This is a genomic window from Uniformispora flossi (assembly GCF_049534875.1).
GTDB lineage: Bacteria > Actinomycetota > Actinomycetes > Streptomycetales > Streptomycetaceae > Yinghuangia > Yinghuangia aomiensis.
Genome location: NZ_JBMULZ010000005.1, coordinates 1 through 114,732, shown reverse-complemented (window position 1 = coordinate 114,732; position 114,732 = coordinate 1). Strand labels below are relative to the sequence as shown.

101 protein-coding genes, 5 tRNA genes and 3 pseudogenes (1 of these 109 only partly in view) are annotated in these 114,732 nt (G+C 71.1%); 61 read left to right on the top strand and 48 right to left on the bottom strand.

The window, feature by feature from the left end:
- On the top strand, positions 1–2,708 hold the 3' portion of the coding sequence (locus tag ACPA54_RS13110) for an ABC transporter permease subunit (protein ID WP_423529195.1). It extends 64 nt beyond the left edge of the window; 2,708 of the gene's 2,772 nt are visible here — the last part of the coding sequence; its start codon lies beyond the left edge, outside the window; the stop codon is at positions 2,706–2,708.
- Positions 2,705–3,514, top strand: a complete 810-nt coding sequence (locus ACPA54_RS13105; protein ID WP_423529193.1) for an ABC transporter ATP-binding protein — start codon at positions 2,705–2,707, stop codon at positions 3,512–3,514. Before ACPA54_RS13110 ends, ACPA54_RS13105 begins: the two co-directional genes overlap by 4 nt.
- A 60-nt stretch (positions 3,515–3,574) precedes the next feature.
- Here the strand turns inward: ACPA54_RS13105 and ACPA54_RS13100 are convergent, their stop codons facing one another.
- The 3 genes from ACPA54_RS13100 to ACPA54_RS13090 form a co-directional block, all read right to left on the bottom strand.
- Positions 3,575–6,118, bottom strand: a complete 2,544-nt coding sequence (locus ACPA54_RS13100; protein ID WP_423529191.1) for an FtsX-like permease family protein — start codon at positions 6,116–6,118, stop codon at positions 3,575–3,577.
- Positions 6,118–6,804 (bottom strand): ArsR/SmtB family transcription factor, encoded by a 687-nt coding sequence (locus tag ACPA54_RS13095; protein WP_423529189.1) that lies wholly within the window; start codon positions 6,802–6,804, stop codon positions 6,118–6,120. Before ACPA54_RS13095 ends, ACPA54_RS13100 begins: the two co-directional genes overlap by 1 nt.
- A 120-nt stretch (positions 6,805–6,924) precedes the next feature.
- Positions 6,925–7,230 (bottom strand): putative quinol monooxygenase, encoded by a 306-nt coding sequence (locus tag ACPA54_RS13090; RefSeq protein ID WP_423529187.1) that lies wholly within the window; start codon positions 7,228–7,230, stop codon positions 6,925–6,927.
- A 790-nt stretch (positions 7,231–8,020) separates the two neighbouring features.
- On the opposite strand from ACPA54_RS13090, the gene ACPA54_RS13085 reads away from it, so the two are divergent.
- Positions 8,021–8,251, top strand: coding sequence for a hypothetical protein (locus ACPA54_RS13085; RefSeq protein WP_423529186.1), 231 nt, complete (start codon positions 8,021–8,023; stop codon positions 8,249–8,251).
- 39 nt (positions 8,252–8,290) lie between these two features.
- Here ACPA54_RS13085 and ACPA54_RS13080 read toward each other — a convergent pair whose 3' ends face one another.
- Entirely contained in the window at positions 8,291–9,517 is a 1,227-nt protein-coding gene (locus ACPA54_RS13080; RefSeq protein WP_423529184.1) for an acyltransferase, read from the bottom strand.
- Positions 9,518–9,645: 128 nt separating this feature from the next.
- Here ACPA54_RS13080 and ACPA54_RS13075 point away from each other — a divergent pair, with 128 nt between their 5' ends.
- A complete protein-coding gene (locus ACPA54_RS13075; RefSeq protein WP_423529182.1) occupies positions 9,646–10,131 on the top strand; it encodes a MarR family winged helix-turn-helix transcriptional regulator in 486 nt (161 codons plus the stop codon).
- A 33-nt stretch (positions 10,132–10,164) separates the two neighbouring features.
- Here ACPA54_RS13075 and ACPA54_RS13070 read toward each other — a convergent pair whose 3' ends face one another.
- The 3 genes from ACPA54_RS13070 to ACPA54_RS13060 form a co-directional block, all read right to left on the bottom strand.
- The gene (locus ACPA54_RS13070; RefSeq protein ID WP_423529180.1) at positions 10,165–10,590 is read right to left on the bottom strand and encodes an Imm7 family immunity protein; all 426 of its coding nucleotides are present in this window, start codon (positions 10,588–10,590) and stop codon (positions 10,165–10,167) included.
- 427 nt (positions 10,591–11,017) lie between these two features.
- Positions 11,018–11,407 carry a nuclear transport factor 2 family protein gene (locus tag ACPA54_RS13065; RefSeq protein ID WP_423529178.1) on the bottom strand — a complete coding sequence of 130 codons (390 nt, stop codon included), beginning with the start codon at positions 11,405–11,407 and terminating at the stop codon, positions 11,018–11,020.
- Between the two features lie 709 nt (positions 11,408–12,116).
- Positions 12,117–12,189, bottom strand: a tRNA-Lys gene (locus ACPA54_RS13060).
- A gap of 514 nt (positions 12,190–12,703) precedes the next feature.
- Between ACPA54_RS13060 and ACPA54_RS13055 the strand changes: the two genes are divergently transcribed.
- Positions 12,704–14,692: a substrate-binding domain-containing protein gene (locus ACPA54_RS13055; RefSeq protein WP_423529176.1), complete on the top strand. Its 1,989-nt coding sequence runs from the start codon at positions 12,704–12,706 to the stop codon at positions 14,690–14,692.
- Positions 14,693–14,732: 40 nt separating this feature from the next.
- On the opposite strand, the gene ACPA54_RS13050 is transcribed toward ACPA54_RS13055, so the two are convergent.
- Complete coding sequence (locus ACPA54_RS13050; RefSeq protein ID WP_423529175.1) at positions 14,733–15,362, bottom strand: winged helix-turn-helix transcriptional regulator; 630 nt, start codon at positions 15,360–15,362, stop codon at positions 14,733–14,735.
- A 129-nt stretch (positions 15,363–15,491) separates the two neighbouring features.
- On the opposite strand from ACPA54_RS13050, the gene ACPA54_RS13045 reads away from it, so the two are divergent.
- Complete coding sequence (locus ACPA54_RS13045; RefSeq protein WP_423529173.1) at positions 15,492–16,355, top strand: thioesterase family protein; 864 nt, start codon at positions 15,492–15,494, stop codon at positions 16,353–16,355.
- A gap of 130 nt (positions 16,356–16,485) precedes the next feature.
- Here ACPA54_RS13045 and ACPA54_RS13040 read toward each other — a convergent pair whose 3' ends face one another.
- The 5 genes from ACPA54_RS13040 to ACPA54_RS13020 form a co-directional block, all read right to left on the bottom strand.
- Positions 16,486–18,690 (bottom strand): DEAD/DEAH box helicase, encoded by a 2,205-nt coding sequence (locus tag ACPA54_RS13040; protein ID WP_423529171.1) that lies wholly within the window; start codon positions 18,688–18,690, stop codon positions 16,486–16,488.
- A 277-nt stretch (positions 18,691–18,967) separates the two neighbouring features.
- Positions 18,968–21,052 carry a hypothetical protein gene (locus ACPA54_RS13035; protein ID WP_423529169.1) on the bottom strand — a complete coding sequence of 695 codons (2,085 nt, stop codon included), beginning with the start codon at positions 21,050–21,052 and terminating at the stop codon, positions 18,968–18,970.
- Between the two features lie 266 nt (positions 21,053–21,318).
- Positions 21,319–21,705: a fluoride efflux transporter CrcB gene (gene crcB, locus ACPA54_RS13030; RefSeq protein ID WP_423529167.1), complete on the bottom strand. Its 387-nt coding sequence runs from the start codon at positions 21,703–21,705 to the stop codon at positions 21,319–21,321.
- Positions 21,702–22,148 carry a fluoride efflux transporter CrcB gene (gene crcB, locus ACPA54_RS13025; RefSeq protein WP_423529848.1) on the bottom strand — a complete coding sequence of 149 codons (447 nt, stop codon included), beginning with the start codon at positions 22,146–22,148 and terminating at the stop codon, positions 21,702–21,704. Before crcB (ACPA54_RS13025) ends, crcB (ACPA54_RS13030) begins: the two co-directional genes overlap by 4 nt.
- A gap of 211 nt (positions 22,149–22,359) precedes the next feature.
- Positions 22,360–22,701 carry a metallopeptidase family protein gene (locus tag ACPA54_RS13020; RefSeq protein WP_423529846.1) on the bottom strand — a complete coding sequence of 114 codons (342 nt, stop codon included), beginning with the start codon at positions 22,699–22,701 and terminating at the stop codon, positions 22,360–22,362.
- Between the two features lie 179 nt (positions 22,702–22,880).
- On the opposite strand from ACPA54_RS13020, the gene ACPA54_RS13015 reads away from it, so the two are divergent.
- The 3 genes from ACPA54_RS13015 to ACPA54_RS13005 all read left to right on the top strand — a co-directional run bounded on the left by ACPA54_RS13015 (position 22,881) and on the right by ACPA54_RS13005 (position 23,226).
- Positions 22,881–22,953, top strand: a tRNA-Glu gene (locus ACPA54_RS13015).
- A gap of 81 nt (positions 22,954–23,034) precedes the next feature.
- A tRNA-Asp gene (locus tag ACPA54_RS13010) sits at positions 23,035–23,109 on the top strand.
- A gap of 40 nt (positions 23,110–23,149) precedes the next feature.
- Positions 23,150–23,226: transfer RNA gene (locus tag ACPA54_RS13005), tRNA-Phe, on the top strand.
- Position 23,227: 1 nt separating this feature from the next.
- Here ACPA54_RS13005 and ACPA54_RS13000 read toward each other — a convergent pair.
- Positions 23,228–24,841, bottom strand: coding sequence for a tyrosine-type recombinase/integrase (locus tag ACPA54_RS13000; RefSeq protein ID WP_479729418.1), 1,614 nt, complete (start codon positions 24,839–24,841; stop codon positions 23,228–23,230).
- Between the two features lie 716 nt (positions 24,842–25,557).
- Between ACPA54_RS13000 and ACPA54_RS12995 the strand changes: the two genes are divergently transcribed.
- From ACPA54_RS12995 to ACPA54_RS12960, 8 genes are all read left to right on the top strand, one after another.
- Positions 25,558–25,836 (top strand): hypothetical protein, encoded by a 279-nt coding sequence (locus ACPA54_RS12995; protein WP_423529844.1) that lies wholly within the window; start codon positions 25,558–25,560, stop codon positions 25,834–25,836.
- 288 nt (positions 25,837–26,124) lie between these two features.
- Positions 26,125–27,225: a hypothetical protein gene (locus ACPA54_RS12990; RefSeq protein ID WP_423529163.1), complete on the top strand. Its 1,101-nt coding sequence runs from the start codon at positions 26,125–26,127 to the stop codon at positions 27,223–27,225.
- 68 nt (positions 27,226–27,293) lie between these two features.
- On the top strand, positions 27,294–27,944 hold the full coding sequence (locus ACPA54_RS12985; protein WP_423529842.1) for an ATP-binding protein: 651 nt from the start codon (positions 27,294–27,296) through the stop codon (positions 27,942–27,944).
- Between the two features lie 111 nt (positions 27,945–28,055).
- Positions 28,056–29,243: a DUF2637 domain-containing protein gene (locus ACPA54_RS12980; protein ID WP_423529162.1), complete on the top strand. Its 1,188-nt coding sequence runs from the start codon at positions 28,056–28,058 to the stop codon at positions 29,241–29,243.
- A gap of 389 nt (positions 29,244–29,632) precedes the next feature.
- A complete protein-coding gene (locus ACPA54_RS12975; protein WP_423529160.1) occupies positions 29,633–30,340 on the top strand; it encodes a hypothetical protein in 708 nt (235 codons plus the stop codon).
- Positions 30,340–31,317, top strand: a complete 978-nt coding sequence (locus ACPA54_RS12970; protein ID WP_423529158.1) for a relaxase/mobilization nuclease domain-containing protein — start codon at positions 30,340–30,342, stop codon at positions 31,315–31,317. Before ACPA54_RS12975 ends, ACPA54_RS12970 begins: the two co-directional genes overlap by 1 nt.
- A 173-nt stretch (positions 31,318–31,490) precedes the next feature.
- A complete protein-coding gene (locus ACPA54_RS12965; protein ID WP_423529156.1) occupies positions 31,491–32,219 on the top strand; it encodes a hypothetical protein in 729 nt (242 codons plus the stop codon).
- A 590-nt stretch (positions 32,220–32,809) separates the two neighbouring features.
- Positions 32,810–33,634 carry a hypothetical protein gene (locus ACPA54_RS12960; protein WP_423529154.1) on the top strand — a complete coding sequence of 275 codons (825 nt, stop codon included), beginning with the start codon at positions 32,810–32,812 and terminating at the stop codon, positions 33,632–33,634.
- On the opposite strand, the gene ACPA54_RS12955 is transcribed toward ACPA54_RS12960, so the two are convergent.
- The 5 genes from ACPA54_RS12955 to ACPA54_RS12935 form a co-directional block, all read right to left on the bottom strand.
- Complete coding sequence (locus tag ACPA54_RS12955; protein WP_423529840.1) at positions 33,614–34,396, bottom strand: aldo/keto reductase; 783 nt, start codon at positions 34,394–34,396, stop codon at positions 33,614–33,616. The two genes, ACPA54_RS12960 and ACPA54_RS12955, sit on opposite strands and share 21 nt — an antisense overlap.
- A gap of 8 nt (positions 34,397–34,404) precedes the next feature.
- Positions 34,405–35,616 (bottom strand): JmjC domain-containing protein, encoded by a 1,212-nt coding sequence (locus ACPA54_RS12950; protein WP_423529152.1) that lies wholly within the window; start codon positions 35,614–35,616, stop codon positions 34,405–34,407.
- 92 nt (positions 35,617–35,708) lie between these two features.
- Positions 35,709–35,882 carry a hypothetical protein gene (locus tag ACPA54_RS12945; protein WP_423529150.1) on the bottom strand — a complete coding sequence of 58 codons (174 nt, stop codon included), beginning with the start codon at positions 35,880–35,882 and terminating at the stop codon, positions 35,709–35,711.
- 615 nt (positions 35,883–36,497) lie between these two features.
- A complete protein-coding gene (locus ACPA54_RS12940) occupies positions 36,498–36,719 on the bottom strand; it encodes a hypothetical protein (protein ID WP_423529148.1) in 222 nt (73 codons plus the stop codon).
- 53 nt (positions 36,720–36,772) lie between these two features.
- Complete coding sequence (locus tag ACPA54_RS12935) at positions 36,773–37,186, bottom strand: hypothetical protein (RefSeq protein ID WP_423529146.1); 414 nt, start codon at positions 37,184–37,186, stop codon at positions 36,773–36,775.
- 309 nt (positions 37,187–37,495) lie between these two features.
- On the opposite strand from ACPA54_RS12935, the gene ACPA54_RS12930 reads away from it, so the two are divergent.
- From ACPA54_RS12930 to ACPA54_RS12840, 19 genes and pseudogenes are all read left to right on the top strand, one after another.
- Complete coding sequence (locus tag ACPA54_RS12930) at positions 37,496–38,644, top strand: helix-turn-helix domain-containing protein (protein ID WP_423529144.1); 1,149 nt, start codon at positions 37,496–37,498, stop codon at positions 38,642–38,644.
- A gap of 19 nt (positions 38,645–38,663) precedes the next feature.
- Entirely contained in the window at positions 38,664–39,245 is a 582-nt protein-coding gene (locus ACPA54_RS12925; RefSeq protein WP_423529143.1) for an HD domain-containing protein, read from the top strand.
- A gap of 139 nt (positions 39,246–39,384) precedes the next feature.
- On the top strand, positions 39,385–40,323 hold the full coding sequence (locus tag ACPA54_RS12920; protein ID WP_423529141.1) for a DUF6192 family protein: 939 nt from the start codon (positions 39,385–39,387) through the stop codon (positions 40,321–40,323).
- A complete protein-coding gene (locus ACPA54_RS12915; RefSeq protein ID WP_423529139.1) occupies positions 40,320–40,832 on the top strand; it encodes a hypothetical protein in 513 nt (170 codons plus the stop codon). The genes ACPA54_RS12920 and ACPA54_RS12915 overlap by 4 nt, the downstream gene beginning before the upstream one ends.
- A 73-nt stretch (positions 40,833–40,905) precedes the next feature.
- Entirely contained in the window at positions 40,906–41,391 is a 486-nt protein-coding gene (locus ACPA54_RS12910; RefSeq protein ID WP_423529137.1) for a hypothetical protein, read from the top strand.
- A gap of 23 nt (positions 41,392–41,414) precedes the next feature.
- Complete coding sequence (locus tag ACPA54_RS12905; RefSeq protein WP_423529135.1) at positions 41,415–41,687, top strand: hypothetical protein; 273 nt, start codon at positions 41,415–41,417, stop codon at positions 41,685–41,687.
- 166 nt (positions 41,688–41,853) lie between these two features.
- Positions 41,854–45,243 carry an AAA domain-containing protein gene (locus tag ACPA54_RS12900; protein ID WP_423529133.1) on the top strand — a complete coding sequence of 1,130 codons (3,390 nt, stop codon included), beginning with the start codon at positions 41,854–41,856 and terminating at the stop codon, positions 45,241–45,243.
- 1,466 nt (positions 45,244–46,709) lie between these two features.
- A pseudogene (locus ACPA54_RS12895) lies at positions 46,710–46,967 on the top strand (S1 RNA-binding domain-containing protein); the annotation flags it as partial.
- 130 nt (positions 46,968–47,097) lie between these two features.
- Positions 47,098–47,509: pseudogene (locus ACPA54_RS12890) on the top strand (HNH endonuclease); the annotation flags it as partial.
- An 89-nt stretch (positions 47,510–47,598) separates the two neighbouring features.
- On the top strand, positions 47,599–48,066 hold the full coding sequence (locus tag ACPA54_RS12885) for an NUDIX hydrolase (RefSeq protein ID WP_423529132.1): 468 nt from the start codon (positions 47,599–47,601) through the stop codon (positions 48,064–48,066).
- Positions 48,067–48,263: 197 nt separating this feature from the next.
- Positions 48,264–48,737, top strand: coding sequence for a hypothetical protein (locus tag ACPA54_RS12880; protein WP_423529130.1), 474 nt, complete (start codon positions 48,264–48,266; stop codon positions 48,735–48,737).
- Positions 48,734–49,399, top strand: coding sequence for a hypothetical protein (locus ACPA54_RS12875; RefSeq protein WP_423529128.1), 666 nt, complete (start codon positions 48,734–48,736; stop codon positions 49,397–49,399). Before ACPA54_RS12880 ends, ACPA54_RS12875 begins: the two co-directional genes overlap by 4 nt.
- Before the next feature lie 517 nt (positions 49,400–49,916).
- On the top strand, positions 49,917–51,410 hold the full coding sequence (locus ACPA54_RS12870) for a DUF3375 domain-containing protein (RefSeq protein ID WP_423529126.1): 1,494 nt from the start codon (positions 49,917–49,919) through the stop codon (positions 51,408–51,410).
- Positions 51,407–52,039 carry a DUF4194 domain-containing protein gene (locus tag ACPA54_RS12865; protein ID WP_423529124.1) on the top strand — a complete coding sequence of 211 codons (633 nt, stop codon included), beginning with the start codon at positions 51,407–51,409 and terminating at the stop codon, positions 52,037–52,039. The genes ACPA54_RS12870 and ACPA54_RS12865 overlap by 4 nt, the downstream gene beginning before the upstream one ends.
- Positions 52,039–55,449, top strand: a complete 3,411-nt coding sequence (locus ACPA54_RS12860) for an ATP-binding protein (RefSeq protein WP_423529122.1) — start codon at positions 52,039–52,041, stop codon at positions 55,447–55,449. The genes ACPA54_RS12865 and ACPA54_RS12860 overlap by 1 nt, the downstream gene beginning before the upstream one ends.
- Entirely contained in the window at positions 55,446–56,636 is a 1,191-nt protein-coding gene (locus ACPA54_RS12855) for a Wadjet anti-phage system protein JetD domain-containing protein (RefSeq protein WP_423529120.1), read from the top strand. Before ACPA54_RS12860 ends, ACPA54_RS12855 begins: the two co-directional genes overlap by 4 nt.
- A gap of 216 nt (positions 56,637–56,852) precedes the next feature.
- Complete coding sequence (locus ACPA54_RS12850) at positions 56,853–57,599, top strand: hypothetical protein (protein ID WP_423529119.1); 747 nt, start codon at positions 56,853–56,855, stop codon at positions 57,597–57,599.
- 154 nt (positions 57,600–57,753) lie between these two features.
- The gene (locus ACPA54_RS12845; protein WP_423529117.1) at positions 57,754–58,245 is read left to right on the top strand and encodes a hypothetical protein; all 492 of its coding nucleotides are present in this window, start codon (positions 57,754–57,756) and stop codon (positions 58,243–58,245) included.
- Between the two features lie 195 nt (positions 58,246–58,440).
- Positions 58,441–58,514: transfer RNA gene (locus ACPA54_RS12840), tRNA-Phe, on the top strand.
- Positions 58,515–58,927: 413 nt separating this feature from the next.
- Here the strand turns inward: ACPA54_RS12840 and ACPA54_RS12835 are convergent.
- Positions 58,928–59,266: a hypothetical protein gene (locus ACPA54_RS12835; protein ID WP_423529115.1), complete on the bottom strand. Its 339-nt coding sequence runs from the start codon at positions 59,264–59,266 to the stop codon at positions 58,928–58,930.
- Positions 59,267–59,590: 324 nt separating this feature from the next.
- On the opposite strand from ACPA54_RS12835, the gene ACPA54_RS12830 reads away from it, so the two are divergent.
- Positions 59,591–60,319 carry a class I SAM-dependent methyltransferase gene (locus ACPA54_RS12830; RefSeq protein ID WP_423529113.1) on the top strand — a complete coding sequence of 243 codons (729 nt, stop codon included), beginning with the start codon at positions 59,591–59,593 and terminating at the stop codon, positions 60,317–60,319.
- Here ACPA54_RS12830 and ACPA54_RS12825 read toward each other — a convergent pair.
- On the bottom strand, positions 60,307–61,035 hold the full coding sequence (locus tag ACPA54_RS12825; RefSeq protein WP_423529111.1) for a TetR/AcrR family transcriptional regulator: 729 nt from the start codon (positions 61,033–61,035) through the stop codon (positions 60,307–60,309). The genes ACPA54_RS12830 and ACPA54_RS12825 overlap by 13 nt on opposite strands.
- Positions 61,036–61,177: 142 nt before the next feature.
- On the opposite strand from ACPA54_RS12825, the gene ACPA54_RS12820 reads away from it, so the two are divergent.
- Complete coding sequence (locus tag ACPA54_RS12820; protein ID WP_423529109.1) at positions 61,178–62,350, top strand: acyl-CoA dehydrogenase family protein; 1,173 nt, start codon at positions 61,178–61,180, stop codon at positions 62,348–62,350.
- A 133-nt stretch (positions 62,351–62,483) separates the two neighbouring features.
- Here ACPA54_RS12820 and ACPA54_RS12815 read toward each other — a convergent pair whose 3' ends face one another.
- The 3 genes from ACPA54_RS12815 to ACPA54_RS12805 form a co-directional block, all read right to left on the bottom strand.
- Complete coding sequence (locus tag ACPA54_RS12815) at positions 62,484–62,894, bottom strand: VOC family protein (RefSeq protein WP_423529107.1); 411 nt, start codon at positions 62,892–62,894, stop codon at positions 62,484–62,486.
- Between the two features lie 136 nt (positions 62,895–63,030).
- Entirely contained in the window at positions 63,031–64,191 is a 1,161-nt protein-coding gene (locus ACPA54_RS12810; RefSeq protein WP_423529105.1) for a pyridoxal phosphate-dependent aminotransferase, read from the bottom strand.
- Between the two features lie 63 nt (positions 64,192–64,254).
- A complete protein-coding gene (locus tag ACPA54_RS12805) occupies positions 64,255–64,626 on the bottom strand; it encodes a MerR family transcriptional regulator (RefSeq protein ID WP_423529103.1) in 372 nt (123 codons plus the stop codon).
- A 59-nt stretch (positions 64,627–64,685) separates the two neighbouring features.
- Between ACPA54_RS12805 and ACPA54_RS12800 the strand changes: the two genes are divergently transcribed.
- A complete protein-coding gene (locus tag ACPA54_RS12800; RefSeq protein ID WP_423529101.1) occupies positions 64,686–65,615 on the top strand; it encodes an aldo/keto reductase in 930 nt (309 codons plus the stop codon).
- A gap of 1 nt (position 65,616) precedes the next feature.
- Here ACPA54_RS12800 and ACPA54_RS12795 read toward each other — a convergent pair whose 3' ends face one another.
- A complete protein-coding gene (locus tag ACPA54_RS12795) occupies positions 65,617–66,111 on the bottom strand; it encodes a GNAT family N-acetyltransferase (RefSeq protein WP_423529099.1) in 495 nt (164 codons plus the stop codon).
- Positions 66,108–67,094: a LysR family transcriptional regulator gene (locus ACPA54_RS12790; protein ID WP_423529097.1), complete on the bottom strand. Its 987-nt coding sequence runs from the start codon at positions 67,092–67,094 to the stop codon at positions 66,108–66,110. The genes ACPA54_RS12795 and ACPA54_RS12790 overlap by 4 nt, the downstream gene beginning before the upstream one ends.
- Before the next feature lie 262 nt (positions 67,095–67,356).
- On the opposite strand from ACPA54_RS12790, the gene ACPA54_RS12785 reads away from it, so the two are divergent.
- Entirely contained in the window at positions 67,357–67,890 is a 534-nt protein-coding gene (locus ACPA54_RS12785; RefSeq protein ID WP_423529095.1) for a DUF6817 domain-containing protein, read from the top strand.
- A 24-nt stretch (positions 67,891–67,914) separates the two neighbouring features.
- Here the strand turns inward: ACPA54_RS12785 and ACPA54_RS12780 are convergent, their stop codons facing one another.
- Entirely contained in the window at positions 67,915–68,460 is a 546-nt protein-coding gene (locus ACPA54_RS12780; protein WP_423529093.1) for a YbaK/EbsC family protein, read from the bottom strand.
- Between the two features lie 350 nt (positions 68,461–68,810).
- Here ACPA54_RS12780 and ACPA54_RS12775 point away from each other — a divergent pair, with 350 nt between their 5' ends.
- Both ACPA54_RS12775 and ACPA54_RS12770 read left to right on the top strand, forming a co-directional pair.
- Complete coding sequence (locus tag ACPA54_RS12775; protein ID WP_423529092.1) at positions 68,811–70,040, top strand: LLM class flavin-dependent oxidoreductase; 1,230 nt, start codon at positions 68,811–68,813, stop codon at positions 70,038–70,040.
- A gap of 221 nt (positions 70,041–70,261) precedes the next feature.
- The gene (locus tag ACPA54_RS12770; protein WP_345674242.1) at positions 70,262–70,810 is read left to right on the top strand and encodes an SMI1/KNR4 family protein; all 549 of its coding nucleotides are present in this window, start codon (positions 70,262–70,264) and stop codon (positions 70,808–70,810) included.
- A 188-nt stretch (positions 70,811–70,998) separates the two neighbouring features.
- On the opposite strand, the gene ACPA54_RS12765 is transcribed toward ACPA54_RS12770, so the two are convergent.
- Positions 70,999–71,427 carry a nuclear transport factor 2 family protein gene (locus ACPA54_RS12765; RefSeq protein ID WP_423529090.1) on the bottom strand — a complete coding sequence of 143 codons (429 nt, stop codon included), beginning with the start codon at positions 71,425–71,427 and terminating at the stop codon, positions 70,999–71,001.
- A gap of 152 nt (positions 71,428–71,579) precedes the next feature.
- On the opposite strand from ACPA54_RS12765, the gene ACPA54_RS12760 reads away from it, so the two are divergent.
- A complete protein-coding gene (locus tag ACPA54_RS12760; protein ID WP_423529088.1) occupies positions 71,580–72,734 on the top strand; it encodes a CapA family protein in 1,155 nt (384 codons plus the stop codon).
- Between the two features lie 24 nt (positions 72,735–72,758).
- On the opposite strand, the gene ACPA54_RS12755 is transcribed toward ACPA54_RS12760, so the two are convergent.
- Positions 72,759–73,205: a nuclear transport factor 2 family protein gene (locus ACPA54_RS12755; RefSeq protein ID WP_345674245.1), complete on the bottom strand. Its 447-nt coding sequence runs from the start codon at positions 73,203–73,205 to the stop codon at positions 72,759–72,761.
- 282 nt (positions 73,206–73,487) lie between these two features.
- Here ACPA54_RS12755 and ACPA54_RS12750 point away from each other — a divergent pair, with 282 nt between their 5' ends.
- Positions 73,488–74,555, top strand: coding sequence for a S1C family serine protease (locus ACPA54_RS12750; RefSeq protein ID WP_423529086.1), 1,068 nt, complete (start codon positions 73,488–73,490; stop codon positions 74,553–74,555).
- Positions 74,556–74,614: 59 nt separating this feature from the next.
- On the top strand, positions 74,615–75,619 hold the full coding sequence (locus ACPA54_RS12745; protein ID WP_423529084.1) for an RDD family protein: 1,005 nt from the start codon (positions 74,615–74,617) through the stop codon (positions 75,617–75,619).
- Between the two features lie 48 nt (positions 75,620–75,667).
- On the opposite strand, the gene ACPA54_RS12740 is transcribed toward ACPA54_RS12745, so the two are convergent.
- The gene (locus ACPA54_RS12740) at positions 75,668–75,859 is read right to left on the bottom strand and encodes a ferredoxin (RefSeq protein WP_345674248.1); all 192 of its coding nucleotides are present in this window, start codon (positions 75,857–75,859) and stop codon (positions 75,668–75,670) included.
- Positions 75,860–76,071: 212 nt separating this feature from the next.
- Between ACPA54_RS12740 and ACPA54_RS12735 the strand changes: the two genes are divergently transcribed.
- The 3 genes from ACPA54_RS12735 to ACPA54_RS12725 all read left to right on the top strand — a co-directional run bounded on the left by ACPA54_RS12735 (position 76,072) and on the right by ACPA54_RS12725 (position 81,330).
- Positions 76,072–76,836 (top strand): ABC transporter ATP-binding protein, encoded by a 765-nt coding sequence (locus tag ACPA54_RS12735; RefSeq protein WP_345674249.1) that lies wholly within the window; start codon positions 76,072–76,074, stop codon positions 76,834–76,836.
- A 4-nt stretch (positions 76,837–76,840) separates the two neighbouring features.
- On the top strand, positions 76,841–79,405 hold the full coding sequence (locus tag ACPA54_RS12730; RefSeq protein WP_423529082.1) for an FtsX-like permease family protein: 2,565 nt from the start codon (positions 76,841–76,843) through the stop codon (positions 79,403–79,405).
- Between the two features lie 89 nt (positions 79,406–79,494).
- Positions 79,495–81,330, top strand: a complete 1,836-nt coding sequence (locus ACPA54_RS12725; protein ID WP_423529080.1) for a serine/threonine-protein kinase — start codon at positions 79,495–79,497, stop codon at positions 81,328–81,330.
- Positions 81,331–81,367: 37 nt separating this feature from the next.
- On the opposite strand, the gene ACPA54_RS12720 is transcribed toward ACPA54_RS12725, so the two are convergent.
- Both ACPA54_RS12720 and ACPA54_RS12715 read right to left on the bottom strand, forming a co-directional pair.
- A complete protein-coding gene (locus ACPA54_RS12720) occupies positions 81,368–81,793 on the bottom strand; it encodes a hypothetical protein (RefSeq protein WP_423529078.1) in 426 nt (141 codons plus the stop codon).
- A gap of 141 nt (positions 81,794–81,934) precedes the next feature.
- On the bottom strand, positions 81,935–82,477 hold the full coding sequence (locus ACPA54_RS12715) for a nuclear transport factor 2 family protein (protein WP_423529076.1): 543 nt from the start codon (positions 82,475–82,477) through the stop codon (positions 81,935–81,937).
- 96 nt (positions 82,478–82,573) lie between these two features.
- Between ACPA54_RS12715 and ACPA54_RS12710 the strand changes: the two genes are divergently transcribed.
- Positions 82,574–83,362, top strand: a complete 789-nt coding sequence (locus ACPA54_RS12710) for an SDR family NAD(P)-dependent oxidoreductase (protein ID WP_423529074.1) — start codon at positions 82,574–82,576, stop codon at positions 83,360–83,362.
- A 181-nt stretch (positions 83,363–83,543) separates the two neighbouring features.
- On the top strand, positions 83,544–83,816 hold the full coding sequence (locus tag ACPA54_RS12705; RefSeq protein WP_423529072.1) for a hypothetical protein: 273 nt from the start codon (positions 83,544–83,546) through the stop codon (positions 83,814–83,816).
- 133 nt (positions 83,817–83,949) lie between these two features.
- Here the strand turns inward: ACPA54_RS12705 and ACPA54_RS12700 are convergent, their stop codons facing one another.
- The 5 genes from ACPA54_RS12700 to ACPA54_RS12680 all read right to left on the bottom strand — a co-directional run bounded on the left by ACPA54_RS12700 (position 83,950) and on the right by ACPA54_RS12680 (position 89,670).
- The gene (locus ACPA54_RS12700; protein ID WP_423529070.1) at positions 83,950–84,444 is read right to left on the bottom strand and encodes a YcxB family protein; all 495 of its coding nucleotides are present in this window, start codon (positions 84,442–84,444) and stop codon (positions 83,950–83,952) included.
- Positions 84,445–84,543: 99 nt separating this feature from the next.
- Entirely contained in the window at positions 84,544–86,019 is a 1,476-nt protein-coding gene (locus ACPA54_RS12695) for a PrsW family intramembrane metalloprotease (protein ID WP_423529069.1), read from the bottom strand.
- A 100-nt stretch (positions 86,020–86,119) separates the two neighbouring features.
- A complete protein-coding gene (trmB, locus tag ACPA54_RS12690) occupies positions 86,120–86,938 on the bottom strand; it encodes a tRNA (guanosine(46)-N7)-methyltransferase TrmB (protein WP_423529067.1) in 819 nt (272 codons plus the stop codon).
- An 88-nt stretch (positions 86,939–87,026) separates the two neighbouring features.
- The gene (gene lhgO, locus ACPA54_RS12685) at positions 87,027–88,241 is read right to left on the bottom strand and encodes an L-2-hydroxyglutarate oxidase (RefSeq protein WP_423529065.1); all 1,215 of its coding nucleotides are present in this window, start codon (positions 88,239–88,241) and stop codon (positions 87,027–87,029) included.
- A 73-nt stretch (positions 88,242–88,314) separates the two neighbouring features.
- Positions 88,315–89,670, bottom strand: a complete 1,356-nt coding sequence (locus ACPA54_RS12680; protein WP_423529838.1) for an NsdA family TPR-like regulatory protein — start codon at positions 89,668–89,670, stop codon at positions 88,315–88,317.
- Positions 89,671–90,714: 1,044 nt separating this feature from the next.
- Between ACPA54_RS12680 and ACPA54_RS12675 the strand changes: the two genes are divergently transcribed.
- From ACPA54_RS12675 to ACPA54_RS12640, 8 genes are all read left to right on the top strand, one after another.
- Complete coding sequence (locus tag ACPA54_RS12675; protein WP_423529063.1) at positions 90,715–92,622, top strand: albusnodin/ikarugamycin family macrolactam cyclase; 1,908 nt, start codon at positions 90,715–90,717, stop codon at positions 92,620–92,622.
- 218 nt (positions 92,623–92,840) lie between these two features.
- Complete coding sequence (locus ACPA54_RS12670; protein ID WP_423529061.1) at positions 92,841–93,563, top strand: TetR/AcrR family transcriptional regulator; 723 nt, start codon at positions 92,841–92,843, stop codon at positions 93,561–93,563.
- Positions 93,560–94,705 carry an acyl-CoA dehydrogenase family protein gene (locus ACPA54_RS12665; RefSeq protein ID WP_423529060.1) on the top strand — a complete coding sequence of 382 codons (1,146 nt, stop codon included), beginning with the start codon at positions 93,560–93,562 and terminating at the stop codon, positions 94,703–94,705. The genes ACPA54_RS12670 and ACPA54_RS12665 overlap by 4 nt, the downstream gene beginning before the upstream one ends.
- Positions 94,706–94,747: 42 nt before the next feature.
- Positions 94,748–95,521 carry an AMP-binding protein gene (locus ACPA54_RS12660; RefSeq protein WP_423529058.1) on the top strand — a complete coding sequence of 258 codons (774 nt, stop codon included), beginning with the start codon at positions 94,748–94,750 and terminating at the stop codon, positions 95,519–95,521.
- A gap of 118 nt (positions 95,522–95,639) precedes the next feature.
- Complete coding sequence (locus ACPA54_RS12655) at positions 95,640–96,947, top strand: acyl-CoA dehydrogenase family protein (RefSeq protein ID WP_423529056.1); 1,308 nt, start codon at positions 95,640–95,642, stop codon at positions 96,945–96,947.
- A complete protein-coding gene (locus tag ACPA54_RS12650; protein ID WP_423529054.1) occupies positions 96,944–98,017 on the top strand; it encodes a phosphotransferase family protein in 1,074 nt (357 codons plus the stop codon). Before ACPA54_RS12655 ends, ACPA54_RS12650 begins: the two co-directional genes overlap by 4 nt.
- The gene (locus ACPA54_RS12645) at positions 98,014–98,772 is read left to right on the top strand and encodes an SDR family oxidoreductase (protein WP_423529052.1); all 759 of its coding nucleotides are present in this window, start codon (positions 98,014–98,016) and stop codon (positions 98,770–98,772) included. Before ACPA54_RS12650 ends, ACPA54_RS12645 begins: the two co-directional genes overlap by 4 nt.
- A gap of 387 nt (positions 98,773–99,159) precedes the next feature.
- Positions 99,160–99,612, top strand: coding sequence for a universal stress protein (locus tag ACPA54_RS12640; RefSeq protein ID WP_423529051.1), 453 nt, complete (start codon positions 99,160–99,162; stop codon positions 99,610–99,612).
- A 61-nt stretch (positions 99,613–99,673) separates the two neighbouring features.
- On the opposite strand, the gene ACPA54_RS12635 is transcribed toward ACPA54_RS12640, so the two are convergent.
- From ACPA54_RS12635 to ACPA54_RS12625, 3 genes are all read right to left on the bottom strand, one after another.
- A complete protein-coding gene (locus tag ACPA54_RS12635; protein ID WP_423529049.1) occupies positions 99,674–100,453 on the bottom strand; it encodes a hypothetical protein in 780 nt (259 codons plus the stop codon).
- 124 nt (positions 100,454–100,577) lie between these two features.
- Positions 100,578–101,501: a LysR family transcriptional regulator gene (locus tag ACPA54_RS12630; protein WP_423529047.1), complete on the bottom strand. Its 924-nt coding sequence runs from the start codon at positions 101,499–101,501 to the stop codon at positions 100,578–100,580.
- Positions 101,502–101,603: 102 nt separating this feature from the next.
- On the bottom strand, positions 101,604–102,230 hold the full coding sequence (locus tag ACPA54_RS12625) for a TetR/AcrR family transcriptional regulator (RefSeq protein ID WP_345674271.1): 627 nt from the start codon (positions 102,228–102,230) through the stop codon (positions 101,604–101,606).
- Between the two features lie 587 nt (positions 102,231–102,817).
- Here ACPA54_RS12625 and ACPA54_RS12620 point away from each other — a divergent pair.
- Positions 102,818–104,449: a SpoIIE family protein phosphatase gene (locus ACPA54_RS12620; RefSeq protein ID WP_423529045.1), complete on the top strand. Its 1,632-nt coding sequence runs from the start codon at positions 102,818–102,820 to the stop codon at positions 104,447–104,449.
- A 68-nt stretch (positions 104,450–104,517) separates the two neighbouring features.
- Here ACPA54_RS12620 and ACPA54_RS12615 read toward each other — a convergent pair whose 3' ends face one another.
- On the bottom strand, positions 104,518–105,840 hold the full coding sequence (locus ACPA54_RS12615; RefSeq protein ID WP_423529043.1) for an MFS transporter: 1,323 nt from the start codon (positions 105,838–105,840) through the stop codon (positions 104,518–104,520).
- A 231-nt stretch (positions 105,841–106,071) separates the two neighbouring features.
- On the opposite strand from ACPA54_RS12615, the gene ACPA54_RS12610 reads away from it, so the two are divergent.
- Positions 106,072–106,707 (top strand): MarR family winged helix-turn-helix transcriptional regulator, encoded by a 636-nt coding sequence (locus ACPA54_RS12610; protein ID WP_423529041.1) that lies wholly within the window; start codon positions 106,072–106,074, stop codon positions 106,705–106,707.
- A gap of 191 nt (positions 106,708–106,898) precedes the next feature.
- Here the strand turns inward: ACPA54_RS12610 and ACPA54_RS12605 are convergent, their stop codons facing one another.
- The 6 genes from ACPA54_RS12605 to ACPA54_RS12580 all read right to left on the bottom strand — a co-directional run bounded on the left by ACPA54_RS12605 (position 106,899) and on the right by ACPA54_RS12580 (position 113,070).
- Entirely contained in the window at positions 106,899–107,438 is a 540-nt protein-coding gene (locus ACPA54_RS12605; RefSeq protein ID WP_423529039.1) for a hypothetical protein, read from the bottom strand.
- A gap of 59 nt (positions 107,439–107,497) precedes the next feature.
- Entirely contained in the window at positions 107,498–108,853 is a 1,356-nt protein-coding gene (locus tag ACPA54_RS12600; protein WP_423529037.1) for an ATP-binding protein, read from the bottom strand.
- Positions 108,854–108,857: 4 nt separating this feature from the next.
- A complete protein-coding gene (locus ACPA54_RS12595; protein WP_423529036.1) occupies positions 108,858–110,369 on the bottom strand; it encodes an SCO6880 family protein in 1,512 nt (503 codons plus the stop codon).
- 2 nt (positions 110,370–110,371) lie between these two features.
- Entirely contained in the window at positions 110,372–111,763 is a 1,392-nt protein-coding gene (locus ACPA54_RS12590) for a hypothetical protein (RefSeq protein ID WP_423529034.1), read from the bottom strand.
- Positions 111,753–112,544, bottom strand: coding sequence for a DUF8175 domain-containg protein (locus ACPA54_RS12585; RefSeq protein ID WP_423529032.1), 792 nt, complete (start codon positions 112,542–112,544; stop codon positions 111,753–111,755). The genes ACPA54_RS12590 and ACPA54_RS12585 overlap by 11 nt, the downstream gene beginning before the upstream one ends.
- A gap of 217 nt (positions 112,545–112,761) precedes the next feature.
- Entirely contained in the window at positions 112,762–113,070 is a 309-nt protein-coding gene (locus ACPA54_RS12580) for a hypothetical protein (RefSeq protein WP_345674300.1), read from the bottom strand.
- Between the two features lie 225 nt (positions 113,071–113,295).
- Here ACPA54_RS12580 and ACPA54_RS12575 point away from each other — a divergent pair.
- Positions 113,296–114,285, top strand: a pseudogene (locus ACPA54_RS12575) (C40 family peptidase); the annotation flags it as partial.
- 291 nt (positions 114,286–114,576) lie between these two features.
- Here the strand turns inward: ACPA54_RS12575 and ACPA54_RS12570 are convergent.
- Positions 114,577–114,732: M23 family metallopeptidase (locus ACPA54_RS12570; RefSeq protein WP_423529836.1), on the bottom strand; the 156-nt coding region annotated here is incomplete at its 5' end.

The window sequence follows — 114,732 nt, the reverse complement described above, 5'->3', positions numbered from 1 at the left end:
CCTCCGGCCTGGTCCTCGCCTACTCGGCCTCGGGAGTGCTGAACTTCGCCCACGGGGCCACCGCTTTCCTGTCCGCGCTCACGTTCTACGAACTCCACGAAGGGCTCGGCTGGCCCGCGGTGCCCGCCGCGCTGGCCACCGTCTTCGTGTTCGCGCCCGCTCTCGGGCTGCTGCTCGACCGCGTCATGTTCCGCAGACTGGCGGCGCTCGGCGAGATCCCGCAGATCGTCGCGACCATCGGCCTGCTCGTGGCGCTGCCCGCACTCGGGCTGTGGATCGTCAAGCTGCTCACCGACGCGGGCGTCGATCTGGCGCCCGCCGAGAACCAGTTCGGGCTGCCCGGGGTCGGGCCCAGCCCGGCGAAGCACTGGAAGCTCATGCACGGCGTGGGCATCGACTCGGACCAGCTCATCACCTGGATCGTCACCGCGGTCGTGGCGATCGCGCTGTGGATCCTCATGCGGCACACGCCGCTCGGGCTGCGGCTGCGCGCGTCCGTGGACAGCCGCACGCTGACCGAACTGCGCGGGGTCAGTGCCGACCGGCTGTCCGGGATCGCCTGGATGATCTCGTCGGGCCTCGCGGGCGCGGTCGGCGTGCTGGCCGTGCCGATGCTGTCGCTCAGTTCGGTCGACTACACGCTGTTCCTGTTCGTGTCCGCGGCCGCCGCGGTCCTCGGCCGCTTCAAGTCGGTGCCCATCGCGTTCGGCGGCGGCCTGCTGCTCGGCGTCGTGCAGAACCTGGTGGCGGGCTACGCGCCGTCGTGGACCGAGAAGATCACCGGGTTCCGCACGTCGGTGCCGTTCGTGCTGCTGTTCGTCGGCTTGCTGGTGCTGTCGCGGTCCAAGCGCAGCGCGGGCACCGCGGCGGTCGACGCGCCGCCGCCCGACTACCTGGCGGGGATGCCGCCGCTGCGGCGCTGGGCGCCGTGGATCGCCGCGTGGCTGTTCGCCGCGGTGAGCCTCTACACCTGGACCACCGCGTTCTGGATCGGCCTCATCGCGCAAGGGCTCGCCGCCGCACTGGTGTTCCTGTCGTTCACCGTGGTGACCGGGCTCGGCGGAATGGTGAGCCTGGCCCAGGCCACATTCGTGACGGCGTCGGCGCTGACCGCGGGGCTGCTGATGAGCCACGGGGTGTCGTTCTTCCTCGCGCTGGTCGTGGGGACGCTGGTGGCCGTCGTGCTCGGCGTGGTGGTGGCGCTGCCCGCGCTGCGGCTGTCCGGGCGGATGCTCGCGCTGGCGACATTGGCGTTGGCGTTTCTCGGCGACCAAGTGCTCTTCCAGATGCGGTGGTTCCGCAACGGCGACGCCGGGTGGGCCGTCCCGCGGCCGGTGATCGGGCCGGTCGACCTGAACGACGACCGGGCGCTCGGCTTGGCGCTGCTGGTGATCGTCGCGGCTGTGGTGGTGCTGGTCCGGAACCTGGAGAACTCCGCGTCCGGCCGGGCCATGCTCGCGGTGCGGTCCGCGCCGCCCGCGGCGATGGCGTCCGGGGTGTCGATCGTGCGGACGAAGCTCGCGCTGTTCGCGATCTCCGCGGGGATCGCCGGGTTCGGCGGCGTGTTCTGGGCGTCGTTCAACACCCGGATCACGGCGGGTGAGTTCACCGCGATGAACGGTCTGGTGTGGTTGGCGATCGTGGTCGCCGCCGGGATCCGGCGCCCGCAGTTCGCGGTGGTGGCCGGGCTGACGTTCGGGCTGTTCCCGCACGTCATGGAGGAGTACGTCACCTCATCGCCGCACGTCCCCGTCATCCTGTTCGGTCTTGCGGGCCTGGCGCTCGCCGGGAACCCGGAGGGCTGGTGCGTGCAGATGGCCGAGGCCGGACACACCCTGCGGGCCCGCATCGGCGGGGGCGGCAAACCGTCGGTCCCCAAGCCGCGCGTCGCGGTGGCCGAGCAGCCGGAGGAACCCGCCGCGGCGAACGAGCACGACGCGGATGTGCTGCTGCGCCTGCGCGGCATCCGGGCCGGCTACGGCGATGTCGAAGTGCTGCACGGCGTCGACCTGGACGTCCGTGCCGGATCGATCCTGGCGCTGCTCGGCGCCAACGGCGCGGGCAAGTCGACGACGTGTGCGGTGGCTGCCGGGCTCGTCGTCCCGACCTCGGGCACCGTGGAACTCGCGGGCCAGGGCGGCGTGATGCGCGACATCACGCGGCTGTCGGCAGTGCGCCGGTCCCGTGACGGTGTGCTGCTCGCGCCGGAGGGACGCGGCATCTTCCCGTCGCTCACCATCGACGAGAACCTGACGATGTGGCTGCGTTCCGCCGACGAACGCGCCCGGGTGTACGAACGCTTCCCGGGCCTGGCCGCGCGACGCAAGGTGCCCGCCGGATCGCTGTCCGGCGGCGAACAGCAGCAGCTCGCGATCGCGCCGCTGCTGGTGCGCCCGCCGCGCGTGCTGATTGCCGACGAACCGTCGCTCGGCTTGGCGCCGCTGGTGGTCGAGGAGATTTTTCGGTTCGTCGTCGAACTCCGGGATATGGGAGTGGCATTGCTGCTCGTGGAGGAGAAGGCGTCGGAGATCCTCACGGTCGCGGACGAGGTGGCGTTCATGAGCGTCGGCCGCGTGTCCTGGCGCGGGCCCCGCGCCGAGGTCGACGAAGCACGGCTGACCGCCGCGTATCTCGGCATCGAAACCGCGGATCGCGAGCGGACCGACCGGACGGCCGCGGCAGTGCGGGACGAGGTGACGCCGGCATGACGCAACTCGGCACCGAGGCTCCCTTGGCGGGTCCCGGCTCGGCGGCGGTGCTGCGGGCCGCGCACGTCGGAGTGCGGTTCGGCGGCATCACCGCGCTCGACGACGTCAGCGTGGAGGTGCGTCCCGGCGAGGTGTGCGGGCTCATCGGCCCCAACGGCGCGGGCAAAACGACGCTGTTCGACGTGCTGTCGGGCATCCGGCGGCCGGATTCCGGCGTCGTGGAGTTCGGCGGCGCCGACGTGTCGGCGCGCGGTCCCGTGTGGCGGGCCCGGCACGGGATGCGGCGGACGTTCCAGCGGCAGCAGTTGTTCGGGCGGCTGACCGTGCTCGACAACCTGATCGTGGCCGAGGAATGGCGCGGCGGAGGCGGCGGCATCGCGGCGGACCTGCTGGCGCTGCCGTCCCGGCGCCGCCGCGAGCGGGAGCGGCGGGCACGGGCCGAGGAGGTCCTCGACCTGTGCGGGCTCGCCGAACTGCGGGACGTCCACGCGGGCACGTTGCCCGTCGGCCAGGCGCGGATGGTCGAACTCGCGCGTGCCGTGGTCGATACCCCGCGGGTGCTGCTGCTCGACGAACCCGCCTCGGGGATGTCGCAGACGGAGAGCGGGTGGCTCGGCGAGGTCGTCCGGCGGCTGGTCGAGCACGAGCATTGCGCGGTGCTGCTGGTCGAGCACGACGTGGCTTTCGTCATGGGGCTCGCCTCCCGGGTCGTCGTGCTCAACCTGGGCACGGTGCTTGCCGAGGGCACTCCGGCGGAGGTGCGGGCGAACCAGGCCGTGCGGGACGCCTATCTCGGCGGGAGCTGAACGTACGTCGGTGGGGCAGGCCTTCGCGGCCTGCCCCACCGACGTGTGCGTCCTGGCTCCCTATTCCTTGGTGCCGATCGCGTCCGCAGGCCGGGTGCGCAGCGCGAGCCGGGCGGGCAGTGCGGTCGAGGCGAGGGCGAGGGCCGCGCCCGCCGCGACGATCGCGGCGTAACCGAGGAGCGGGATGGAGGGGGTGCCCGAGCCGGTCATGCCGGTCGCGTAGGCGCTCAGCGTGGCCCACGCCACCGCCGTGCCCAGCGCGATGGCGACCAGCGCGGTCATCAGGGTCTCCCAGCGGACCATGCGCAGGATCTGCCGCCGGGTCATGCCGACCAGCCGCATCAGCGCGAACTCGCGGGACCGGGCCGCGGTGGCCATGACCAGCGTGTTGACCACGGCGATGGCGGTGAAGGCGATGATCAGGCCCATGGCCACGTAGTTGATCTGCGCCTGCGTGCTCTGCTGGTCTTTGCGCACCGCGTCGACCTCGGCCCGGTCGAGGACCCGCATGCCCGGGACGGCGCGGACGGCGGCGTCCAGTACGGCGCGGGGGCTGTCGGCGACCACCAGGACCTGCGCGGCCAGCGGGTTGTCGACGTGCGCCGCGACCAGGTCGCGGGACATCGTCAGGTCGCCGAAGCCGAGGCCGCGTTCGTAGACGGCCGCGACGGTGAGCGGGACCTTCGTGCCGTCGCCGAGGGTGACCACCAGCGGGTCGCCCGGGTGAACGTGCTTGAGGCGCTGGACTTCCTTGCTGACCGCGACCGTGGTGTCGGACAGGTCGGCGAGCCGGCCTTCGGTGGTCTTCAGGTCGAGGACCCGGTCGATGCCCGCGGCGGTGACGCCCTGCGCGGGGAACTTGTCCGCGCCGGTCCGCACGGTGGTGTGCACGACCTCGGCGGCGGCGGTCACGCCCGGCACGGCGCGGACCGCGTCCACGGCGCTGCGCGGGACGCCGGGGCCCGCGGAGGCGACCACGTAGTCGGCGCGGCTGCCGGCCGCGACCTGCTCGTCGGCGGCGTGCGCGACGGTCGTCTGGGCGAACAGGATCGTCGAGCTCATCGCCACGGCGAGGGCGAGCGGGGTGACGACGGCGGCGGTCCGCTGGGCCCGGGCACGGTTGTTGCTCGCCGCGAGCCGGCCGGCGACCGGCGAGACCAGTCGCATCGGGACGGCCAGCACCGCGGTTGCCGCGCGGGCAAGCAGCGGGCCGAGCAGTGCGATGGCGCCCGCGGCGAGGACGACGGAGAGGAAGGTCACGGGCGTTGCCGCGGCGTCGGTGTGCAGGACGCGCACGACCAGGACCAGGACGGCGTACCCGACGGCGAGCAGCACGCCCAGGAGCGTGCGGACGACACCCAGGCGGGGTGTCTCGACCGCCGCGTCCGCGAGGGCTTCCGTCGGGCGGATACGGGCCGGGCGCCGCGCCGAGATACGCGCCGCGGCCCAGCCGGCCAGTGTGGTGGTCAGCACGGCGGCGAGCAACGGGAAGGGGCTGAGCGTGAGGTCGAGGGTGCGGGGCATGGCGCCGACCGCGACGAAGCGGGCGTAGATCCAACGGGCCAGGCCGAGTCCGGCGAACGTGCCGACGGCGCTTGCCGCGAGGCCGACGAGGAGCGCTTCGAGGCCGACCATGCGGCGGATCTGCTTGGGCGTGGCACCGACCGCACGGAGCAGGGCGACCTCGCGGCGGCGCTGCTGGAGCGACAGGGCGAAGGTGCCGGACACCACGAGGATCGCGACGAGCAGCGAGGTGCCGGCCATCGCGCCGCCGAGGCTGACGAGGGTGACGCGGGCCTTGCGGGCGTCGAGGAACTCCGCGGGGCCGCGGTCGTCGCCGGTGCGGACCTGCGCTCCGGTGCCGCGCAGCGTCGTGCGGATGTGGCCGGCGACCTCGGCGGAGTCGGCTCCGGGGGCCAGACGGATGCCGAGGGCGGCCACCTGGCCCGGGTGCGCGGCGAGCCGGGCGGCTTCCGGAGCGGCGAAGAACAGCGCGGACTGCCGGGTGAGTTCGGGCTTTCCGGCGGGGGTGGCGAGGCCCGACACGCGGTAGACGGCGGGCGCCCCGGTGGACTGGACGGTCACCCGGGCGCCGACGCCGAGGCCGGCGCGGGCGGCGAGTCCGGCGTCCAGGACGACCTCGTCGGCGGCCCGCGGTGCCTGGCCCGCGGAGAGGCTGAACGGGGTCAGGACCGCGGAGTCCCAGGCGTGGCCCCAGGACGGACCGCCGTCGGGCCCGTCGAGCGGGGTGCCGCCCGCGGTGAACACGGTCGCCGGGAAGGTCAGTTCGGGGACCACCGCGGCGACGCCCGGGATGCCGCGGAGCCGGTCGGCGGTGTCGGCGGCCAGCCAGGCACGCTCGGTGAGGGGCTTCGCCTTGTCCTTCTCCTTGCCCTTCTTGTGCTTCGTCCAGTGCAGGTTCTGGTCGGCGGTGACGACCACGGGGGTGCCGGCGTAGCGCTCGGTGGGGATACCGCCGCGTATTCCGGTCTCCAGGAGGGCACCGCACGCGGTGACGAGCGCGGCGGCGCAGAAGAGCGCGACGAACGCGCCGATGAAGCCGCCCTTGCGGGCGCGCAGGGTCGACCAGGCGAGGGCGAACATCACGCCTCCTCGGGCGATGCGGGGGACTCAGGGGACAAAGGGAGCTCAGGGGACTCAGGGAGCTCAGAGGACTCAGGGGACTCGGAGGTCTCGGGGGCCTCGGGGTCAGGCGAGGGGAAGGCCAGGAAGCGGGTCTGGACGGTGCGGACGTCCCGTGCCGCGGCGCCGTCCGGGCGCTTGTAGCGCTTCACCAGGGCGATGAACTCTTCGAAGAATTCCCGGAGTTCCTCGGTGGTGACGTGGATCGTTCCGCGCGAGTGCGGGGTGTCCGCCCATGGGTCGTCCGCGCCGGTCGCGTCCTGGTGCCGGACGAAGTCGGCGAGGTCGGCGGCGAACGCCTGGCGGGTCATCTCGTCGACGGCGGCCCGGATTTCCGGCGACTGCGCGGCACGCGGCGGGAAGCGGAGGTCCTGGCGGACGGCCTGCCACCAGCGCTCCCGGCCGTGCGGGCTGTCGATCTCCTCGACGAAGCCGTGCCGGGCGAGTTCGCGCAGGTGGTAGCTGGTGGCGCCGGTGTTGAGCGCGAGGGCGCGGGCGAGGCCGGCGGAGGTCGCGGGGCCGTGCGCGGCGAGGTGCCGCATGATGCGGCCGCGGCGCGGGTGCGCGAGCACCTTGAGGGCGGCGAGGTCGTTCAGCTCGCGGGGCGGGGGACCGCCCGGGGCGGGGTCGGTCGGCGTGGTGGCCATGCAGGTAACGCTACGTAGTGCACAAGTACCTGTGCACTGGAGCCAGCACCCCGGTTCCGTTCGGGGGCTGGCCCCAGTGCGCCGCCGGCCGCGGTTCGGTGCGGACGGCGGCGGTGGAGGCTACGCGCCCGTGGCCGACGTGCGGGTCGTGACCGCGTACACGTTGGCGTCGACGCCGATCAGCTTCGGCAGGTAGCGCTCGTTGAACGCGTCTTCGTACGGCATCTTGCGGTGCGCTTCGAACAGCTCGGGGGTCTCCCAGGCCTCGAAGAAGCGGAAGGTGTTGGGGCGCTCGATCTCCTCGGCCCACCAGTACTCGACACAGCCGGCGTCCTGGCGGCTCAGTTCGCTGACCGCGAGGAGGCCCTCCAGGACCTCGTCGCGGTCTTCCGGCTTGAACGACAGAAATCCGCTGATGACCAGCATGTTCTTCCTCCGTGGCGGCAGTTGCGGGCAGTGCGTGGCGGCGCCCGGGGAGGCGCGCCGGGCGCCATCCTGCGGGACCGCGCGCAAAGTCGGAAGAGAGATCCGGGGTCCGGGGCCCTTGCGGAATTGATACCCCCACGGGGTATGTTCCCGGCTCGCCCGCCCCACCGGAAGGGGAGAAGGTCATGTCCGGATCCCACAGTCCGACCTCGCCGCCTCGCCGCCTCGCCGCCTCGCCGCAGCGCCGGCGCGGTCCGGCGGCGCGGGTCGGGCAGGGCGGACGCTGCCGATGTGGAGTCGGCGGCGGAGCAGATGACGACGGCCGCGCGAGCTGTCCGTGCTGCCGAGGGGCGGCCTTCCGCAGCGAACCGACCGAAGAACCGGATGCAGACGAGCCACAGCCACCGCGGGAAGCGGTGGCCGTGGCTCGTTTTTGCGGTGTTCTTGGTTCGCTGTGCCGGCGCCGCCCGCGTCAGCGTCGGAACGGCCACCACGAGCGCTTGGGCTCCGGCGGGCACGCGCAGCGCTGGGCCTTCGGCACGCCGGAGAGGACCTGGTCGACGTGCTGACCGCACCCGGCGTAGGTGGCCTTTCCGCACTTGGAACACGCGACTCGACGGCACACGGCGGCGATCCTTCCCGGAACCTGAGGACGCGGCCGGACGGCCGCTCCCCCCAGGATACCCTGGGGGGTAATTTTGGCCGCGATCCCGGGCAGGATGGGACAGTCGCGAAGGGTCCGCCGGCGGGCCCCGCGGCGGTGTCGGAGGGGGCCGGTAGCGTGCCGCGGATGAGTATCGAACGCATCGCGGGCAGCGGCGCCGACGTCGCCGTCCGTTTGTCGCCGGAGGCCGTCGCGCGCGTGCAGGGCCTCATCGGTTTGGGCCTCGCCGCGTCGCTGGAGGACTACGTCGCCGACTCGGTCCGGAACCGGCTCGCCGGGTTCCAGGAGATCGGCGCCGGAATCACCGGCCATCCCGAGGGCGACCCCAAGGAGTGGGTGGTTCCGCACCGCCGCTGACGGCGCACCGGCCGCGCCCGCCCGGGCGCGGCCCCGTGCTCACAGCGCGGCGGTCGCGTGCCGCCGGACCCGGTGCCCGGCCGGCTTGGCCGCCGGCCTGCGTTCCCGGCCCACCAGCAGCGACGCCGGGGAACGGCCGATGAGGTACGCCGCCGCGCCGGACAGCCCGGCCACGATGCCCCACAGCACGAGCGTGGCGGGCAGCGGCGGCAGCGGCAGCCACGCCGCGAAGCCCGACATCTCCAGCAGCCGCAGCACCATGGGGTGCACCAGGTAGATGCCGAACGCGATGTCCACGCCTCCCGCCACCGCGGCGCGGCCCGGGGCGCCGTGCGCCGCCCACCGGGCGCAGAGCGTGTACAGCCCCCACACCACCGCCGCACCCCACAGCAGGCTCACCGGCTGCAGCGCGTTGGAGGCGGCGACCGGGCTCATGCCGTCGGCCATGTTCCCGCGGAAGGCCCCGTAGGTGACCGCCAGGACCGCGACGACCGCGCCCGCGCAGAGGCGCGTGTGGGTGCTGACCCAGTGGTGGAAGGCGTCGAAGTGCACGGCCGCGAGGGCGCCCGCGACCAGGAAGAACGCGTAGGTCGGGAAGAACGCGAAGCCGTGCTCGCGGTAGAACTCCGCGGGGGCCCACCCCAGCGGATCCGGCGCGAAGACCACGGCCAGCGAAGCGGCCTGGAGCGCCGCGGCGCCCGCGATCAGCCGCCCGTGCCGGCCGCGGGTCCGCCGCACCAGCAGGCGGAACAGCGGGAACAGCACGGCGACCTGGAGCGAGACCAGCAGGAAGTACAGGTGGTACCAGGCACCGCCCCAGACGACGACGTCGCGCAGGTCATGCAGGGCGGCTCCGGGGTCGTGCGCGATGCGCCAGCGGTCCCCGAGCGACCAGTAGGCCACGCTCCACGCCAGGTAGGGGATGCCGATGAGGCGCAGGCGGCGGCCGATGAAGCGGCCGGGGTGCAAGGGGCGGTCGTACCAGGCGTAGAACAGCACGAAGGTGCTGACGAAGAAGAACACCATGCGCATGCTGTGCAGCATCAGCTGCCCGAACGAGGGCGCGGCCCCGGGGAACGGGTAGGTCGTCCCGCTCACGTGCACCAGGACCACGGCGAGAAACGCCACGACCCGCATCAGGTCGACGTGCGTGAGATGGGCCCGCCCCTTGCGCGGGCCGGATTCCCGGTCGTGCGGGGCCTGCCCTCCTTCCCCCGTCACCGGGAGCAGAAGGGCCTGGTCACCGCCACGACTCGGGGTACTCACCCCTGCACCATGCAAGATCCAGGTGAGTGCCCCATGAGAGCCTGCTGGGAGCCACCTGAGTGCGGCCTCGGACGAAGCGCCATATATTTTATGGACTCAATCAAGTTTCTGGCGGCGAGGAGGAGCCGGTGGCGGACGAGTGGGCCAGTGGCGCCGAGCAGATCCAGTCCGCGGTGGAGGCCCTGCTGCGCTTCCACACCAGCCGCCGCATGCACCTCAGCCGTGCCGCGGCGGCCGGGGTCCCGCTCAACGATTCCGCGTATGTGGTCCTGGCGTACCTGAGCCGCCGCGGCCCGTCGTCGGCCGCCGCGCTCGCGAAGAACACCTCCACCCAGCTCGCCACCACGTACCGCGCGATCGACCAGCTCCTCGCCGACGGCTACGTGGTCCGCGTCCACGACCGCCCCCGCAGCCCGGTCGCGCTGTACCCGTCGGGGGAGGAGGCAATCCGGCGGCTGTCGCTGGTGACGGTCCGTCACCTGGACGCGGTGCTGGCCGCCTGGAACCCGGACGACCGGGAGCGCTTCGCCGGGCTGCTCACCGCCTTCGTCCGGGACGCGGCAGCCATGTCGGACACCCTCGCGAGCCCGCCCCAGGCTGCGCAAGCGTCCTGACCTTCCGCCGGCACGCGGCTTATGCAGGAGGGCTCAGGAGGTCGGCGGTCGGTGGGGGAGAGGGAGACGCGGGAGGTCTTCCAACACCGGGGTGCACGGTGAGAGCAGGTCCTCGGTGTGCTCGGTCACACGCCCGCGGACCATCCGCAGGACGCGGACCTCGTTCTCCTGCCCGGGCGCCTCGTCGTCCCGTACGTGCAGGAGGCCGTAGGAACCGGGTGCCCGCTCCCCGACCTCGCGGAAGAACGCCGGGATCGCGGCGTCCCGGTGGTTCGGGAACCCGCCCATGTGGAGGAACGCTTCGCCGTTCATCCAGCGCAGGTCGAGCAGGTAGGGGCTGTCGAGATCCCGGATCCGGGCCTGGAGGTCGGCGACGAGCGCGTGCAGCCGGCCGTCGTCGCCTTCGTCTTCCGCTTCGGCACTCGACTGAACGTTGATCCACCCGTGGTACTCGAACATGGGCGGGGACCCTATCGGGAAGACCGGGCAGCACGATGTCGTTTGCCCGCTCTGCGCGGCGTGTGCGAGCCTCGTGCCCGTTCTCCGGGGAAGCACTGCTCGTGATGCTCGGCATGGTGCCGGGCATCGTCACTCGGCGACCGCTCCTCGCGCGCTTCGACGCGTCAGCGGTAGGCAGCCCGTTCGCTTCCCGCCCGTGCTGCGCGGACTGATTCTGCTGTATCCGCTGCATCCGCTGCATCCGCTGGGTCCGCTGGGTCCGCGATCCACTGGACGGAAGCCGGCACTGAGTGTGGCGGTTCGTACCCGCGTGACGGGTGCTTGCGCCCGGCGGGTGTGTGCACCGGTTGCTCGCCGGGTCCGGGACGAGGCCGTGTCGTCGGCATGTCCCGGACCCGCGAGCGGGTCCAGCGGTGTGGCCCCGGTGTCACAGTCCGGCGGGGACCTTGTCGAGGAAGCCGTGGACGGTGGTGATGCGGCCGGCGGGGTCGAGGGCGACGACGTCGAAGCCGATGGCGAGGGCTTCGCCGCCCGCGGGGCCGAGGTGCCACTGGAAGCGGGCGATGTCGTGGTGGCCGTCGACCGGGCCGCCGAGGGTGAACACCAGCCCGGCGAACTGGCCTTGGACCGCGCCGATGACCGTGTCGATGCCGTCGTGTCCGGCGACCGCGGCGAGCGGGTCGGTGTAGGTGGCGTCGGGGGTGTAGGCGGCTTCGACGAGGGCGCGGCGCTTGACGGCGTCGGTCTCGTTCCAGGCGGCGAGGTAGCGCTCGACGGCGGCGGCGAAGTCGACGGTGGTGGCGGGGGTGGTGGTCATGGCGGTGGGTCCTTCCGTGTCTCCCGGCCGCGGTCGGAGAGGATCCGCCGGGCCGGTCCGCGGCCCCCGGTCTCGGTGTTCCGGGGTGCTTTCCGCAGGTCAAGAAGCTACGGAGATCGCCGAAGCACGGAATCAGTCACGCATAAGTACTTGCCGGGTAGGTCGACCGAGGGGCATCCGCGGGGTCTCGGTCAGTGCGGTGTGCCGTCGTTGCACCCGTCGAACACCCTGCGGCTTGGGCGTCCGCGAACGCGCGCAAGTCCGGGAGCCGTGCCTCGGGGAGGGTGTCCTCCATCCGTTCGCTGATCCGCCAGGTCGCTTCGGCGGCACCGGCGCGCGGCGCGGCGGATTCCGCACCGAGCCCGTTCTCCAGTAGCGGAAGCAACGGGGCGGCCACCGGGCCGAGTTCGCCCGCGAGGCCGAACACATTCGCCCGATGGCCTCCCGCGAGCCCGCGGCGGAACACGGCATCGGAACCCCCTCGGTGCCTGTGGCCCGCCGCGGGCCAATCCGCAGGTCAAGCCGACGAGGCGGGGCGTCACGGGAGCCGACGGCAAGTGGCGGCCGGGGCATGCCGGTTGCCCCCTTCGAGGGGCCAGGCATCCCGGCGCACGCGAACGGCCCCGGGCGGGAGCCCGGGGCCGTTCGGAAGACGCTGCTGGGAGGTCGCTGCCCAGGCCTGACGGCCTGCGCCGCGCCCTGTGCCGGGTGGGCCGCCAGGGGATCGAACCCTGAACCCGCGGATTAAAAGTCCGCTGCTCTGCCAATTGAGCTAGCGGCCCGTGGGCGTGGTGTGGGGGTCGTCCGCCACCGTGCCCAGGGGGAAGCGTACCCGGATCGTCCTGCGGATGTGCGGGGGTATTCGGGTGGCGGCGCGTGGGGGTCGCCACTGTGGGTGGTGACGGGCGGCGGGGGCGGGCGCGAGCGGTGGGTGGTCCGGCGGATCCGCGGGGGTCGCGGGGGAAATGGCGGGGTTGGCGGTTTCGTGACTCTCCGCGCCGCGGAGCGGGTTATGGCGCGTGGGCGGACTGGGAATTGGGGGCAGATGTCGGAATTCCCGGTTCCGGTCCGCCGCGGGGTTCTGACGCACGGTCAGGAAGTTGGTTGGGGCACGGACCTGTGCATTCACGGGGTTTGGGAATTTGTCGCCATGGCGAGAGGGTATCTGGAGTTACTTTCCGTAATTTGCGGGTTTTTGAACGATCTTGCTTTATTCGCGCTATTGTTCCGGCTGGTGTGTTTGGCACGTCGTAATTCCTTCTTCAGGCTTCGGGCAGCGTCGGGGGACGAGGAACGATGGCGAGCAGACAACGACGGCACGGACAGGGTTCGCGGCATCGCCGAGTGGGTTCGGTGGATCCGCGGGACCAACTCCGAGAGCCGCCGGCCGGGGTGCCGTGGTCGGTGCAACCGGTGTCGGCGGCACGTGGCGGTGGGGCGCAACGGGCTGCGGCGTATCAGGCCGCCCCGGGCAGGACGGCGGCGCCGACAGGTGCGCCGCCGGGCTATGGCGACCGGCGGCCGGGGCCGCCTCCGCGGCCCCGGCAGAGACCGGGCGCCGCGCGGCGCCGCGGTCGCGGGCGGCTCTTCGTGTTGACGGCGATCGTCGCGGCGTTAGGCGTGGCCGCGGCTTATCTGCTCGTCAATGGATGGCCGGGTTCCGGGCACGGTGGTGGGAAATCCGCGGCGGCGAATGCGTGCGACGGAGTGAAGCCGGCGAGTGTGGTGGCTTCGCCGGAATTCGCGCCGGTGGTGAACGCGGTTGCCGGGAACGTGAATCGGGCGCACGGATGTACCGCGGTGGAAGTGTCGGGACGGCCGGCCGCCGACTTCCTCGGCGGGTTGCGGGCCGGTACCGGGACGGCGCCGGATTTGTGGATCGCCGATTCGTCGATGCGGCTGCAGGAAGCCGCCGCGGCGTTGGGCGACCGTAATCCGTATCCGTTGACGGGTGTGCCGGTCGCGTTCACGCCGCTGGTGGTCGCGGTGCCGGAACGGCTGGCCGCCGACCAGAAGTGGCTGGAGAAGCCGCCGGACTGGGTCACGTTGCTCAACCGGATCGACGACCACACGATCCCGCGGTTCACGGTCAGCAGTACACACACCACCGAGGGCCTGCTGGGTGTCGTCGCGGTCAGCGCATCGATGGCGAAAGCCAACGCGGATCCGACGGTCGCGGCGATGAAGACGTTCGCGTTCCGCAGCAACATCACGGACGCCGAGACGCCGGCCGCGGCCCTGTTCACGAAGTCGAAAGGCATGTCCGATCAGCAGCAAGTGCTCGACGGTGTAGGCGCGTTCGTGGTGACCGAGCAGGCGCTGTGGGCGTACGACAACGACCATCCGGCCGTGCCGTACGTCCCGCTCTACCCCTCGGGCACGCTCATCCAGGCCGACCACCCGGCCGTCCTGTCGCGCGCCGCGAGCGGCGACAAGCGGGTCGCGGACCGGGCCAACGAGGTGCTGGGCGCGCTGCGTTCCCCTGACGGGGTGAAGGCGTTGACGGCGTCCGGGTTCCGCGGCCCCGACCAGCAGCCGCCGGCGAGCACCCTGGCGACCGTGCGGTACGCGCCTCCCACGCCGGCGAGTGCGCCTGCCGGCGACCTGTCGCAGGTCGCCAAGCTGGTGCAGGCGTGGGCGGACTACAAGCCGATGCCGTTCCGCGTGCTGATCCTCGTCGACGGCTCGGGTTCGATGAACGAGCCGGTCAAGGGAAAGGATGGCAAGACCAAGGCGGACATCATGCGCGAGTCGAGCGTGGAGACCACGCAGCTCCTGGGCAAGACGACCGAGGTCGGCGTCCGGCAGTTCGCGGTGTCCCCCACGCAGAAGGGCCCGTGGGTCGAGAAGGTGCCGGAGGGGCCGCTCGAGGAGAAACTCGGTCCGCTGACCCGCAAGGACCAGACGACCCAGACGCTCAGCAACCTGACCGCGCAGAACGGCGCCGGAACGCCGCTCTACCGGTCGCTGCTGGACGGCATCGCGGACGCCCAGAAGTCCTACAACCCGAACGCGGCCAACGAGATCTTCCTGCTGACCGACGGGAAGGACGAGGACACGCCGTTCAGCATGTCGAAGCAGGCGTTCCTCACCGAACTGCAGAAGCTCCAGGACCCGAAGAAGCCGATGCCGGTCTTCGCGGTCGGGTACGGCGCGAACGCCGACATGGCGACGCTCAACGACATCGCCAAGGCCACCGGCGGCCTGGCCGTGCCGTCGATCGACCCCGGCGACCTCGTCAAGGCGATCGCGCAGATCTTCGTGCACCAGCGGGGCACGGGCTGATCGGACCCCGCCGCCGCGCCGGCCGCCCCCAGCGAGGGGGCTACGGCGTGGCGGCGGGTGCGGCCGGCGACGCCGCCGGGTCCGCGTCCTGCTCCGGGCCGGACGCCGCCGGACCCACGGCGGCGGTCGCGGCGGGCGTCGGGGCGGGGCTCGGCAGCTCGTCCGGGGCCGGGCGCGGCCTGAACCGCCCCGATGCCACCGCCGCGTCCGCGAGCCGGGCGGGCAGACCGGGGCCGGCCAGCGCCTCGACGTCCTCCACGCGCAGCGCGTCGCCGCATTCCGCGCACACCACCTGCGCGTGCGTCTCGTGGCCGCACGGCCGGTGCCGCAGCACGACCGGGGCGCCCTCGTCTTCGGCGAGCCAGGTGTCGCCCCACGCGATGATCGCGGCGAGCACCGGGAAGAAGTCGCGGCCCTTCGCGGTCAGCACGTACTCGTGGCGCAGCGGCCGGTCCTGGTAGGGGACGCGGTCCATCAGCCCTTCGTCCACCAGCCGGTTGAGGCGCTGCGCCAACACATTGCGCCCGATGCCCAGGTTGCGCTGGAACTCCTCGAAGCGGCGGCTGCCGAACACCGCCTCGCGCAGCACCAGCGGCGTCCACCAGTCGCCCAGCAAGTCGACCGCGCGCGCGATCGAACACGGCCAGCTGCCGAACGGGGTCCGCTTCATGCCCGCCACAGTAGCCCGTCACCCCACCGAAACCGACCTGCTAACGTCAGTTGCTCTAGCGAACTGAGCAGGTCGACACGGCGTGCCGCGCACGCTTTGGGGAGTCGGCCCGAATCGGAGGCGATCGGCGTGGCAGGCTTCGCAACCGCGACCGCGGTGACACCGGCGGCCGAAGACGGCGCATATTCCGTCGACCTGGACGCGGCGTGGACGATCGGCGGCAAGCCCAACGGCGGCTATCTGCTCGCCGCGATGGCCAAAGCCGCACTCGCCGAGGCCGCCGCGTCCGGTTCCCCGCACGTGCACCCGCTGACCGCGGCGGCGAGCTACGTCGGCGCCCCCGACCCGGGCCCTGCCGAGGTGCACGTCGAACTGCTGCGCACCGGCCGCACGGTCACCCAGGCCCGCGCCCGGATGCTGCAGAACGGGCGGACCTGCATCGAAGCCTCGTTCACCCTCGGCACGCTGACCGACGGCAGCGAGCCTTGGTGGGGCGTCAACCCGCCCGCGCCGCTGCCCGCTCCGGAGCACCTGATGCGCATCCCCTCGCTCGAACCGGTGAGCGGGCTCGCCCTGCCGGTCATGGACGAGGTGGTGCTCGAACTCGATCCGGCCGGGCTCGGGTTCGCCGTCGGGGCGCCCGCGGGTGCGGGCGAGTTCGGCGGCCGGGTGGCGTTCGCCGACGGGCATGCCGCCGACCCGGTGTCGCTGCTGTTCTTCGCCGATGTCCTGCCGCCGGTGACGATGGACCTCGGCGCCTTCGGCTGGGTGCCGACGCTCCAGCTCACCGTGTACGTGCGCGCCGTCCCGTCCCCCGGCCCGCTGACCGTCCGGCACCACGCGCGGCTGATCGAGGGCGGGCTGATGGACGAGGTCTGCGAGATCTGGGATGCGGCGGGCCGGCTGGTTGCGCAGTCCACCCAGCTCGCGTCGCCGCGGCTTCCGGACGGGCCGCCCGCGGGACAGGTGGCGCAGGAGGCGGCGGAACGCTGAGGCGGGCCGCTCGGCGCCTACACATCGGACAGCGAAAACGGCGGTGGGGCCGTTCCGGATGGTCTCCGGAACGGCCCCACCGCCGTTCGTGTTGCTCAGCCGTCAGCCGTCAGCCGTCAGCCGTCAGCCGTCAGCTCTTCCAGCGCGGCTTGCGGTCGCCCTCGCGGCGCGGCGGGCCGTCGTGGCGCGGGCCGCGGTCGAACGAGCGCTCGCCGTAGGAACGCTCGCCGTACGACGGACGCTCCCCGCGCGGCCGGTCGTTGTAGGGCCGGTCGTTGTACGGGCGGTCGCTGTGCGGCCGGTCGTTGTGCGGACGGTCCCCGCGCGGGCGGTCGCCGTACGCCGGACGGTCGCCCCGGTCCGAACGCGGGCCGCGGAAGCCGCCGCCCTCGTGCCGGTCGCGGCTGAAGCCGCCGCCGCCGGCGGCCGGGCGGCCACCGTCGCGGAAGCCGCCTTCACGGCGCGGACGGTCGCCGCCGTAGGTGCGCTCGCCATAGGACGGGCGGTCGTCGCGGCGCGGGCCGCGGTCGTCGCGGTCGCGGCCGTAGGAGCCGCGCTCGGCGCGGTCCCGGTCGTAGGAACGCTCACCGCGGTCGCCGCGGTCGTACGAACGCTCGCCACGCGGTCCACCGCGACGCTCGCCGCGGTCACCACGGTCACCACGGTCGCCCCGGTCGCCCCGGTCCCCGCGGTCGTACGAACGCTCGCGCGGCGGACGGGACTTCTCCTCCGCCTCCGCGCGCTTCGCCGACTCGGCGAGGTCCACGGCCTTGCGGCGCAGCTCGGCCGCCTTGGCCTTCAGCTCGATGATCCGCGCGGCGAGACGCTCGGCCTCTTCCTCGGCCGCGACCGCGGCGTCGGCGACCGACTGCGCCTTGACCTCGGACAGCGTGCGCGCACCGGTGACGCGGCGCATCTCCGGGTCGCCGCTGCCGGTCACCCGGATCCGCTCCGGCTCGACGCCCGCGGCCTCCAAGAGCCGGTCCACCGACCGGCGCTGGTGCGGCAGCGCCAGCGTCACGACCGCGCCCGCCTCGCCCGCACGGGCGGTACGGCCGGCGCGGTGCAGGTAGTCCTTGGGATCGCCCGCCGGGTCGACGTGCAGCACCAGGTCGATGCCGTCCACGTGGATGCCGCGCGCGGCGACGTCCGTGGCGACCAGCACCGGCGTCTGGCCTTCCTTGAACTCGGCCAGCGTGCGGGTGCGCGCACCCTGCGTCATGCCGCCGTGCAGCGCCTCGGCGCGCACGCCCGCTTCGCGCAGCTGCGCGGCCACCCGGTCGGCGCCGAACTTGGTGCGGACGAAGACCATGGTGCGGCCGCGGCGCGCCGCGATGGCGGCCGTGACGTAGACCTTGTCCTTCGGCTGCACGGTGAAGACGTGGTGCGTCATCGTGGTGACGGACGACGCGTGCGGGTCGACCGAGTGCGTGACCGGGTCGGTCAGGTAGCGCTGGACGATCGCGTCGACGCCGTTGTCCAGCGTCGCGGAGAACAGCATCCGCTGGCCGCCGGCCGGAACCAGGTCGAGCAGCGCGGAGACCTCGGGCAGGAAGCCCATGTCGGCCATCTGGTCGGCCTCGTCGAGGACCGCGATCTCGATCGCGTCGAGCTGGCACGCGCCGCGGTCGACCAGGTCCTGGAGACGGCCCGGGGTGGCGACGAGGATCTCGACGCCGCGCTCCAGCGCCATGATCTGGCGCGGCATCGACATGCCGCCGCAGACCACCTTCATGCGCAGGTCGAGCACCCGGCCGTACGGCTCGAGCGCGTCGTGCACCTGCATGGCCAGTTCGCGGGTCGGCACCAGCACCAGCGCCAGCGGACGCTTCGCGCGGGCCTTGCGGCCGCGCAGCCGGGTCAGCGTGGGCAGGCCGAAGCCGAGGGTCTTGCCGGAGCCGGTGCGGCCGCGGCCGAGGATGTCCCGCCCGCCCAGCGCGTCCGGCAGGGTGGCCGCCTGGATCGGGAAGGCGTTGCGGACGCCGCGGCGGTCGAGCGCCTCGACGAGCGCGTCCGGCACGCCCAGCTCGGCGAACGTGGGGCCGGAGACGACGGGCTCGGCGGCCTCTTCGGCCTCGGCTTCGGCGTCGTCTTCGGTGTCGGCTTCGGCGTTGTCGTCGTCGGACTCTTCGTCCGCGGCGTCGGTGTCGGCGTCGGCTTCCGCGTCGGCTTCTTCGGCGGTCTCGGCGTCGACGGGAACGTCGGCCGAGGTGTCGGCGGCTTCGGTCGAGGCGGTCTCCGCCTCGGCAGCCGCGTCCGCCGCGCCTTCGACGGCGGTGTCGGCGGTGTCGGCGGTCGTCACGACCGCCTCGTCGGTGTCGGCGTCCACGGGCATGGGCGTGACAGAGTCATGGGACAGCGGGGGCATGCAGAACCTTCCGAATACGGCACGTCGGAGGTCCGCAGCCCGGAACCGGTCGCATGTCACCGCGACCTTCTGCTGAGCACCTGAACGAGCCTGGGAGACGTCGCGCTTTCGAGCCGACGTCCGGAGATGAACACGAGCGATCTATCAGACTACAGGACGCCACGGCCCCCGTTGGCCGCCGGGACCGCCGGCCGTTCCGGTACGGGACCGGTGACACCCCTGCCGACCTGCGGTTTCACCCCGCTCAGGAGGCCGGCGGAAAGGGCCGGGCCCGCAGGTAGTCGACCCGCACGCCGGAGCCTTCCCGCACCACGACCAGCCGGGGCCGGTCGTACGACCAGCGGTCCGGCAGCAAGTACAGCCGGCCGTGCGCGCGCCGCAGCAGGCGCAGACCCGCGTACCGGTAGCGGTACGGCGAATCGGCTCCCGTGAGCACGTCCACGGTCACCCCCTGGTCGGCGGCGACCCGCAGATCGTCCGCGGAATACACGACGACGGCGGTGCGCGTCGGCAGCTGCTTGACCATGCGCAGCGCCGCCACCTGCCCGTCCGCCTGTGCGTAGGCGCCCAGTGCCCAGAACAGGCACAGCACCACCGCGGCCGAAGTCAGCACCACCGACAACGACCACGGGCGCACGCCCATTCCCGTCGCACGGCGATGCGTGCCGACCTGGCGGGACAGCAGCACGCCGTACGCCGTGACCAGCACGCCCGCGGCCAGCGCCAACGGAAGCAGTAGCGGCCAGAACTGCGGCCGATGCCCCGGCCATCGGAACAGCGCCGCCCACGTCGCCACCGGGATCAGCAGCCACGCACAGCGCAGGAACCGGCTCACGAACGCCGCGGCCCGGCGATGCCGGCGGAGCGGTACGAGGATGTACGGGTGCGCCATGCGGGCCGCGAGCAGCACGCCGACGACCGCGAGCATCGGCTTGTAGAGCGTGTCGACGCTGCGGAGCAGGTACTCCTTCGTGGTGAAGCCGAGCACGTCCTCGTCGAAGCCGAGGAAGTCCGCCATCGCGGCGCTGCGGGCCCAGCCGAAGTAGTACAGCAGGGCGAACAAGGCCAGCGCGGGCGCGGCCAGGATCAGCATGACCTCGAACGGGCTTCGAACGGTGCGGAGTTCGCCGGTCGGCGGAGTCTCGGCCCGGACCGGTTCGAGTTCGCCGCGGCTGTCCGTGCCGTGCCGGCCGCGGCGTAACTCCAAGGCGGCGGAGGGTTTTTGGACGCCAACCGGCTCCAGCGCGGAGCTGTCGCAGGGGCCTTGGTGCGGATCGGCGGGGTGGTCGGCGGAGGGGATGGGCGTCGGTGTCGGTGTCGGTGTCGGTGCCGGCATCGGTGCCGAGGCCGCTTCCCGGAACCAGGCCATGGGCGGATAGTGCGCCGGGTCGTAGGTGGCGCCGGGGGCGTAGGTGCCGAAGCCGAGGCCTCCGCCGAAACCCCCGCCCATGCCTCCGCCGAAGCCCGCGTGGTCGCCCGCGCCGGGGGCGGGGGTGACGTCCCAGGAGTCGCCGGATGCGGGGTCGGCCGGGGCGGACCGGGCGGCGCCGCGGCCGAGGAAGGCCGCCGGGGCGTCGGGGTGAGGCGTGCCGGTCCGGGCGGCGGCGGACCTCCGGCCGGGTGCGGGGGACGTATCGGCGACGGGTTCCGCGGGCGGCTCGGGTGCCGTCGTCCACGGGGAGGCCGCGGGCGCTGAGTGCCCGGACGGGTCCGCGGCAGGGTCACCGCCGGACGTGCCCGATGTGCCAGATGTGCCCGACGTGCTCCGGCTGGGGCCCCATGCCGTGTCCCGCGGCTCGCGCGGGCCCGGGACGTCGGCTGCTTCGCGTGGTGCGCGGCCGTCCCGGGTGGCGCCGGTGTCCCGGGGGGACTCCTCGACCGTGCCGGTGATCACCGCCCGGGGGCGCAGTTTCACGAGCCGGACGGTCGTCTCGGCCTCCTCGTCCGGGTCGATCACCGGCGGACCGTCCTCGCCGGGCGGCACGCGCAGCGCGCCGCGGGCCCGGGGGACCGCGGCGGCGACCATGCGCTCCGGACCGAGGTCGTCGTCCGGTGCGGACGGGCCGGGGTCGCCGGAGCTGCTTCGGTCCGCGTGGCCGCGGTGTTCCGTGCGGCGGTCGCCGTGGTGTTCGCCGCGGTGCCCACCACTCCGCGGTTCGTCGGTCCGACCGTCGCGCCGCCGCTCGCGGGAGTCGTCGTGGGACGGGTCGTCCGGCCTGCCGGACTCCGTCCACGTGCCGACGCGCAACGGGGGTTCCGCACGGAGCCGTGCCTCGTGCGGGAAGGCCGGTTCCTCGAACTCGCGTGCCCCCCTGACGTCCTCGCCCATGTGGCCCCTCCGCGCGCCCTGAATCGGTGTCAGGATCCTTGGCGGCGACGGGAGGCACGAACCCTTCCGACCACCCGCATCACTCGCACGGGTGAGATGGTCGTCAACCCCACAAATCGACGGATCGAGTGACGGGCGCGGATCCGCCCCAGGCCGGTGCGCGTGGGCGGGTGCGGCGTAGGTCGGCGAGGGCGGACCGGCGCCGGCGGGTCGGTGTGTCCGTGGGCCGGTGCGCGGCGTCGTCGCGACAGGCGTGGCGCGTCGCCCTAGCCCCAGAGCGCGTCGGCGAGGGCGACGCCGGCGAATGCCGCGGCGATGCCCGCCGCGAGACTCAGCACCACGTTCCCGAGCGCGGCGCCGCGGGCCCCGTCCTCGGCCAAGCGGAGCGTCTCGAACGAGAACGTCGAATAGGTCGTGAGCGCCCCGCAAAAGCCCGTCCCGACCAGCAGTTGGACGTTCGACGACGCCGCGCCCGCGGCCGCCGCCCCGGTGAGCGTCCCGAGCACGAGGCAGCCGAACACATTGACCAGCAGCGTCCCCCACGGGAACTCCCCGGCCCCGCGCCCGCGCATCCGGGCCTGCACGGCCCGGTCGGCGAGATACCGCGCCGGAGCGCCGACCACGGCCCCCGCGATCACCATCAGCCACGTCACGCGGCCACCCCCGGCTGCGCCCCGGTGCGCCGCGCCGCGAACCGCCGGGTGGCGGTCGCCGCGGCCCACACGCACACCAGTGCGGTGACGAGGGTGCCGGCCAGGTAGGCGACGGCGGTCGCGGGACGATCGGCTTTCACGAGGCGTTCGATGTCGACGGCGTACGTCGAAAACGTGGTGAAGCCGCCCAGCACGCCCGTCCCGAAGAACGGCCGGACCAGCGGGTGGGCCTGGTACAGCTCGGTGACGACCACCAGGAAAACCCCGATCACCGCACAGCCGACGGCGTTGACCGCGAACGTCGTCCACGGGAACGCCCCGTGCGCGGTGGGCCACAACCACGCCGCGCCGAACCGTGCGGTCGCCCCGATCGCCCCGCCCAGCGCGACCACGGCGACGATCACCGGGAGCCCGACGGCGGGGAGGGTTCCGTCGAAGTCGATGTCGGGGTCGACGGGCTCGGGGTAGGCGTGGGGGTGTGCCGGACGGTCCGGACGGTCCGGGTGTTCCCGGTGGTCCGGGAGGGCGCCGTCGTGGGCCGCGTTGGGTTCCGGTGTCCGGTCCGGAGCGCCCGCCCCGGCTGCGTCCCCGGACCGGCGGCTGTCCCGTGCTGCAGCTCCCGTCGCCCCCGTCGCGTCCTCGGCGCCGTCCTCGTCACCCGTACCCAAGCTCGTGCAGCCTCTCGTCGTCGATGCCGAAGTGATGGGCGATCTCGTGCACGACCGTGATCTCGACTTCCTCGACCACGTGCTCGTACGTCTCGCTGATCCGGAGCGTCGGGTTCCGGTAGATCGTGATGCGGTCGGGCAGCACGCCCGCGTACCAGTCCCCGCGCTCGGTGAGCGGGATCCCCTCGTACAGGCCGAGCAGCTCGGGCCCGGCCGGGTCCGGCTCGCCCTCGACGAAGATCGCGATGTTGTCCATGAGGGCGGTCAGCTCGGGTGGGATCCGGTCGAGGGCCTCCGCGACCAGCTCCTCGAACTCCTCCCGCGACATCTCCAGCACGCCCCCATTCTGCGCGCCCGGACCGCCCGCCGGACACGCGCCGGGCCGCTGCCGCGGGGTGGTCGCGAGGCACCCCGAGGGGGCCCCGGAATCCGTTTTGCTGTTCCGGCGGATCACCCCGTATAGTTCTGACCGTCCCCGACGGCAACAAGACGCCGGACGGCCGCAAAGCCCTCATCGTCTAGTGGCCTAGGACGCCGCCCTTTCAAGGCGGTAGCACGGGTTCGAATCCCGTTGGGGGCACGAACGAAGCCGGACAGCCAGTACGGTAGAGTGAAGCAACACCGGGTCGGAAGGAACAACCGGCCCACACAAGTGAATCAAGGTCCTGTGGAGCAGTTTGGAGTGCTCGTCACCCTGTCAAGGTGAAGGCCGCGGGTTCAAATCCCGTCAGGACCGCTTGGAAAGATCCGCCGCAAGGCGGATCGTCCAATATCCAGGCCAGGTAGCTCAGTTGGTACGAGCGTCCGACTGAAAATCGGAAGGTCGGCGGTTCGACCCCGCCCCTGGCCACCAGCTAGAAGCTCGAAGTACCCCCGCTGACCTGCGGATTAGCCCCGAAGTCGATCACCTTCGACTGCGGGGCTTCTTTGTTGTTGGGGGCTGGTGTGCCCGTGGTGTGCCCGGGCGGAGTGGTGCGCCCGCGGGGGACGAGTCGGGCCGCGTTCTCGGCTGCGGCGCGAGCCACCTCGGGGAGAACGCTCGTGTATGTGTCGGCGGTCAGCACGATCGTGGCGTGGCCGAGCGTGTCCTGCACCACTTTCATGTCGGCTCCGCCGGCGAGCATGAGCGTCGCGGCTCCGTGACGTAGGTCATGCAGGCGGATCGGCGGCAGGCCCGAGTCGACGACGAGCTTCTCGAATCGCTCGGAGACCCAGCCTGGGTGGAGCCAGGAACCGTCTTCCTTCGTGAAGAGGCGGCCGGTGTCCTCCCAGGCGTTGCCCCACTGGAGACGTTCCTTTGCCTGGCGGGCGAGGTGCGAGCGGCAGACTGAGACGCTCTCGGCGTCGAGGGCGATCGTCCGGATGCCGCTGTCGCTCTTGGGATCGCTCTCGACGACGGTCCAGCCGTCGACGATGAGCTGCTTGGCGACCGACAAGGTCCTGGCGTCCATGTCGAGGTCGCCCTTGCGGATGCCGCATGCCTCGCCGCGTCGGAGGCCACGGAAGGCGATGAGGTGCCAGAGGGCGTATAGGCGGTCCTCGGCGACGAAGTCGAGGAACTGCCCGGTCTGTTCCGGAGTCCACACCATGACCGGCGAAGGCCGCTCGCCCGCCGCCCGCCACCGCTCGACATGGGCAGCCGTCCACAGCACCGGCTTCGGGCGCTTGGCCGGGTCCATCTCGACGTGGGCCGCCGGGTTGAACGTGATGATCTGCTGGGCGATGGCCGCGTTGAGCGCGCTCCGAAGCGTCGCCCGTATCCGCTGACGGGTCGTCGGATTCACCACCCGCTCGAACGGCGGCATGGTCGCGATCCGCGCCTTGAGCGCCTTGCGGCGGGCCCGAGCGTCCGCGCCCTTCCAGGGGATCTCCTCCAACTCCGCGACGGCCTGACGGCGCAGGAGGTTGTTCGCGACGATCTCCTCGTTGCGGTCGGCGATGGCCTGGAACATCTCCGAGAGGTGCTTGACCCGCAGGCGGTCGAGCCGGACGTGGCCGATCCGGGGCTTGAGGTGCTTCCGGATGTCGATCTCGTAGTTCTTGAGCGTCGAGGCCGAGCCCTTCTTGCCCGCGATCCACTCGTCGAGCCATTCGCCGACGGTGCTGCGGCGGGTGATGTCGGCACCGGCCCGGAAGCGGCGCGTCGTCTCCTCCAGGTCCGGCAACTCCGAGCCCTCGGCCGAGATTCGCTCGAGCAGGTCGCCGATCGCGCAGCGGCCTTCCTCGTCGTCGGCATCGGGGATCGCGAGCAGCGCGCGGACATGGTCCAGCACGGCCTGCGCCTTGGGGCCAGTGCCGAAGCCTTGGCGGCGGAACTGGCGCCGGTTCCCTTCCGCGTCGGCCGGCAGCTCCTGGCGGACTGCCCAACGGCCGTGGCCTCGCTGCCCGAGTTTCGGGCAGGCGGAGCCGAATTTCTGCCCGGGCTCGGGATTGCGGCAGCCGCAGCGACGGGTGGTAGAGCCTTTCACGTACGCCCTTTCGTTCGGGAAAAACACCGACGAGTTGCCGGAGGGCGTTGTTCTTAGCATCGTTTCCGAGGGGGCGGCAAATGGCCGTGGATTTCCCAGGACGGGGCGGACTCGCACGGACAACGAAGCATCCCCTGGCACATGTGGGGTGGTGGCCTCACCGCCGAACTGGGCGCCTGGGCGATCATGAGGAGGTCATGGCAGCGTGGGGGCGGCGCGCTGTCTTCGCAGGCCAGTGCGCTCTGATGGCGTAGCTACGTGATGACAGGCTGGCTGCGCCGGTGCGTCACAGGGAGCGGTTGGCGTGCAGCTCATCGGCCATGACCCGTGGCCCGCGATCCCGTGTCGCGACCATGCCGCGGTCGTGTGTCGGTCTGGCCGCGGCTTCATGGCGAATTCCCGATGTGGACTGTCTACCATTTCTCGGCGTTCGAAGTGTGATCGTCGTCACACCGAAATCGTGAAACCTTTTCGCGGCCCCGAACGATCAATTCCGTGGATCGGTATCCGAGGCCGCAAACCCCGGGCGCCTTTCCTCCGCCGTATTACCGCCTACGTCCTGTCCCCTGCCTCCGGAGATGCGCTTGACCATCCGTCCCGCCGACCTTGCCAGCCCTCGCCACCTTCCCCAGCTCGCGGCCCAGCCTGGCGCCTGGCCCGAAAGCCGCGCCGGACTGACTCCTCAGGCCGAGGCCGCCCCTTCGCCAGGGCAGGGCATGTCATGGGAAGAACTTCGGTCATTGCCGACCGTGGTGAAGCTGGACGTCGCGAACCGGGCATTCGGGTTGTCTCGCAGCAAGGGCTATGAACTCGCGAAGCTGGACGACTACCCGTGTCGGGTCCTGCGGGTGGGACGCGCCTACCGGGTGGTGACCGCGGACATGGTCCGCATCCTGAGCGCCGCCGACGCCGTACCGATGGCGCCCGGCGACGGTGCCGCAGGCGCATCTCTGCGCTCGCTCGACGGCCGAAAGCCGGGGCTGCGCGCCGCTTGATCCTGTGTCAGCACCCCTTGCCAGACAGTCCGTTGGACTTGTGCGAGGGGTGCTCGTAGTGTCCGGGTCGCCGCGCCACCAAGGCGCGGCGACCCCCTCTGACATGCGAAAACCCTCGGCGCGCGAACGCCGAGGGTTGCACACACCTGCGTGGCCATCGCCCTAGGAAAGCAGTAGGCCACGGGATCAGGAGATCTCCATGCACCCTACGCGCTCACGCGCGCCCATCGCATCTCCGCATCTCGCCGCATCCGGCTCGCCGTCGGCTGCGAAGGCAGGGCGGTGACCGTGGCGCGTATACGCACGATCAAGCCTGAGCTGTTCACCTCCGAGGACCTCGCGTCGGTGGCGCTGACCGCCGAGCGGACGTTCGTCGGCCTGCTGACCCAGGCGGACGACCGGGGCCGGTTCCGCGACCACCCGGCGGTCATCGCCGGGCTGCTGTGGGTCCTGCGGCCCGAGCACACCGCCCTCGGCGTTGAGGACGACCTCGGCCAGCTCGCCGCCGCCGGGGTGATCTGCCGGTACACCGGCTGCGACGGCAAGCCCTACCTCCACATCACCGGCTGGGACCGCCACCAGAAGATCGACCGGCCCAGTACTTCCCGGATCCCGGCCTGCCCCTCGCACCCCACCCCGAGCGGCTGCACGGTCTGCAAGAACACCTGCACCCGCACGACCCCGCACACCACCATCCAGGCCGCGCCGACCCCGGCGCCACACCTGGCTTCACCTCCGGCCGGGAACTCGCGCGACGCAGTCGCGACGAGCCCTCACCGAGCGTTCGTCGAAGACTCGTCAAGGCCTCACCGAGGGTTCGACGAGAGGTCAGCGAATCCTCGTCGAACCCTCGACGAGGACACCGCGAACCTCGACGGAACGGCCATATCCCCAGGCCAAAGGGCATTCGTCGAGGATTCGTCGAATCCTCGACGAGGGCTCGGTGAACCCTCGACGAGCCCTCGACGTCCGGATCTAGGACCTAGGAACATGGATCTAGGAAAGGGATCTGTGCCTCCGGCGGGGCGCGAAGCGCCCGCACCGCGTACCAGCAGCGCGACAGTCGCCGAGAACCGAACACCCGCATCGGCACAGGACCTGGTCGCCGGGTACGTGCGGCTGCATGCCCACCGCCCGCCCGAGCGGGTCCTCGGCCAGGTCGGCCGGGAAGTCCGGGCCCTGCTGGACGAGGGCATCGACCCGGCTCACATCGCCGTCGGCCTCACGCGCCTCGCCGAGCGCAGCCTGCACCCCAGCACGCTGGCCAGCGCGGTCAACGAGGCGATGAACGCCAGCTCGCCTGGCACGGTCTCCCCGGCCGGGGCATCCAGGCATCGCGGGTGGACCAACCCGGCGGACGTCCAGGCCGCGTACGGCGGTGACTTGTGAGCACCACCGCGACCGCCGCCAGGGCCGGTGCGGGCCCTCTGCCGGTCGGCAAAGGGCTGGCCGGGCGCATGCAGCGGCTCCTCGCCGCACGCGGCATCGACCCCGCCACCGCACACGATCCCGAGGCGGGCGGGCCATCCCGGGACGCGCTGAACGACGCGCTCGCACTCGCCGATGCCCGGATCCCGCCCCGGTTCCGTGGTGCGGTCGCCGACCACCCTGACGTGACCGCCTGGGTCGACCGCGTCCGCGCGGAAGCCACCCGCGGGCCGGGAGGTCGGCCGGGCGTCGCCACCGGGCCGTCGCTGCTGATCGCCGGCCCCACCGGCACCGGCAAGACCCACCAGGCATATGGCGCGCTTCGCAGCCTGCTGCTCGCCGGAGTCCGGCTCGGCTGGCAGGCGACGACCGCCGCCGACTTGCACGCCAACCTGCGCCCGCGCGCGGGGCACGACACCGAGGGCGAACTGCGCCGGATCGCGCGGACTCCGTTGCTGATCCTCGACGACCTCGGCGCCGCGAAGCCGTCGGAGTGGACGGAGGAGCTGACGTACCGGCTGGTCAACCACCGCTACGAACACCTGCTCCCCACCCTGTTCACGACCAACCTGCCCATCGCGGCCATCCGCGAGACCCTCGGCGACCGCATCACATCCCGCCTCGCGGAGATGACCCAGCGCGCCATCCTCGACGGCCCCGACCGCCGCCGCACCACCTAGCAGGGCCCGCAGGCCACGGGAAACGGGCGCCGCGCCACCAGAGCGCGGCGCCCCAACCTGCCCTGCCTCCGCGCCCCCACACGCCCCTTTGCTCGAAGGAACAGCCCCTCCATGCCTTCACGCTCCACCACGGCGCCGGACGGCGGCTCCGCGCGCCTGGACCGCGCCGCCGTCGCCGGCCTCGGCCTCGCCGGGTTCGTCCTCTCCCTCGACGCCCTGCGGCAGATGGCCGCCGCCGCCCATATCCGCCCGGGCCTGACCTGGCTGTTCCCGCTCATCCTCGACGGGTTCACCGCCTACTCCATCCGCGCCCTGATCGTCCTGCGCAACGCCCCGTTCGCAGCCCGCGCCTACGTGTGGCTCCTGCTGGCCACCGCCACCGGCGTCAGCATCTGGGCCAACGTCCTGCACGCCGTCCTCCTCAACCAAGCCCCGTTCACCCCCGCGCCAGGCACACACAGCGACACCCGCCCGGACCTCGAACTCGGCAGCGACACCGTCGGCGTCCTCGCGGCCTGCGCCCCACTCGCCCTGGCCGCCGCCGCGCACCTCCACACCCTCATCACCCGTCACACCAAAGCAACCGCCACGACCGCACCTGCCCCGGATGCATCCACCCGGCCTCCGCAGACCACGCGCGGACCCGTCGCCCGGGGGTGCGAAGAACTGCAAGACGCCGCCCGCGACCACGAGCCGACCTCGGACGGCACCCCGGCTACCGAGCCCACCGGAACCGTGCTGGTCGCGCAGGACACCGCCGTGCCGAACGGAAGTCCCGACCGTGATCCGGACGTCGCGGTGCCTGGCCAGCCCGTGTCCGCGACGACCGAGATCCGTACAGCGGACGGCCCCGATCCCGCTAATCCGCACAGCACGCACACAAAACCGCACACCCAACCGCCGGCCGATCCGTACAGCAACCCGCCCACCGCACCCGAAACGGAGGCTGCCGCCCGCCCCGAAACCGAACCCGGGACGGAACACGGCATGGGTCAGCGTGCGGAATCCACCGCCGCGGCAACGCGGCCAGCCGCGCGCCGGGGCCGGCCGCCGGGTGCGGACCTGGACACGCTCACCGCGATCGGCCGCGCCGCCACCCTTGACCAAGGCAAACCCGTCACCCGCGACACCGTCGAACAAGCCATCCGCGACCAGAACCTGCCCATCAGCGGCGCCCGCCTCGCCGACATCGTCCGCCGCCTCAAAACCCCCACACCCGATACCACCGCCGAGACCCACAGCGACAACGAAGGCGTAATCGAGAGCGGCAACGACTCCGCCGCGCCGTCCGCGGCCTGACCCTGCCACCACACCCGCGTCGTGCTGCCGCCCTCTCACACGGCGGCAGCCCCGCTAACCCTCCCCATCCACATCACTCCAGGAAGCCCGTGCCCGACCCCACCACGCCACGCACCACCAACCCCCAAACCCGATTCGTCACTCCCACGTCTCCGCCAGTCGCGGCGACCCGCCCGACCGTGTCGGCGGCCGACGTTCCCGAGGCGAACCCCGGCGCCGGCTACGCGGGTTCGACCTCCACGGGGGGAGCAAGGTGGTCGCTTGGAGGCCCCAAAGGGACCTCCGTCGCGAAGCCCGCCCAGCAGGGCGAGAAGCGGCGCGACGGGGCGCCGCAGGAAGGGGGTGGCATTGCGCCGGCCGAGCCGACACACGCGATCCACAACCTTCCCGTGCACCCGCCGACCGATCCCCACACCGTCCACGCCGAGCCCACGAGCACCGAACCCGCCCCGTCCGCCCCGACCGTCGAGCCCGCCGTGCCGATCGTGTCGCCGCGTGTGCGCCGCCGTGCCTCGGCCACGCCGAACGCCCCGGGCGGCGCCTCCAAGCGCGGCAGGCGCCCACGCCGCCGCTCCACCCCCGGCACCGGCGGCAGTAACCAGCGCAATCCCACCCTGAAGTTCCGCGTGCACCCGGACGAGAAGCAGTACTTCGAGGACGCCGCCGCCCGCGACGGCTACGACAGCACCGCCGCGTGGCTGGAGCGCGCCGCCCACGCCGCCGCCGAGCAGACCGAACCCGGCCGCGACGACCAACTCGACGAGCTGATCAACGCCGTCGTGAACACGCACGACGCCTTGCGCCGGATCGGGCACAACATGAACCAAGTCGCCCGCGCCTGGAACACCCTTGCGTCCGGCGCGGACATTCCGGCGGATCCACTTACCGCACAGCACCACACCACCCTCGCCGAGCTCGGCCCGCTGCTCCGCACCACCGACCGCGCGCTCGCCGCAGTGCTGGACCACCTCGCACCGCATTCCGCACACCCCGCCACCCGCATTTCCGCTCAGCCGTCCGCCGCACCGTCCGGCGGGCGGAATCCCGGTCAGCCCCCGGCGGATTCGCCGCGTACCGATGACGGCAGGGGTGCCTGATGCGGCCTCAGGTCCACCAGCAGCGCAACCGAACGATCGGCCTGTTGTCCTACCTCTATGGTCCCGGCCGCCGGGGCGAGCACGCCGACCCGCACCTGGTCGCGTCTTGGGACGGCTTCGCCCCCGACCCCGGCCGCGACCCGAACGCCACCTTGAAGGAGTTGGCCGATCTGCTCGACCTGCCGGTCCGCCGGGCCGGTGACAAGGCCCCGTCCAAGCACGTGTGGCACATGTCCGTCCGCCTGGCCCCCGAAGACCGCGCCCTCACCGAAACCGAGTGGGGCGAGGTCGCCCGACGTCTGATGCGCGCGACCGGGATCGACCCCGGCCCAGACTCCGAGGAGCCGTTCTGCCGATGGGTCGCCGTCCGCCACGACGACAACCACATCCACTTCGCCGCCACCCTCGCCCGCTCCGACGGCGAGGCGTACCACCCCTTCCACGAAGGCAAAGCCGCGCAGAAGGAAGCCCGCAGAATCGAACGCGACCTTGGGTTGCGCCGCCTCGACAAACGCGACCGCACCGCGGCCCGACCGCCGAGCAAGGCCGAGCAGTTCAAAGCCGAACGCACCGGCCGCCTACCGCGCAAACGGCTCCAGACCCTGGTACGGACCGCCGCCGCATACGCCGCCGACCCCGACGACTTCCTCACCCTGCTCGGCCACGTCGGCGTACTCGCCCGCCCCAACCGCGACACAAACGGCACCATCCGTGGCTGCGCGTTCGCGCTCGCCGACGACCGCAACGCGGCCGGCGAACCGTCTGGTTCGGCGGACGCACCCTCGCCCCCGACCTGTCCTGGCCCAACCTCCACGCCCAACTCACGAGTGTCGGAACCGCCGAACCGCTCGCCGACGACGACAGCACCGGCAGCACAGGCACCTCCTCCAGCACCGATCAGAGGTGGCCCGACCTGGCCGCGACCGACCCATGGGACTGCGCGTCCGCCCACCTCGACCGCATCGCCGCCCTCCTGAATGACCCCACCCGCGCGGAGAACCACAAGGCCGATCAGGACGCCCGCGGCACCCGAGCATCCCGGGCAACCGCTACCTGTGACGCCGCGCTGCCGGACGAGGTGGCGGCAGCGCACCGTGCTGCGGTCGGTCAACTGCTGAGCGTCCTGCCCGGCGCGTTGCACGGCCACCCGATGCCGATCCAAACCCGCCAGAACCTACGCGACGCCGCGGACGCGTTCGCGCACGCAGCCCGCACCACTGGCCGCACCGCCCACGCCCACAACCACGCCGCCCGGCGGACGTTCCGCGCACTCACCGACACCCTGCTGACCAACCGCACCAACGGCGCGGAGGTCGTCGGCGACCTGATCGCTACCGCTCTCCTCGCCGTCATCGCCGTCGCACGCTGGCATCAAGCCAACAAACACGAAGCCCAAGCCCGCGCTGCCGCCCAAGCCGCCAGCCACCTCCGAGCCGCCTACCGGACAACCGCGCCCAGGCCCCTGGAGACGCTGACCGCCGAGCACACACCCGACCCGCGGCTCGCCGCCCTGTATGTACAGGTGACACACAAGGTGCTGGCCGCACGCACCGACCAGGCCACAGCCACCACTGTCCTCGGCGACCCCGCGATGGCCGCCCTGGCCGCCGCGATCCACCGCGGTGTGAAGAACGACCACAATGCGCTGGTGCTCGTCGACCAGGCCGTCACCAGCCGCGAACTCGCCACCGCCGACAACCCCGCCGAAGTCCTCACCTGGCGCATCCACCGCCTCGCCCGCACCACCCCCGCCACCGCACGCCGCGACAACAACCCCGACGGCCGCCGCACCGGCAAACCCACCACCACGACCCGCACCGGAACCCGACGACCCATACTCCCGCCCACGGCGAACCCGAACACCCGCCGGACACGCTGACCGACCACAACAACCCGGCACCGCCCGAAGCTCCGGTCCCGCGGGACACCGACCCGTGCCCCACGGGACCAGCCCCAAAGTTCTGCCCTGCAGTCCTACGGTCAGGTCCCTTGCTGAGACGTGACTCCCCAGGGGTGCGGACGTTCCCCACTTGGTGGAGGGAGGACAAGGGCACGAACTCGTCCACCAGTTGATTCGGGGAACCACGGCACGACCTGGTTCGTCTTCGAGTTGAAGATCACGAAGGGGGACGGGCATGGGCATGCTTCTGCCGGAACTCGCACACTTGGTCGGCAGGGTCGTGGGCCGCACGGTGGGGCTCCGGGTCCTGGTGCGTGCGCAGGTTGGCAAGTAGGAACCGCCTGCGGCCAGCCGGTGTCACGGGGTGCGCGGTCGCGATGTTCACAAAGTGAACGTCGCCACCATTCACTCGGTGAACAAGCGCCCGTTCACTAAGTGAACGGGCCTGATCGGCGACTCGAGAACTGTCAAGTCGCACCTGCTGATCACGCTGGGGACGGGCGCAGTCAGTGCTCCTGACACCCCTCGTCCCCGCAGAGCAAGGCTGCCAGCGCCTGTAGATTCGCTCCATGGGCGAAGCGGTCGATCTACGGCGAGTCGACGTCGACGCTGTTTTGGATCGGGTGAGTCGGGCGCTCGGTGTGCAGTTCGACCCCAGCAGTGTGGTTCGTAAGCGCCGCTCAATCGGGTTCGCCAGTGACCGGACGACCTGGGTCCGTATTGAGCGGCGGCCAGATGCCCGCATCGACGGCCAAGGGTGGGGCATCGAGGCCGCAGCTGCAATCACGGGTGTCGCGATGCCGACGTGGCGGGCGAGTACTTCCTGGCGTGGCACTGACGGTGCGATGTGGCACGCGGACGAGTGTGATCTCGTTCCGGGGGCTCCGGTGAAACGTGGTGGCCGACTCCTCACAGACCCTGGGCTGCCCGAGGAGTGGTGGAGCGTCTTCGGCGCGTCCATGGATGCGTTGCGCGTGCAGCCCACCACCAGGGTCGCGACGCCCGACACCGTAAAGGCCAGCCAGGATCATGTGTCCGAGACGATCGCTCGCGCGTTTCCGGAGGCCGGTGACACATCGGTGCGGACGTGGCGTGCGGCGCATGCGGATCTGAACTGGGCGAACATCGCCGGGCCGGCCTGCATGATTTTCGACTGGGAAGACTGGGGCTTGGCGCCAGAAGGGCTGGACGCGGCAACGCTGTGGGGGGATTCGCTCGCGGTGCCGTCGTTGGCCGCACGCGTGTGGGCGGAGCGTCGGGAAGATCTGGAGAGCGATGACGGCCGTGTGATGCGGCTGTTCACCCTCGCCAAGGTCATTGCCTACGGTTCGGAAGACGATCCCCTCTACGGCCCCGCCCGGCACGTGGCGGCGTCAATCCTCGCTGTCCGGTAGGGGCCAACTTCGGATTCGCGCGCGGAGTGCGTCCCGGTAGTCGGCCAGGCGATCCGGGTCTGGTGTGGCTTTGAGGGCTGCCACCAGGTCCCGGACGTGCTCGGGGTCGTCTGTCCCTACGGCGACCGCCGCGACGTCTGGCAGGCCAAACGCAACGCGGAAGGCCGAAGCGAGTCGTGTGTGACCGTCTCCGTCGCGCAGGAACTGCCCAGGGTCGACCTGATCCCATACCGAGTCATCAGGGCGGCGTCGGAACGGGCTCATGCCCCAACGGCGTTCGGGGGCGACGGCCCACCGGTCCATCAGCAGGTCCGAGGCATCGAGGACCGCGATCGGGACGAGAAGACCGGCCGGGACCATCAGCACCGGCGGGACCGGTCCGATGAGGTCGCCCAGCTCGACCAGGGGCCGCGGGTCCCACGACGTCGCGCCCCAGGTGCTGCACAGCCCGTCCGAAGCTGCGTCCTGCAAGGCGGCGCACGCGGCGGCGAAGTTCAGCCTTGTGCGCTCTTCTTCCGGCTTCCGGAGGGACTGTTCCGGGTTGTGCAGGAGGATCACGGTGGGTTCGCGGCCGAGGTCGCGGACGGATTCCTCGATGGTCTTGCGCAGTGCCGCCGGGTCCAAGGTGTGTCGGCCCCGAGGCAGGAACCCGACCTTGGTGGACAGGGTGGTGAATCGGGGGAGCAGGTCCGATGCCCTGGCTGCGAGGGTGGCATGTGATGTGAAGTCGCCGTAGCTGTGGGCCGTGTCGAGGCTGGTGATGCCTGCGTCTAGGGCTGCTTCGAGGGTGTGGCGTTGGTGACGAGACTGGTGTAGCCCGAGGACAACTCGGGGGTCAGCGTGGAGCACATGCCCTCCTCGACGAGCAGCTTGGCCAGGCCCTGCGTCAGGCTGTCGACATCGCTGAGCTGGACGGGGTGACCGCTCAAGAGCAGTCGGACGGATTCCTCCGCGGCAGCGGCCAGGGAGATCCGTTTCCCGGCGGCAGCGGCCTCGACCTGGCCGTGGCGGACCTGGACGTGAGGCCGGCCCGGGGTCGTACACACCACGGCGTCCAGCGGTCCGAGCATCGGCAGGTAGGGGACCTGCCGGGCCGCGACGGTCTCCACCATGTACCGATTCAGGTAGCCGGCCGGGGCACGTTCGGCGGCCAAGTCTGCCGCGGCCTTGATGAGTTCCTGCGCCTGCTGCGCTTGGTCGGAGGACGCGCCCCGGATCAGGTTGCGGCGGAACACCTCGTCGTCACGGCACCATTCGGCCAGCGACTCCATCCATGATGCGCCGGTGCGGCGCGTGACGCCGATGGTCATGTGGAAGCTGAGGCCGTCGTCCCCGCAGCCGCCGCGGGTTGCCCGGTGCCAGTAGCCGCGGGGGATGTGCATGACGTCGCCTGCGGACAGCACGCCTTCCCACAGCACGTCTTCGCTGGGCTGGTCGTTGCGTCCCACGTCCCGGAACATCGGGTCGCGGCGGGATTGGCCGCGGACCTCCCAGCACTTCTCGCCGGCGAGTTGGACGACGATGACCTCGTGATCGTCCCAGTGCAGGCCGAAGCCCTGCGCTTCGGCTGTAGTGAGGTACAGGTTGACCTGGGCGCGTTCGTCGGTCCACCACTGAACGGCGCGGCACATGACTTCAAGGGTCGGGTCGAATACGTCGGTTCCGTCGAGGACCAGCGTGGCGCCCTGGGTCAGCAGCGCGCCGAGATAGCGCATGTTGACCATGCTGATGTTCTGTCCTCGTCGCGTGCCCGCGGGCGACAGGTATTCCCTGGGGTGCAGCTCGGTGCCGTCGCGGAACATGCGTACCTGTGGGTTGCCGAGACTGCGGCGCATCACCAGCTCCAGGAGCCGGGTCGGCGTCAGGATGCGCGGCAGCAGCGATTCATCGGTGATGGTGCCGCGGACGAACTCTCGGCCGAGCGGGTCGGGCCCGGTCCACCCGAATGCGTCCTCGATCGCCTCGATAAGGCGGTGTCGCATGGTGTGCCTCCCTCGTCGGTGGGGGTCATGCGTGGGCAAGGCCGCGCGGTTTCCCGCGCGGCCTCGTTAGCCCTGTTGTGCCTGGCCCCTGGTCACTCGGGGTGGTTGAGTCCGTCGCCGTCGGGCTGGGTGTCGCCGGTCGCGTCGGCCGGCGGGTCCGACATGTGGGCGTCGGTGCGGTCGTGGACGCTGCCCAGCGTCTCGACCGTGACGGTCCACGCCTGGTGGGCCTCGCCGGGGAACACGTCTGTGCGGGTGTCCTTCATTCCGGTTGCTCCTTCCTGGCAGTGCGCTATGACGGGCTCGCAGTCGTTCGAGCCCAATGGGTGGTGCTGTGCCGTCGCATGAACCCAATTGGTGCGGCGGCGCACGGCTCCGGACCACGTTCGTTCCTCTCGGTCTTGGCGGCCCCGCCCGATCCCCCACGGGGGGGAGGGGACCAGGCGGGGGTCTGGCGGGAGCGGAGTCGGGCCGGTCCCGAGGTATGGCCGACCGGGGCTATGCCTCGTGACTCCCCTGCAAATCAACTCCGCCCCCAGTCATGGGGGGTTACCGCGTCGCCAGTTCCCAGGCGACTTGTGCCACCGCGACGAGCAACATGCTGGTTAGGAAGAGGGCTTCCCGCCTACCTCCGGGCACCGCGTTGCGGCCAATCCAGGTGGTAGCCACCGCAGCCCGGATATCCGTCACACGGCGCCAGGACCGCGACGTCCTCCCAACGGCGCCCGTCGTTGATCGCCGCCAGTTGCTTCGCGCCCGCCTCCGGCGTTGGCCAGCGATGGGCACCGTGCCGCCATCGCCGCGACTGGCGGCAGAGCGAGGAGGCTGGCTCGGCGTCCCGGGCGACGTGCGCTGTGTCGGCGGGCGCTCCGTCTCGGGAATCACGAGTCATCGGGCTCAGATCCGGAAGGAATGACGTGGAGTTGCGCCCGCTCCGCCACGAACGGCTGCTTGGTGTCGTGTTCCTCGCACTGGACGAGGCACAGCTCCCCGCGGCGGACGACGTAGAGGATCACGCCCTCGGGGTACATGCCGGCCTTGACCGGCCGCACCCAAAGCCCCGGCGACGGCTCCAGCGGCACCGAGGGCTTCGGAGACCGCATGGGCACCGATACCTCATGGCCGCCGCCGTCCGTGCTACCGACGATCAGACGCGTCATGCCGCATCGCCCATCCACCCGGCACGGTGGACCTTGACGTGGCTCCACTGCGATCCGGGAGTCGGAGTCACCGGCACCTCGGGCGGAACCGCAGACGCTTCGCGTCGGTCCGGCGACACGTCCATCTTCGCCAGGCAGGCTTTGAGTCGCAGCAGAACGCCCGTGTCATCACCTATCGGGCCGTGCTCAAGAAGCCGACGCGCCTCCTCCATAAGGCTCGGCCCGATGGCCTCCTGGATCCCCAAGGCGAGGACGGCGGCCTCCAGCGGCGTCATGCGCAGGAACAGGGGGCGAACGTTGTATCCGCCACCCGGCGTCTCCATCGCAGCCTTCGGAAAGCCCAGTTCGACCCCGCGCTCCCGACAGGGACGTCCGATCAGCTTGTCGGGCTCCAGGAGTTCCACCGTCAAGGCGGGGACGCCACTCACTTGCTCACACCTCCTACGCATCACGGACACGTGCAGACCAGCCACCGGAGAACTGGAGCCGCTCGGATCTCCGGCAGCGCCGACGGCTCTTCGCGGTCCGTCGCCAGGTCATCCATCAGGCGCGCTCCCTTCCAGACCGCGTCGAACCGAGCCATCCGCTTGGGGTCTGTGCCCCAGCCAGCGCGGTTAAGCTCGATACAGAGGTACCGCTTGGTCAGTTCGACGCTACGCACAGCGACGCCCGCGGAGGACTGACCGCGAGTACGAGTGCAACTCCTCGGGGGAGGGCGCATGGGTGCACCGGGCACGGCACACGATCGGGAAACACTGACCGGCAGCAGCCTCGGCAGCAGGAGTGCCCGATTCGGCCTGCTCTCCGGCTTCGTTTTCAAGCTCGCTCGCGAAGGCGCATCGCTGTCCCAAGAACGCCTCGCCGAACATGCCGGCGTCGACAAGGCCACCGTCCAAGGCTGGGAATCCGGCCGCCGCCCCCTCGCAGCGGTGCAGGCCGGGCGGCTGATGGCGCTGCGCAAGACCCTGCTGCGACTCGGCACCGACCCGGCGCTGCTGGCCATGTTCGACGACGCCCTGGAAGCCGACGCGGTCATCGGACACGCCCTGACGCAGCGTGCCGACATCAGCAACGTCGATCAGCACCCGCTGGGCAGTTGGGTGTTCACCCGCGCCACCACACACATGATCGCCTGGGCGTTGAACGGCTCCCCTCCGGCAGCGCTCCCCAGGTCGCCCCAGGGGCCCGCACCGCGGCGTGGCCCGGTGCCTTCGGCTCCTTCTCTCTCGGCCGCCGAGAAGACCGCCCTTTTCACGCACCTTCGCGAGGCCGCAGCCGTGGCCCAGCGGGCAGGAGAGCACGGCGCATTACTACGCCGACAAGCCCTGTACCTGAGCAGCTACGACGCGGCCGGCGACACCCACGCTTGGCTCGCCGACATGCAGGCCGCCCGCCCGCGGCGCACCGCGCGCTCCGGGCCGGAATGGGCAGACACACGTTCCGTGGCCACGTCCCTGACCCGCTACGGCGACCGCGACGCCTTGCACGCGTTCATCCTGGCCTGCGCCAACGACGAAGCCAACGAGACCGCCAATCTCGCGTATTGGGCCTACTGGCTGGGCCTCGACCCGCTCCCTCGCGCCGACGACTCCTTCATGGCCGCAAGAACACCCAGCGCCTGGGAAGGAGTGCCGCTGCTGCGGCGCCTTGCAGACCGCCTGGACCCGAGCCTCGGATGCATCGACCTCAACGTCCACTCGGTGTGGGCGCTCCTCGCCCTCCACAAGGGAGTTCTCCTGGCCGACCGGGCTTTGCTCGCCGACCTCGGCGACCGTGTCGACCGCCTGCTCGACTCCAGCACCGTCTCCGCCCGATCACGGCGGGAACTCGAATCGGTGCACTACGTTCTGAAAGCCAGCGCCCGGTGATGTTGTGGAGGACCAGCCGATGACCGACCCGCGCGACAACGACCGCGGAACCGCCAGCTTCCTCCGCGAAATGGGAGCCCTCAAACGCGGCAAGCGCACCGGGTGGTGGATCGTCGGCGTCAAGGATCCCGAAACCATCGCCGAACACTCCTGGCGCACCGCGGTCATCGGCTCCGTCCTCGCCATGATGGAAGGCGCCGACCCCGGACGCGTCGCACTGCTGTGCACCTTCCACGACTCCCAGGAGACCCGCGTCGGCGACATCCCGTGGGTGGGCCGCCGCTACCTCCAAGCGGCGGACAACCGCGAGGTCACCGTCGACCAGCTCGCCGACGCACACCCAGCGGTCGCGGCCGGCATCGCGGCGGCGGTCGACGAGTACGAGCGGGGCGAAACCATCGAAGCCCAAGTTGCTCACGACGCCGACCGGCTTGAGTGCATGATCCAGGGACTCGAATACCTCGAACAGGGCTACGCCAACGCCCAGGAATGGGTTGACAGCACCCGGGCGAAGCTCAAGACGGCCTCAGCCGTCGCCCTCGGCGACGCCTCGCAGGGGTTGTCTTCGACCGAGTGGCAGAGGACGTTCCTGCATGGGTGACCGAGTTGGCCCCGCGCGCCTACACCTAAGTAGAACCGCCGCAAACATCGATTAGCAGTAAAATATTCCCACGGGACAGTCGCGCGGCCGTGAGCCCCCACGGCGGGTTGAGAGTCGCGCCCGCGCCGATGGAGGCGTCATGTCGGCAGCCAAGACCGTGAGCCCATTCCCCGATCAGTTCACCGATAGGCAGTGGGCGCGTTACGTCAAGCAGGGCCGCGAGATGGTCCAGGAGGAGTCCCGGCTCCAATTCCGACTCGGGGACCTGACCTGGAAGATGTGCCCGAAGACTGACAAGGACGGCAAAGACCACGGGGTCTTCCGCATCCTCGACCGGTACGCGGATGAGATCGGCATCAACGTCCACACACTGATCGGATACCGCCACGTGTCTGCCGCGTGGCCTGCTGAGCACCGCGCAGCCGACGTCTCGTGGTCGATCCACAGAGCCCTTGATGCCGTGGACGACCGCTTTCACCTGATTGCGAACCCACCTCGGGGCATCGACCACTGGAGCGAGGACAGAGCGCTGAGTTTCGCTGGCCGCTTGCCACACAAACCGCTGACCAAGTCCGAGAAGCTTGACCGCGTCCGCGTCCTCCTCAACCAAGACGAATATGCTGCCGAGGCGGCCGGTGAGCTGATCCGCCGTCCTGACGTCGCGCACCGCATCATGAGCGACACCACCAACCAGCGGATCCTGTACCGGGCTCATCATGAGCAGCGGATCGAGGCAGCCGAAGCCCGGTTCGCTGCTGCCCACGAACGGGAACCAGCGCCGCCGGACGAACCGGTCCGGTCGGCGACGCCCCGCGAACCTGCTGTTGACTACACCCGCGCGTCGAGCGAGGTCCTGGAGTTGATCGGGGTCGGCACCAGCTTCCTTGTCGAGATGCAGCGTCTCATTCCCAGGCTGCACGTTGCCGAATTCACTGACCGCGAAGTCCGTGCCGTGCTCGACAACCACCGCCGTATCCGTGCCGCCCTCGACTGGTGCGACACCGTCGTCACCACCGGCGACAAGACCATGGATGACGAACTGGCGCGGATCCTCGATCAAGGCGATGACCTGCCATGACCGCACGCAGTACGCCCCGGACCGCCAAGCCCGCGCCGCGTACGCCCCCGGTCCCTACCCAGCACCTTGCCGGGCGGACTTGGGACATCATGGAACGGGCCGGCGACGACATCGTCGTCCCCAAGCAAACAATCCTCCTCGAAGTCCATGTCACCGAGAGCCAGTTCACGCGGCTCAAGGGCTACATTCGCGATCGCATCACGATGGAGAAGGGCAAGGCGTTCCTTGCCTTCGGCGGCGGCTACATCATCACGACCGACCCCATGAAGATCGCCGCCAGCGTCGGCAAGCGCCTCGCCGGTATCAACACCGAACTGCGTCGGCTGCTGTCCGGGTGGATCAACCCGCTCGGCGAGAACGTCGGCGACTACGAAGTGCTCGCGATGTACCAGGACGAGATCGGCCACATGCTCCGGCTCGAAGACCGCATGCGCAAGGCCAGCATTGCCCTGCCGGCACCGGCCAAGCCGCCCACACGCAAGCGAGCCCGCGCCACCCCGAAGCGGTAGGCGGCTCTGAAGGCCCGGGCCGTAGGCAGCCATGCCACACAACCGTAGGACGGGACCGGCTGATGCGAGCGCGTTGTACGGAGCGCTCTCGGAACTCGGCGCTGCCCCCACGGCGAATCCGGCGAAACGTCCGCATGGCCCTCTCCCGGAGGACGCCACGCTCCTCCTCGGGGTCCTACTCGCCCACGCCGAGCTCGACGCCGCCGCCCGCGCTGATCCAGCAGCGGGCTCACCAAGCGGCCTCGCCGACGTCATCGTCGGCTACAACGCAGTGCTGGGCGCGGACAGCGACGTACGCCTGCGGCTCATGAGCCTCCGACTCGTCCGTACCGCGGCCGAGCTCACCGGGCAGCAGATCGAGCCCGTGCCCATCGCCGAGGCCGCCAGCTGCGCGGCACTGAGCGCCTCATGCCTCGTCGACGCCCTTCGGCTTGCCAAGCACTCGTCCTCACCAGCCGCCGAGGCCGCCGCCCTCAAAGCCGCCGCCAAGTGGAACCGGCAGGTCCACTCAGCCTTGCGTCGCATGGCGAGCACGGGTGTCTCCCGTCGCGCGGAGTGATGTCGTTCGAAGGGAGTCGGAAGATGCCCGACAACACCAACGAGATCCCGCTCTACTGGAGTGATGAGGCGCTCGAAGCCGAGATCGTCCGGTGCCACCTCGGTCATCTGGCCGCGCGAACGACATTCGAGACAGTTGGAGGGTGCCCCTACTGCTCCTACACGCCTGGAGAGCGTCTCGCAGCGCTCAGGACTGCGGTCCAGGATGCGGTTGACGCGGGGGCAAAGCCTTTCGTGAGTCCGGGAGCGGCTGCTGATCCCGGCGAGCAGGATGCCTGCGGAGTCGGCTGCCGCTGACCCGGTGGTGTACTCCAAGGCCAGGCCGCGCTCAGCTACCTCGGCCCCGTCAAATACGAACAGCGACAAGCGTGGCTCTGTAGTCGACGGCCCCTGAATTGTCGGTGCGGTCGGGTAATCTGATCGGTTGCTCCGCACGAACAGGTTGTGCCTAGAGGGGACATGGATGAGTCTGATCGGCGGCCGGTACGCAGAGATCGCGAACACACGTCGTGTTGGCGGTCAAGCGGAGGTCTTTAAGGCAGCCGACCTCCATCAAGGCGGCCGACACGTGGCCGTCAAGGTCGTGCCAGCTGGGTCTGACGAGATCTATCGCATCTACTTCGAGCGGGAGACCGCGGCGCACCACAAGCTGGATCACCCGAACATCGTGTCGCTGCTGGACAGCGGGACCGACCACGACGCAGGCATGTACTACGTCGTGCTCAGCTGGGTTCCCGTTTCGCTCAAAGATTGGTTGGCGACCGCTCCCGAACCTCCGGGTTGGGATGACGTTGCTGAGGTCATCGCTCTGCCTCTCGCGTCAGCGCTGGCACACGCCCACTCCATGGCAGTTCTCCACCGTGACATCAAGCCCGGCAACGTGCTCTGGGACGGCGAGAAACCGCTGCTCGCCGACTTCGCGCTCAGCAAGATCAAGGATCAGCTCGCGGGCGCGACCGACGCGACAGTCGCTGGAATGACCAGCGCGCCCTGGGCACCGCCGGACCTGGCGTCGCGCGGCTCGACCAGGTTTGACGTCTACAGTCTTGCCGCGACGCTCCTGCAATGCGTCACCGGCTGGGAATTGCGGGACTACCCAGACATTGCACGGGCGCTCGGCGAGGCCGACGTACCGCCAGCCGTCCTATCGCTGTTGCGGAGTGCCCTCGACCCTGACCCGGTAAATCGGCCAGCGGATGGACAGGTATTTCACCTTGAGCTGCAGGCCATTCAGGCAGCCCGCAGCAGCAACTGGCACGACGAGAAGGTTGTGTCGTTCGAGCTCTCTGGTGCGGCACGCCGATCCCTGGAGGAGGCGGGTGATGGCCGCTCCGCCGAGGCGGTCATCGCGGAGCGGCTGGGCTCCGCAACCCATGTGCTACCTCGTTTGAAGAGCACCGGCGGGGGGCGCGCGGTGCTAACCGCCGAAGAGTTCCGCCTCGTAGGTGACCAGGTCGAACTCGTTCTCGTTTTCAAGAACCACAATCAACTGTTCTGCATCCGGGCCGAAATCAAGGACTTCGAAGACCTGGAGCGGTTGCGGCAGGCCGAGGACGCGGTCACGTTGGACGGGCGAGACTTCGCCTGGTCAGCCGTGCGGCCAGCTAACCCGCAGAAGTCCGCTGCGGCGGCCGTGGAGATTCACCTCCTGCTCCAGAAGGCGATTCAGGACTCAGGCGATCGCTTGAGCGATCGCTTCAAGCAGGCGCGACTGAACAACTGGTCGAGTTTGATCGAGGCGAAGGAGCAGTTGGAGAAACGGTTGGAGGAACCAGTCGAGTATGCGCGCGTCGGCCGCTCTGGTACCCAGTTCGATCTCGAGACAGCAGTCCCGCTGACCAGTGCTTTCCTGGACCAGCAGCGTGTGGCTCGACCGGTGGACAAGCCCTCCGGCCGTGGCGTCGCCGTGACGATCGTCGACGTCGACAGTACGGACGTGACGGTCCAGGCAACCGGGCCCGGGGCCGATCTGCCCACCAACGGAGTGCTGGTCCGCGACCGTACCCCGTCACAGGCTGCGATCCGCCGCCAGAAGAGTGCGATCGCTGCACTTCGCGACGGCAGCGCAGCGAGACCCCATCTCCGCGAACTCGTGTTGGACCCGTCAGTGGCGCACACGCCGGAACCCGTGGCGTTCCAGCCGCAGCGGCCGGATTTCGATAATGACAAGAAGGTCGCCGTATCGAAGGCGCTCGGGTCGCAAGATCTCTTCCTCGTGCAAGGCCCGCCCGGGACGGGAAAGACGTCGTTCATCTGCGAACTCGTCCACCAGTACCTCACGGCGCGGCCCAACGACAAGGTGCTGCTCGTCAGCCAGATGCACGTCGCGATCGACAATGCCATCACCCGTCTGTACCGCTCCGGGGTGACGTCGGTGGTGCGTCTCTCGAGCCGTGACGACAATGTCGATCCGGATGCCAGTCATCTCCTTTTGTCCAACAAACTGGCAGCGTGGGCGGAGGAGATCCGAGTTCATGCCCGCACCGGCCTAGCTAGTTTGGCCGAGCGTGAAGGTGTGCACATCGACCATCTCGCCCTGGCTCTTCGTGCTGAGGAGGCCCTGGCAACTCTGCGGCAGAGAAACGAAACTGCCGAACTCCTCGGCCCGTTGGATGACGATGACCGTCTCGACAACGAGGATCTTGCTGAAGACCGCGCCGAATTGCTGGCTGACCATTTGCGGGCAGTCGACCGGGCCGACACCGCTGCGAACGAAGTCCGTACCGTTGCCGCAGGCCTTGAGATCGCCGTGCCGGACGAACTCGGCGAAGGCGAACTGGAGCATCTCGTGGCTAGCCTCCTGGTCGGGCACGGCGCTGGCCAGCGGCTCCGTGAACTGGTCAGGACTCAGGGCGACTGGCTTGCCAGCCTGAACGACCCGCAGGCCGCCGAGCCGATGTTCTTGCCTACACAGAGCGTGGTAGCCGGCACCTGCATGGGGTTCCTGGCCAATACCCACATCCAGAACATGCAGTTCGATCTCTGCATCATCGACGAAGCGTCCCGCGCAACCGCCCCCGAGCTCTTGGTGCCGATGACCCGGGCCAAGCGATGGGTGCTGGTGGGCGACACCAAGCAACTGCCGCCGATGGTGGAGGAGGTCTTCGAGCACCGGGATCTCGTCGACAGCTTCGATCTCGACAAGATGTTCCTGACCTCGTCGCTGTTCGACATTTTGCTTGGGGAGGCACCCGAGCCATGCATGACCAGTCTGGTCACCCAGCACCGCATGGCAGAACCGATTGGCGAGCTGATCTCCCAGGTCTTTTACGAGGGCACGCTCGTTCACGACCCCGCGCCTGTCTTTGTCCCCCAGACGGTCACCGACGGAGACCGTCTGGTGTGGTTCTCCACCAGTCGCCGTACCAATCGCCGCGAGGATGCCAGGCACCCTGGCGGCTCGAGCCAGTCAAACAAGCTCGAGGCCAAGAAGATTGCCGAACTCGTTGAGCGTCTCGAAGCAGATGCCAGGGCCGGCAAGTACGCCCGAGATGATGGCAAGGAGTTGGAGGTGCTGGTCCTCAGCGGATACCGGCGCCAATGCATCGAGATCGAGCGTGTACTCAGACGCCTCCGTTTGCGACGTGTTGCTGTGCAGGTCAAGACCGTGGACGCTGTTCAGGGCCGCGAGGCCGACGTTGTCATCTTCTCGGTGACCCGCAGCAACCTCACGGGCGAACTGGGATTCCTTGCCGACCGGTACCAAGGACGCGTCAACGTCGCCTTGTCCCGAGCACGGGAACTCCTCTGGATCGTCGGCGATTCCGAATTCTGCAGCAGCCGGGAAGGGCCGCTCAAGCGCGTACTTTCCCACATCACGTCGACCGCTGGTGGAAGGGTGCAGTACCTGTGAGTCGCGATATCTTCGCCGATGCCGCGCGTCGCCACGCTCACGCGCTTCCCGGGCACACTCTGCTGGCTGCGGAGCCGTGCGCGCTTCCGGCCTCCTCGCTGACAGTCGATGTGCTCGTGGAGCAGTCCGAAGACCTCGAAGCCGCACAGAAGTACTCACTTCGCGCCTTGCTCCACGGCATTGACACCGTCGATGACCTGCAGATGTTCCTCGGCCTGAGCGAAGGCGACACTGGCCGGGCCGTCGCGGGCTTGCTGGTCGCCGAATTCGTTACTTACCAGCCGCCCGCTCAGGGCGGTGCCCGACGCCTGCGGCTTCTGCCTGCCGGCCTGGAGGCCGCTCGCGACGCTCAATTGCGCCGCCCGGTGCCCACCACAATGCAGGTGGTCTATGACCGCCTCACGAGGTCCGTGACGGACTGGCGGCGTAACTCCTTGCGCCGTTCCAACCGGGCGAAGGCCGACCCCGGGCGCATTCTCATGCCGCCCGCAAGCAGTATGCCTGTGCGAACCACCGATCTCAGCATCTCCGCCCTCAACGGCACCCTGGACCCGCGCACCCGCGACGGGGTGCGCCTCCTCGGCATCAGTGGAGTCACCGAGAACCGGAACTTCTACTACGACGCGGTCCTCTTGGTGTTCAAGGACGACGATTCGAACACAGTGCGTCTCGGTGTCGAAGTCGACGGCAGTTGGAGTGAGCGGCACGCCGCAGCATTGGAGGCCTTCGGCGCCGCCGAGCGCCTACGCCTGTCGGCTGCGCCAGTTGAACATCCTCACGAACCCGTTACCGATTCCGGCGGTCGATTGGGCAAAGATGACGTCGTTGCACTCCAGTCTGGAGAGCATGTGGCCGGCGAGGACGACAACGGTGCCCTTGACCGGGCTGTGATCCGTTGGCTGGGCGTTTACGAACATCCGCAATGGCTCGCCGACGCCGTAGCGAACTCGCAGCGCCGTCTACTCATCGGTAGTCCGCAGATCCGCTCAACCGTGGCGAACGAACAATGGATCCGCGGCATCGAAAGACTGTCCCGTACCGTTGACGTGACGATCATTTGGGGCCTCGACGACAACGACGGGACCGACCAGGAGGCTGTCGACGCCTTGCACGCCGCCGCCCGCCGCGTCAACCGCCTCGGCATCATTAGGGTCGACGACACCGCAGCGAAGGTGCTCGTCAGTGACTCCTACTACATCACGACCACCTTCAACTGGTTGTCGTTTCGTGGTGAGCCGTCACGCAAATACCGCCAAGACGACGGAGACCTCGTCCAGGACCAGGCCCTCGCTGACCACGCCTACGCAAGACACCTTGCCGAGGCGTGCGCGCTCGCGGTCGAAGTGGTCGGTACCCTGCCCACCGATTACCGTGACCTCGTCGGCGCTGACGCCACCTGGGCGGACCGAGGAGCCACGACACCGAATCCCGACGCGCTGCAGAAGAGCAAGCAGTCAGCGGCGCCGACACAGGCGGAACGACGCAGAACGGCGCTCAGCAAGCTCACTGCGGGTCAGACTGTCTCGGGGCCCGTGAAAACGTTGACGGCTTTTGGCGCCTTCGTCGACCTGGGAGAGGTCGACGGATTGATCCACATCTCGCAGCTCGCCGCTCACCGAATCCGACACCCGTCCGAGGTCGTCAGCGTCGGCGAAACGGTCACCGTGCTGGTGCTGGCAGTCGACACCGTGCGAGAGCGCGTCTCGCTCTCCCTCAAGGCGACAGCGTCGGCAGATCCCACACCGAGACGGTCAGCACCCAAGGCGGCCGCCCCGCACCGGGGGAGGCGCCGTCCAGAATGACTCAACTCCCTCCACGCACCACGCGCGGCTGTCGGACGAGACGGTCGACGGGCGCCGGCAACGCAGCACGGGGCTGCACGAACTCGTCCTGACCGCCTACGAGTACCAGTGCGTTCTGCGGGTACGGCGGACGCATCGGCGCCATTCTGGTCGGGCTGGAGGCCGCTCATGTGTACTGGTGGGCGCTGGGCGGACCCGACGAGGTCGACAACGCCCTGTGCCTGTGCTCGCTGCACCACAAGCTCTTCGACAAGGGAGTCCTGGGCGTGAGCGAGGAGAACCGGGTCATGGTTGCCCAGCGCTTCATCGACCAAAGCGCGGCAGCCCACGACCAGGTCATTGCCCTCGGAAGCAGGCTACTCCTCGGCCCCCAGGCCGGGACCGCGTCGATAGCCGCGGTCTACCGGTCCTGGCACGCGGCACAGGTGTTCCACGGGCCGGCACGCGCCGCCCTCACGGCGTAGATCAGGAGCCGCGTCGGACCGTCGCCGGAGCTGGACGACGTACGTAGCGACTGGGCAGCTCGATGACACACGGAGGGACCGCGTCACCCATGGGCAGGACCGGGTACTACTACGACCCTGATGCCCCGGCGGCCAACACCCTCATTCCGGCGAGCAACCTGCTTGTCGTCGACGACCACGGGGCCATACTGCTGCAACGCCGTCGTGATATCGGCCAATGGGCGCTGCCCGGCGGAGCGCAGGACATCGGCGAGACCGCCGCGCAGTGCGCGGTGCGCGAGTGCTTGGCAGAGAGCGGCATCGTCGCCGAGATCACCGGCTTCCTCGGCGTGTACACCAACCCGCACCACATCGTCGCGCACACCGACGGGGAGGTCCGTCAGCAGTACGAGAACACCTACATCGGCCGCCCTGTCGGCGGCGCGCCGACCATCAACGATGAGGCTGACGACGTGCGGTTCGTCCACCCCGACGACCTCGACAACTACGACATCCATCCGAGCATGCGCCAACAGATCGGCGACTACCTCGCCGGTACTTACCCGTATCTCGGCTGACGGCGGAGGCGCGAAGGATGCCTAGATCCGATTCTCGGGGTGCCCCGCCCAGAGTTGAGGGCGGCCGCGTTTGGACTGACACCGACCGCGGCGTTATCTGGCGTGGCGACGAGATGGCCTGCATCGGGCCATCGCCCAACGTCACTGTCGGTTGGCCTTAGTACACTCCCGGCAGTCACGCTGAATGAGTGGAGAGTATGGCCACCAGCTACGAACCATACGAAGCGATCATGACGCGACTCAGGGCCGAGATGCCAAGCCTGGCAGACCAATTGGACCAAGAGGTCCGTCACGGACGTGCGGTCTCCGAACAAGGCCTCCGCCAGGAGGGGAGGTACGAAGAGCGGGCGAGTCGCCTCGCAGCCACCGAGCTTCCACCCCTCGGGAAGACTGACGTCGCCGTGATCCCGTATACGGACGACGAGCGCATCGAGCTCGTCCGCGAAGCGCTTCTCACGCTGGCCGAGACCATGTATGCCACCCGCAATGCGGCGCTGCAGACAGCTCGTGCGCACGGACTGGAGCCGGAGATCCAGTTCGGCGACCCCGAGCTTGAAGTCCCGACAAGGATCAGCCTGTCGGACGAGACGCCGCTAGCACGAGTGGCGCTTCAAAAGGTACGGGAGCTGCTGGCGAACGGTCACGACGTTCATCCGGAGGTCGAGGGATGAGTGATCGTTCCGATCTGATCTTGGCCATTGAGATGGCCATCGGCGCGCTTCAGCCGGTGTACCGAAACAACGCGGACGAATCCGACTTGTACGAGGCTTCGTTGCTTACCGTGTGTCTCGATGCGGCGACCCGCGCTGGCGGAACCGTACTCCTCACCAGGGATGGCACGAGCCGTGATGTTGCGTTCCATTTCCGTCGCTCCCCGGGAAACCTCTGGTCCGGGAACTTCACTTTCGCACTGATCAGCTTTCCCGATACTCAGAAGCAGCTCGAAGTCCATCTGGGCGTGTACGTCCTGGCTGGACGGTCGAAGGTGGCGCACGAATGCGACGTCGCGATCATCGACCATCAGGAGGGCGAGCGCAGCCGTCAAGCTGCGGTGCATCCCAGGAGCAGCAAGCTTGTCGCTGCCATCGAAGCCAAGCACTACAGCACTTCGCCTGGTCTCGGAGTCGGCCGCGGCTTCCTTGGCCTCGCCCAGGAACTCGGAGAGAGGACCAGTTCGCTGGTCTATCCGTCGCGGAGTTCCGCCAACCTCGCAGGGCTCATCGCCAAGCGCCACAGTGAGGCATACGGGGAACTCCTTCCGGATACACCGGCGGCCGCGCGGCTACGTGCACGCCTCGATCAGGAGATCCGGAACTGGAAGGCGCGAATCTGATCCCGTCCGTGCCGCGACAGTGGCCAAGATGTCGGTCACACGCCGGGCGAGGGGTGCGTAACCGGTGGGGGTGCACCCCGGCGCATCATCTGTCGCGGTCATCGGGGCCGAACCCGCGGACTACGGTGGGGCTCCTGGTGTGCTTGTGGTGTGCCCGGACGGGGGAAGCAATTGCGGTCCGGGAATGGGTTGAGATCTGGACAAAATCGGACGGTGGAAGACGGGGAAGCACGGGGGCGGAATGATCTTCGTCGACTGACAGCGCAGCCCTCACCGGCTGGTTTCACTTCGACTCCGGCCGCCAAGCCGCCGCCCAGTGCTACCTCCTCGGGGCACTGCCTGCAGCCCACGTCAGTGACGACCCGCGCTCGGGCGCAGCCGCCATGTCCTTCCTCGCCATCCAGTCCTACTCGGGGCGTGGGTGAGTGGTCTCGACTTCGGCTTCGCGCCACAACTGAACAGTGGGGAGTTTCCTGATTCGTGGGTACGCCCCCGTGACTGTACGTACGATGCCGAGGTGGACTACGACGAGCTCACCGCGCTTCGTCGGCATGATCCGGCATGGCGGCTGCTGCGAGCAGGCCATGCGCCGCTGGTACTTGCCTTTCTGGGGCGGGTCTTCGTCGATGAGAGCGCTCGTTCGGTAGCGGCCGCGGAGTTGACGGCGCGTTTCGAGGACATGCTCTACGTGCTGCGTGAGCAACTTGGTGAAGACGCCTTCCCCAAGAAGCCGACCGCCTACCTCGACGACTGGGCTGCCCCTGAGCAGGGGTGGCTGCGCAAGTTCTACCCGCAGGGTTCGAACGAGCCGCATTATGAGGCGACTGCCGCTCTGGAGAAGGCAGTCGGCTGGGTTGCCTCGTTGCGGGCCAGGGCCTTCGTGGGTACTGAGTCCCGGCTCGGCATTGTCATCGAACTGCTGCGGCAGATGGCCTTCGGTACCGAGACCGACCAAGTCGCGCGGCTGCAGGAGCTGCAGCGCCGGCGCGACGAGATCGACCGGGAGATCGCCCGCGTCCAGGCCGGCGAACTCGACATCATGCCCGACTCGGCGGTCCGCGATCGTTACCAGCAGTTCGCGCAGACCGCGTATGGCATCCTGTCCGACTTCCGTGAGGTCGAGGCCAACTTCCGCCGCCTGGATCGAGCCGTCCGCGAGCGCATCTCCACGTGGGACGGAGGCAAAGGCGACCTGCTGAGAAGTGTGCTCGGCGATCGCGACGCCATCGCGGACTCCGACGAAGGCCGGAGCTTCCATGCCTTCTACGACTTCCTGCTTTCGCCCGGTAGGCAGGAGGAGTTCGATGCACTGCTGCAGTCCGTGCAATCCCTGGCCGCGGTAGAGAACCCCGACGCGCGATTGGCGCACATCCAGTACGACTGGCTTGAGGCCGCCGGTCGCGCCCAGGCAACCGTACGCCTGTTGTCCGAGCAACTGCGGAGGTTCCTCGACGACCAGGTCTGGTTGGAGAACCGCCGCGTCATGGACATTCTGCGGAACATCGAGGTACAGGCACTCCGACTGCGCGAACTTCCCGGCGCAGACCGCCTGCACATGGAGATGGACCAGGCCGCGCCGGAAATCACGTTGCCCTTGGAACGCCCCATGTACCGGCCGAAGGCCGCCCTGGTGATCGACTCCGCTGCGCCGGACTCCGCGGAAGACGACATCGACGCCGACGTCCTCTTCGACCAGGTGTATGTCGACCATCAGCGTCTCATCCAGGCCGTCCGCGCCTGCATGGGCGATGGCGCGCAGGTCGGGTTGGGCACGGTGCTGGACGCGTACCCCCTGGAGCAGGGCTTGGCCGAGCTGATCTCGTATATGGCGCTGTCGGACACCGCCTTCGAGGTCGTTTGCGACGCGTCGGCGGAGCAGCTGGTCAGCTGGCAGGCCAGTGCATCGGACGACATGGTGCGGACAGCACGGCTTCCACGAGTGACGTTCGTGCGCAGGCGCTCGGCATCGGCAGTCTCGGTGACGCAGGTGCCCGAAAGGAACGCAGAGTGAGCGATGCACACTTCGGGCTCGCGGTCGCGCAGCTCATGAAAGGCGTGGTGTACCGCGATCAGCACGAAGCCGCTTGGCGGCACCTGATGGCTGGCCAGGCGCAGGTCCGCGACCACGTCGCTGTCATCGGCCTGACGGTCGTGGTGGACGACGCGGAGGGGTACGCCTACCTGACGTCGCGGCCCGAGGATCCGGACGCCCAGGGCGAGACCGTCGAGCTGCCGCGGCTGGTGCCTCGTCATCGCCTCTCGCTGCACGTGAGCCTCCTGCTCGCACTCTTGCGCAAGCGTCTTGCCGAACACGACGCACAGGGCGGTGACGCCCGCCTGGTGCTGACCGGCGAGCAGATCGCGGACATGATGCGGCTCTTCCTGCCGGAGACCACGCAGGAGGCGCGGCTCATGGACCGCATCAAGGTCCACATAGCGAAGGCCGAGGATCTGAGCTTCCTCCGCCGGCTCGGCGGCACAGATGCCTATGAAGTCCGCCGCATTCTCAAGGCCTTCGTGGATGCCGAGTGGCTCTCCGGGTTCGAGGAGGCGTTGCGGGCATACGGCGCCGAAGTCTCGGGCGCGACCGACGGCAACGGGCCTTCCGACGCATCGGACCTGGGAAGCGGGGGTGACTGATGGACGGGCTGTTCGCCGCGGTCGAACTGGAGGACACAGCCAGTGCGTCGACACGGCGTCCGGGATTCCGCCTCGACCGTTTGGAGGTCTACAACTGGGGAACTTTCGACCACCGCATCTGGTCCCTGGGACTTGACGCCGCTGACGGCCTGCTGACCGGCGACATCGGGTCGGGCAAGTCGACGCTGGTGGATGCGATCACGACGTTGCTGCTGCCTGCGCACCGGATCTCGTACAACAAGGCGGCAGGTGCCGAGACACGGGAACGGTCGCTGCGGTCGTATGTGCTCGGTTACCACAAGTCCGAGCGCAGCGAAGTTTCCGGTCTGTCCCGGCCGGTCGGGCTGCGCAAACCTGGTGCCTACTCGGTGCTCCTCGGAGCCTTCGTCAACCACGCGCTGGACGCGCACGTCACGCTGGCCCAGGTTTTCTGGATGCCGGACAGCCTGCAGTCCACCCCGAGCCGGTTCTTCGTCACGGCCTCGGGGGACCTGTCCATCGCCTCTGACTTCACCGATTTCGGGACGGACATGACCGCGCTGCGTCGTCGACTGCGCAAGCACGGTGCCGATGTTCACACCGGCTTTCCCGAGTACGGACGTGGTTTCCGTCGCCTTCTGGGCATCCCGTCCGAACAAGCGATGGAGCTGTTCCACCAGACCGTTTCGATGAAGGCAGTCGGGGATCTCAATGACTTCGTCCGCCAGCACATGCTCGAACCTTTCGACACCGCGAGCACGATCGCCGCCATGGTCGGTCACTTCGACGACCTGGACCGTGCACACGAAGCCGTCATGAAGGCACGTACGCAACTTGAACTGCTCGACCCGCTCTTGGCCGACTGCGCAAAATTCGATGCCGTCGAGGCGCGGCTTGGCGCGGTCCGCCGGGAGCTGGAGGCAGTCCCCTACTTCATCGCCGAGCGCAAGGACATGCTCCTTCAGACCACCGTTGCCGTACTTCAGCGGGAAGAAGGTCGACTCACTCTTGGCGCTTCCACCGCGAAGTCCCAGCTGAGAGAGCTCCGCGACCGGATCCAGCGTCTCGAAATCGAACGGGCCGGCCTAGGCGGCAACCGGATCGCCGAAATCGAACGTGAGGTGAAGGCGGCCAAGTCACGTCGCGACGACCAGCATCGACGTGCTGACAGCTACGATGCCCTACTCCTCAGCGCCGGTCTGGAGCCGGTCTCCGACGCCTCGCAGTTCGCGGCTCGGCGGGAACGCATCCACGTGCAGCGCACGGCGATGGAAGACGACCGAACGACAGCGCAGCAGAAGGTCACCGAGACTGCCCTCGCCGAGCAGAACCTCGACGGTGAGATCAAGGAGGCGCGGGCCGAGATCGCCAGTCTCCGGGACCGTCGCAGCAACATCCCTCGACGCAGCCTGGAGCTGCGGACTCGACTCTGCGCGGCGGTAGGCGTCGGGCCTGACAGCCTGCCGTTCGCCGGCGAGCTGATCCAGGTGCGCGCTGAAGAGAGTGCGTGGGAAGGCGCAGCTGAGCGAGTGTTGCGCGGATTCGGGCTCTCACTCCTGGTGGCAGAGCGACACTACGCGGCCGTCGCTGGCTGGATCGATGCCCACCACCTCGGTACGAAGATCGTGTACTACCGCGTGCCGGATCACCTGCGTACGGTGCCACCGCCCGAGCACGATCCCGACGCGCACCGTCGGCTTGCCGCCAAACTTGACGTGGACGAGACGCAGTTCGCGCCGTGGATCAAGCGGGAGCTGGCCAATCGGGCGGGCCTCATATGCGTGGAGTCCATGACGGAATTTCACCGCGTGGAACGGGCGCTGACCAAGTCCGGGCAAATCAAGTCGGGGCGAGGACGTCACGAGAAGGACGACACCAGGCGCATCGACGACCGGGCCACCTACGTCCTCGGTTGGAGCAACGAGCGCAAGATCGACGCGTTGGTGTCCACGCTGACCAGGCTCAACGACAGATTCCTTGGCCTGCGAGGTGACTCCGCGAGGGCCGCCGCCGAGTTCGACCGCGTCAACGGCCAGGTGGAGGTGCTCGGGCTGCTTGCCGCATACACGGACTTCGCCGAGCTCGACTGGCGCGGCACGGCGGCGGCCATCGAGGGGCTGAAGGAGGAGATCAAACGCATCACCAAGGCTTCCAGCGAACTGACGAGAGTCACGGAGCGGCTTGCCGAGCTCGCCGAGGAACTCCTCAAGAAGGAGAAGGAACACGAGGCTCTGGTTGGCGAACAGGGGGAGCTGCGCAACGCCAGAGAAAACGCCGAGCGGTTGGCTTTGCGTAATCAGCAGCTCTTGGACGGGCCCGCCTTCGCAGACGCTCGTGGACAGTTCGACGCTCTGATGCGCCGTGCGGGGACGGCGTTGGCGGATGACGTCGAAGCCTACGACGACCTGGCGGGCCGGCTTGCCTCTCGATTGAACTCCGAGCGCGAGGCGAAGCAACGAGAACAGCGCACGCTGGAGTCCAAGATCGTCCAGGCCATGGCCCGTTTCCGGGTCGCGTATCCGCTCGAAACGGCGGATATGGACAACAACGTGCGGTCCGCAGCCGAGTACCGGGCATTGCACGCAGCGCTGGTTCAGGATGATCTTCCTCGCTACGAGGAAGAGTTCAAACGACACCTGAACGTCAACACGATCCGCGACATCGCCACCTTCCAGTCGCAGTTCGGCAGACAAGAGCAATTGATCCGGCAGCGCGTCGACACCATCAATGACTCGCTGATCAGCATCGACTACAACGAAGGCCGCTACATCCAGCTGGAGGTCGCCCGCAGCCCGAACACCGAGATCAGCGACTTCCGCCACGACCTCCGGGCATGCACCGAGGGTGGGGTCTCGTCCGACGGTTCCGACCAGTACACCGAGCAGAAGTTTCTCCAGGTCAAGGCGCTGATCCAGCGATTCAAAGGCCGGGAGGGGTTTGCCGATGCCGACAAGGCTTGGGTGCGCAGGGTCACGGACGTCCGCAACTGGTTCGTCTTCTCTGCGTCCGAGCGGTGGCGCAGCGACGATGCCGAGTTCGAGACGTACACCGGCTCGAGCGGGAAATCGGGTGGGCAGAAAGAGAAGCTGGCGTACACGATCCTGGCGGCATCGTTGGCCTACCAGTTCAAGTTGGACTGGGGGGCCACCGCATCGAAGACCTTCCGCTTCGTTGTCATCGACGAGGCATTCGGCCGGGGCTCCGAGGAGTCGGCCCGATTTGCGCTCGGTCTGTTCCGCCGTCTCGGCCTGCAACTCCTGGTGGTGACTCCGCTGCAGAAGATCCAGGTGATCGAGCCGTATGTCTCCGCTGTGGGTTTCGTCGACAATCCGACGGGCAGCTACTCCCGGCTGCAGACCCTGACGATCGAAGAGTACCGAGAGCGACAGGCCGCTCACCTGGCCCGGCGCGCGGAGCGCGAGGCGTCATGATCCCGGACCAATGGACGCGACCCGGTGATGTCGTATCGCTTCTGAGGAAGCGATTCGAGCGCGGTGACTTCCTGCGGCAGTGGGCCGCAAGCCAGGCTTGGGAGCCCTACCAGGTGCCGATCAAGGGGCCGACGGCACGGGAGCTCGCGGACAATTTCGGTGCCGCCCAGGAGTGGACCCAGCTGTGGCTCACACAGCGGCCCCGCGCTCTCCGGCTGGAGACACGTGAGGTTGGCGGCCGACTAGTCGGCGCGAACCATGTGCCCGCGCGCGTGTGGATCGACACGTACGAGGCTATGTGGGATGTCCTGGGTGTCGACAAACAGGTCCGCCGGTACGCGGATCTCCTGGAACAGGCCAGAGAATTCGCCGCCCCAGGCATTGCGGAATGGATGGCCGAGCACCCACGTCAGGTACTCGCCGACGCCGATGTCTGGCCGCAACTCGTCGCCACCGCGGAGTGGATAGTCCATCGGTCTCGGCCCGGAATCCCGCTGCGTCACATCGACGTTCCTGCGGTCGACACGAAGTTCGTCGAGAACCACAAGGCGCGTCTGGCCGACCTCCTCGACACGGTCTTGCCGTCCGACCGCATCGACGACACCGTTCCCCGCGGTGATTTCACAGCCCGCTATCGCTTCGCGGCCAAGCCGGAGTACGTCCGATTGCGGCGCCTCGGACGTACCCGGTGGCCGTTCCTGGGGGTCAGCGAGATCACCATCCGGGTCAGCGAGCTGGTCGACATCCCCATGGAAGCGGCAACCGTCTACGTAGTGGAGAACGAAACTACATACCTGGCCTTCCCCGAGGTCGACGACGCCTTGGTCATCTTCGGAGGCGGCTATGCGGCTGGAAGCCGACTCGCCGCGCTGAACTGGCTCGGCGAGCGCTCGGTGGCCTACTGGGGTGACATCGACACACACGGCTTCGCCATCCTCGACCGCCTGCGCCGACGCTTCCCCCGCATGCGCTCGATGCTCATGGACCGCGAGACCCTGCTGGGCCATGAGGCGCACTGGGTTACCGAACCGTCGCCCCACCGAGGCGAGCTGTCGGCCCTGACGCGGGAGGAGTCGGATTTGTATCGCGACCTCCAGGACGACCGCTTCGGTCGCGGGGTACGTCTTGAACAGGAGCGTGTGCGCTTCGGCCAAGTCATCCGTGCCGTTCAACACGCCCAAGCGTGAGGCATCGCCGAAAGGGCATTTCGTTCGGTTCACCGGCGTTCCAGCCGCGTCTCACGCGGCACGCGGATATCCGGAGGCCCCGGTGGATGCTCAGAGATGAGTCATCACGCGTCGCACTCGCTCATCACGTGGTCTGCTGCGGCCGAGTGTCGATCTATTTGGGACCTGCGGCGCTGCGCTGGATAGAGATCGAGCACGGCGGAACTGGAGTGGGACATGGCCAAGCTGACAGAGGAACAGCTGTGCCGGCGACGACTGGCGCGAGCCCGGCGAGAGGCCTTGGCGGCCGAGGAGGATGAACGCCGCATGGCGGAGCGGCGGGCGATGTGGGAGCGCGAGGGCATGTACCAGACGCGCGAGGAGTTCGAGTCAGGCGAACCCTGCCGAGGATGTGGTGAACCACTGCTCGACGGACACGGTGCTCGAATCGGGCTTGTGCACATGACCCCCGAGCAGCGGGCCGAGCACGATGCGGAGGAGGCGCGATTCAAGGAACGGCACGGGGACTGTCACGCGTTTCGATGGACCATGGAGGGCTCACGCACGATGCACTGCGGGTACTGCTGCCCCCCGCACCCCATGAGCGCCAGGCAGTGGAAGGCGATCTCGCGGATCCTCGATTCGGGGCCGAAGGACCCAGACCGATGGAAAGAGCTCGACGCCTGGGATCTTGCCCTCACTTGCAACCACGTCGTTCAAAAAACCGCGCATCGAAGCAACGACCGCTACAGCGCGAGCGTCATCGATTGCCCTGAGTGCGGCCAGAAGAGGGGGATCGTCGAGCAAACGCGCGTGGGTCCAGCCGACGATCCCGAGGGGAGGATCCGGGAGGAACGGTTGGCCCAAGAACTTGCCGCGGCCGAAGCCAAGCTTGTGCGGCAGCGCCAGGCCACGGCCGCGACAGAGGCGCGGATTGCGGACCTGCGTCGGCAGGCGGACGCGCCTCGTCATGCCGGTGAATGACGTCCCTCGCCATGAGTCGAGCAGCGCCGTCCCGGTTGGTTCCACAGCCTTCGAATTGCACAACGAGAGGTGCGCGCAGGGGAGGCGACGCCTGTCGAGCACATGGTGCGTCACGACGCGCGATCCAGGGATTGCTGAGGCAACTTCGGCCCTCATGGGCGGGATGCACAGCCGCGTGGTGTCGGCGGATGGTCAGCTTGAAGTCTTGACCAGCGCAACGAGTATCGAGGTCGTTCTGGATAGCTCGATGATCACCGTGCACCCGGCGCCGCAGGCACCCGGCCGAGCCGTCAGCCGTACCGCCGAATCGCCTCCTGCGATGTTCTGCGGATGCGCGACGGGTCTGGGGGAGGAGACGGCCGCTTGTGTCCAGGCTTGGCATTACCCGATTGCGACGGTCGACTTCCGCCTGGGAGCGGCCTATGACCTCGGTGTGGGACGTTTCACAGGGATCGTGCGGGAAATCGCGAACACCCTGCCCGCCGTCCAGGCCAAGCTGGCGCAGGTGAGCGGCGAGGCGCTCTGCGAGTTCTACGTCAGGGTGGTCGACATTACGACGCTGCATGGCACGCTGGTGCGCTTCCACCTTCCGGCCATCCGCGTTGTCGGACCCTGGCGTCCCCCTTTGCCGGGAACAGCTTCATGACAAGCCTCTCGACCTGGAACAGACGGCCACCCAGGCTGCCAGCGTCGGATGGCGAGCGTGGCTGCCAGAGGCGTTCAATGTGAGCCCCTGGTGTGCCCGTGGTGTGCCCGGACGGGAAGCAACGGGGGCGGACGCGGGAGTAATTGCGGGCCGAGAATGGGCTGCGATCTAGACAAATTCGGACAGTGAAAGACGGTGGAGGACAGGGGCGGAATGATCTTCGTCGACTGAAAATCGGAAGGTCGGCGGTTCGACCCCGCCCCTGGCCACTCAAACGCAAAGCCCCGAAGTCGACCAAGTCGACGACGGGGCTTCTTTGTTGTGCGCGGCAGCGGGTCGGCGGGGCGGGTGTGCCCGAGGCCACAGGGGGTGTGTGGGCTCCGCTCCCGGTCGGCGGCGCGGTCCGGGGGAGCAGGCCGACCGCGGGCGAGTGGCGCGCGGCACGTTCCCAGGCCGGGTGGGGGAGAAGCGCGGGGCTGCCGGTTCGGGATTTCCGGGTCGTCGCGGACCGCGCCGGGCCGGGAGGGACCCGGTCGGGGTGGGATGGCGCACCAGGTGCTGTGATCCGCGTCATCGTGAAGGGAAGCGGGCGCGTGGTCGAGCCGGACGGTGGGGCTGTCCCACAGCCCTCCGGTGATGCGCGCCCACCGTCTGAGAGCCCCGCACACCTCCACCCGCCGCCCTATCCCAAGGACTCCGCGCAATGCCGACACCGGCGGTCCGCCGTCGTGCCGAGGCGGCCGCCGGTGGCGGTGGCCGGGTGGGTGTCGCTGATGCGGGTCCAGAGGCCGGGGGGTGGGTCGGTGATCCAGCCCCAGTGGGAGCCGGGCCTGAGGACGTCGGACTCGGTCATGTGGGTGCAGCCGCCCGGGGTGTGGGCGATGCGGCCGGGGGAGATCAGGATGGCGGTGCCGGGGAGGCGGGTCCACGGGATCGGTTCGGCGCTCGGGGTGGCGGGGGTCCGGCAAGCGCAGCCTTGGCCGATGATCAAGTCACAGTGTTCGCAGTGCTGTTCTTTCATGCGTCGACGGTAGGGCGGCGGCCGCGTTCGGCGGGGTGCCGACGGCCGAGGACGACCCGAAAGTGGAGTGGGCGGGCTGGCTCTGTGCTTCGCTGGGGGCGCGGGATCGCCGGCGGCGGCCCGGGACGGCCTGCGCCCGGGGTGTGCTTCCGTGCGCCCTGTCGTGCGATGTCGGCGGCGCCGGAGGATGGCGTCGCGGCAGGCGGGGATACGGGCGGACCGGACGTGCGGGACCGGAGGCCCGTGGAACGGAAAGCCACGCGACGAACCCCGCCGACGCGCACGACCGCCCCCGCCCGACGCCCCCGAAGGAGACACGACCCCATGACGCCGCGCGGTACGCCCGGGTTCGAGTACGCCGGGCGGATCCCGTCCCTGGCCGAGGTGTACTGGGACACCGAATACGCCCAAGGCCGCCTGCTCGACCTGCCACCGGAGCCCCTGGTCGAGGACATCCTCTCCGCGGCCCGGCGGTTCGGTCTGACGCACGACGAGGGGTTGTACATCGGGGTCGGGAACGGCCGCAATTACCTGCCGCTGGTGGCCGGCGGCCTTGACCTGGTCGGCCTGGACATCTCCGCCGTCGGCCTCGCCGAGATCCGGAACCGCGCCCCGGAGCGCGCGCACCGGCTGGTGCACGGCGACCTCGGCGCGCTGCCCGCGGACGCCCGGTTCGGGGTCGTCGCGGGGATCAACGTTTTCCAGCACGGCACCCGCGAGCAGGCGCACGCCCACGTGCGTGCGGCGCTCGACCGGGTGGCGCCCGGCGGGCTGTTCGCGATCCGGGTGACCGCGGTGGGGACCGAGGTGACGCGGCCGTACGAGGTGCTCGGCGAGCACGACGACGGCTCGATGACGATCCGCTACCTGCCCGAGGACCGCGACGCGCCGGGCATCACTTCGCACTACTTCAGCCAGGCCGGGCTCGCCGAACTGCTCGGCGGCCACGACGAGGTGCTGCCGCTGCGCGACGACCGCACCGACCGGGCCACCGGGAAGCGGGGACGCCGGCGCCGCTGGGAGGCCATCGTGCGGCGCGGCTACAAATTCTGACCGGAGGCGGCACCGCCGGTGCGGCCGGGAGCCGGATCGGGACCGCCGTCGGCGCCGGCATCCCCGCCCCGCTCCGCCACCACCGCCGCATATCGGACGGTGAGCCCCGCCATCAACGCTTCCAACCCCGCCTCGAACGCCGACTCGTCGATCTCGCGCTGGGCGTCGGCCAGCAGGTGGGCCTGGTCGAGGTGCGGGTACGTCCCGGCGTACACCGCCGCGTCGTCCGGGAAGCCGCCCGCGAAGGACCCCAGGGCGGAGCCGGTCACGAAGTAGCGCATCAGCACGCCGACCCGGGTGGCCTGCGCGCGCGGCCACCCGGCGTCGACCAGGGCGCCGAACACCGCGTCGGCCATGCGCAGGGCGTGCGGCCGCCGTCCGGGGCCGGTGGCCAGCGCCGGGACGATGTGCGGGTGCCCGGCCAGGACTTCGCGGTACGAGCGCGCCCATTGCCGCAGCGCGTCCGGCCACGGGGTGCCTTCCGCCCCGACGCCGGCGAAGCCGGTGATGTCGACTTCGCCGAGCACGGTGTCGACGACCGCGTCGATGATCGCGTCCTTGCCGGCGAAGTGGTTGTAGAGCGCGGGCCCGCTGACCCCGAGTTCGGCGGCGAGGCGGCGGGTGGAGACCGCTTCCAGGCTCTCGGCGTCCACGAGGGCGAGAGCCGTGGCGACGATGCGGTCCCGGCTGAGCAGCGGTCGGCGGGGCCGTCCCACGATGCGCGCCTCCTGAAGGCCTTCCCGGATACGACGTTCGGTGCCCGGATACGACGGTGCCCGGGCGGTGTCTTCCGCCGGATCGGGCCGCGGGCTATAGTCCCAAATTATCACTGCTAATTAAGGCCGACGAGGAGCAACGGTGGACTTCTCCCTGACCGACGAGCAGAAGGCCATCCGGGACACCGCGCGCGCCTTCCTGGCGAAGGAAGTCATCCCGCTGGAACAGGAGGTGCTGCGCCGCGAGCGCCGGCACCAGCCCGGTCTGGAGCGCTCGGAGCTTCGCGAACTCCAGCTCAAGGCGAAGGAATTCGGCTTCTGGGGGCTGTCCACGCCGGAGGCGTACGGCGGCATGGAGCTGCCCGCGGTCACGCAGTCGCTGGTGTGGACCGAGATGGGGCGCACATTCGTGCCCTTCCGGTTCGGCGGCGAGGCCGACAACATCCTCTACTTCGCGGACGAGCGGCAGCAGGCCGAGTACCTGCTGCCGACGATCGCCGGGGACCGCATCTCGTGCTTCGCGATCACCGAGCCGGGCGCGGGCTCGGACGCCGCGAACATCAAGATGACCGCGCGCCGGGACGGCGACGACTGGATCCTCAACGGCGAGAAGACGTTCATCACCAACGGCAACGAGGCCGACTTCGCGATCGTCGTCGCGGTCAACGACAGGGACCTCGGGGTGCGGCGCGGCGGCACCACCGCGTTCCTGGTGGACCGGGAGATGGGCTGGACGTCGGAGTTCATCCAGACGATGGGCGAAGGCGGGCCCGCCGCCCTGGTGTTCGACGATGTGCGGGTGCCGTCGCGGAACGTCCTGGGCGAGGTCGGGCAGGGCTTCGAGCTGGGCATGAAGTGGATCGGCAAGGGCCGCTACACGATTCCCTCGCACGCCCTCGGCATCGCCGAGCGCGTCCTCCAGATGGCCGTCGAACACGCCCGCACCCGCGAGACGTTCGGTAAGCCCATCGGCGAGAACCAGGCCATCCAGTGGATGATCGCCGACTCCGAGGTGGAACTCGAGGCCGCGCGCATGCTGGTGCTGCGCGCCGCGTGGGCCATCGACCAGGGCCAGGACCCGCGGCACAGCTCGTCGATGGCGAAGCTCTACGGCGCGGGCATGGTCAACCGGGTCGTGGACCGTGCGCTGCAGATCCACGGCGGCATGGGGTACACCCGAGAGCTGCCGCTGGAGCGGTGGTACCGGCAGGTGCGGCTGTACCGGATCTTCGAGGGCACCGACGAGATGCAGCGCCTGATCATCTCCCGCGACCTGCTGCGCGGCTACACGAAGATCGGCGGCGGCCTGGGCTAGGGCGTATCCGGTGGACACGCCCGAGGGCGTGCCCCGGACCGTTCAGGACCCGTGCCGGGAGCTGTTCGCCCGGGTCGGCGGCGGTCGCGGCCGGGGCGGGCCGCCGCCGATCCGTCGGGCGGGAGCGTTCCGGTCAGCCCTGCGGCTCGATCGCGGCCGGGTCCATCCACATGACCTCCCACAGGTGCCCGTCCGGGTCCTGGAAGGAGCGGCTGTACATCGGGCCCTGCTCCATCGGCGGGTTGGCCTCGGCGCCGCCGTGCGCGAGGGCGAGGTCGGCGATGCGGTCGACGCCCGCACGGTCCTCGGCGCTGAGCGCGATGATCGCCTCGGTGGAGGTCCGCGCGTCGGCGATCTCCTTCTTCGTGAAGTTCTTGAAGAACGGCTCGGTCAGCAGCATGGCGAAGATCGTGTCGCTGATGACCACGCACGCGGCGTTCTCGTCGGTGAACTGCGGGTTGAGCGGGTAGCCGAGCGCCGTGTAGAACGCCTTGCTCGCGTCCAGGTCCTTGACCGGCAGGTTCACGAAGATCATGGTCGCCATCGGGCGCTCCTCTTCCGAGTGTCCGGACGTCCGGGTGCCGGGGTTCTCCGGGCGCCCCGGATCGTCCGGGTATCCGTGGGTACGTTCGGCTTCCGCCGTCGTTGTCACAGATGTAGACCGGAACCCCGCCCGAGACTCATCGGCGCGCCGAGGATTTCTTCGCGCGTTTGTGCAGCCAGTCGGCGAAGGCGGCCAGCGCCGGTCCCGGATCGCGGCGCCCGACGCCGATCCGGAAGCGGTCCCGCGGGGTGGGGCCCAGTTCGGAGCGGTAGATGTCGGCGGGCAGCAGCAGGACGCCGGCCTCCTCGACCAGGTCGCGGCAGAACGTGCCGACGTCGCCCGGCCCGAGGTAGCGCGGGTACGCGACACAGCCGCCGTCCGGCGCCCGCCACGCGAACAGGTCCGGGAACTCGGCGAAGAACGCGTCGAAGAGCGGCACGTTCTCCGCGACGATCGCCCGGTTGCGCCCCTGGATCGGCCCGCGCGCCTTCACCGCGATGCGCGCCAGGATCTCGCTCGGCGCCGCGTTGCAGATCGACGTGTAGTGCTTGGCCCGCTCCAGCCGGGACAGCAGCGCGCGGTCGCGGCAGGCGATCCAGCCGACGCGCAGCCCGGGCAGCCCGAACGACTTGGACAGGACGTTGAGCGACAGCGCCCGGTCGGACAGGTCCGCGGCCTGCGGCAGCGTCCGTGCCGGCTCGCGCTCCAGCCCGCGGTAGACCTCGTCGCTGAACAGGTGGATGCCGCGGGCGTCGCAGAGTTCGACGAGGCGGCGGAACGTCGTCTTGTCCACGACCTTGCCGGTCGGGTTGTGCGGGAAGTTCACCGACACCACCCGGGTGTGCGGGCGCAGCGCGGCCTCGATCCGGTCGACGTGCAGCGCCCAGTCGTCGTCCGGGTCGAGCGGCACCCCGGTCACCTCGCACAGCGCGAGCGGGACGGTCTCGGCGGACTGGTAGTTCGGCGTGGTGACGACGCAGTGGTCGTCCGGGCCGAGGAGCACCTGCATGGCGAGGTAGATCGCCTCTTCGGCGCCGGCGAAGCACAGCACGTCGTCGGGGGAGATGGTGCCGGAGTCGTAGGTGTCCGCGATCGCGGCGCGCAGCCCCGGGTCGCCGCGGGTCTCGGTGTAGCCGAGGGCCAGGTTCTCCCACGCCTCGCGGTCGGCGTCGTCCGCCAGCGCGAGCAGGTCGGCGACCCGCATGGTCTGCGCGTCCGATGCCGCCATGTGGAATCGCGCGGTGAACTCCCAGCGGGAAAAGTATGTTTCCAGGCGGAATTCGGGAAGTTCCGGCACTCGCAAGCTCCTTGCTCTGGCCGCGGGCTTCGGGCGGCACGTCGTGACAGGCCGCGGCAAGCGTCAGGCGGCGTTCGGCGGGTTCGCTTTCGCCGCGGCGATGAGGTTGCCGAGCGACGCGCGGGTGTGCTCCATCTCCGCTATGCGTGCTTCGAGTTCGTCCAAGTGGGTCTGCAGGTCGGCGCCCGCGCACGGGTGCAGGTCGGTGCCCGCGATGAAGCACGGCATCAGCTCGCGGATCACCGCGGTGGACAGCCCGACCGCGAGCAGCGTCCGCACGCGCTCGACGCCTTCGACCGTCTCCGCGGTGTAGTGCCGGTGGCCGCTCGCCGTGCGCTGCGACGTGATGAGGCCCTGCTCTTCGTAGTAGCGCAGCAGCCGCGGGTTGACGCCCGTGGCGCGGGCCAGGTCGCCGATCTTCATCAGGCCTGTCATGTGACCCCCCTCACATCCGCTTGAACCTCACATGGATGTCAGATCCTAACGTCGCGGGCATGACGAACCTCATCGGAAACACCACCCGCCGTTCCTTCGACACCACCGCCGACCAGGTCTTTTCGCTCGGCGGCGAGCTGCCCGTCCGGCGCATCGGCTTCGGCACGATGCGGCTGACCGACGAACGCCCGGCCGATCCGGCCGCCGCACCCGTATGGCGCGGCCCCGTCGACCGGGACGGCGCGCTCGCCGTGCTGCGTGCCGCCGTCGGCCTGGGGGTGGACCTGGTCGACACGGCGGACGCTTACGCCTTGGGCGAGAGCGAGGAACTGGTCGCCGAGGCGCTGCACCCGTACCGCGAGGGCGTCGTGGTCGCCACCAAGGTCGGCGTCGTCCGTCCGGCGCCCGATGCGTGGGTGCCGCTCGGGCACCCGGCCTACCTGCGCCAGCAGGCCGAACTCGCGCTGCGGCGGCTGCGCGTCGACCGCCTCGACCTGCTGCAACTGCACCGGATCGACCCGGAGTACCCGCTTGCCGACCAGATCGGCGCGCTCGCGCAGCTGCGCGACGAAGGCAAGGTGCGGCACATCGGCCTGTCCGAGGTGACGGTCGGGCAGCTCCGTGAAGCGGACGCGATCACGCCGATCGCGTCCGTGCAGAACATGTACAACCTGGGCTTCCGGCAGCACGAAGCGGTGCTCGACTACGCGACCGAGCGCAGCATCGCGTTCATCCCGTTCTTTCCGGTCGCCATGGGCGCGCACGCGGGGCCGGACGGGCCCGTCGCCGAGATCGCCCGCGAACTCGGCGCGACGCCCGCGCAGACCGCGCTCGCGTGGCTGCTGCACCGGTCGCCGGTCGTGCTGCCGATCCCGGGTACGACCTCGGTCGCCCACCTGCGGGAGAACGTCGAGGCGCTCGATGTCCGGCTGAACGCCGAGCAGTTGGCGCGGCTGTCGGATCTGGAGCCCGCCCCTGAGGGGGCGTAGGTCAGAGGTCGTAGGCGAAGCAGTCCAGCGGGATCGGGCCGTGGTCGTCGAGGTAGCCCGGGATGCGCCGGTAGCCCAGCCGCTCGTACAGCGCGATGGCCGTGGTCCGCTGGGGCAGCACGTCGAGGACGCAGCGGCGGGCGCCGGCCGCCCGGGCGCGGTCGTGCAGCGCGTCCATCAGGTGCCGGGCGACCCGCGCGCCGCGTGCTTCGGGCGCCACGTACAGGCGCTTGACCTCGACGTCGTCCGCACCGAGGAGGTGGTAGCCGACGCCGCCGACTGGGACGCCGTCCAGACGTGCCACGAGGTACCCGCCGGGGGCCGCGTAGTAGGCCTCGACGTCGTCGAAGTCGGTGCGGAAGTAGTCGGGCAGGTCGTCGGGGGAGTCCCACGTGGGGTAGCCCATTTCGGTCGCCGTCGCGTTGTAGTAGGCGAACAGCAGCGGGCGCGCCGCGGCCAGGTCGTCGGCGACGGTCAGCGAAGGCGACGTGGTCATACCGACGACTGTACGGAGGTCTCGGCGGCGCCCGGCCGCGCGGGGTGCGGCACGGTCGTCCCGCCCGCGCCGCCGTCCCCCGCGGCGGCACGCAGCCGTCCCGGCGCGACGCGTTCCACGGCTTCGGCGAACACTCGCGCGGACGGGGACAGCGCCTGCCACTGCCGGGCCGCCCAGCCCACCGTGAGCGGCGGGAGATCGGGTATCGGCACGAGCCGCAGCGGCCCGTCGGAGGTACGCGCCAGGTTGGGCAGGTCGGGCACCACCGCGTGCCCGAGGCCGAGTTCGGCCAGCAGCATGGCGGTGTCCCAGTCCGCGACGCCGGTCGTGGACGGCGGCCGGATGGCGTGCGCGGCGAGGTGCGCGTCCAGCCGCAGGCGTGACGTCGACGTCTCGGGCAGCCGGATGTGGTGGATGCCCGCCAGGTCGTCCATGGTCAGCCGCTCCCGTTCGGCGAGCGGGTCGTCGCGGCGCACCGCGAGCATCCACGGGAGCGCGGCGACCGGGCGCTGCTCGATGCCGCGCACCGGCTCGCCGATGGTGACCCACGCGAGGTCGGCGTGGCCCGCGGCGACCGCGGCCAGGCAGGTGCGGCTCGAACTCTCGGTCTGGAACTCCAGGGACGTGTGCGGATTGGTGCGGCGGAACGCCACGATCGCGCCGGTCATGAAGTGCTTGACGGTGGTGGCGCCGGTGGCGACGCGGACCGTGCCGCCGTGCCCGTCCCGCAGGTCGCCCAGCCGCTGGAGCGCGAGGTCGAGTCCGGCGAGGCTGTCGCGCGCGGCGGCGTAGAGGATGCGGCCCGCCTCGGTGGGCGCGACGCCGCGGGGCAGGCGCTCCAGGAGGTCCAGGCCGACCTCGTGTTCGAGGCGCTTGATGTGCTGGCTCACCGCCGACTGCGTGCAGCCCAGGTCGCGGGCGACCGCGGTCAGATTGCCGTGCCGGCACGCGGCAATGAAGGTCCGCAGGTCGTCGAGTGTCATGATCACCAAGCTGAAACTTGGGTCAAGCCCAGGAAATCCTAGGATTGACTTGGGTATTGCGGGGCGCGAGGCTATCGGGTGGGCCCGGGGGCGGCAACCCGTCCGACCCGTCGACAGCACGGCGGGTGCCGACCCCAGCTCGCCCGGCCGTGCCTGCCGGGCGTCGTGCCCGATGTCGCGTTTCGGCTGTGCCTGCTGTCGCGTTGTTGTCGCGTTGTTGTCTCGTCCGGCTTGCCGGCTGGTGAAGATCGGCGGTGAACCTGTGGCCACGGCGGACGCCGTCTCCCTGCTGCGCACGCTCGGTGCCGAGGATGTCGCGCACCCGGGCGGCAACCTCTTCGACCATCTGGTGCGCGTCCACGACGAGTTGACCGAATGGGGCGCGCCGCGCGAACTGCGGCTGGCCGGCCTGTGCCACGCCCTCTACGGCACCGACGGCTTCCCGGTCGCGCTGTTCGGGCTCGACCGCCGCGCCGAGGTGGCCGCGCTGATCGGCGCCGACGCCGAGGCCCTCGTCTACTTCTACGCCAGCTGCGACCGGGGCAGCTCGTACCCGGAGTTCGCGGACGCCGCCGCCGAGTTCACCGACCGCTTCACCGGCGAGCGCCACGTGCCCGACGCCGCCGCGCGCCGCGCCTTCGCGGAGCTGACCGCAGCCAACGAACTCGACGTCGTCCGGGCCCACCCGGAGGTGTCCGGCACGCCCGAGCTGTACGGCCTGCTGAGCGGCTGGCGCGGCCTGCTCAGCGACCGCGCCGCGCACGAGGTCGAACGGGTGCTCAACCCGCACAGCTGACCGCGGGGACCGCTCATACCGCGCTTATCCCAGGGGGACGCCCAGCCCCGTCAGCACCTCGGCCCCCGGAAGTTCGGCCAGCGCCCGTCCGGGCAGCACGATCTTCGAGCGCCGGTTGCCGGAGCCGATGATCGCCGCCTCGACCGCGGCGGCCGCCGGGTCGACGAGGACCGGCCACCCGGCGGGCAGCCCGATCGGGGTGATTCCGCCGTACTCCATCCCGGTGGCCTCGGCGACCTCGGCCAGCGGTGCGAACGACGCCTTGCGGGCTCCCAAGTGCTTTCTGACCAGGCCGTTCACGTCCGCGCGGGTCAGCGCGGTGACCATGCAGGCCGCGTAGGTCACGTCGCCGCCGCGCTTGGCGGCGATCACCACGCAGTTGACCGAGTCGCCGAGCGGTACGCCGTAGTGCGCGCAGAACTCCGCGGTGTCGGCCAGCTCCGGATCGATTTCCGCGACCCGCACGGCGTCGACGGGTACCGAGGCGGTCCACTGCTTCAGGGCCGCGGCCACCGGATCGGCCACGAGATCGAGGCGGGCGAGGGCGGGATACAGCTCCAGGGCACTCATGGCGACCATCCAAGCGGATCCGCGCTCGGACGCCGCGACTGTTCGGTTGCTCACCGTGCCTGAACGGAAAATCCCTCAAATCTGACCGATGCTGATCACATCGTTGTTGCGTACGTGCTGCTTACACGTGTCGCCTCGAAAACCCGATCACTCTCCGTGTTGTTACCCTCTCGTCCCGGGACAGTTAGCAGGTCGGAGGCGGTGTGTGAACCCCCTTGGCAGGCACGGTTTCTGACGTGACGTTAGACACCTCTCCGGCCATGTTCCGACCGGGCGCGCGTACATTGCCGCTGTACGGGCGCAGCCGCCAGACGCGACATTGTTGAACCAGGCACTTTGGGAGGCTCCACGTGGAGTTCGGCATCTTCCTGAACGGTTACATCCCGGGACCGGCTGCGCACGACCGCGCGTCCGAGCACCTCATGTTCATGCGCGAGTTCGAGCTCGCGATCAAGGCGGACAAGCACAACTGGAAGTACGCCTGGTTCGGCGAGCACCACGGCCTGACCGAGTACAGCCACCTGTCGGCCCCCGAGGTCGCGATCGGCTACGTCGCCGCGCAGACCGAGCGCATCCACCTCGGCACCGCGATCAACTCGCTCTCGCCGCGCAAGGAGCACCCGGTCCGCTTCGCCGAGCGCGCCGCGATGATGGACCACATCACCGAGGGCCGCTTCGAGTGGGGCACCGGCCGTGGCGCCGGCTCGCACGAGGTCGCGTCGTTCAACATCGCCGACACCAACTCGACCAAGGCCGAGTGGGACGAGGTCGCGCCGCAGATCGTGCGCATGTGGGAGCAGTACGACTACTCCTTCCAGGGCGAGCACTTCACCGTGCCGACCCCGCACAACATCCTGCCGAAGCCGTACGGCCACTCGCACCCGCCGATCTGGATGGCCTGTGGCAACCCGGGCTCGTTCGCCAAGGCCGGTTCGCTCGGCGTCGGCGCGATCGCGTTCAACTTCGAGCCGATCTACAACCTGAAGGGCCGCATCGAGGCCTACAAGGAAGCCGCGGAGAACCCGGTCGAGATCCTCGGCGACTTCCAGAACAACAACGTGATGATGACCAACGCGGTCATCTGCCTGAACGACCGCAAGCGCGCCCGCGAGATCGCCATCTCCAAGGGCCGCGGCTACCTGGTCACGATGGTGAACATGTACCACGACACGATGCCGAAGTCGGCCGACGCCATCACCTGGCCGGAGCCGCCGTTCGACCTGTCGCAGGGCGGCGACGAGTTCCTCGACTTCGCCATCGACGCCGGCCTCATGCTCGTCGGCACGCCGGAAGAGGTCTGCGAGCAGATCGCGGCGTACCAGACCGTCGGCTGCGACCAGCTCGTGTTCGGCATCAACGACGGCATGTCGCACGAAGAGAACCTCGAGATGATCGAGCTGTTCGGCGACAAGGTCATCCCCGAGTTCGACAAGAACCCGGAGCACTCGACGACGGCCTACCGCCGCAACGCCGGTGCCCCGAAGTACGCGCCGTTCAACGGCCCGGTCGACGAGAACCTCAAGCACTCCGTGCTGCCGGCCAACGCCATCCTCGGCCTGGACGGCAAGCCGCAGGCCTGAGCCTCGGCACCGCGGGCGACCGCGGAAACACGCGATGCGGGTGATCCGGGGGTAGAGCCCCCGGGCCCGCGGGTAGCGCTTGAAGGGCCCGGCCGCTCGGCCGGGCCCTTCGGCTTTCCCGGCATCCGCGAGCCTGCGGCGGCCGGGCACGTCCGGGGGTGCGGTACGACATCCTGTACGCGGGTGCGCACCGCGCGTACGCAGGGCAGGAGGAAGCACATATGGCCACGGTCACGGAAGGGCTCGACGGGGTCCGGCACGAGCTGGAGCGGCTCGGGCGGAGTGTCGTCCAGCTGTTCGAGCCCGGGCTCGCGCCCGAACTGGTGCGGGAGCGCCTGGACGGGGCGCCCGACGAGCTGGTCGAGTGGTTCGGCTGGGCGGACGGCACCCGCGCCGAGGAGGACCAGACGGTCGACGAGGCGTCGTTCATCCCCGGATACGTGCTCATCAGCCTCGCCGAGGCGCTGGAGTTCCGGGACGAGGTCGAGGTCGAGTCGGACGGCGACGAGGAGTGGCTGCCGCTGCTGGTCTCGCCCGCCGGCGACTTCTACGCGGTGGCCTGGACGTCCCACGAGGGCGTCGTCCAGGTGTGGAGCTACGTGGAGGGCGCGGACGGCCAGGCGGACTACCCGGACCTGGCGCGCATGCTGCGGACCTTCGTGGAGAGCTACCGCACCGGCGCCTTCGAGGTGGACGACGAGGGCTACCTCGACATGCACCCCGAGCTGGCCGACCGGGTCTACGAGGCGATCAACAAAAAGGCATCCTGACCTGCGCTTTTGCCGGCCGGGTCGGAATAGTCACGGGAGACCGCGGCGTGTGGTCTGCTACGATTTGACTGCCTTCGGCGCGGCCGCGCGTTCGGATCCATGACTGCGGCCCCGGAGGACCAAGCTTCCGAGACGAGCCCCTGGCGTGCGTGTGCCGCCGGGGCTCGCCCCTTTTCGGCGCCGGTGCGTCAGGCCGTGAAGCCCTTGGCGATGTGCTCGAGCCACCAGGCCGGGGCCGCGTTCATGAGCGTGTTGAAGTCCCAGTAGTCATGCCAGCGGGCGAACTTCCCGTCTGGTCCGACCTCGTGCACCGAGACGAAGGGGAGCGTGACGCTCTCGCCGGTCTTCCAGTGCCAGGTTTCCGCATGCTCGGTGATGACCACGTCGCCGTCGGCGACGATGTGCTTCAACTCGTGCTCGTAGGCGGACAGCATGTCCAGGCCGAGGCGCAGGCGCGCGGCGATCTGCTCGGGCCCGTAGGCGCCGGCGCCGGGTGCCGGGACGTCGGTGTAGTGGCCGTCCTCGGCGAAATATGCGCCGACCTTGTCGAAGTCGCGGTCGTACAGGTCCTGCCAGAACTGCGCGACGAGCTTCCTGTTGGCGTCGGTGTTCGCCATGGCTGCGGCCTCCTCGGGGCGGGTCGCGGGGAGCCTAGGGACACCCGCGCGGGGTTTCCAGGGGCACGGGGGCATTGCTGCGGACCAACCGGTGCGGAAACCGGTACGGGGAACCCGAACGGGGGTTTCTGACGGTGGGTTAGCCTTCCCCGGTGCATATAGCCATAGCCCGGCGCGCCCGGGCCCTCGCGGGTGCGGTCGGGTTGGTGCTGGTGGCCGGGTGCGGCCTCCTCGGCGGGGCCGACGACGACTCGAAATCGGGCGGCAACGCCGCCCCGGCGGGCGCGGACGCGTCCGCGGCGGCGCCGGGCGGGCCGACGGCCCCCGGGGCCTCGGAGGCGCCGGTGGTGCCCGGCGCCGCGGACCCCGCAGGAACGATCACTCTGGCGTTCGCGGGCGACGTGCACTTCAACGAGCGCACCGTGCCGCGGCTGAACGCGGGAGCGGACACCGCGCTGGGGCCGATCAGCAAGACGCTGGCGGCGGCCGACCTGGCGATGGTGAACTTCGAGTCGGCGATCACCGAGCGCGGCACGCCGGAGGCGAAGACCTACCACTTCCGGGCCCCCGCGTCGGCGCTGCCGGTGCTCGCCAAGTCCGGCGTGGACGTGGTGAGCATGGCCAACAACCACGCGGTCGACTACGGGCCGGTCGGGCTGCAGGACTCCCTCGCGGCGGCGAAGAACCCGCCGATCCCGGTGATCGGGATCGGGCCCGACGCGACGGCGGCCTACAAGCCGTGGATCACCGAGGTGAAGGGCGTCAAGGTCGCCTTCCTCGCGGCCAGCCAGGTGCAGGACATCACCAACCAGAAGTACGCCGCCGGCCCCGGCAAGCCCGGCATCGCTTCGGCGCTCAAGGCGGACCAGCTGGTCGCCGCGGTGAAGGCGGCGAAGGCCAAGGCCGACGTCGTGGTCGTCTACATGCACTGGGGCATCGAGGGCGACAAGTGCCCGTCGGCCGACCAGAAGGGTCTGGCGAAGAAGCTCGCCGACGCGGGCGCCACGGCCGTCGTCGGCACGCACGCGCACGTCATGCAGGGCGCGGGCATGCTCGGCACCACCTATGTGGACTACGGCTTCGGGAACTTCCTCTGGTACGGCACCTCGCCCTACCCGAACTCCAACGACACCGGCGTGACCACGCTGACCATCGGCGGCGGCAAGGTGGTCAAGGAGGCGTTCACGCCCGCATCCGTCGACTCCCGGGGCGTGCCGATGCCGCAGACCGGTGCGGAGGCCAAGCGGATCACCGACCGCCGCGACGGGCTGCGGCCGTGCACGGGGCTTGCGGCGGCGCCCGAGTAGGACGCCGCCGGGCCGCCTGGCGGCTCAGCCCATGCCGGGCGTGGGCGGGGCGATGTACATGTAGCCCTTCTCCTCGACGCGCTCCTTGATGCGCCATTCGCCGTCGACGCGGACGAACGTGTCCAGGTACCAGAGGCCGCACAGCATCAGGCTCTGCTGCCCGTCCTCGCCGGGCATGACCATCGGGTTGTGGCACATCGTGCGCCCGGTGGCGGTGTCGCCGTCGACGGTGATCGACGAGTTGGCGATGAGGTGCTGGAACGCCGGGAAGTTCGGCATCACGTCGGCCAGGAACTTCTTGGTGGCCGCCAGGTCGCCCTTCGAGCCGCCCATCGCCGAGTAGTCGATGTGCGCGTCGGGCGTGAACACGGTGTCCAGGACGTCCCACTGCTGCGTGTCGACCGCGTGGGAGTAACGGACCATCAGATCCTGGATTTCGAGCCGGTCCGAGATCTCTTGCAGCGACAGCATGGGTGCCCCTCCGGGTTGCGCTGGTCCATGGATCCCGGCGGGACCGTCTGCGCCCGCCGCGTCGGCAATGTCACTCCGCTTCGGGCGAGGAAGCAAGACCCGGTGCGATCTTCTGCTTGTCCTACAGTTTCCGATTCCGGCATTCCGGGCACTGGGGTGCGGATCCGGCGTGCGGTGTGGACGAGGGAGTGCGCGGTGAGGCTTGGGAAACTGCTGGGCGGGACGACGAGCGCCCGCCGCCCGCGGCGCGGCGGGGCAGGGGGGCGTCGTACGGCGGCGCTCGTGCTCGCTGCGGGACTCGTGGCCGGGGCTGCCGCCTGCTCCGACAACGACAGCGGCGGCAGCGCGAAGGCGTCGGGCGCGCCCGCCGGGTCGCCCGGCTCGCCGAACGCGTCCGCCGCGGCCGCGACGCCGCCGGGCGGGTCCAGCGACCTGCAGGGGAACTACCGCAAGGTGGTCGCCGACGTGCTTCCGTCGGTCGTGCAGATCACCACCGACAGCGGACTGGGCTCCGGGATCGTCTACGACACGAGCGGCAACATCGTCACCAACGCGCACGTGGTCGGGAACGCCACGACGTTCCAGGTGACGCTGGCCACCGGGACGCAGCCGCTGACCGCGAAGCTGGTCTCGTCCTACCCGCCGAACGACGTCGCCGTGGTGCGGCTCGACAACCCGCCGTCCGGGCTCAAGCCCGCGCAGTGGGACGACTCGTCCAAGCTCGACGTGGGCACCATCGTCATGGCGATGGGCAACCCGCTCGGCCTGTCCGGCAGCGTCAGCGAAGGCATCGTGTCGGCCCTGAACCGCACCCAGAACGAGTCGTCGGACGGCGGCGGGACGGGCGCCACGATCCCCAACCTCATCCAGACCACCGCGGCGATCAACCCGGGCAACAGCGGGGGCGCGCTCGTCGACCTGAACAGCAAGGTCGTCGGCATCCCGACGCTGGCCGCGGCCGCCGGCGCGGGCAACGCGCAGGCCCCGGGCATCGGGTTCGCGATCCCGTCGAACACCGTGCGGAACCTCGCCGACCAGATGATCAAGGACGGCAAGGTCACCAACTCGGGTCGCGCCGCCCTCGGCGTCACCGTGCAGACGGTCGTCGGCGGGCAAGGCTCCGGAGCGGGCGTCGGCGTGGTGTCGGTGGACCCGAACAGCGGTGCGGCGAAGGCCGGGATCAAGCCGAACGACATCATCACCTCGGTGAACGGGACCGACACGCCGACCGCGTCGGACCTGGCCACGGTGCTGGCGGGGCTGAAGCCGGGCGACGTCGCGAAGGTCACCGTGATGCACCCCGACGGGTCGCAGGCGACAGTGGACGTGACACTGGGCGAATTGAGCTGACCGCGCGGGTCGGCTTGCCGGGTTGACGCGGCGGGGAAAGGCACGAAAGCGTCCCCGGCATGACGATCCCTCAGCAACCGGAAGAACACCCGGGGCCGGGCTGGGCTTCGGGACCGGCATTCGCCGGGGCGGGAGGGCCGGGGCAGCCCGCGGCACCCGGCCTTCCGCCCGCCCCGGCGCCGTTCGCGCCTCCTCCCGGGCCGCCGCCTGCCGCACCGCCGTACGCCGCGCCGCCGGCTTTCGCGGTGCCGCCCGCGGCGACCGTGCTGCCGGAACTGCCGGAGGCGCCCGCCACGCCGCGGGAACTCCCTCCCGCCTCGCGCTTCTTGCGGCTGGTCGCGCGGACGCTCGACTACCTGCTCGTGACCGCGCTCGTCGTGCCGCTGTGGTTCGCCGCCTACCACTACCTGCAGGGCAAAGCCGCCGACCTGCAGAACGACGTCTTCCGGAAGACGTTCTTCGCGCTGCTGCGCGGCGGCGCGGACGATGCGAAGCGCGCCCCGCTGCAGGCCGTCGACGGCCTGTGGGACACCACCAAGCTGCTGCTTCTGCTGCTGGTCCTCGCCCACTTGCTGCTGCCGACGCTCTACGACTGGCTCATGCACGCCCGGTACGGCCGCACGCTCGGCAAGATGGCCGTCGGCATCAAGGTGGTCGGCCCCGACGGCAGCAGCCGCATCGGACTCGCCCGCGCCGCGCGCCGCAGCGCCGTCGCGGTCCTCGTGCCGTGGGCCGCGCTGATGCTCATGTGGTACGAACTCATCCTGCGCAACTGGTCCATGGCCGGCGTCTGCGGCATCGTCAGCCTGGTCGGCTTCGTCGACCCGCTGCTCGTCCTCGGCCCGCGCCGACGCAGCTGGCACGACCGGGTCGGCCGCACGGCGGTGGTGAACGTCAAGGCGCTCGCCCGCGCCGTCGAACTCGGGCGCGCGGGCGGCCAAGCCGCCCGCCAAGCCGCGCAGCAGGCGGCGCAGGCCCTTCCCGGGCAGGCCGCGCGGATCGGCGCGGCGACGGCCGAGCAGGCGCGCGGCGTGCGCGACCGCATGCGGCGGCCCCGCGGATGACCGCGGGCCGCCGCGCCGGAACGCCCCTCGCGGAATGGCCGCGCGGGATCAGTCCTCGACGGTGATCGCCCGGGTCGGACAGACCCGGGCGGCCTCCTCGATCTGCGCGCGCAGGTCCTCCGACGGGTTCTCCTGGAGGATGTAGAGGAAGTTGTCCTCACGGACCTCGAACACCTCGGGGGCTTCCGCCATGCACAGCGCGTTGCTCTTGCACTTGTCGAAGTCGACGTTGATCTTCATGCGTCCTCCGTGCCCGAAAACGTGACCAGGTCAACGACACCTATCACGCGCGGCCGAAGGTAAGGCCAGACTTCGTCGGGTCTCCCCACGCGGAAGGGTGGGGTCAGCACCACCCCAAACCCGGGCGGTCGCCGGATCGAGCGCGCGCCTCCGGACGGACAGGCTGGATGCAGGGTCCGGAAAGGCCGGACCGCGCACCGGAAGGTCCGATCATGGGCAAGCGCGCCACCGGCGTCCTGGAAGCCCCGTCCGCCACGACCGCCGTCTCGCTCGACGGCGTCACCAAGGTGTACGGGCGCGGCAACGAGGCCGTGCACGCCCTGCGCGGCGTCAGCGTGGACATCCGCCCGGGCTCGTTCACCGCCGTCATGGGGCCGTCCGGCTCCGGCAAGAGCACGTTCCTGCACTGCGCCGCGGGCCTCGACCGGCCCACCGGCGGGCGGGTCGCCCTCGCCGGCACCGACATCGCCGGGCTGTCCGAGACCAAGCTGACCGAACTGCGGCGCACCCGCGTGGGCTTCGTGTTCCAGGCGTTCAACCTGGTGCCGTCGCTGACCGCCGAGCAGAACGTCACGCTGCCGCTGCGGCTGGCCGGGCAGCGCCCGGACAAACGGTGGGTGCACGAGGTCATGTCCCGCGTGGGCCTCGGGGACCGTGCCAAGCACCGCCCGGGGCAGCTGTCCGGCGGCCAGCAGCAGCGCGTGGCCATCGCCCGCGCCCTCGTCACCCGGCCCGACGTGCTGTTCGCCGACGAACCGACCGGCGCCCTCGACACCCGCACCGGCCGCGAGGTCCTCGCGCTGCTGCGCGAAGTGGTCGACCAGTACGGCCACACCGTCGTGATGGTCACCCACGACCCGGTCGCCGCGTCGTACGCGGACCGCGTGCTGTTCCTCGCCGACGGAACCCTGGTCGACACGCTCGAACAGCCCACCGCCGACGCGGTCGCCGACCGCATGATCCACATGGAAGGCTGATCCCGTGCTCCGCCTTGCCCTGGGCACCCTGCGCACCCGGATCGCCGGGTTCGCGGGCGCCTTCCTCGCGGTGCTCCTCGCCGCCGTGCTGGTCACCGGCGCGGGGGTCCTGATGGAGTCCGCACTCCGCGCGCACACGCCGGTCGAACGCCTGGACGGCACGGACTTCGCCGTCGCCGCCTCGCGCCACCTCGAACGCACCCCGGCGATGGGCAAGGCGAAGGACGGCGAGACCCTCACCGAGGACGCGCCGAAGGAAACCGCGCGCATCCCCGCGGAGCTCGCCGCACGCGTCGCCGCGGTTCCCGGCGTGCGGGCCGCCGTGGCGGACCGCACGGTCCCCGTGGTGCTGCCGGACGGCTCGACCGTCGAGGCGCACGGCTGGGACAGCGCCCAACTGGCCCCCTACCGGCTGACCGCGGGTCAGGCGCCCGCGGCCGGCCAGGCCGTGCTCGACGAGGCCACCGCGGCCCGGCTGGGGGCCGCGCCCGGCGGCACCGTGCAGCTGGGCACCCCGGCCGGCGCCCGCACCGTCACGGTCAGCGGCATCGCCGGCGCGCCCGCACCGGCGGGCGCGAAGTCCGCGGTGTTCCTGCCCGCCGACCAGACCGCCGCGCTGAGCGCGGTGCCGGACCGGGCCGACTTCGTCGGCGTCGTGCTGGCGCCCGGCGCCGACCGCGACGCCGTGCGCCGCGCGCTCGACGGCATCGTGCGCGACGCGGGCCCGCAGTTCGGCGACCCGGCGCGTCCGCAGCCCGAACTCCAGGTGCTGAGCGGCGGCTCGCTCGGCCGCCTGGAGGCGCCCGCCGTCACCGGCATGCAGGACGCCACCACCGCCGTGGCGGGCACCTTCGGCGGCTTCGCCGCAATCGCCGCGATCTTCGTGGTGGCCGGCACGTTCGGGTTCTCGGTGACCCGGCGCACCCGCGAGATCGGACTGCTGCGCGCGGTCGGCGCGACCCCCGGCCAGATCCGCCGGATGGTCTCCGCGGAAGCGCTGCTCGTCGCCCTGGCCGCGGCCGGCATCGGCACGCCGCTCGGCTACCTGTTCGCCCGCGTGCTCAAGGCGCTGTTCGGGCACGCCGGCGCGCTGCCCCCGGGATTCGCGCTGCACGACGGCTGGATCCCCGCCGTCGTCGGCATCGGCGCGGCCGTGCTCACCACCCAGGTCGCCGCGCTGGCGGCGGCGTTCCGCGCGGCGAAGGTCAAGCCCACCGAGGTCTTCGGCGCCACGCCCGGGAAGCGGCGGATCGTCGTCCCCGTGCTGCGCTGGCTGCTCGGCCTCGCCGGTATCGGCGGCGGAATCGCGCTGCTGATCGTCTCGCTCCATTTGAGCGGCGACGCCGGGGCGAGTTCGTCGGTCGGCATCGTGTTCACGTTCATGTTCGGCGTCGCCATGCTGGGACGGCCGATCGCGCGCCTCGGCGTCGCGCTGGTCGGGCGCCTGACCACGCTGTTCGGCGGCGCACCCGCGCAACTCGCGCGGGCCAACGGGGCCTCCGACCCGGCGCGCATATCCGCGGTGGCCACGCCGATCGCGCTGACCGTCGCGTTCATCTGCACGGTGCTGTTCCTCAACACCACCGTCGCGACCGAGACGGTCGCGCAGAGCAAGGCGCGCACCACCGCCGAGTTCGTCGTGGACGGCGCCGACCGGACTGGCCTGGGCGCCGACGCGGTCGCCCGGATCGCCGGACTGCCCGGCGTGGCATCGGCGTCCGGCACGGTCGCGACCACCGTTCTCGACGGGTCCCCCTCGGAGGCGACCGTCGCGGACGCCCGCGGCGTCGGCCCGGAGACCGCACGCGTGCTCGACCTCGGCGTCCGCTCCGGAGACCTCGCGCAGCTCACCGGCGACGGCACGGTGGCCGTCGGCAAACTCCGCGCGGACGGGATGGGCAAGGACGTCGGCGACCGGGTGCGGCTGTGGCTGGGCGACGGCACGCCCGTCAGCCTGCGCATCGTCGCGGTGTACGACCACGGTTTCGGCTTCGGCGACTTCCTGCTGCCCCGCGACGTCGCGCTGCGGCACAGCACGGTCGGCGCGTACGACAAGGTCTACGTCAGTACCGCGCCGGGCGCCGACAAGGCGGCCGTCGCCCGGGCGCTCGCCGCGGAAGGGCACGTGCTCGACCGCGCCGCCTACCTCGGCGAAGTCCGGCACGACGCCGACCGCGACGCGTGGGCGAGTGCGCTGCTGCTCGGCGTGATCGGCCTGTTCACCGCGATCGGCGTGGTCAACACGATGGTCATGGCGACCGGCCAGCGTGGCCGCGAGTTCGCCGTGCTGCGGCTCTCCGGCACCACCCGGCGCCAGGCGTTCGCGATGCTGCGGCACGAACTCGCCGTCGTCGCGGCGATCGGCATCGGCCTGGGCACCGCGATCGCGTGGGTGACGCTCGGTGCGTTCTCGCACGGCATCACCGGAACGTGGGCGCCCGACCTGCCGGTTGGCCGGTACCTGGCGGTGGCCGGCGGAGCGCTCGCGATCACCTACGCGGCGAGTGTGCTGTCCGCGCGTACCGTCCTGCGCGACGACCCCGTTGCGGCAATCGGGGCGCGCGAGTAGCACGGGCCCGCGGCCCGAGTGAGAGGATGCCCCCGCACGTGGAGGGCACGTTCGGGGCGTCCTCCCACTGAAAAGAGCGGGGAGGCGGGATGGCAGCCGAAGCCGCAGCGGGGATACGGCCGCTCGCGGACGCGGATCCGCGGACCGTGGGACCGTACCGGCTGACCGGGCGGCTCGGATCCGGCGGCATGGGTTCGGTGTTCGCGGGTGTCGACCAGTTCGAGCGGCGCGTGGCCATCAAGATCGTGCACGCGCAGTTCGCCGACGACCGCGAGTTCCGGGCCCGCTTCCAGCGCGAAGTGGATCTCCTGCGCCGGGTGCAGGGCACATGTACGACGCCGGTGCTGGACGCCGATGTCGACGCCGCGCAGCCGTGGTTCGCCTGCGAATACGTGCCCGGCCCCACGCTTCAGGAACGCGTCGACCGGCACGGCCCGATGTCCGGCGACGAACTGTTCGCGCTGGCCGCCGGACTCGCCGAGGCGCTGGTCGCGCTGCACGCGGTCGGCATCGTGCACCGCGACCTGAAGCCGCAGAACGTGGTCTGCTCGCCCGCCGGTCCGCGGGTCCTCGACCTGGGCATCGCGCGGTCGATGGAGGACAACGGGCTCACCCGCACCGGCATGATGATCGGCTCGCCCGCGTGGATGAGCCCCGAGCGGTTCCGCGGCCAGACCAGCACCCCGGCCGCGGACGTCTACGCATGGGCGATGATGGTCGCCTACGCGGCCACCGGCGTCATCCCGTTCGGCACCGGCGCGCCCGAAGTGGTCGCGCTCCGCGTCCTCCAGGAGGAAGCCGACACCGCCGGCGTCCCCGGACCGCTGCGCGGCATCGTCGACTGGAGCGCGGACAAGGACCCGCTGCGGCGGCCGTCCGCCACCCAGGTCCTGGAGACCGTCACCGGCACGTGGCGCGGCTCCCTCGGTGCCGGGCGCGCCCCGGTGGCCGACGCGGTGTCCGACGCGACCTCGCTCATCAACATGCACTGGAAAGCCCCAGCCGACGGCACCGCGTGGGGCAGCCCCGTCGCCGCGCCGCCGCAGGGGCCGGGGCAGGGACACAGCGGGTTCTCCGGATTCCAGGACGGCTACGGGAACTTCGGCAGCACGCCGCCTCCGCCGTCGGTGCCGCCCCCGCCCATGGCGTCCGGCGGCTACCCGGTCGGGCCGCCGCCGCGCGACACGGCCGACACCATCGTCGGCGACGTGCCGGTGCCCGAGGAACGCCCTTCCCGGGGCAGGTCGCGCGGTGCGCGGTCCGGTCGGGGCGGGTCGCGGCGCAATCCGAAGGTGATCGCCGCCGCCGTCGCGGGTGTGGTCGCCGTGGTGGCGATCGGTGCCGCCCTGCTGGCGAACGCCGGCAAGAAGGACGAGAAGGCGAACGCCGAGCCGGTCGCGCAGTCCTCCGCCCCGCCGCCCGGAACGGTGGTCGGGCCCGGCCCGTTCACTCTCGAGGGCCTCACCTTCGCGGTACCGCAGGGCTGGGACGCGCGCCCGATGGCCGATACCTCGATGGCCTGCGTGGCACCCGTGGAAACGGCCGCCGCGGCCCGGGTCGACTGCGCGGGCGGCCTCAAGGTGTGGGTCGGCGACGCCTCGGCCCGCAAGGTCGCCCTGGCGGACCCGAACGGTTGGACGCTCGGCAAGGCCGCGGCCTGCCCGGGCGCGGCGGCGGGGGCGAAGAAGGCGACGGCGCGCACCAGCGGGCGGCAGTTCTCCAAACTGGGGCCGCTCACCTACGAGTACGCGCAGTACACGGTGACGTGCGCGGACGGCAGCAAGATCGAGCCGCAGGTGTGGTGGCTGCCGAAGTCGAAGATCTCGTTCAGCACGACCGCGCTGCCGAAGACCTACGACACCGTGGTCACCGCGCTGATCGCCTCGGTGGACAAGGCGAAGTACAAGGCCCCCAAGGGCGACTGAGCGCGGCCGGGGCGGTTCCGCCGCCCCGGCCGCCGGCTCAGCCGAAGACGGCGAGGTCGGTCGGCGGCAGGAACGGGTTCTCCGGACCGGCCGGGAACGACGTCCAGCCCTGGGAGTCGTACACGTTCATCAGTTCGTGCTCGGCCGTCTCGTCCTCCGGCCATTCGGCGCGCACGACCACGTGCACCGACGGGTGCGGGTACTGCTCCCACCAGTCGACGATGTGGCCGTCCAGGTCGACCGGGACGGGGTGGTGCTCGACGCGGTGCACGAGCATGTACGGGCCGCCCGTCCACGGGCCGACGTGCCCGCCGCCCAGGGGTATCGCGGACACCGAGTCGCCGCCGCGGGGCAGCGCCGGCCCGGCGAAATCGCCGGACAGCAGCGAGCCGACGTAACCGCTCGGCGGCCGGTCCGCAGGGACGTCCTGGTAGAAGTCCACCCGGAGTCGGTACCGGATCACGTGCTGCCCCTCCGCTTGCCCTGCACCTTGCCGTACTCATCCGTACGGAGACCGGCGCGCAGCGTCGAACACCGACCGGCCGGTTCCGTGAGTCTCATACGTATACCAGCCAATCGGAGTTTCGCCGAGGACAGCGTGAAATCAGCCCGCCGCGGACTCCGCGGAACCGGTGCCGGCGAAGTCCCGCCAGGTTGTCCACAGGGTGGGGACGGTGCCTGAACCGTAGGAGCGCTCAGGCCAATTCGCCGGGGGGAGGCCGGCCGGGTTCTGGCCGACATTGGCGCCGTACCAGAGATCGTGCCGGCGGCCGACGAAGTACCAGCGCCCGTCCCGCCGCTCGTACTTGTCCCGGTACAGGATCGCCTGGTGGATCCAGCGCGGTCCCTCCTGGATCTCGCCCTTGCAGTACACGTGGCCCGTCGCATGGTCGTCGTCGGCGAAGTCGATGACGTGCGTGCCGATGTTGAGGATCGTCACACCCAGCGGCTTGAGCTGCGCCTCGAACGACGCGCGCAGTGCCTCGCGGCCGCTCTCCTCGCGCGTCACGCGCACGTCGTCGACGAAGAGCCCGACAAGAGTGTCCAGGTCACGGCTGTCGACCGCGAGGGCGTAGCGTGCGGCCAGCTGCCGGATCTCCTCGTACGCCAATGCCTTGCGCGCATCCCGCGCCGCGCTGTCGTCCATGACCGCTCCGTTCGTCACTGCCCGATGAACTTGATGATCCGTCAGATCCTTGATACCCGATGAAGGTGGGGATTCGATCAGCGGGAAGGTAGGCACATGACCGGCAGCCTCGAAGGACGCGTCGCCGTGATCGCGGGAGCAGGCGAGGGCATCGGCCTGTCCAGCGCCTTGGCGCTCGCGGGCGAGGGCGCCGACCTGGTGCTCGGCGCCCGCCGGGCCGAACCGCTGCGCGAGCTGGCCGCCACCGTGGCGGAGCGCACCGGCCGCAAGGTCCTCGCCGTGCCGACCGACATCGCCGACGCGGACGCGTGCCGCGCGCTGGTGGCCGCGGCGGCGGACGGGCTCGGCCGGGTCGACGCGGTGGTCAACGTGGCCACGTACAACCCGTCCGGCCGCGTGGAGGACATCGACCGCGACGAATTCCGCCGCGCCTTCGACGTCAACGTGCTCGGCGTGCTCGAGGTCAGCCGCGCCGCTCTGCCGCACATGCGAGCGGTCGGCGGCGGCTCGATCGTGCAGATCAGCACCGAGGCGCCGCGCATGAAGCTGCCCTACATGGCGGCCTACGCCTCCACCAAGATGGCCATGGAGATCGCCTCCGCGACGATGGCGCGCGAGGTCGGGCGCGACGGCATCCGGGTCAACGTCGTCGTCGCCGGCTACACCGACAACGCGAAGCTGGCCGCCTACCTCGAATCCGAGGCGCTGCGGCGCGGCATGACCGCGGAGGAAGTCCGCGCCGACTTCGCGTCCAGCGCCGCCCTCAAGCGCATCACGCAGCCCGAGGACATCGCCGAGGCCGTGCTCTTCCTCGCGTCGCCGCGGTCGCGCGGGATGACCGGCACGGTGACGCACGTGACGTCCGGGGTCGTCCTGGAGCCCTGACCGGCGCGCCTCCTCGCACCGCGCGCCCCATAGCGGCGAAATTGCGCCCCCTTTGCACCCTGCGCGTGTGCCCGCGCCCTTTGCGGGCATCAGTCGGGCATCTGGCGGGCATCAGCCGGGCATCCGGACGGCGGGCAGCCGGACGGGTGAAGGCGGGGCGGCGGCGCGGGGAGGCGTCCGGGTGGGGCGGAACCGGCTCTCGGAGCGTGCGGGCAATGCGGCCGCGTTGACCGGCGTCTTCTTCGCGCTCACCTTGGTGGCGGCGATGGTCGCGGCGTTCGCCGTGCTCGCGCACTCGTGGCTGTGGGTGGTCGCGCTGCTGATCGGCGCGGTGTGCCTGCTGGCGTGCGGCTGGAGCGCGCTGGAGATCGTGATCGCGCGGCAGATGGACCGCGAGTGGCGGGCCCGGCAGCGGGGCGTCTACGAGGCGCGGCCGATCGAGCGGCGGGAGTGAGCCGGGATCACCGGGGATGCCGGGATTGCGCCGGGATCAACGGGGATGGCGCGGATGCCGGGATTGCCGAGACGTCGGGATGTCGGGATGCCGGGAACGCCCGGTTGCTCGGGCTGCCCCGTGCGGGGACGGCTCAGCGGCGCGAGCGGCCGCGGCCGCGGTCGCGCAGGAAACCGCCGATCTCGTCGTTCTCCGCATCGCTGAAGATCCGGTGCGGCACCATGATCGCCTGCTGCGGGTTGAACTCGAAGATCCACTGGTCGTCGACGGAGCGCAGCTTGCGGAAGTCGGACCACGGGATCTCGGCGCGCTTACTGCCGATCACCGAGCGGTAGGCCTCGTCGGTCAGCGTCACCTGGCACACGTCGCCGTGCATGTGCTTGTTCGCGCGCGCGGCCTGGAACGGTGCCCACAGGCGCAGCCCGAGCATCGCCCCGCCGAAGCCGAGGAACACGAACGGCCAGAACTCCATGCCGCTGCCGAGCGCCTCGATCAGCAGCACCACCAGGCCGAGCCCGACCAGCGTGAGCCCGCCGACGCCCAGCATGCGGAAGAGGCCGCGGCGGAAGGCGACGACACCGTCGGCGATGTCGCGTTCGGTGGGGACGTAGCTGGCAGTGATATGCACCGGAATCTCCAGTCGGGCCGCGCGGGACCGCATGCGGCGGACGGGCTCCATCGTCGCACGGCGACTCCGGCGGGTCGGACGCGCGGGCGGCGGACGGGCTCAGCCGTGCGGCGACGAGTTCGTGCCGGAGCCTTGGGCCGAGGCCGTGCCGGAATCCCGAGCCGGGTCCGCGCCCGGGCCCAAGGCCGGACGCCGGTCCGCGCCCCAGTTCGTCGCGGGCCCCCAGTGCGCCGGTGCCGTGGGCGCCTGGTGTGCGGGCCGCGGCGGGCCCCACGCCGCGGGGCCACCCGACGGGGCACCGGCCGGGATGGGCTGGGGCCAGGCAGGCGGCGGGTACGGCCAGCCGTACCGCGGCGGCGGGGGCGTCCAGCGCGGCTGCGGCATGGTGCGGACCAGTACCTGCTCGAGGGCGGGACGCGCCGTCCACAGCGCATCGAGGAGGGCGCGCTCTTCGGCGGCGAAGCGGCCGTCCGCGCCGTGCTCGGCCGCGCGGGCGCGCAGCTCGGCGAGGGCCGTCGCGTTCCAGTGGTACTGCCGCAGCGCCTTCTCGCCGGGTTTGCCGTACAAGGCCAGGGCCGCGCGGCGCTGCCGTCCGCGGTCCGCGACGGACGCCAGGACGAGCGGCTCGTTCCAGGTCATCCAGCCCGCCTGCACGTACCACGGCAGCTGCTGCGCGACCGACCGCAGCTGCCTGCCGCGCAGCTTGCCGCCCAGCACGAACACCCCGGCCAGCAGAGGTGCCATGACCAGGAGGTAGACGAGCAGCATGATCCACCCGTTGTCGTCGGTCGTGGATTTCCACGCCGACCCGTTCCACGCGGAGTGCAGGCCCGCCGCGACCAGGTAGCCGCAGAGGCCGAGCGCGACCGCGGCGATCCGGTTGCGGGCGAGCACGGCCAATCCGAGGGCGAGGCCGGTGGCCGACGTGAACAGCGGGTGCGCGAACGGGGTGAGGATGCCCCGGCCGAAGAACACCAGCGCGGTCTGCTTCGCGGCTTCGCCGTCCGCGCTGCCCTCGCTGAGCGCGCGCCCGAAGTACAGGACGTTCTCGGTGAAGGCGAACCCGGCCGCGGTCGTCGCGGCGAGCACCAGCCCGTCCAGCGGCCCGCGGAACCAGTGCCGCCGGAACAGCAGCAGGAGCAGCACCGCGGCGCCCTTGGCGAACTCCTCGACGAACGGCGCCACCACGGTCAGCCCGAGCAGCTCGCCGCGTTCCTCGCCGGAGCGGTCGACGATGGCCTCGATGGACCACGAGTTGGCGTAGAGCGCGGCCAGCGCACCCGCGCCCGCACCCCACGACAGGGCGAACGCCAAGTGCTGCCACGGCTGCGGACGGGCCCGGGTGAGCAGCAGGAACGCGCCGACGACGAGCGGCACCGGCGCGGCGGCCAGCGGCACGCCCACGGCCAGCCCGCTGCCGCCGGTGACGTCGACCATCTTGACCGCGGCGGTGACCCAGCAGGCGGTGAACAGCAGCGCGAGGGCCGCGACCCGGTGTTTCGGCTTCGCGAAAAACGTGCGGAGCACGCCACCGGAGGCTGCCGGGGCGCGCACCACATGATCGGCTGCGTTCATATCGTGTGACGATAGCCGGGCTCGGCGACCCGATCGTTTGCCCGACCGAAAATGTCGCGGGCCCGTGTCCGGTCCGTGTCCCCGCGGTCGAATCCGGTCGTTATGCGCGGCGGAAGACCAGGTCGGCGACCTCGTGGCCCTTGGCCAGGCCCTGCCGCTCGAAGCGCGTCATCGGCCGCCAGTCCGGGCGCGGGGTGTAGCCGTGCCCCGCGGTGTTCCGCAGCGTCGGCTCGGCGTCCAACACTTCCAGCATCCAGGCGGCGTACGGCGCCCAGTCCGTCGCGCAGTGCAGCGTCCCGCCGGGCGCGAGCCGGGACGCGGCCAGCGCGGTGAAGCCCGGGCGGATCAGGCGCCGTTTGTGGTGCTTCGACTTCGGCCACGGGTCCGGGAAGTAGACCCGGATCCCGGCCAGCGACTCCGGTGCGACCATCTCGGTGAGCAGCCGCACCGCGTCGCCCTCGGCGATGCGCACGTTGGCGAGGCGGTTCGTCTCCACCAGGTGGAGCAGGTTGCCGATGCCCGGGGTGTGGATGTCGGTGGCGAGGATGTTGGTGCCCGGGTCCGCGGCCGCCATCCGTGCGGTCGCCTCGCCCATGCCGAACCCGATCTCCAGCACCACCGGGTTCGGGTTGCCGAACAGCGCGGTGAAGTCCACCGGGGTGCCGTCCACGCCGATGCCGTACGCGTCCCACATCCGGTCGATCGCGTTCTGCTGCTGCGGGCTCAGCCGCCCGCGTCGCGGATGGAACGTCCGGACCTCGCCCACCGGCGGCCCCGCGAACGGATCGGGCACCAGCGTCGACGCGGTGCCGGGCGGTGGCGAACCGGCCCGGCCGGACACCCCGGGCGCGGCGGCCGTCGGGACCGCGGCCGCGCAAGCGGTACGGTCGGCGGACTCGGTGGGCGCAGCGGAAGACATAGGGAAGACGCCGTCGGCTCGGTGGAAAGCGCACCCGCGAGACCGCCGCTCGGACGGCCCGCGGCATGTGTGCGGGGACGGTTCGATGCTACGTGAGCCGGTCGAACACCCGGCCCGCGATCTCCTCGCCGATCGGGAGGGATGCGGTGGCCGCGGGGGACGGCGCGTTCAGCACGTTGACGATGCGCTCGCCGCCGGTGAACAGGAAGTCGTCGACGAGTTCGCCGTCCGGGCGCACCGCCTGCGCGCGGACGCCGGCGGGCGCGCGCACCAGGTCGGCGGCGGTCACCGCGGGGAGCATGCGCTGCACCGCGCGGGTGAACGCGGGCTTGGCCAGCGAGCGGAGCATCTCGCCCGCGCCGTACCGCCAGTGGCGCTTGGCGATGTGCCACATGCCGCGGTAGGCCAGTGTCGACGCCAGCTCGGAGGGCTTGGCCTGGGTCCACGAGTAGCCCTCGCGGCGCAGCGCCAGCACAGCGTTGGGGCCCACGTGCACGTCGCCGTGGATACCGCGGGTCAGGTGCACGCCGAGGAACGGGAACGCCGGATCCGGCACCGGGTAGACCAGGCCGTGCACCAGGCCCCGGCGGTGCGGCGCCAGCTCGTGGTACTCGCCGCGGAACGGCACGATGCGCACGGGCGGCGGCGCGCTGCCCTCCGCGCGGGCGGCCATCGCGGCGATCCGGTCGCTGTAGAGCCCGGCGCAGTTGACCACGGTCTTGCCGCGCACCTCCCCGAGCCGCGTCTGCACGACGACCTCGGACGGGTGCACGGCGAGTCCGGTCACCCCCGCGCCGGTGCGCAGCGATACGCCGCGCTTGTGCAGCAGGTCGACGAGGGTGCGGCACACCTCGCCGTAGTCGACGATGCCGGTGGTGCCGACGTGCAGGCCCGCGATCGCGCGCACGTTCGGCTCGTATTCGGCGATCTGTTCGGGGGTCAGCTCGCGCACCGGTACGCCGTTGGCCTCGCCGCGCTGCAGCAGCGTCTTCATGCGCCCCAGCTCGGACGGGTCGGTGGCGACCACGAGCTTGCCGGTGACCTCGTGCGGGATGCCGTGGTCGGCACAGAACTCGACCATGCGGCGCGCGCCTTCGACGGCGAACCGGGCCTTGAGGCTGCCTGGTTTGTAGTACAGGCCGGAGTGGATCACCCCGCTGTTGCGGCCGGTCTGGTGGGCCGCCCAGGAGGTCTCCTTCTCCAGCACGGCGACGGTGGTGCCGGGGGAGCGCTCGGTGAGGGCGTAGGCGGTGGACAGGCCGACGATGCCGCCGCCGATCACGATCACGTCGTACCTGAGCATGGCCTCGCCTTCGCCGCGGGGGAGCCGCACCGGTTGGAGGCCCCAGTATCCCGCAGCGAAGCGCCCCGCCGTGTCAGGCGGGAATGCCGATCGACGTCCGCACCTGCTCGGTGAAGTCCTTGACCAGGGGCTCGTCCGCGTGGGCGACCTGCAGGCCGGAGACGAGGTCGCGCACGTAGGCGGTGTTGCGGGCGGACCGCACGCGCTGGGCCACGGTCAGCGCCCGCACGCCCGCGCCGCAGGCCGCGTCGATGTCGCCCGCGGCCAGGTCGGCCTGCGCGCCGACGGCGAGCCGCAGGCCGTGCGAGCGGATGAACGCCTCGCTCTGCCCGGCCAGCGCGGCGACCGTGAAGCGGCGGGTCTGCGCGGGCATCTTCAGGTCGCGGTAGCACTCGGCGCCGTCCGCGCAGAGCCGGTCGTAGGAGAAGAAGTCGATCCACTCGGGGGCGTCGTCGCCGGGGCGGGCCCGCTCCAGGTGGGCCTCGGCGGCGTTGAGCGCGCGGGCGCAGGCCGCCGCGTCGCCGGCCCGGGCGTGCGCGCGGGCCTCGACCAGGTGCAGGAATCCCGTGACCTTCGGGCCGGACACGCCGCGGTTGCGTTCGACGGCGGCCTGGGCGAGGTCGACGGCCGCCTGCGGATGGCCGCGGTAGGTCGCCTGGAGGCTCATCGTGGCCAGCACGTAACCGCCGAGCGGGACGTCGGCCGCGGCGCGGGCCAGGCGCAGTGCCTGGATGTAGTAGCGCTGGGCTATCTCGTGCTGCCCGGTGTCGAACGCCATCCATCCGGCGAGCCGCGAGAGTTCGGCGGTCGCGCCGAACAACTGGCGGCCCACGGCGTCCTGGTAGCTGCCGCGCAGCAGCGGCGACGCTTCGACACGGAGGCATTCGGGGACCATCGAGGCGCGCCAGTCGCCGCCGCCGTACTTGCTGTCCCAACGCCTCGCTTCGGCCGCCGCCTCCCGGAGTTTGGCCACGTCCGCCTGGCCGACCTTGCGGTCGGTGCCACGGTGTTCGGCCAGTGCGTCCGCCGGGGAGATGAGCCAACGCGCGAGGGGCGTCGCGAAGGCGGTGACGGCGAATGTCCCGGTCAGGAATTCGCGGCGGTTCACGTGGTCGTGCCTCCACAGGTCGGTGGCCTTCACGACGGCTTCGGCCAGGTCTCGCGGGAAGGACAAGCCCAGCTCGGGGTCGACCGGCCCGGTGTCCTCAAGCCCGATCTCCTCCAACGGGACGGGCCTGCCGAGCCGTTCGGCGAGCACCGCGGCGATCAGGTGGGGGACGGGGCCTTGCGGGGTCATGCCTTTGGTGACCCAGCGGGCGACCGACGTTTTGTCGTAGCGCAGGGTGAGGCCGCTGATCGCGCCCAGGTCGTTGACCCGGCGGGCGAGGCCGGCGTTGCTCACCCCGGCGTGCACGAGGAGTTCGCGCAGGCGGCCGTTCGGGCCGCGCTCTCCGGCGCGTCCGGCGGATTCGCGGGCGGGGGGACCGGCGGCCTGGTCGGCCGCTTCGGGTTCTTCGTCGCCGTCGCCGTCGCCGTCGCCGTCGCCGTCGTCGGATGCCTCGGGCTCGTCTCCGCCGTCACCGGGGTCACCGGGGGCGGCGGCGTCGCGCGGTCCTGCGGGTGCGTCGGGGGGGCCGGCCGGGGTGCCGGGCGGCCGGTCGTCCGGCGGGCCGGTCGCGGCGCCGCCGGGGTCGTCGGGGTGTTCGGTCTCGTCCACGGCGTCCACCTCGTCCGCCGCGTCCGGCACAGCCGCGTCCGCCGGTGCGGCGGGTCGTTCCGCGGACTGGTCGGCGGTGGGCGGGAGTTCGTGCTCCGCATGCGGTTCGCGCGGACGGGGTAACGCCCGGGGTAAGCGGGAAGCGGCCACCGCGGGTCGCAGGGCGGCTTGCCCCGACCCGTCGCTCTTAGGACCGCTGCGCATGGCTTGCCCCCAAAGGCGACCTCCGTCCCCCTCAGAGTAACGGGAGGGGGTGGCGGTGGTAAGGGGATTGGCGCAGTCGGCCCAGCGAGCCAGTCGGGCTCGCGAACCCGGACAATTCCGATCGGATAGGCAACGACCTGCGCAGGTCTTGCCGGACACCGCCTTCGGGCTGCCGCGAACCGGGGACTCCGTGGCCGCACGCTGTCCGGAAACCGTCGTCTCCTGGCGCCAAATGATTGCAGCCGCACGGGATTTGCTGCCAGGCGAGGAAACCGTTCATTCCGCGAGACCGTCCCTGTCCCGGGGTGTAGCGATCCGTCCGGCACGGTACGCATCAAGTAGGTGATGGGGCGTCAAATTCTTGACGGTTTGCTGACAATTCGAACAAAAATGGTCATGCTGGGACGAGTTGCCGTGGTGTGCGCCGGTGCCGTGTGCCCGTGCGCCCACCCGTGCGCTCTGCCCAGGATTGCCTAACCTTGCTTGACTGGAGGTGCGGTGTCCGGCGAAGGGCGGACACCGTGGACGCCCGCGGTTTCAGGGGGAAGTGACATGCGCTGGTTCGCTGGGATGAGCGGGAGCCGGACGGCTCCTCGGCCGGACGGCTCCACCGTTCTCTGGGAAGGCCCGGATCCCCTCTGGCTGGTGGGGGATTGGCCCGAGGACGAAGTGCGCACCCTGGTCCGGGGGCAGATCCGAATGGCTGTGCTGGGCGACTGCCGCGCCACCGATGCGGAACTCGAGGTCGGCATCGCCGTGGCGCGCGGCGGCGGGCTCCGCCCGCTGACCACCTGGCCCGGCAGCTACCACGTGGTGCTGCGGATGGGGCGCCGCACCCTGGTGCTCGGCGACCTCGCCGGACTGCGCCCGGTGTTCCACGCCGACCACGACGAAGGGGTGGTGTACGCCTCGCATGCCCTTCCCCTCGCCGACCTGACGGGCGCCCGCCTCGACCGCGGCCTGATGGCCGCGCGCCTGCTGTGCCCCGAGATTCCCGAACTTGCCTCCGGATCCTCGTTGTTCGCGGGCGTCGACCGCGTCGACCCGGGCCGCGCCCTGGTGCTGACCGGTCCCAAGCGGCAGTTCCGCCGGTACGAACAGGGCGCTGCGCCGCTGGACTTCCCGGCGGCGGCCGCCGCGCTCCGCGACGCGCTGACCGCGGCGGTCGGCCGCCGGGTCGACGCCGCGGGCAAGGCCGGCACCGATCTGTCCGGCGGCCGCGACTCGACCGTGCTGGCGCTGCTCGCCGCCCGGTCGGCCAAGCACGAGGTCGTCGCGGTGACCTGGTCGGACGCGGGCGCCCAAGACGACGTCGACTACGCGTCGCGGGTGGCCACCTCCTCCGCGCGGCTCAAGCACCTGGTGGTGCCGGGCGAGGCCGCGTGCCTGCCGTACAGCAGCCTCGTGGACGCCTTCGACGCGCCGCCCACCACCGACCTGCCCGCCGCGCCGCTGGTCACCGCGGCGCGCACCGCCCGCCACTTGGCCGCCGTGCACGAGACCGGCATCGACGTGCACCTGACCGGCTACGGCGGCGACGCCGTCCTCGGCACGCCGCTCGCCTACCTCGCCGACCTGGCGATGGACCGGCACCCGGTCGCCGCGATGCGGCACGCCCGCGCGTGGGCCCGGGCGGCCGGGCTGCGCCCGGGCGACCTGTCCGCGGCCGCCCGCCGGGTGGCCCGCACCGGGTTCGACCAGGCCCTCGCGGATCTGGCCGGGTCCGTGGAACGCGGCGAGCTCCCCGGCACCGGGCTGGAATCCCACCTCGGGTGGTGCGCCGCCGCGCCCACGCTGGCGTGGGCGACCGGCGACGCCCGCGCGGGTATGGCCGCCGCGCTACGCACGCTGGCCGGGCAGGTCGCGGAGGCGCGCGGGGGGCGCGACGACGACCCGTCGGCGCCGCGGCGCCCGGGCGACCGCGCCTCCTGGGTCGCGGTCCGCCGCTCCGCCGAGCGGCACCGGGTGATGCAGCAGCTCGCCGAGGGGACGGGGGTACGGGTGCGCGCCCCGTACCTCGACAACGCGGTGGTGCGCGCCGGCCTGGCGCTGCCCGCCTGGGCGCGGGGCCGCGGCGACGGACCTCGGACGCTGCTGCACACCGCGGTCGAAGGACTCGTGCCGCGCTCGGCGCTGTCCCGCACCGGCAAGGGCGACTACACCGTCGCGGAGATGCGCGGCCTGCGCCGCAACGCCGCCGACCTGCGCGACCTGCTCGCCGCGCCGATGCTCGGCGAGATCGGCATCCTCGACCAGGCCGCGCTGCGAGCCGCGCTCGACCGGGCCACCCGGCCGATCCTCGACAAGCGTGCCGAGCCCGGCACCGACACGGTCGACCTGCTCGGCGGGTTCGCCGACGTGGTCGCGGCGGAGCTGTGGCTCCGCGGCGTCGCGGCCGGGCGTGCGCTGCGCTGGGGTACGAGCAGTACGGCGGGCACGGTGATCGCCGCGGTCGCCTGAGCCCTCGCCCGTTCCTCGACGATGCCCGGCGGACGGCCTTCGTGGCCGTGCGCCGGGCAGCGTCGTCTTCCGCGTGCCTTTTCCGGTGTTCCTTTCCCGGCCTGCCGTTCGGTTCCCGCCGCTGTGCACGGCCGGACTCTTGATCCCGTCCACCTCCGCGCCTAGCATCCCGAGCAGTGCCCGACCCGCCGGTCGGAATTCCTACCGCAAGGTTGACGATGCCGCCACGCAACCGCCTGATGCGCGACGAGATCCGGGCCGCCGCCACCCGGTTGTTCGGCGTGCGGGGGCTCGGTGCGGTCACGCTGCAGGAGATCGCCGACGAACTCGGCATGTCCAAAGCCGCGCTGTACCACTACTTCCCCAACAAGGACGCGCTGGTCCGGGCGATCTTCGAGGACTGGGCCCGGGTCGGCGGCGGCAAGGTCGCCGAGATCGCGGCCCTCGACGCACCGGCCGCCGAGCGGCTGCGCCGGATGATCGAGCTGCACGTGTCCGGCCTGGTCGGCAACATCGACCTGTACCGGCTCGGCTTCCGCGACGAGGACCAGCTCCCGGACGGCGCCCGCGAGGTGTTCGCCGCGTTCAAACGGGACGTCGACAACGCGGTACGCGCGGTGATCCGCGACGGGGTCGAGAACGGCGAGTTCGTGAAGGTCGACCCGAAGATGGCGGCGTTCGCGGCCATCGGCATGTGCAACTGGATGTTCAAGTGGTACCGCCCGGACGGCGGCTACCAGCCGGAGGAACTCGCCGCGATGTTCGGCCGGTTCGCGCTCGGCGGCCTCTTGCGCCGGGAGCCGGGCGACGCCCTGGGCCCCGCCGGCGCGGCCGTGGACCGTGCCGCGCTCATCGCCGAGCTTGCCGCCGGCCTGCAAAGCGAGGTCGAGGCGCTGCGCGCGGCCGCACACACCCAACCGAGGCAGGGGGAGCACCCATGAGGGACCGTCATCTCGAGCCCGAGCACCTGGCGTTCCGCGAAACCGCCCGCGAGTTCGTCCGCCGCGAGATCGTGCCCTTCCACGACGGGTGGGAGAAGGCCGGCATCGTGGACCGCGAGGTGTGGCGCAAGGCCGGGAAGCTGGGGCTGCTCGGCATCGACGTCGACGAGCGTTACGGCGGAGGCGGAGTCCGGGACTTCCGCTACCTGGCCACGCTCTCCGAGGAACTCGTCCGGGCCGGAGCGTCCGGCGTCGGGTTCGGCCTGCACAACGACGTCGTCGCGCCCTACCTCAACGAGCTGGCGACCGACGAGCAGAAGAGCCGCTGGCTGCCCGGGTTCTGCTCGGGCGACATCATCACCGCCATCGCGATGACCGAACCGGGCGCGGGCAGCGACCTGCAGGGCATCCGCACGCATGCGGTGCGCGACGGCGGCGACTGGATCGTCAACGGCGCCAAGACGTTCATCACCAACGGCATCAACTCCGACCTGGTGATCGTGGTCGCCAAGACCGACCCCGAGGCCAAGGGCAGCAAGAGCATCAGCCTGATCGTCGTGGAACGCGGCATGCCCGGCTTCGAGCGCGGCCGCAACCTCGACAAGATCGGCCTCAAGGCCCAGGACACCGCGGAACTGTTCTTCACCGACGTGCGGGTGCCCGCCGCCAACATCCTCGGCGAACTCAACGGCGGCTTCTACCACTTGATGCACAACCTGCCGCAGGAGCGGCTCGGTATCGCGGTCTCCGCGGTGATCGGCGCGGAGACCGTCTTCGAGCACACACTGGAGTACTGCAAGACGCGCACCGCGTTCGGGCAGCCCATCGGGTCGTTCCAGAACAGCCGCTTCGAACTCGCCGAAATGGCCACCGAACTCGATATCGCCCGCACGTACATCGACGACTGCATCATGCGGCACGTGGCCGGCGAGCTGGACGCCGTGGACGCGTCGAAGGCCAAATGGTGGACGACCGACCTGCAAAAGCGGGTTGTCGACCGATGCCTCCAACTCCACGGCGGTTACGGCTACATGATGGAGTATCCGGTCGCGAAAGCGTTCGTGGACAGCCGGGTCCAGGCGATCTACGGCGGTACCAACGAGATCATGAAGGAGATCGTCGGCCGCTCGCTCGGCGTATGAACCCGCCGGGCAGCCGCGGGCTCCGGCGGGAGGGGGACCGCGATGGAGCACGCCCGCAACCTGCTCGCCGCGCTGTGGCGGGCTGCCGACGACTGGCCCGAGCGGCCCGCCGCGTCCTGGCTCGACCCGGCGGCCGCGGTGCCCCGGTCGCTGACCTGGCGGCAGCTGGCCGACCGGGTGGCCGCGGTCGCCGCGGGGATGATGGCCGCGGGCGTGCTGCCCGGCGACCGGGTCGGCGTCATGGTGCGGCCGTGCGTGGACTGGACGGTGCTCGACCTCGCGGTCCTCGCCGCGGGCGCCGCGACGGTCCCGATGCCGCCCGGGCTGAGCACCGCGGCGTGCCGCCGGGCGCTGCGGGGTACGGAGCTGCGCATGGTGTTCGTGGAGGGCCCGCGCGACGCCATGACGGTCGCGCGGGCGGCGGGCGGCGCGGCCGACCCGCCGCAGGAGATGTTCGTGCTGCGCGAAGGCGGGCTGCGGGTGCTCACGTCGTGGGCCCACCCGGGGGACGCGCGCGCGGTGCGGTCCTATGCGGAACGCGTCGCGACGACCGCGGTGGCGCTCTTCGACCGCGGTGCGGCACCCGCCGCACACCTGCCCCCGCGCCCCCTGACGCATGCCGAAGTGCGTCTTGCCGCACACCGCTTGGGCCTGCTCCTCGGTGTCTCCGGACCCGCCCGCATCCCCGGCCCGGCGGTGACCGTCGGTCCGCTGCACCGGCTGCTGCCGCACCTCATGCAGTTCGCCGCGCTGGAAGCGGGCCGGTCGCTGGCGTTCTCCGGACCCGTGCCGCGCCGCCAGGCCGCGGCCGGCTGAGCCCGCCCCGCCCGCCCCGCCCGCCCCGCCCGCCCCGCCCGCCCCGCCTGCCACGCCCGAGCCGGACCGCCGCCGTACACCCCGCCACCCGCACCGACCACGCGAGGAGATCAGCACCATGGCCTGGGATTTCTCCACCGAACCGGAGTTCGAGGAACAACTGGCGTGGATGCGGGACTTCGTCCGTGACGAGATCTGCCCGCTGGAGACGCTCGACCTCGACGAAGCGACCCGCGACGCCATCCTCGCGCCGCTCAAGGAGCAGGTGAAGGCCCGCGGACTGTGGGCGGCCCACCTGCCGCCGGACCTGGGCGGACAGGGCTTCGGCCAGGTCCGGCTCGGGCTGATGCACGAGATCCTCGGCCGGACCCCGTACGGCCCGGTCGCCTTCGGCAACAACGCCCCCGACTCGGGCAACGCCGAACTCCTCGCGCACGGCATCGCCGCCTCCGGCCGGGACTGGCAGCGCGAGAAATGGCTGGAACCGCTCCTCGACGGCCGCATCCGCAGCGCCTTCTCGATGACCGAACCCGACACGGCGGGCTCCGACCCGACCCTGCTGGCCACCCGAGCGGTGCGGCACGGCGACGATTGGGTCATCGACGGGCACAAGTGGTTCACGTCGAACGGCTCCGTCGCCGACATCCTCGTCGCCATGGTCGTCACCGACCCGGACGCCGCCCCGCACGCCCGCGCCTCGATGATCGTCGTCCCCGCCGACGCCCCCGGCGTGGAAATCGTGCGCGACGTCGCCACGCTGGAGGACCCCGGCCGCACCGACCGCCTGCACGGCTTCGGCGGACACGCGGAGATCCGCTACCACGCGGTGCGGGTGCCGTACGAGAACCTCGTCGGCAACGAAGGCGACGGCTTCAAGCTCGCCCAACTCCGGCTCGGTCCCGGCCGCATCCACCACTGCATGCGCTGGCTCGGCCAAGCCCAGCGCGCCCTCGACATGCTGTGCGAGCGCGCCCTGTCCCGGTACGCGCACGGCTCGCTGCTCGCCGAGAAGCAGACCGTGCAGAACTGGATCGCCGACTCCTACGCCGGCATCCAGGCCGCCCGCCTGATGACCCTGCACGCCGCGTGGCGCATGGACCGCGACGGCGCACCCGCCGCCCGCACCGAGATCTCCGCGATCAAGTTCTACGGCGCCCAGGTGCTCTACGACGTCATCGACCGCGCCATCCAGATCCACGGCTCCCTCGGCTTCTCCACCGACCTGCCGCTCGAGCAGATGTACCGGTACGCGCGCGCCGCCCGCATCTACGACGGCCCCGACGAAGTGCACCGCGTGACGGTGGCCCGCCAAGTCCTCAAGGGGTACCGTCCGGCCGAGGTGCCGACCGAGCACGTGCCGACCCGGCGCGAGGACGCCCGCAAGAAGTTCGCCGCGCTGCTCGCCGAAGCGGAAGGTGGAGAGTGAAACCCGCCCACGACGCGCCCGCCCCGGCCGGAGTCCGGCCCGCCGAGGTCACCGACTGGCTCGCCGCCCGGGTGCCCGCCCTGGCCCCGCCGCTCGCCTTCACCCCGGTGGTCGGCGGCCATTCCAACCTGACCTACGTCGTCACCGACGCCGCGGGCACCCGCTGGGTGCTGCGTCGCCCGCCCCTCGGCCACGTCTTGGCCACCGCGCACGACATGGGGCGCGAGCACCGCATCCTGGCCGCGCTCGGCGGCGGCCGCACGCCTGTCCCGGTCCCGCCGGTCGTCGGCCTCAGCCCGGACGACGCGGTCAACGGCGCGCCGTTCTACGTCATGGACTTCGTCGACGGCTTCGTCCTGCGCGACGCCGCCGCGGCCACCCGCGACCTCGCCCCCGACGCCCGTCGCCGCGCGGGCGAGCAGCTCGCCGACACGCTGGCCGCGATCCACGCGGTCGACGTCGACGCGGTCGGCCTCGGCGACCTCGGCCGCCGCGAGGACTACATCGCCCGGCAACTCCGCCGCTGGCACCGGCAGTGGGACGCCACCCGGGTCGACGGCATCCCGGAGATAGACGAGGTGCACGCCCGCCTGAGCGCGTCCATCCCGCCGCAGCAAGGCGCCGCGATCGTGCACGGGGACTTCCGCCTCGACAACTGCATCCTCGGCCCCGACGGGACGGTACGCGCGGTCCTGGACTGGGAGTTGTGCACACTCGGCGACCCTCTCGCCGACGTCGGTATGACGCTCGTCTACTGGGTCGAGCAGGGCGAGGATTCCGCACTGCTTCCGTCCGACGGCACCGCCGCCGAAGGCTTCCCCGACCGGGCGGCGTTCTGCGCCCGCTACGCCGAGGCGACAGGCCGTGACCTGTCCGGCATCGCCTGGTACGCGGCATTCGCCTACTGGCGCCTCGCCTGCATCCTGGCCGGCGTCCTGGACCGCTACACCGCGGGCGCCATGGGCGACCAGGCCGGCGACGGCGGCGCGTCCCGGTTCACCCACGACGGCCTCGCGGGCCTCGCCGCCCGCGCCCGGACGGTACTCGACGAAGGGAAGTTCGCGCTATGACCGCCGACTTCACGGGCAAGACCGCGCTGGTCACAGGGGCGAGCCGGGGCATCGGCCTGGGCATCGCCGCCGAACTCGCGGCCCGCGGCGCCAAGATCGTGGTGACCGCCCGCAACAAGGCGGACCTCGACGCCGCCGTCGCCGAACTGGGCGGCACGGACGTCGCCCTCGCGGTGCCCGGGAAAGCCGACGACCCTGAGCACCGCGCGTTCGCGGTCGCCGCGGCCGTCGAGCGTTTCGGCTCGCTCGACGTCCTGGTCAACAACGCGGGCATCAACCCGCACTTCGGCGGGCTCATCGACGCGGACCTCGGCGCGGTGCGCAAGATCCTGGAGGTCAACCTGGTCGGGGCGCTCGCCTGGACGCAGGAGGGGTACCGCGTGTGGATGAAGGAGCACGGCGGCGCGGTCCTCAACGTCGCCTCGATCGGCGGCATCGTCGCGGGCCCGTTCATCGGCGCCTACAACGTCAGCAAGGCCGCGCTGATCCACATGACCCGCCAACTCGGTGCCGAACTCGCTCCCGGCATCCGGGTGAACGCGGTCGCGCCCGCGGTGGTGAAGACCCGTTTCGCGGCGGCGCTGTTCGAAGGGCACGAGGAGGAGTCGGCGGCGGCCTACCCGATGAAGCGGCTGGGCGTGCCCCAGGACGTCGCCAAGGCGGCCGCGTTCCTGCTGTCCGAGGACGCGGCGTGGATCACCGGCGAGACGGTCGTCCTGGACGGCGGCCTCAGCCTCGCGGGCGGGTCGGCCTAGCCACGCCCGGTCCCGCTCGCCGGACGGCGACGGCGGGACGCCTGCCGGGCTCGTCCCGGTAATCCCGCCGTCATCTGTTCCACACAACCGCCGGATACCGTGCGAAGGCGCCGGTCGGACGCCGCGGAGCCCGCGGACGTCCGGCACCGGCCGCCGCGACAGGCCGCGGGGGAGTCCGCCGGGGGGCGCTTCCCTGCGGCCCTTCGCGTCTTCGTGGTCCGGGACTCCCGGCATATTCACGCCCGGCCGCTGATCCGGCCGGGTGATCCTCGCCGCAGGCCGCCTTCCGCGCCGCATTAGTGTGATGATTCTGCGGCTTTTGCGGTATTAGCTCCCTCACTGTCCACGGTGCCGCCCTTCGAAGGCGCCGTGCCACGAGGAGGGCCGATGGCTGAGGACGAACCGCGCGGCGTCGTGGTCGGGGTCGACGGGTCGGAACCGTCCCGCCGGGCACTCGACTGGGCGATGACCGAGGCACAGCTCCGCGGGCTCCCGCTGTACGTGGTCTCCGCGGCGCCGCCCGCGGGCGCCTACGCCGCCATGGCCCCCGGCGGCCTCTACGTCGAGGACATCAGCGCCGCCCTCGACGCCATCCGCGGCGAGACCGAGGCCCTGGTCGCCGAGGTCGACCAGGCCCGCGACGAACGCTTCACCGGCGAGTCGCACGTCCAGGTCTACTCCGGGACCGCGACCGAAGTGCTCCTCGGCATGTCCGAGCGGCACGAGCTGGTCGTCGTCGGCTCGCGTGGCACCGGCGGCTTCTCCCGCCTCCTGCTCGGCTCGGTGAGCACCGCGGTCGTGCACCACGCGGCGTGCCCGGTACTGGTCGTCCGTACCTAGGGCAGGGCGGGCCGGGGTCGGGCCGCGCGTCCGCGCCCGGCCCGACCCCTTTCGTCGCGGCTCACGCCACCCGCAGCCCGCCGCGGCGGGTCGAACCCCCGGCCACCGCCGGCTCCACACGCACCACCGACGGACGCAGCGCCGGCACCGCCGCGCTCCCGGTGACGGCGGCCACCGGGTCGTGCGGGGCGAGCCCGGCCAGCGCCATCAGCGGGCCCAAGGCGCCGCGCGGCGGCGCGACCACGGCGAGCCGGCCGTCGTCGAGCAGGTGCACCGGGGCACCGAAGATCTCCTCGACATGCGCCGCGACCAGCAGGGTCGGCCGCAGCCGCTCGTGCGGCGGATACGCGCCGATCTGCGGCTCGACCGCGACCACCGTTGGCGGCTCGCCCCCGGCGGACCGGCGGCGCAGCAGGCCCGCGCGCAGCGCCGCGCCGGTGGGCAGCTCGGTCAGCGGGTCGAAGCCCGCGGCCACGGGCAGATGAGCGTGCCGCGCGGCCACGTACGCGGCCACCACCGAATCCGATGCCCCGCGCCCGACCGCGGTCAGGAACAGCAGGTCCAGATCGGCCAGCGCGGCGGCCAGCGGCACCCCCGCCTCGACGCGGTCCCGGGCCAGGTCGTGGCACGCCGCGCGAATCCGCCCGGGCCGGAAGAACGCCGCCACGGCCGCCTCCGCGCCGGGAGTGAGCCATTCCTCGGGCTGCGGCCAGCCGCACGCGATGCTCCGGCGCCGCCATTCGGCGAGCAGCCAGGCGAGGTGGCGGCCCGCGGATGCGGTGGCGGAGCCGGTCGGCACGACGTTGTACGGGGTGGCGGAGGGCGCAAGGTTCGCGGTCATACCCAGGGAGAGCGGGCAGGCCCCGAATCGTGACGCGACTCCGCGGGTGATCGCGTGTGATCCGGATCACTTCTCCGAGCGTGCGCCGACGGCGTTGGGCCATTCGGGGGAAACCGCTCCCGCGTCAGGGCATCGGGGTCTGCTGCATCGGGCGTCGGAACCACTCGCGGCACACCGCGGCGAACGCCGCCGCGCGCCGCGTCGGGCGGACACCGCGTGCCTGCGCGAGCATCAGCGGCAACGGCGGCAGGTCGTCGGTCAGGTCCAGGGACACGACGCGGCCGCCGTCGTAGGTGCGGTCGGTGGCCGGCCGTTCGTTCAGCACCGCGTAGCCCTGGCCGGCCGCGACCAGCGCCCGGACCAGCTCCGGATTGCGTGACCGGAACCGCACGCGCGGGGTGATCCCCGCCCGGCGGCTCACCGACGCGAAGTAGTCCCGGTGGTGCGGCAGGTCCAGCAGGATGACCGGGTCGTCCGCCAGCGCCAGCAGCGACACCGCCCGCTCGCCCGCCAGCGGATGCCCCGGCGGCACGATCACATGCGGCGGCAGCCGGGTCAGGAGCTGGGAGTCGACGCCGTCGCCGTCCCGCGCGTCGTACAGCAGCGCCAGATCGCAGCCGCCGTCCGCGAGCAGGTCGCGCAGGCTCTCCTCGTCCGGGCCCTCCGACACCCACACCTCGACCTCCGGGTGCCGGTCGGCGAACTCGGCCAGCAGCGGCGGCAGGTAGTACGGCGCGATGGTCTCCGCGCACCCCACGTGCAGCCGCCCCCGCAGCGCGTTGCCGTAGCCCGTCGCGGACGCGGCGATCTCGTCGGCGTGCGCGAGCAGCGCCCGCGCCTCGCCGAGGAACCGCTCGCCCGACGTGGTGAGCGACAGGCCCTTGGCGTGGTGCCGCACCAGCAGCTGGACCCCGAACTCCCGTTCCAGGTGCGCGATGGCGGCCGAGATGGCGGACTGGGACACGAGCAGGTCCCGCGACGCGCCGGTCATGCTGCGATGGCGCGCCGCGGCGACGAAGTAGCGGAGTTGCACGAGCGTGAAATTCATGCGCGACGACCCTTCGTCCGGGCCGGTCGCCGGACCCTATGAAGGGATCGTAGGCCGGGGCCGCGCCGCTCGCCCGTCGGAGCGGCCCCGCCGGTGACGCGGCTACGCCGGGCGCGGCCCGCCGCGCAGGAACAGCGTGTCCAGCTCGTCCTGGGTGAAGGGTTTGCCCGGGAGCGGCGAGGAGCGGTCCGCGCGCAGCCCGTCGAGCACCACCTCGAGGTAGCGCGCCGCCACCGTCATCCGCTGGGCTTTCGGCAGCCCGGGAGGCGGCAGCAGGCACGACAGCAGCAGCGAGATGTCCGCGTCGGACACGTCGGCGCGCAGCGCGCCCTCGTCCTTCGCGCGCTCCACCAGGTGGCACACCGCGTCGTTGAGCGCGGCGCGCCCGGCGCGCATCTCCTCGGTGACCGGCACCCGGCCGCTCAGCGCCGGGAACAGCCGCCCCGCGCCCGAGGCGACGGCGCGCCGCAGGTAGCGGTTCAGCGCGCACCACGCGTCCGGTTCCTCGGCGAGGGCGGAGACCGCCTCGCTGGTCAGCCGGCCCGTCTCGGTGATCATTATTCGCTGGACCAGCGACTCCTTGCCGGAGAAGCGCCGGTAGATGGTGCCGACGCCGACGCCCGCGCGGCGGGCGATCTCCTCCATCGGTGCGTCGTAACCCAGTTCGCCGAAAACTTCGCGCGCCGCCCGGAGCACCTGCTCCAGATTGCGGCGCGCGTCCGTGCGCAAGGCCGATTCCGGATCGCCCGACGCCCGCGGTCCCGCGGCCGCGGACCGGCCGCGTTGCGGCCGGCGGGCGGACGGAATCACGGCGGTGGCCGCCGGCGGTGCGGAATCCCTGGTCCGCGTCAGCTCGTTCGAATACGTACGCGAAGCGCCCATGTGTACTTCCCCCGAAGGCAAATGGTCGTATCCCGTGTCGGGCCGCTCAGTCATTGCCAGTTCGCCGAGCGTACCCGACCCCTTGCCCGGCCAGAAGCGGAATCCGACGCAACGGTTGTGGAGGAGATGTGTGGTGTTGACGCTGAGTCAGCGGTACCCCGCTCCGGCGTGCCGGGCGATCGACAGTGCGTCAGCGGCGGCCGATGCCGCGGTGCGCGGACCCGGGCGACCCGGTCGCCGGTATGTGACCGGGGTCACGAACGTGCCTCCGGCGCGTCGTCTGCAGGGCTGTCCGTCCCCCGAACGGGGGGACGCGCCCGGGGTCGCGATTCCCCTGTGGCCGAGTTTCGCCCACACTGGTGAGGTCACTTGAGGTAAACCTCGGGGCACATAGTGTTAATGGCTGTGCGACGGACTCACGAGGAAGCAAGCGGTTGAACATCACTCGGTGGGGCGCCCGGTTGGCCGGAGAACGACGGCGATCCGTGCCCGCGGCGCGGATGCAGGACCGCATCGACACGTTCTCGCTGCGCGAGGTGCTGGCCCACGCGCCGGCCTTGATCGCTGTCACGCGCGGCCCTGCCCACGAACTCGCCTACGTCAACCAGGCCTACCGGGACGTCTTCGGACCACGCCGCCTCGGCGTGCCGGCCCGCGACATCCTCCCGGAGCTGGCCGACCACGGCCTGCTGCCGCTGATGGACCAGGTGTACCGCACCGGCCGCGGGCGCACCGTGCGCGCACGGCGCGTCGACCACCACGGCACGGCCTATCCGGGCATGCCGGAGAGCGAACGGCAGCACGGCTACTTCACCTTCGTCTGCACCCCGGTGTGCGCCGACGGCACTCCCGGCGACGCCGCGGTGCGCGGCCGGGCGGGCGTCCGCGGCGTGCTGGTGTTCGCCGTCGACGTCACCGACCAAGTGCAGGCCACCGACCGGCTGCGGGAGAGCGAACGCCGGCACCGGCAGGCCGCCGTCACCCTGCAGCGCAGCCTGCTGCCCCAGCAGCTCGAACACCCGGACGACCTGCGGGTGTCCGCCCGCTACCTGCCCGGCGGCGCGGACGCCGCGGTGGGCGGCGACTGGTACGACGTCATCACCCTCGGCGCGGGCCGCACCGCCCTGGTCATCGGCGACGTCATGGGCCGCGGCGTCCGCGCCGCCGCCGTCATGGGCCAACTCCGCACCGCGGTCCGCGCCTACGCCCGCCTCGACCTGCCGCCGCACGAAGTCCTGCAGCTCCTGGACGGCTTGGCGATGGAGATCGACGCCACGCAGATCGCCACCTGCGTGTACGCGGTGCACGATCCGAGCGAAGGCGTCCTGACCTACTCGACCGCCGGGCATCTGCCGCCGCTCGTCCGCGACCCCGCGGGCGACGTGCACCGGCTCGACGACGCGCTCGGGCCCCCGCTCGGCACCGGCGGGAGCTGGCCGCACACCTCCGGCGGCGTCCCCCTCGAACCCGGCTCCACCGTCGTCTTCTACACCGACGGCCTGGTGGAGCGCCGCGGCGAGGACATCGACCGCGGCATCGACGACTTGGCCGCCGCCCTCGACGGCGCGGCCGGGCCGCCCGACGCGGTCCGCGACCGCCTGATCGAACACATGCGCCTGCCGGTCGAACACGACGACGACGTGGCCTTGCTGGTGCTGCATCTGCCGCGCCACGAAGGCCGCGCCGCCACGCTGTTCCGCACCGCGTCGCTCGACCTGCTCGGCGGCAACGAAGTCGCGGCCCGGGCCAGGGCCTTCACCTCGGGCGTGCTGGCGAGCTGGCAGGTCGGCGAGGAACTGCGCGAGTCGGGGGTGCTCGCGGTCAGCGAGTTCGTCGCGAACGCGCTCACCCACGGAGCCGCACCTATGCGGCTGCGCCTGCGGCGCACCGACCGGCGGCTCATCGTCGAGGTCTCGGACGCCGACGACCACGTGCCGCGGCACCGGCGCGCCTCGGCCGACGACGAGAACGGGCGGGGTGTCGCGATCGTGGCGAGCATCGCCAGCTCGTGGGGCTCCCGGCTGACCGCGACCGGCAAGACCGTGTGGTGCGAATTCCTGCTGTGAGCGGGCCGGGAACGGCGGAAAGGCCGGTGCCCGGCCCCCTCGGCGAGGGAGCCGGGCACCGGCACGGGTCACGCGGCGAGCGCGGCGGCCTTCGCGTCCTCGGACCGGCCGCTCCGCCCGGCCTGTTCGGCCCGCTCCGCAGGGCCCTGCGTGCTCGACGACGCGACCACGAGCCCGTTCTGCACCGGGCTGAGGCCCCGGCCGAGCCGGACGCCGAGCACCGCGATCAGCACCGAGCACGCCATCAGCACCACCAGGTAGGGGCCGTAGATCCCGGCACCCACCATCGCACCCGCGAACGCCGGGCCGACCGCCATGGCGAGCTGCTTCACCAGCGACTGCGCGGCGTTGTACTGGCCGAGCAGGTGCGCGGGCGCCAGGTCGGCGACCATCGGGCCGAGCGTCGGGGCGAGGAGGCTCTCGCCGATGCCCAGCAGCCCGTACGCCGTCACGATGGTGACCGCGGCCAGCGCGGCATTGCCGTGCACCAGCCCGGACACCGCGGTGACGATCCAGGCCAGCAGCCACACCACGCCGGTCGCCGCGATGACCATGCTGCGGCGCCGCCGCGTCACGATCCGCAGGACCGCCAGCTGCGCGACCACGATCACCAGGGTGTTCGCGGCCAGCGCCACGCCGAGCATGCTCGGCGAGATCCGGCTGACCTCGGTCGCGAAGGCGGCCAGGCCCGACTCGAACTGGCCGTAGCAGGTGAAGAAGATCAGCGCGCTCACCACGGACAGCCGGACCATCGCCCGGTCCCGCAGCAGATGCCGCCACCCGGCCTTCGGGCCGCCGTCGCCGGCCCCCGCCGCGTGCGGCGCGGCCGCGGGCATCCTGGCCCCGCCGACCACCAGCGCGAGCACGACGATCATCGCCGCCTCGACGACGAACAGCACCGTGAAGCTGGCCGGCCGCGACGGGTCGACGATGAGCCCACCGATCAGTCCGCCGATGCCCAGCCCCAGGTTGTTGAAGGTGAACTGGAGCGCGAACGCCCGGGAGCGGGTCTGCGGGGTCGTGCACCGCACGATCATCGTCGCGAGCGCCGGCTGGATGGCCGCGATCCCGGCGCCCAGCAGGCCCGCGGCGGCCAGGATCAGCGGCGGGTGCGCGGCGAACCCGAGGGTCAGCGACCCGGCCGCCGCGACCAGCGCGCCGACCACCGCGACCGGCCGCGGACCGCGCCGGTCGATGCCCGGCCCGACGAAGGGCAGCACGACGAGCGCGGCGACGGCCAGCACGCTGAACATCAGACCGGCCTGCCCCGCGGACATGTCGCGCACCCGGGTCACGTAGACGAAGAGAAACGGAACGGTGAAGCCGCTGCCGAACGCGGCGAGGGCATTGCCGAGCTGGATTCGGCGCAGCGCCGTCGTGGTCGCCACCACACACCTCCTGACTGCCTGTGTCGGCGGACCGGCCGCTCCGGTCCGCACGGGACGGTCTCCCGCCGGCCCTCGGACACGTCGGAGCGCACCGCGGAGCGGCCGACGCGGTGAATCGCGGCGGCGCTGCGGATAGTCGACCGGAGGGCTCGAAGCTGAAGACTTCAGTGCTAAAGAGTACGCCCGTCAAGTGTTTCTGTCTAATGAGTTAAGGGGTACAGGTAGGCTGGGGAAATGCCCGCAGACCAGCAGGACCCGGCCGCCCGGAAGCGCGCGGCCGCGGCATCGTCCGCGGAGCCGTCCGCGGGCGGGGCCGGCACCGGCCCCGGGCCCACGGATGCCGGGCTGGAGGCGCACCTCGCGGTCTTCCAGCGCGAATTCCCCGAGGTCGACCCGCAGGTCGAGACGATCGTCGCGGCCTTGTTCCGACTGCACCGGCGCATGTCCGTGGCGTACGACCGGCAGATGGCCGCACTCGGCATCACCAACGCCGACTGGGAGGTCCTGCGGGCGCTCGTCCTCGCCGGCGAGCCCTACCGGCTCAGCCCCGGCGAACTCGCCAAGAGCCTCGGCCTCACCCCGGCCGCGATGACCCACCGCATCGACCGCATGGTCGGCGAAGAGCTCGTCACCCGCACCCGCGACGAGCAGAACCGGGTCCGCGTCATCATCGAGCTGACCGCCGCCGGCCGGGACATGTGGCTCCGCGTGGTCCGCGACGCCGCGGTCTTCGAATCGGCGCTCCTCCAAGACCTCGGCGACGCGGAACGCGCGGACCTCGCCGACGGCCTGCGCCGCATGCTCGCCCGCGTCGAGGAGACCCAGCCCGACGGCACCGGCCGCTCGGACGCGCCGGCGACCGGGACCTGATCCGGGCAGACGAAAACCGCAGCCTCGCGTGCGGCGGGCTGCGGGGGGGTTGGTGGGTCGAGCCGACCGGCGGGTGACCTGTCGGCCACGCGGCGGCCGACCCGGCCACGGTAATGATGAGCGTTCCCCGTGCGGACCGCGGCAATTCCGACGGAAAGCCCGGTTCACCCGAAGGTGTGGCCGAAAGTCCGTCAGTCCCGTTTCGCGGGCCCCTCGCGGCCCTCGCGTCCCTCCGGTTTCCCGGGCAGCGGGTCGGCGGGCGCCCGCTGTTCCGGCACGGGGTCCTTCGCGAGCGCGATACCGGACGCGGCGTCGTCCGTCCGTCCGCCCGCGGGCCCGCCGCCCGCAGGTCCGTCGGCCCGCGGCCCGTCCGCGGGGGCCGCCCGGCGGATCCGCCGCGTGGTGAGCCGGACCCACGCCCACAGCACGGCACCCGCGAACGCCAGCGCGATCGCTATCACCACGCCGAACACCCACCAGAACGCGGTCGCCGACGGCAGCTGGTCCGCGGGGGACGCCGGCCACGCCGCCGGGATGTCCCCCGGATCGCGGAGCAGTTCGCGGATCGCCCGCCCGGACCGGGTGAACCGCACCTGGTCCGGCCATGCCTGACGGGTCGCCAGCCCCGCGAGACCGGTCGCCAGCCAGGTCGCCGCCGTCCCCGCGATCAGCAGCACCAGGGCGCCGATCAGCGCCCCGTCCGGTATGCCGCGCTGCGGTGCCTCCGCCATCGCTCCTCCCGACGCGCCGTCGTCCCGCCGCTGTGCCGATGCTCCGACCTGCCGCCGGGTCACACCGGTGCGTCCTCGGTCAGCGCGGCCACCGCACGCACCCGCTCCTCGACGGCTTCCTCGGTCATCGCGCGGTCGGTGTAGACCATCGGCCGCTCGGTCTCGGTGATCAGGTGCTTGACCACCTGCACGTTGCCGTTGACGTCCCACACCGCGATACCCGGCGTCAGTGTCGGGATGATCTCCACCGCCCAGCGCGGCAGACCGAGCACCTTGCCGGTGGCGCGGGCCTCTTCCGCCTTCTGCATGTAGATCGTGCGGGTCGACGCCATCTTGAGGATCGCCGCGGCCTCCTTGGCCGCCGCACCGTCCACCACATCGGACAAGTGGTGCACCACCGCGACGAACGACAGGCCGAGCCGCCGTCCGAACTTCAGCAGCCGCTGGAACAGCTGGGCGACGAACGGGCTGTTGATGATGTGCCACGCCTCTTCCACCAGGAAGATGCGCTTGACCCGGTCCGGCCGGATCCACGTGTGCTCGAGCCAGACGCCGACGATCGCCATGAGGATCGGCATCGCGATCGAGTTCCGGTCGATATGCGACAGATCGAAAATGATCAGCGGCGCGTCGAGGTCGATGCCGGTCGTCGTCGGGCCCTCGAACATGTTCTTCAGGTCGCCGTCGACGAGCCGGTCGAGCACCAGCGCGACGTCCAGACCCCAGATCCGCACGTCCGCCAGGTCCAGGCTGAGCAGGTCCGCGGACTCCTGGGTGGGATTCCGCAGCGCGTCCACGATGTCCGGAAGTATGGGCTGGCGGTCCTCGACCGTGCGGACCACGTGCACGTGCGCGGCCTTGAGCGCGTACCCGGCGCGCTCCTCCAACGGGCGGCCCATCGCCACCTCGATGATGGTGCGCAGCAGCGCCAGCTGGCCGGTCGACGTGATCGCCGGGTCCAGCGGATTCAGCCGCACGCCCGCACCGGTGATGTCCGTCGGGTCCAGCCGCACCGGCTGGATGCCGAGCGCTTCGGCGATGTGGTTCCACTCGCCGACGCCGTCCTCGCCCTGCGCGTCCAGGACCACCACCTGGCGGTCGCGGAAGCGGAGTTGGCGCAGCACGTAGGTCTTCTCCAGCGCCGACTTGCCGTTGCCGGACTCGCCGAGCACCAGCCAGTGCGGGGCGGGCAGCTGCTGGCCGTACAGTTGGAACGGGTCGTACACGTAGCCCTTGCCGGAGTACACCTCGCGGCCGATGATCACCCCGGAATCGCCCAGCCCGGGCGCCGCCGTGGGCAGATACACCGCCTGCGCCTGGCCGGTCGAGGTGCGCACCGGCAGCCGCTGCGTTTCCGGCTTGCCGAACACGAAGCTCGCGAAGCCGTTGGTCAGAAGGGAAAAGAGGCCGGACACGACGTCACCTCCGGATGCCGGTGGCGAAAGGCAGGGTGTTCACGAACGCACGGTGCTGTTCGCGGTCGCACCACTCCAGTTTGAGGAAGCACTTGCCCGCGGACGCGCGGATCGTGCGCTTGTCGCGCATGAGCTGCTCCGGGTCGCGGGACGACACGGTGATGTAGCCGACCAGGTTGACGCCCGCCGCGCCGCCCGCGAGGTCCTCGCCGCGCTGGTCGACGCGGCCGGTGTGGGCGAGGTCGCGGGGGTCCACCACGCGGTTCATCTTCGCGGCGCGCGCCGCGTCCGCGTCGTCGTTCGTCTTCTCGGTCAGCATCCGCTCGATCGCGATGTCCGTCGGCTCCAGGTCCATCGTCACCGCGACCGTGCGGATCACGTCGGGGGTGTGCACCAGCAGCGGCGCCAGGAAGTTCACGCCCACCGGGGTCAGCGGCCACTCCTTGATCCACGCGGTGGCATGGCACCAGGGGCGCGGCGTCTCCGACTCGCGGGTCTTGGACTGCAGGTAGTTCGGGTGCGTCGCGTCCAGCTCGGCGGGCCACGCGTAGCGGGCCTGCATGCCGTCGAACTGGTCGATCTGGTGCTCCGGGTCGTACATCGAGTGGATCAGCGACGCCAGACGGGCCTCGTTCATCGGCTGCCGCACCCGGATGTCGGCCTCGGCCAACCGTGCGCACACGTCGGTCAGCTCGCGCGCCATCACCACGCCGAGGCCGTCGTCGCCGCGGCCCATCACCGACGACTCGGCGGCCAGGTCGCGGTTGTAGTGCATGCACGCGATCAGGTAGGCGCGGTGCTGCTCGCTGGACGTCGACACCATCGACTGCAGCTGCTCGTACGAGTCCTTCACCCACATCGGCGCGCTCGCGTCGCCGCGGCGCGCCACGTCCTTCGCGTGCGCGTCGGGGTCGGCGGGCATGGTGCGGGCCAGGATCTGCAGGCGGGTGACGAAGCCGTCCCCGTTCGCCACGTGCTTCAGCAGCGTGCCGAACCGCTCGACCAGCGCCTCCTGGTCCTCCGAGTCGCGCAGCCCCACGCCGGGGCCCTCGATCTCGATCGCCGCGGTCACCGTGCGGCGCTCCAGGTGCATCAGCACCGCGAGTTCGTCCGGCCCGAACGGCACGCTCATCCAGCTCAGCCGGCCGATGCCGGGCGGCGTGCCCACCGCGGTGGCCGCGCCGTCGATGCGCGTCCCGGCCTCCATGACGGCCGAGCGGAAGCGGGCGCCGCGCTTGAGCGTGCGCTTGTACGTGCGGTTGATCTCGAACCACTTGTAGAACGTGCGCTGCTTGTACGGCATGTACACGGCGGCGAACGCCAGCAGCGGGAAGCCCACGAGGCCGATCAGCCGCACCGCGAGCACGGGCACGAGCAGTCCCCACAGCATGCCGATCGCGCCGCCCGCGATGATCAGGAAGATCTCGCCGGGCTCCCGGTTCTTGCCGATGACGGCCGTCGGCTTCGCCTTGCCGATGAGGAAGGTCCTGCGTCGGTGGATCGGCTGTGTCGTCATGGTCAGGCCTCGTTCCCGGTCCTCGCGTGCGGCGTGCTACTGGGGTTTGCCGGGGGTGGTGCCGCGGCGCCGGCGCCGGTACCGCCGCCGCGCGAGCCGTGGGCCGCGATGCCGGACGACACCGCGTTCTGCGCGGCGGGCGCGGGCGATGCCGCGGAGTCGCCTCCGCCGCCCCGGCCCGCGTGCGCGCGGATGCCCTGCTTCATGAACGCCGCCGGTCCGCCGACCAGCGACGCCGCCGCACCGCCGGCGCCCCCCAGCGCGCGGCGGCCGCTGTGCAACTGCGCCATATCGTCGCCGAGGTTCGGGACGAAGCGGTAGATCAGCACACTCGCGAAGATCGACAGACACATGATCGCCAGACCGCTCAGGACCGACGAGAACGAGTCCTGCGGCCGACCCCCCGAAATGGCGGTGGCCAGGCCCAGCACGATGACGACGACGGGTTTCGCAAGCAGCACGGCAACCATGATCCCCGCCCAGCGGCGCACGTGGTGCCACATTGCCTTGTCGACCAAGCCGGAATAGACCGCTGTGCCCAGCATTGCCCCGACGTACAACATCGCGGCGCGCAGCAGCAGTTCGACCCACAGCACGGCGGCGGCGAGCATCGACAGCATGGACACGAAGATCAGCATGACCGGTCCGCCGCCGAGCCCCGCATTCGGATCCAGCGCCTTGGCGAAGCCGCCCAGGAACCGGTCGGTGTCCTGCTGCGTGCCGGACGCGATCGCGGTGGTGACGGCATCGGTCAGCGACACCGCCAAGTACAGCGTCAGAGGGGTGAACGCGGAAGCCAGCACGGCGAGCCACAGATAGCCGACGGCTTCGGAGATCGCCGTGGTGATGGGGGCGCCGCGCACGGCGCGCTTGGTGACGGCCAGCATCCACAGCAGCAGCGTGAGGAACGTGGACGCGGCGAACACCACCGCGTACTGCCGCAGGAACCCCGCATTGGTGAAGTCGACTTGTGTCGTGCCGTTCACCGCCGCGGCGAGGTTGTTGATGATCCACGTCGCCGCGTCCGCGCAGCCCTTCGCGATCGACCCGAGCGGGTCGGTCACGAACCCGGCGGTCTGACCGGGCGCGCCCGGGATGCTCGGGCCGCCGTCGCCGTTCTGGCAGTACGTCTTGGCGGGCCCGGTGAGCATGTCGCAGTACGTCTGCGCGGCACCGCCTCCGCCGCCTTGCGGAGCGGGAGTGCTCGCGACGACCGACGGCAGCGGTGAAGCGGCGGGCGACGCCGCGGGCTTGGCGGCCCCGGTGGCCGCCGGGGAGGGGTCGGCGAACGCGCGGGCGGCGGTGAGCAGGACCGCCGTCTGCACCGCGGCGACGACGGCACCGACCCGGACGGCGCGGCGCGCCCGGCGGCCACGGCAGGACTCAGCGTGCATAGCGCAGTTCCTCGAACTCGCGAACGGCCTTGGCGATGTCCTCCGCTCCCGACGCGGTCTGCAGACCGCCGACCGGGGTCGGCCCCTCCTTCTGGGTGAAGTCGACGAGCTTCCAGTCGTCGTCCGCCCACGACAGCCGCAGCGTCGTGGTCGTCCAGGCCTCGCTCACCGGCTTCGTGGAACCCGCCCCCGCCAGGCCGACCAGCCCGGCTCCCCACACCTCGACGGTGGCCGAATCGGGCGTGTATGCGACCGATTTGGTGCCGACCGGCAGCGCCCGGCACACGAAAGACAGCCCCTTGGGCGGGTTGCCGTCCGCGTCGAGGCCGAACACCGCGGTCTGCGCCTGGAACGCCGTGTCGGCACGGGCCAGCAGGCCGGCCTTGCTGCCGGGATCCGCCATCGACTCGACGATCGCCCGGCGGACGGCGGGCCGGAACATGTCCGACGAACCGTAGGCCGTGGCGTAGTTCGCGGCCGCGGACTGCGCACCCTCGCGGGTGCGGGGATAGCCGACCGGGACCGTGCCGGCGAGCGCGGCCGGGGGACGGGCGGCGGTGATGCCGACGGTGCTGCGCGGGCTCGTCTTGCCGACCCCGGAACTTGTGCCGGCGCGGGACGCGGCGGAGTCCTCCGCGGGCGCGCCGCTCCGGCGGCTGGCGTACGCGAGCGTCAGGACCACGACGAGGATCACGACGACCACCCCGGCACCCGAGGCGACGGGGTGCCGCCGCCGGGGATCCCCGGCGGCGCGCTCCGGAGCGGCGGGCGCATCGCTCATGCGCGGACTCCGCGTCGCGGGCGCGCGGCGGCGCGGGGCCGGGAGGTGGCGTAATTCCCCGTCCCGGGAATTTCCGTGGGGGCGATAATCGGCCACCCGCGGCGATTTTCGGCCGACCGGAAATGGCTCGTGCTGGCATACGGCGCACCGGCGGAGTTGCGTGGGCAGACGTAGGCCACAGGAGCCACCTCGGGTCGGCGAATCGGGCGGCGCGGGGCTAGATCGCCATCCCGTAGATGATGGTGAACAGGGTGCCGAGCGAGCCGATGATGAACACGCCGGTCAACCCGGCGATGATCAGGCCCTTGCCCTGCTCGGCACTGAACGTGTCGCGCAAGGCCGTTGCCCCTATCCGCTGCTTGGCGGCGCCCCAGATGGCGATGGCCAGGCAGAGGAGCAGGGCTACTGCCATGACTACCTGGACCATCGTGCGGGCTTCAGCTCCGAGCGTCGCGAAAGGGCCCCAATCCGGGGCGATACCACCGACGATGGTATTGATGTCGCCGTTGCCTGCACCTAGATACATGCCGTTCACCGCCCCCGACTGGGCTTCTCGAATTACCCCCGCCGGGTGGAGCGGGGGTGCCGTGCCTCTCGATTATTGTGTCGTGGCGACAGCGTTCGGGCCACCACCCCCGAGCGACGGCTCGTTCACTGTGTGTATCACGGGTGATTGCGCAGAGCAATCACGGCACGCAGAATGATCAAGTGCGACCTGTCCCCGTTGTTCAACGCCCCCCGTTCGCCTTCGATGCGTAAGGCTTGGCTGGCTGCCGGACTTGCCGCCGCGCTGCCGGTCGGGGCGGTGGGGCTGCTCGTCGTCGCCGTCGGTTCGATGACCGGCGGCACGCCTTCGTCCGGCGGGAACGGAGCGGTGGCGCTCGCGCCGGGGGCGGTGCCGGCGGCGTACCAGCCGGCGATCGAGCGGTGGGGGCGGTTGTGCCCGGAGATCTCGCCGGCGCTGCTGGCCGCGCAGTTGTATCAGGAGAGCGGGTTCAACCCGCGGGCGGTCAGTCCGGTGGGGGCGCAGGGGATCGCGCAGTTCATGCCGGGGACGTGGCCGCAGTGGGCGACGGACGGGAACGGCGACGGGCGGCGTGATCCGTTCGATGCGGAGGACGCGATCCCGTCGGCGGCGAAGTACGACTGCGCGCTGGCGAAGTCGATTGCCACCATGCCGGGGGACCGGACGGACAACATGCTGGCGGCGTACAACGCGGGGTCGTACCGCGTCATCCAGTACAAAGGGGTGCCGCCGTACGCCGAGACCCGCAGCTATGTGAAGAACATCCGCTCGCTGGAGCAGAGCTTCGGCGCGGTCAAGGCACCGATTCCGCCGTCGGTGCTCGCGGTCGGGGCGATCGAGTTCGCCCAGACGAAGCTCGGGACGCCGTATCTGTGGGGCGGTGAGGGCACCGTCGCGGACGGCGGCCGGTTCGACTGCTCGGGTCTGACGCAGGCCGCGTACGACAAGGTGGGTATCAAGCTGCCGCGCGTCGCGAACGACCAGTGGAATGCGGGACGGCATCCGGCCCGGTCCGAACTGCTGCCGGGTGACCTGGTGTTCTTCGCCACCAACCTGCGCGATCCGCGGAGTATCCACCACGTGGGGATCTATGTGGGCGGCGGGACGATGATCCACGCTCCGTACACGGGCGAGGTCATCCGTTTCGGTCGCATCGACAAACCGGACTACATCGGCGCCACCCGGGTCACCTCGGAGGGCGCCCAAGCGCTGCCGGACCGTACGGTGGTCAACCCCGTCGGCGCGGGCGCACCGCGGACGACTTTCGCGGACCCGGCGGCGACGGCTCCGGCTGCGAGTGCGGGGCCGGTTGCCACGCCGTCGTCGTCTTCGGCCAAGCCCACAGGCGCACCGCCCCCGGCGAATCCGTCCGCACCGTCCGTGCCGCCGTCCCGGCCCGCCGAGCCGTCGGCGTCGTCATCGCGGCTAACGGGCTGACCGGTCGGAACCCGAAAACCCTGTGGGGCCCCGGCGATGCCGGGGCCCCACAGGGTTGGTGCTACTCGATCAGACGTTCACGCCGTGGGCGCGGAGGTAGGTGATCGGGTTGATGTCGGAGCCGTAGTTGGGGCCGGTGCGGACCTCGAAGTGGAGGTGCGGGCCGGTGGAGTTGCCGGTGGAGCCGGAGAGGCCGATCTGCTGGCCGGTGGAGACCTTCTGGCC

Coding starts and splice junctions, on each gene's coding strand:
- ACPA54_RS13105 (WP_423529193.1), top strand. CDS start 2,705: ATGACGCAACTCGGCACCGAGGCTCCCTTGGCGGGTCCCGGCTCGGCG.
- ACPA54_RS13100 (WP_423529191.1), bottom strand. CDS start 6,118: ATGTTCGCCCTCGCCTGGTCGACCCTGCGCGCCCGCAAGGGCGGCTTC.
- ACPA54_RS13095 (WP_423529189.1), bottom strand. CDS start 6,804: ATGGCCACCACGCCGACCGACCCCGCCCCGGGCGGTCCCCCGCCCCGC.
- ACPA54_RS13090 (WP_423529187.1), bottom strand. CDS start 7,230: ATGCTGGTCATCAGCGGATTTCTGTCGTTCAAGCCGGAAGACCGCGAC.
- ACPA54_RS13085 (WP_423529186.1), top strand. CDS start 8,021: ATGAGTATCGAACGCATCGCGGGCAGCGGCGCCGACGTCGCCGTCCGT.
- ACPA54_RS13070 (WP_423529180.1), bottom strand. CDS start 10,590: ATGTTCGAGTACCACGGGTGGATCAACGTTCAGTCGAGTGCCGAAGCG.
- ACPA54_RS13065 (WP_423529178.1), bottom strand. CDS start 11,407: ATGACCACCACCCCCGCCACCACCGTCGACTTCGCCGCCGCCGTCGAG.
- ACPA54_RS13055 (WP_423529176.1), top strand. CDS start 12,704: ATGGCGAGCAGACAACGACGGCACGGACAGGGTTCGCGGCATCGCCGA.
- ACPA54_RS13050 (WP_423529175.1), bottom strand. CDS start 15,362: ATGAAGCGGACCCCGTTCGGCAGCTGGCCGTGTTCGATCGCGCGCGCG.
- ACPA54_RS13040 (WP_423529171.1), bottom strand. CDS start 18,690: ATGCCCGTGGACGCCGACACCGACGAGGCGGTCGTGACGACCGCCGAC.
- ACPA54_RS13035 (WP_423529169.1), bottom strand. CDS start 21,052: ATGGGCGAGGACGTCAGGGGGGCACGCGAGTTCGAGGAACCGGCCTTC.
- ACPA54_RS13020 (WP_423529846.1), bottom strand. CDS start 22,701: ATGTCGCGGGAGGAGTTCGAGGAGCTGGTCGCGGAGGCCCTCGACCGG.
- ACPA54_RS12995 (WP_423529844.1), top strand. CDS start 25,558: ATGTCATGGGAAGAACTTCGGTCATTGCCGACCGTGGTGAAGCTGGAC.
- ACPA54_RS12985 (WP_423529842.1), top strand. CDS start 27,294: ATGCAGCGGCTCCTCGCCGCACGCGGCATCGACCCCGCCACCGCACAC.
- ACPA54_RS12980 (WP_423529162.1), top strand. CDS start 28,056: ATGCCTTCACGCTCCACCACGGCGCCGGACGGCGGCTCCGCGCGCCTG.
- ACPA54_RS12970 (WP_423529158.1), top strand. CDS start 30,340: ATGCGGCCTCAGGTCCACCAGCAGCGCAACCGAACGATCGGCCTGTTG.
- ACPA54_RS12965 (WP_423529156.1), top strand. CDS start 31,491: ATGCCGATCCAAACCCGCCAGAACCTACGCGACGCCGCGGACGCGTTC.
- ACPA54_RS12960 (WP_423529154.1), top strand. CDS start 32,810: ATGGGCGAAGCGGTCGATCTACGGCGAGTCGACGTCGACGCTGTTTTG.
- ACPA54_RS12950 (WP_423529152.1), bottom strand. CDS start 35,616: ATGCGACACCGCCTTATCGAGGCGATCGAGGACGCATTCGGGTGGACC.
- ACPA54_RS12945 (WP_423529150.1), bottom strand. CDS start 35,882: ATGAAGGACACCCGCACAGACGTGTTCCCCGGCGAGGCCCACCAGGCG.
- ACPA54_RS12940 (WP_423529148.1), bottom strand. CDS start 36,719: ATGCGGTCTCCGAAGCCCTCGGTGCCGCTGGAGCCGTCGCCGGGGCTT.
- ACPA54_RS12930 (WP_423529144.1), top strand. CDS start 37,496: ATGGGTGCACCGGGCACGGCACACGATCGGGAAACACTGACCGGCAGC.
- ACPA54_RS12925 (WP_423529143.1), top strand. CDS start 38,664: ATGACCGACCCGCGCGACAACGACCGCGGAACCGCCAGCTTCCTCCGC.
- ACPA54_RS12920 (WP_423529141.1), top strand. CDS start 39,385: ATGTCGGCAGCCAAGACCGTGAGCCCATTCCCCGATCAGTTCACCGAT.
- ACPA54_RS12915 (WP_423529139.1), top strand. CDS start 40,320: ATGACCGCACGCAGTACGCCCCGGACCGCCAAGCCCGCGCCGCGTACG.
- ACPA54_RS12905 (WP_423529135.1), top strand. CDS start 41,415: ATGCCCGACAACACCAACGAGATCCCGCTCTACTGGAGTGATGAGGCG.
- ACPA54_RS12900 (WP_423529133.1), top strand. CDS start 41,854: ATGAGTCTGATCGGCGGCCGGTACGCAGAGATCGCGAACACACGTCGT.
- ACPA54_RS12885 (WP_423529132.1), top strand. CDS start 47,599: ATGGGCAGGACCGGGTACTACTACGACCCTGATGCCCCGGCGGCCAAC.
- ACPA54_RS12880 (WP_423529130.1), top strand. CDS start 48,264: ATGGCCACCAGCTACGAACCATACGAAGCGATCATGACGCGACTCAGG.
- ACPA54_RS12875 (WP_423529128.1), top strand. CDS start 48,734: ATGAGTGATCGTTCCGATCTGATCTTGGCCATTGAGATGGCCATCGGC.
- ACPA54_RS12860 (WP_423529122.1), top strand. CDS start 52,039: ATGGACGGGCTGTTCGCCGCGGTCGAACTGGAGGACACAGCCAGTGCG.
- ACPA54_RS12855 (WP_423529120.1), top strand. CDS start 55,446: ATGATCCCGGACCAATGGACGCGACCCGGTGATGTCGTATCGCTTCTG.
- ACPA54_RS12850 (WP_423529119.1), top strand. CDS start 56,853: ATGGCCAAGCTGACAGAGGAACAGCTGTGCCGGCGACGACTGGCGCGA.
- ACPA54_RS12845 (WP_423529117.1), top strand. CDS start 57,754: ATGGGCGGGATGCACAGCCGCGTGGTGTCGGCGGATGGTCAGCTTGAA.
- ACPA54_RS12835 (WP_423529115.1), bottom strand. CDS start 59,266: ATGAAAGAACAGCACTGCGAACACTGTGACTTGATCATCGGCCAAGGC.
- ACPA54_RS12830 (WP_423529113.1), top strand. CDS start 59,591: ATGACGCCGCGCGGTACGCCCGGGTTCGAGTACGCCGGGCGGATCCCG.
- ACPA54_RS12815 (WP_423529107.1), bottom strand. CDS start 62,894: ATGGCGACCATGATCTTCGTGAACCTGCCGGTCAAGGACCTGGACGCG.
- ACPA54_RS12805 (WP_423529103.1), bottom strand. CDS start 64,626: ATGACAGGCCTGATGAAGATCGGCGACCTGGCCCGCGCCACGGGCGTC.
- ACPA54_RS12800 (WP_423529101.1), top strand. CDS start 64,686: ATGACGAACCTCATCGGAAACACCACCCGCCGTTCCTTCGACACCACC.
- ACPA54_RS12795 (WP_423529099.1), bottom strand. CDS start 66,111: ATGACCACGTCGCCTTCGCTGACCGTCGCCGACGACCTGGCCGCGGCG.
- ACPA54_RS12790 (WP_423529097.1), bottom strand. CDS start 67,094: ATGACACTCGACGACCTGCGGACCTTCATTGCCGCGTGCCGGCACGGC.
- ACPA54_RS12780 (WP_423529093.1), bottom strand. CDS start 68,460: ATGAGTGCCCTGGAGCTGTATCCCGCCCTCGCCCGCCTCGATCTCGTG.
- ACPA54_RS12770 (WP_345674242.1), top strand. CDS start 70,262: ATGGCCACGGTCACGGAAGGGCTCGACGGGGTCCGGCACGAGCTGGAG.
- ACPA54_RS12765 (WP_423529090.1), bottom strand. CDS start 71,427: ATGGCGAACACCGACGCCAACAGGAAGCTCGTCGCGCAGTTCTGGCAG.
- ACPA54_RS12755 (WP_345674245.1), bottom strand. CDS start 73,205: ATGCTGTCGCTGCAAGAGATCTCGGACCGGCTCGAAATCCAGGATCTG.
- ACPA54_RS12745 (WP_423529084.1), top strand. CDS start 74,615: ATGACGATCCCTCAGCAACCGGAAGAACACCCGGGGCCGGGCTGGGCT.
- ACPA54_RS12740 (WP_345674248.1), bottom strand. CDS start 75,859: ATGAAGATCAACGTCGACTTCGACAAGTGCAAGAGCAACGCGCTGTGC.
- ACPA54_RS12735 (WP_345674249.1), top strand. CDS start 76,072: ATGGGCAAGCGCGCCACCGGCGTCCTGGAAGCCCCGTCCGCCACGACC.
- ACPA54_RS12725 (WP_423529080.1), top strand. CDS start 79,495: ATGGCAGCCGAAGCCGCAGCGGGGATACGGCCGCTCGCGGACGCGGAT.
- ACPA54_RS12715 (WP_423529076.1), bottom strand. CDS start 82,477: ATGGACGACAGCGCGGCGCGGGATGCGCGCAAGGCATTGGCGTACGAG.
- ACPA54_RS12710 (WP_423529074.1), top strand. CDS start 82,574: ATGACCGGCAGCCTCGAAGGACGCGTCGCCGTGATCGCGGGAGCAGGC.
- ACPA54_RS12695 (WP_423529069.1), bottom strand. CDS start 86,019: ATGAACGCAGCCGATCATGTGGTGCGCGCCCCGGCAGCCTCCGGTGGC.
- trmB (WP_423529067.1), bottom strand. CDS start 86,938: ATGTCTTCCGCTGCGCCCACCGAGTCCGCCGACCGTACCGCTTGCGCG.
- lhgO (WP_423529065.1), bottom strand. CDS start 88,241: ATGCTCAGGTACGACGTGATCGTGATCGGCGGCGGCATCGTCGGCCTG.
- ACPA54_RS12675 (WP_423529063.1), top strand. CDS start 90,715: ATGCGCTGGTTCGCTGGGATGAGCGGGAGCCGGACGGCTCCTCGGCCG.
- ACPA54_RS12670 (WP_423529061.1), top strand. CDS start 92,841: ATGCCGCCACGCAACCGCCTGATGCGCGACGAGATCCGGGCCGCCGCC.
- ACPA54_RS12665 (WP_423529060.1), top strand. CDS start 93,560: ATGAGGGACCGTCATCTCGAGCCCGAGCACCTGGCGTTCCGCGAAACC.
- ACPA54_RS12660 (WP_423529058.1), top strand. CDS start 94,748: ATGGAGCACGCCCGCAACCTGCTCGCCGCGCTGTGGCGGGCTGCCGAC.
- ACPA54_RS12655 (WP_423529056.1), top strand. CDS start 95,640: ATGGCCTGGGATTTCTCCACCGAACCGGAGTTCGAGGAACAACTGGCG.
- ACPA54_RS12645 (WP_423529052.1), top strand. CDS start 98,014: ATGACCGCCGACTTCACGGGCAAGACCGCGCTGGTCACAGGGGCGAGC.
- ACPA54_RS12640 (WP_423529051.1), top strand. CDS start 99,160: ATGGCTGAGGACGAACCGCGCGGCGTCGTGGTCGGGGTCGACGGGTCG.
- ACPA54_RS12635 (WP_423529049.1), bottom strand. CDS start 100,453: ATGACCGCGAACCTTGCGCCCTCCGCCACCCCGTACAACGTCGTGCCG.
- ACPA54_RS12630 (WP_423529047.1), bottom strand. CDS start 101,501: ATGAATTTCACGCTCGTGCAACTCCGCTACTTCGTCGCCGCGGCGCGC.
- ACPA54_RS12610 (WP_423529041.1), top strand. CDS start 106,072: ATGCCCGCAGACCAGCAGGACCCGGCCGCCCGGAAGCGCGCGGCCGCG.
- ACPA54_RS12605 (WP_423529039.1), bottom strand. CDS start 107,438: ATGGCGGAGGCACCGCAGCGCGGCATACCGGACGGGGCGCTGATCGGC.
- ACPA54_RS12595 (WP_423529036.1), bottom strand. CDS start 110,369: ATGACGACACAGCCGATCCACCGACGCAGGACCTTCCTCATCGGCAAG.
- ACPA54_RS12590 (WP_423529034.1), bottom strand. CDS start 111,763: ATGCACGCTGAGTCCTGCCGTGGCCGCCGGGCGCGCCGCGCCGTCCGG.
- ACPA54_RS12585 (WP_423529032.1), bottom strand. CDS start 112,544: ATGAGCGATGCGCCCGCCGCTCCGGAGCGCGCCGCCGGGGATCCCCGG.
- ACPA54_RS12580 (WP_345674300.1), bottom strand. CDS start 113,070: ATGTATCTAGGTGCAGGCAACGGCGACATCAATACCATCGTCGGTGGT.